General features: G+C 74.9%; 94 protein-coding genes, 3 pseudogenes and 1 riboswitch. Of the genes and pseudogenes, 71 read left to right on the top strand and 26 right to left on the bottom strand.

Annotated elements, in window-relative coordinates; genetic code table 11:
* Positions 1–43 precede the first annotated feature (43 nt).
* The 8 genes from aroC (at position 44) to nusB (ending at position 6,649) form a co-directional block, all read left to right on the top strand.
* Positions 44–1,228, top strand: a complete 1,185-nt coding sequence (gene aroC / locus NPS70_RS25465) for a chorismate synthase (protein WP_256526752.1) — start codon at positions 44–46, stop codon at positions 1,226–1,228.
* Positions 1,225–1,782, top strand: coding sequence for a shikimate kinase (locus NPS70_RS25460; RefSeq protein ID WP_308315046.1), 558 nt, complete (start codon positions 1,225–1,227; stop codon positions 1,780–1,782). Before aroC ends, NPS70_RS25460 begins: the two co-directional genes overlap by 4 nt.
* Positions 1,779–2,873, top strand: a complete 1,095-nt coding sequence (aroB, locus tag NPS70_RS25455; protein ID WP_256526751.1) for a 3-dehydroquinate synthase — start codon at positions 1,779–1,781, stop codon at positions 2,871–2,873. Before NPS70_RS25460 ends, aroB begins: the two co-directional genes overlap by 4 nt.
* Positions 2,870–3,310, top strand: a complete 441-nt coding sequence (aroQ, locus tag NPS70_RS25450) for a type II 3-dehydroquinate dehydratase (protein WP_256526750.1) — start codon at positions 2,870–2,872, stop codon at positions 3,308–3,310. The genes aroB and aroQ overlap by 4 nt, the downstream gene beginning before the upstream one ends.
* A 148-nt stretch (positions 3,311–3,458) precedes the next feature.
* Positions 3,459–4,361 (top strand): Pro-rich N-terminal domain-containing protein, encoded by a 903-nt coding sequence (locus tag NPS70_RS25445; RefSeq protein ID WP_256526749.1) that lies wholly within the window; start codon positions 3,459–3,461, stop codon positions 4,359–4,361.
* A gap of 134 nt (positions 4,362–4,495) precedes the next feature.
* On the top strand, positions 4,496–5,602 hold the full coding sequence (locus tag NPS70_RS25440) for an aminopeptidase P family protein (protein WP_256526748.1): 1,107 nt from the start codon (positions 4,496–4,498) through the stop codon (positions 5,600–5,602).
* A 49-nt stretch (positions 5,603–5,651) separates the two neighbouring features.
* A complete protein-coding gene (gene efp, locus NPS70_RS25435; RefSeq protein ID WP_256526747.1) occupies positions 5,652–6,218 on the top strand; it encodes an elongation factor P in 567 nt (188 codons plus the stop codon).
* Positions 6,219–6,220: 2 nt separating this feature from the next.
* Positions 6,221–6,649: a transcription antitermination factor NusB gene (gene nusB, locus NPS70_RS25430; protein ID WP_256526746.1), complete on the top strand. Its 429-nt coding sequence runs from the start codon at positions 6,221–6,223 to the stop codon at positions 6,647–6,649.
* Between the two features lie 154 nt (positions 6,650–6,803).
* Here nusB and bldD read toward each other — a convergent pair whose 3' ends face one another.
* Positions 6,804–7,304, bottom strand: a complete 501-nt coding sequence (bldD, locus tag NPS70_RS25425; protein WP_181657181.1) for a transcriptional regulator BldD — start codon at positions 7,302–7,304, stop codon at positions 6,804–6,806.
* Positions 7,305–7,534: 230 nt separating this feature from the next.
* Here bldD and pyrR point away from each other — a divergent pair, with 230 nt between their 5' ends.
* The 14 genes from pyrR to NPS70_RS25355 all read left to right on the top strand — a co-directional run bounded on the left by pyrR (position 7,535) and on the right by NPS70_RS25355 (position 24,362).
* Complete coding sequence (pyrR, locus tag NPS70_RS25420) at positions 7,535–8,113, top strand: bifunctional pyr operon transcriptional regulator/uracil phosphoribosyltransferase PyrR (RefSeq protein ID WP_256526745.1); 579 nt, start codon at positions 7,535–7,537, stop codon at positions 8,111–8,113.
* A gap of 94 nt (positions 8,114–8,207) precedes the next feature.
* Positions 8,208–9,185: an aspartate carbamoyltransferase catalytic subunit gene (locus NPS70_RS25415; protein WP_256526744.1), complete on the top strand. Its 978-nt coding sequence runs from the start codon at positions 8,208–8,210 to the stop codon at positions 9,183–9,185.
* Positions 9,186–9,190: 5 nt separating this feature from the next.
* A complete protein-coding gene (locus NPS70_RS25410) occupies positions 9,191–10,477 on the top strand; it encodes a dihydroorotase (RefSeq protein WP_256526743.1) in 1,287 nt (428 codons plus the stop codon).
* The gene (locus tag NPS70_RS25405; RefSeq protein ID WP_256526742.1) at positions 10,474–11,082 is read left to right on the top strand and encodes a hypothetical protein; all 609 of its coding nucleotides are present in this window, start codon (positions 10,474–10,476) and stop codon (positions 11,080–11,082) included. The genes NPS70_RS25410 and NPS70_RS25405 overlap by 4 nt, the downstream gene beginning before the upstream one ends.
* A complete protein-coding gene (gene carA, locus NPS70_RS25400) occupies positions 11,079–12,254 on the top strand; it encodes a glutamine-hydrolyzing carbamoyl-phosphate synthase small subunit (RefSeq protein ID WP_256526741.1) in 1,176 nt (391 codons plus the stop codon). Before NPS70_RS25405 ends, carA begins: the two co-directional genes overlap by 4 nt.
* Complete coding sequence (gene carB / locus NPS70_RS25395; protein ID WP_256526740.1) at positions 12,247–15,555, top strand: carbamoyl-phosphate synthase large subunit; 3,309 nt, start codon at positions 12,247–12,249, stop codon at positions 15,553–15,555. The genes carA and carB overlap by 8 nt, the downstream gene beginning before the upstream one ends.
* A gap of 166 nt (positions 15,556–15,721) precedes the next feature.
* Positions 15,722–16,834, top strand: coding sequence for a quinone-dependent dihydroorotate dehydrogenase (locus NPS70_RS25390; protein ID WP_256526739.1), 1,113 nt, complete (start codon positions 15,722–15,724; stop codon positions 16,832–16,834).
* Entirely contained in the window at positions 16,831–17,667 is an 837-nt protein-coding gene (gene pyrF / locus NPS70_RS25385) for an orotidine-5'-phosphate decarboxylase (RefSeq protein ID WP_256526738.1), read from the top strand. The genes NPS70_RS25390 and pyrF overlap by 4 nt, the downstream gene beginning before the upstream one ends.
* 289 nt (positions 17,668–17,956) lie before the next feature.
* Complete coding sequence (locus NPS70_RS25380; protein WP_005319887.1) at positions 17,957–18,280, top strand: integration host factor; 324 nt, start codon at positions 17,957–17,959, stop codon at positions 18,278–18,280.
* Positions 18,281–18,318: 38 nt separating this feature from the next.
* Positions 18,319–18,882: a guanylate kinase gene (gene gmk, locus NPS70_RS25375; protein ID WP_256526737.1), complete on the top strand. Its 564-nt coding sequence runs from the start codon at positions 18,319–18,321 to the stop codon at positions 18,880–18,882.
* A 43-nt stretch (positions 18,883–18,925) separates the two neighbouring features.
* On the top strand, positions 18,926–19,198 hold the full coding sequence (gene rpoZ, locus NPS70_RS25370; RefSeq protein WP_005319902.1) for a DNA-directed RNA polymerase subunit omega: 273 nt from the start codon (positions 18,926–18,928) through the stop codon (positions 19,196–19,198).
* 135 nt (positions 19,199–19,333) lie between these two features.
* Entirely contained in the window at positions 19,334–20,539 is a 1,206-nt protein-coding gene (coaBC, locus tag NPS70_RS25365) for a bifunctional phosphopantothenoylcysteine decarboxylase/phosphopantothenate--cysteine ligase CoaBC (protein WP_256526735.1), read from the top strand.
* Positions 20,540–20,857: 318 nt separating this feature from the next.
* Complete coding sequence (gene metK, locus NPS70_RS25360) at positions 20,858–22,069, top strand: methionine adenosyltransferase (protein WP_256526734.1); 1,212 nt, start codon at positions 20,858–20,860, stop codon at positions 22,067–22,069.
* 130 nt (positions 22,070–22,199) lie between these two features.
* Positions 22,200–24,362 (top strand): primosomal protein N', encoded by a 2,163-nt coding sequence (locus NPS70_RS25355; RefSeq protein WP_256526733.1) that lies wholly within the window; start codon positions 22,200–22,202, stop codon positions 24,360–24,362.
* A gap of 51 nt (positions 24,363–24,413) precedes the next feature.
* On the opposite strand, the gene NPS70_RS25350 is transcribed toward NPS70_RS25355, so the two are convergent.
* Complete coding sequence (locus NPS70_RS25350) at positions 24,414–24,917, bottom strand: hypothetical protein (protein ID WP_256526732.1); 504 nt, start codon at positions 24,915–24,917, stop codon at positions 24,414–24,416.
* 235 nt (positions 24,918–25,152) lie between these two features.
* Here NPS70_RS25350 and fmt point away from each other — a divergent pair, with 235 nt between their 5' ends.
* From fmt to NPS70_RS25335, 3 genes are all read left to right on the top strand, one after another.
* Entirely contained in the window at positions 25,153–26,085 is a 933-nt protein-coding gene (gene fmt, locus NPS70_RS25345) for a methionyl-tRNA formyltransferase (protein ID WP_256526731.1), read from the top strand.
* A gap of 78 nt (positions 26,086–26,163) precedes the next feature.
* The gene (locus NPS70_RS25340; protein WP_256526730.1) at positions 26,164–27,597 is read left to right on the top strand and encodes a transcription antitermination factor NusB; all 1,434 of its coding nucleotides are present in this window, start codon (positions 26,164–26,166) and stop codon (positions 27,595–27,597) included.
* A 70-nt stretch (positions 27,598–27,667) separates the two neighbouring features.
* Positions 27,668–28,012, top strand: a complete 345-nt coding sequence (locus tag NPS70_RS25335) for a hypothetical protein (RefSeq protein WP_256526729.1) — start codon at positions 27,668–27,670, stop codon at positions 28,010–28,012.
* A gap of 28 nt (positions 28,013–28,040) precedes the next feature.
* Here NPS70_RS25335 and NPS70_RS25330 read toward each other — a convergent pair whose 3' ends face one another.
* Positions 28,041–30,260, bottom strand: coding sequence for an MMPL family transporter (locus tag NPS70_RS25330; protein ID WP_256526728.1), 2,220 nt, complete (start codon positions 30,258–30,260; stop codon positions 28,041–28,043).
* Positions 30,261–30,450: 190 nt separating this feature from the next.
* Between NPS70_RS25330 and rpe the strand changes: the two genes are divergently transcribed.
* The 4 genes from rpe (at position 30,451) to NPS70_RS25310 (ending at position 34,960) form a co-directional block, all read left to right on the top strand.
* Positions 30,451–31,137, top strand: coding sequence for a ribulose-phosphate 3-epimerase (gene rpe, locus NPS70_RS25325; protein ID WP_256526727.1), 687 nt, complete (start codon positions 30,451–30,453; stop codon positions 31,135–31,137).
* A 105-nt stretch (positions 31,138–31,242) separates the two neighbouring features.
* Positions 31,243–32,283, top strand: a complete 1,041-nt coding sequence (locus NPS70_RS25320) for a sugar-binding domain-containing protein (protein WP_256526726.1) — start codon at positions 31,243–31,245, stop codon at positions 32,281–32,283.
* A gap of 188 nt (positions 32,284–32,471) precedes the next feature.
* On the top strand, positions 32,472–33,920 hold the full coding sequence (locus tag NPS70_RS25315; RefSeq protein ID WP_305886348.1) for a GuaB1 family IMP dehydrogenase-related protein: 1,449 nt from the start codon (positions 32,472–32,474) through the stop codon (positions 33,918–33,920).
* Between the two features lie 161 nt (positions 33,921–34,081).
* Positions 34,082–34,960, top strand: coding sequence for an RNA polymerase sigma factor SigF (locus NPS70_RS25310; RefSeq protein WP_256526725.1), 879 nt, complete (start codon positions 34,082–34,084; stop codon positions 34,958–34,960).
* 147 nt (positions 34,961–35,107) lie between these two features.
* On the opposite strand, the gene NPS70_RS25305 is transcribed toward NPS70_RS25310, so the two are convergent.
* Positions 35,108–35,524 (bottom strand): ATP-binding protein, encoded by a 417-nt coding sequence (locus tag NPS70_RS25305; RefSeq protein WP_308315044.1) that lies wholly within the window; start codon positions 35,522–35,524, stop codon positions 35,108–35,110.
* 291 nt (positions 35,525–35,815) lie between these two features.
* On the opposite strand from NPS70_RS25305, the gene NPS70_RS25300 reads away from it, so the two are divergent.
* The 4 genes from NPS70_RS25300 (at position 35,816) to NPS70_RS25280 (ending at position 40,635) form a co-directional block, all read left to right on the top strand.
* Complete coding sequence (locus NPS70_RS25300) at positions 35,816–37,282, top strand: amino acid permease (protein ID WP_256526724.1); 1,467 nt, start codon at positions 35,816–35,818, stop codon at positions 37,280–37,282.
* A gap of 10 nt (positions 37,283–37,292) precedes the next feature.
* A complete protein-coding gene (locus NPS70_RS25295) occupies positions 37,293–37,748 on the top strand; it encodes an Lrp/AsnC family transcriptional regulator (RefSeq protein ID WP_256526723.1) in 456 nt (151 codons plus the stop codon).
* A 276-nt stretch (positions 37,749–38,024) separates the two neighbouring features.
* A complete protein-coding gene (locus NPS70_RS25290; RefSeq protein WP_256526722.1) occupies positions 38,025–38,822 on the top strand; it encodes a carbon-nitrogen hydrolase family protein in 798 nt (265 codons plus the stop codon).
* A gap of 88 nt (positions 38,823–38,910) precedes the next feature.
* A complete protein-coding gene (locus NPS70_RS25280) occupies positions 38,911–40,635 on the top strand; it encodes an NAD(P)/FAD-dependent oxidoreductase (RefSeq protein ID WP_305886335.1) in 1,725 nt (574 codons plus the stop codon).
* Between the two features lie 96 nt (positions 40,636–40,731).
* On the opposite strand, the gene NPS70_RS25275 is transcribed toward NPS70_RS25280, so the two are convergent.
* A complete protein-coding gene (locus NPS70_RS25275) occupies positions 40,732–41,457 on the bottom strand; it encodes a DUF5995 family protein (protein WP_305886334.1) in 726 nt (241 codons plus the stop codon).
* Positions 41,458–41,730: 273 nt separating this feature from the next.
* On the opposite strand from NPS70_RS25275, the gene NPS70_RS25270 reads away from it, so the two are divergent.
* Together NPS70_RS25270 and NPS70_RS25265 are read left to right on the top strand one after the other, a co-directional pair.
* Positions 41,731–44,082: a collagenase gene (locus NPS70_RS25270; protein WP_256526720.1), complete on the top strand. Its 2,352-nt coding sequence runs from the start codon at positions 41,731–41,733 to the stop codon at positions 44,080–44,082.
* A gap of 41 nt (positions 44,083–44,123) precedes the next feature.
* Positions 44,124–44,480: a DUF952 domain-containing protein gene (locus NPS70_RS25265; protein WP_256526719.1), complete on the top strand. Its 357-nt coding sequence runs from the start codon at positions 44,124–44,126 to the stop codon at positions 44,478–44,480.
* A 98-nt stretch (positions 44,481–44,578) separates the two neighbouring features.
* Here the strand turns inward: NPS70_RS25265 and NPS70_RS25260 are convergent, their stop codons facing one another.
* On the bottom strand, positions 44,579–45,808 hold the full coding sequence (locus NPS70_RS25260; protein WP_256526718.1) for an MFS transporter: 1,230 nt from the start codon (positions 45,806–45,808) through the stop codon (positions 44,579–44,581).
* 113 nt (positions 45,809–45,921) lie between these two features.
* Here NPS70_RS25260 and NPS70_RS25255 point away from each other — a divergent pair, with 113 nt between their 5' ends.
* The gene (locus NPS70_RS25255) at positions 45,922–47,091 is read left to right on the top strand and encodes an ROK family transcriptional regulator (protein WP_256526717.1); all 1,170 of its coding nucleotides are present in this window, start codon (positions 45,922–45,924) and stop codon (positions 47,089–47,091) included.
* 151 nt (positions 47,092–47,242) lie between these two features.
* On the opposite strand, the gene NPS70_RS25250 is transcribed toward NPS70_RS25255, so the two are convergent.
* Positions 47,243–49,543, bottom strand: coding sequence for a chitinase C-terminal domain-containing protein (locus NPS70_RS25250; protein ID WP_256526764.1), 2,301 nt, complete (start codon positions 49,541–49,543; stop codon positions 47,243–47,245).
* 534 nt (positions 49,544–50,077) lie between these two features.
* Positions 50,078–50,208: riboswitch (FMN riboswitch) on the top strand.
* A gap of 150 nt (positions 50,209–50,358) precedes the next feature.
* Here NPS70_RS25250 and ribD point away from each other — a divergent pair.
* From ribD to NPS70_RS25200, 10 genes are all read left to right on the top strand, one after another.
* Positions 50,359–51,441 carry a bifunctional diaminohydroxyphosphoribosylaminopyrimidine deaminase/5-amino-6-(5-phosphoribosylamino)uracil reductase RibD gene (gene ribD / locus NPS70_RS25245; protein WP_256526716.1) on the top strand — a complete coding sequence of 361 codons (1,083 nt, stop codon included), beginning with the start codon at positions 50,359–50,361 and terminating at the stop codon, positions 51,439–51,441.
* A 1-nt stretch (position 51,442) separates the two neighbouring features.
* Positions 51,443–52,051: a riboflavin synthase gene (locus tag NPS70_RS25240; protein WP_256526715.1), complete on the top strand. Its 609-nt coding sequence runs from the start codon at positions 51,443–51,445 to the stop codon at positions 52,049–52,051.
* The gene (locus NPS70_RS25235) at positions 52,048–52,704 is read left to right on the top strand and encodes a nicotinamide mononucleotide transporter family protein (protein ID WP_256526714.1); all 657 of its coding nucleotides are present in this window, start codon (positions 52,048–52,050) and stop codon (positions 52,702–52,704) included. The genes NPS70_RS25240 and NPS70_RS25235 overlap by 4 nt, the downstream gene beginning before the upstream one ends.
* Entirely contained in the window at positions 52,701–53,981 is a 1,281-nt protein-coding gene (locus tag NPS70_RS25230; RefSeq protein ID WP_256526713.1) for a bifunctional 3,4-dihydroxy-2-butanone-4-phosphate synthase/GTP cyclohydrolase II, read from the top strand. The genes NPS70_RS25235 and NPS70_RS25230 overlap by 4 nt, the downstream gene beginning before the upstream one ends.
* Before the next feature lie 137 nt (positions 53,982–54,118).
* A complete protein-coding gene (gene ribH / locus NPS70_RS25225; protein ID WP_256526712.1) occupies positions 54,119–54,604 on the top strand; it encodes a 6,7-dimethyl-8-ribityllumazine synthase in 486 nt (161 codons plus the stop codon).
* Positions 54,605–54,637: 33 nt separating this feature from the next.
* Positions 54,638–54,910, top strand: a complete 273-nt coding sequence (locus NPS70_RS25220) for a phosphoribosyl-ATP diphosphatase (protein ID WP_256526711.1) — start codon at positions 54,638–54,640, stop codon at positions 54,908–54,910.
* Positions 54,911–54,966: 56 nt separating this feature from the next.
* Positions 54,967–55,815, top strand: coding sequence for an ATP phosphoribosyltransferase (gene hisG / locus NPS70_RS25215; protein WP_256526710.1), 849 nt, complete (start codon positions 54,967–54,969; stop codon positions 55,813–55,815).
* 17 nt (positions 55,816–55,832) lie between these two features.
* Positions 55,833–56,291: a PH domain-containing protein gene (locus NPS70_RS25210; RefSeq protein ID WP_256526709.1), complete on the top strand. Its 459-nt coding sequence runs from the start codon at positions 55,833–55,835 to the stop codon at positions 56,289–56,291.
* A 250-nt stretch (positions 56,292–56,541) separates the two neighbouring features.
* Entirely contained in the window at positions 56,542–57,891 is a 1,350-nt protein-coding gene (locus NPS70_RS25205) for a hemolysin family protein (RefSeq protein WP_256526708.1), read from the top strand.
* A complete protein-coding gene (locus tag NPS70_RS25200; RefSeq protein ID WP_256526707.1) occupies positions 57,888–58,988 on the top strand; it encodes a hemolysin family protein in 1,101 nt (366 codons plus the stop codon). Before NPS70_RS25205 ends, NPS70_RS25200 begins: the two co-directional genes overlap by 4 nt.
* Before the next feature lie 58 nt (positions 58,989–59,046).
* On the opposite strand, the gene NPS70_RS25195 is transcribed toward NPS70_RS25200, so the two are convergent.
* Positions 59,047–60,948: an AAA family ATPase gene (locus NPS70_RS25195; protein WP_374212054.1), complete on the bottom strand. Its 1,902-nt coding sequence runs from the start codon at positions 60,946–60,948 to the stop codon at positions 59,047–59,049.
* Between the two features lie 373 nt (positions 60,949–61,321).
* Positions 61,322–61,933, bottom strand: coding sequence for a uridine kinase (locus NPS70_RS25190; RefSeq protein WP_256526706.1), 612 nt, complete (start codon positions 61,931–61,933; stop codon positions 61,322–61,324).
* Between the two features lie 207 nt (positions 61,934–62,140).
* On the opposite strand from NPS70_RS25190, the gene NPS70_RS25185 reads away from it, so the two are divergent.
* The 3 genes from NPS70_RS25185 (at position 62,141) to NPS70_RS25175 (ending at position 65,162) form a co-directional block, all read left to right on the top strand.
* Positions 62,141–63,487, top strand: a complete 1,347-nt coding sequence (locus NPS70_RS25185; protein ID WP_256526705.1) for a C39 family peptidase — start codon at positions 62,141–62,143, stop codon at positions 63,485–63,487.
* Positions 63,488–63,608: 121 nt separating this feature from the next.
* A complete protein-coding gene (locus NPS70_RS25180) occupies positions 63,609–63,758 on the top strand; it encodes an SCO1431 family membrane protein (RefSeq protein WP_256526704.1) in 150 nt (49 codons plus the stop codon).
* A 231-nt stretch (positions 63,759–63,989) separates the two neighbouring features.
* Complete coding sequence (locus tag NPS70_RS25175) at positions 63,990–65,162, top strand: acyl-CoA dehydrogenase family protein (RefSeq protein ID WP_256526703.1); 1,173 nt, start codon at positions 63,990–63,992, stop codon at positions 65,160–65,162.
* 181 nt (positions 65,163–65,343) lie between these two features.
* Here NPS70_RS25175 and NPS70_RS25170 read toward each other — a convergent pair whose 3' ends face one another.
* The gene (locus NPS70_RS25170) at positions 65,344–65,748 is read right to left on the bottom strand and encodes a hypothetical protein (RefSeq protein ID WP_256526702.1); all 405 of its coding nucleotides are present in this window, start codon (positions 65,746–65,748) and stop codon (positions 65,344–65,346) included.
* 204 nt (positions 65,749–65,952) lie between these two features.
* Between NPS70_RS25170 and NPS70_RS25165 the strand changes: the two genes are divergently transcribed.
* The 4 genes from NPS70_RS25165 to fxsA all read left to right on the top strand — a co-directional run bounded on the left by NPS70_RS25165 (position 65,953) and on the right by fxsA (position 70,056).
* On the top strand, positions 65,953–66,393 hold the full coding sequence (locus NPS70_RS25165; RefSeq protein WP_256526701.1) for an Lrp/AsnC family transcriptional regulator: 441 nt from the start codon (positions 65,953–65,955) through the stop codon (positions 66,391–66,393).
* Between the two features lie 97 nt (positions 66,394–66,490).
* Positions 66,491–68,116 (top strand): amidohydrolase, encoded by a 1,626-nt coding sequence (locus NPS70_RS25160; protein WP_256526700.1) that lies wholly within the window; start codon positions 66,491–66,493, stop codon positions 68,114–68,116.
* A gap of 525 nt (positions 68,117–68,641) precedes the next feature.
* Positions 68,642–69,439 carry a polyprenol monophosphomannose synthase gene (locus NPS70_RS25155; RefSeq protein WP_256526699.1) on the top strand — a complete coding sequence of 266 codons (798 nt, stop codon included), beginning with the start codon at positions 68,642–68,644 and terminating at the stop codon, positions 69,437–69,439.
* A gap of 47 nt (positions 69,440–69,486) precedes the next feature.
* Complete coding sequence (gene fxsA, locus NPS70_RS25150) at positions 69,487–70,056, top strand: FxsA family membrane protein (RefSeq protein ID WP_256526698.1); 570 nt, start codon at positions 69,487–69,489, stop codon at positions 70,054–70,056.
* A 174-nt stretch (positions 70,057–70,230) separates the two neighbouring features.
* On the opposite strand, the gene NPS70_RS25145 is transcribed toward fxsA, so the two are convergent.
* The 4 genes from NPS70_RS25145 to NPS70_RS25130 all read right to left on the bottom strand — a co-directional run bounded on the left by NPS70_RS25145 (position 70,231) and on the right by NPS70_RS25130 (position 73,664).
* Positions 70,231–70,605, bottom strand: coding sequence for an RNA polymerase-binding protein RbpA (locus NPS70_RS25145; protein ID WP_026278069.1), 375 nt, complete (start codon positions 70,603–70,605; stop codon positions 70,231–70,233).
* Positions 70,606–70,859: 254 nt separating this feature from the next.
* Positions 70,860–72,212, bottom strand: coding sequence for an MFS transporter (locus NPS70_RS25140; protein WP_256526695.1), 1,353 nt, complete (start codon positions 72,210–72,212; stop codon positions 70,860–70,862).
* A 43-nt stretch (positions 72,213–72,255) separates the two neighbouring features.
* Positions 72,256–73,020 carry a glycerophosphodiester phosphodiesterase family protein gene (locus NPS70_RS25135; RefSeq protein WP_256526694.1) on the bottom strand — a complete coding sequence of 255 codons (765 nt, stop codon included), beginning with the start codon at positions 73,018–73,020 and terminating at the stop codon, positions 72,256–72,258.
* The gene (locus NPS70_RS25130; RefSeq protein WP_256526693.1) at positions 73,017–73,664 is read right to left on the bottom strand and encodes a YitT family protein; all 648 of its coding nucleotides are present in this window, start codon (positions 73,662–73,664) and stop codon (positions 73,017–73,019) included. The genes NPS70_RS25135 and NPS70_RS25130 overlap by 4 nt, the downstream gene beginning before the upstream one ends.
* Positions 73,665–73,763: 99 nt before the next feature.
* Here NPS70_RS25130 and NPS70_RS25125 point away from each other — a divergent pair, with 99 nt between their 5' ends.
* Positions 73,764–75,263 carry a PLP-dependent aminotransferase family protein gene (locus tag NPS70_RS25125; RefSeq protein WP_256526692.1) on the top strand — a complete coding sequence of 500 codons (1,500 nt, stop codon included), beginning with the start codon at positions 73,764–73,766 and terminating at the stop codon, positions 75,261–75,263.
* A gap of 99 nt (positions 75,264–75,362) precedes the next feature.
* On the opposite strand, the gene NPS70_RS25120 is transcribed toward NPS70_RS25125, so the two are convergent.
* Positions 75,363–76,988, bottom strand: coding sequence for an ATP-binding protein (locus NPS70_RS25120; RefSeq protein ID WP_256526691.1), 1,626 nt, complete (start codon positions 76,986–76,988; stop codon positions 75,363–75,365).
* A gap of 34 nt (positions 76,989–77,022) precedes the next feature.
* Positions 77,023–77,217, bottom strand: a complete 195-nt coding sequence (locus NPS70_RS25115) for a hypothetical protein (protein ID WP_256526690.1) — start codon at positions 77,215–77,217, stop codon at positions 77,023–77,025.
* Between the two features lie 344 nt (positions 77,218–77,561).
* Here NPS70_RS25115 and NPS70_RS25110 point away from each other — a divergent pair, with 344 nt between their 5' ends.
* From NPS70_RS25110 to NPS70_RS25080, 6 genes and pseudogenes are all read left to right on the top strand, one after another.
* Entirely contained in the window at positions 77,562–77,954 is a 393-nt protein-coding gene (locus NPS70_RS25110) for an ankyrin repeat domain-containing protein (protein ID WP_256526689.1), read from the top strand.
* Between the two features lie 320 nt (positions 77,955–78,274).
* On the top strand, positions 78,275–79,690 hold the full coding sequence (locus tag NPS70_RS25105) for a HEAT repeat domain-containing protein (RefSeq protein WP_256526688.1): 1,416 nt from the start codon (positions 78,275–78,277) through the stop codon (positions 79,688–79,690).
* 155 nt (positions 79,691–79,845) lie between these two features.
* Positions 79,846–80,976: a glycosyltransferase family 1 protein gene (locus tag NPS70_RS25100; RefSeq protein WP_256526687.1), complete on the top strand. Its 1,131-nt coding sequence runs from the start codon at positions 79,846–79,848 to the stop codon at positions 80,974–80,976.
* Positions 80,973–82,142: pseudogene (locus NPS70_RS25095) on the top strand (glycosyltransferase); the annotation flags it as partial. The gene NPS70_RS25100 and the pseudogene NPS70_RS25095, both read left to right, overlap by 4 nt.
* A gap of 228 nt (positions 82,143–82,370) precedes the next feature.
* Positions 82,371–83,348 carry an SGNH/GDSL hydrolase family protein gene (locus tag NPS70_RS25085; protein WP_374212055.1) on the top strand — a complete coding sequence of 326 codons (978 nt, stop codon included), beginning with the start codon at positions 82,371–82,373 and terminating at the stop codon, positions 83,346–83,348.
* Positions 83,345–87,118 carry a hydantoinase B/oxoprolinase family protein gene (locus NPS70_RS25080; RefSeq protein ID WP_374212053.1) on the top strand — a complete coding sequence of 1,258 codons (3,774 nt, stop codon included), beginning with the start codon at positions 83,345–83,347 and terminating at the stop codon, positions 87,116–87,118. Before NPS70_RS25085 ends, NPS70_RS25080 begins: the two co-directional genes overlap by 4 nt.
* On the opposite strand, the pseudogene NPS70_RS25075 reads toward NPS70_RS25080, so the two are convergent.
* From NPS70_RS25075 to NPS70_RS25060, 4 genes and pseudogenes are all read right to left on the bottom strand, one after another.
* Positions 87,025–87,918: pseudogene (locus NPS70_RS25075) on the bottom strand (biotin-dependent carboxyltransferase family protein); the annotation flags it as partial. The gene NPS70_RS25080 and the pseudogene NPS70_RS25075 overlap by 94 nt on opposite strands.
* A complete protein-coding gene (locus NPS70_RS25070) occupies positions 87,915–88,526 on the bottom strand; it encodes an allophanate hydrolase subunit 1 (RefSeq protein ID WP_256526761.1) in 612 nt (203 codons plus the stop codon). The gene NPS70_RS25070 and the pseudogene NPS70_RS25075, both read right to left, overlap by 4 nt.
* Before the next feature lie 257 nt (positions 88,527–88,783).
* Positions 88,784–89,548 (bottom strand): 5-oxoprolinase subunit PxpA, encoded by a 765-nt coding sequence (locus NPS70_RS25065; protein ID WP_256526685.1) that lies wholly within the window; start codon positions 89,546–89,548, stop codon positions 88,784–88,786.
* A gap of 187 nt (positions 89,549–89,735) precedes the next feature.
* Positions 89,736–91,013, bottom strand: coding sequence for an MFS transporter (locus NPS70_RS25060; protein ID WP_256526684.1), 1,278 nt, complete (start codon positions 91,011–91,013; stop codon positions 89,736–89,738).
* Between the two features lie 267 nt (positions 91,014–91,280).
* On the opposite strand from NPS70_RS25060, the gene NPS70_RS25055 reads away from it, so the two are divergent.
* From NPS70_RS25055 to NPS70_RS25040, 4 genes are all read left to right on the top strand, one after another.
* Positions 91,281–92,012 carry a GntR family transcriptional regulator gene (locus tag NPS70_RS25055; RefSeq protein WP_256526683.1) on the top strand — a complete coding sequence of 244 codons (732 nt, stop codon included), beginning with the start codon at positions 91,281–91,283 and terminating at the stop codon, positions 92,010–92,012.
* 220 nt (positions 92,013–92,232) lie between these two features.
* Positions 92,233–93,777: a hypothetical protein gene (locus NPS70_RS25050; protein WP_256526682.1), complete on the top strand. Its 1,545-nt coding sequence runs from the start codon at positions 92,233–92,235 to the stop codon at positions 93,775–93,777.
* Between the two features lie 211 nt (positions 93,778–93,988).
* Positions 93,989–94,906 carry a hypothetical protein gene (locus NPS70_RS25045; RefSeq protein WP_256526681.1) on the top strand — a complete coding sequence of 306 codons (918 nt, stop codon included), beginning with the start codon at positions 93,989–93,991 and terminating at the stop codon, positions 94,904–94,906.
* A gap of 121 nt (positions 94,907–95,027) precedes the next feature.
* Positions 95,028–99,818: a hypothetical protein gene (locus NPS70_RS25040; RefSeq protein WP_256526680.1), complete on the top strand. Its 4,791-nt coding sequence runs from the start codon at positions 95,028–95,030 to the stop codon at positions 99,816–99,818.
* 55 nt (positions 99,819–99,873) lie between these two features.
* Here the strand turns inward: NPS70_RS25040 and NPS70_RS25035 are convergent, their stop codons facing one another.
* The gene (locus NPS70_RS25035) at positions 99,874–100,461 is read right to left on the bottom strand and encodes a hypothetical protein (protein ID WP_256526679.1); all 588 of its coding nucleotides are present in this window, start codon (positions 100,459–100,461) and stop codon (positions 99,874–99,876) included.
* A gap of 473 nt (positions 100,462–100,934) precedes the next feature.
* Between NPS70_RS25035 and NPS70_RS25030 the strand changes: the two genes are divergently transcribed.
* From NPS70_RS25030 to NPS70_RS25015, 4 genes are read left to right on the top strand one after another with little or no spacing between them, the layout of a single operon-like run.
* A complete protein-coding gene (locus tag NPS70_RS25030) occupies positions 100,935–103,784 on the top strand; it encodes a nitrate- and nitrite sensing domain-containing protein (RefSeq protein ID WP_256526678.1) in 2,850 nt (949 codons plus the stop codon).
* Positions 103,781–104,227, top strand: coding sequence for a roadblock/LC7 domain-containing protein (locus NPS70_RS25025; RefSeq protein WP_256526677.1), 447 nt, complete (start codon positions 103,781–103,783; stop codon positions 104,225–104,227). The genes NPS70_RS25030 and NPS70_RS25025 overlap by 4 nt, the downstream gene beginning before the upstream one ends.
* 10 nt (positions 104,228–104,237) lie before the next feature.
* On the top strand, positions 104,238–104,642 hold the full coding sequence (locus tag NPS70_RS25020; protein WP_256526676.1) for a DUF742 domain-containing protein: 405 nt from the start codon (positions 104,238–104,240) through the stop codon (positions 104,640–104,642).
* Entirely contained in the window at positions 104,623–105,228 is a 606-nt protein-coding gene (locus tag NPS70_RS25015; RefSeq protein ID WP_256526675.1) for an ATP/GTP-binding protein, read from the top strand. Before NPS70_RS25020 ends, NPS70_RS25015 begins: the two co-directional genes overlap by 20 nt.
* 112 nt (positions 105,229–105,340) lie before the next feature.
* Here the strand turns inward: NPS70_RS25015 and NPS70_RS25010 are convergent.
* Positions 105,341–105,688 (bottom strand): annotated as a pseudogene (locus NPS70_RS25010) (Mpo1-like protein); the annotation flags it as partial.
* 31 nt (positions 105,689–105,719) lie between these two features.
* Positions 105,720–106,586, bottom strand: coding sequence for a M15 family metallopeptidase (locus NPS70_RS25005; RefSeq protein WP_256526674.1), 867 nt, complete (start codon positions 106,584–106,586; stop codon positions 105,720–105,722).
* Positions 106,587–106,676: 90 nt separating this feature from the next.
* Between NPS70_RS25005 and NPS70_RS25000 the strand changes: the two genes are divergently transcribed.
* Complete coding sequence (locus tag NPS70_RS25000) at positions 106,677–107,204, top strand: NUDIX domain-containing protein (protein ID WP_256526673.1); 528 nt, start codon at positions 106,677–106,679, stop codon at positions 107,202–107,204.
* Positions 107,205–107,291: 87 nt separating this feature from the next.
* Here the strand turns inward: NPS70_RS25000 and NPS70_RS24995 are convergent, their stop codons facing one another.
* The gene (locus NPS70_RS24995) at positions 107,292–109,475 is read right to left on the bottom strand and encodes a TIM-barrel domain-containing protein (RefSeq protein ID WP_256526672.1); all 2,184 of its coding nucleotides are present in this window, start codon (positions 109,473–109,475) and stop codon (positions 107,292–107,294) included.
* A 228-nt stretch (positions 109,476–109,703) separates the two neighbouring features.
* Between NPS70_RS24995 and NPS70_RS24990 the strand changes: the two genes are divergently transcribed.
* Entirely contained in the window at positions 109,704–111,698 is a 1,995-nt protein-coding gene (locus tag NPS70_RS24990; RefSeq protein WP_256526671.1) for an acetoacetate--CoA ligase, read from the top strand.
* 108 nt (positions 111,699–111,806) lie between these two features.
* A complete protein-coding gene (locus NPS70_RS24985) occupies positions 111,807–112,712 on the top strand; it encodes a hypothetical protein (RefSeq protein WP_256526670.1) in 906 nt (301 codons plus the stop codon).
* 124 nt (positions 112,713–112,836) lie between these two features.
* Here NPS70_RS24985 and ptsP read toward each other — a convergent pair whose 3' ends face one another.
* Positions 112,837–114,507 (bottom strand): phosphoenolpyruvate--protein phosphotransferase, encoded by a 1,671-nt coding sequence (ptsP, locus tag NPS70_RS24980; protein WP_256526669.1) that lies wholly within the window; start codon positions 114,505–114,507, stop codon positions 112,837–112,839.
* Positions 114,508–114,582: 75 nt separating this feature from the next.
* On the bottom strand, positions 114,583–115,032 hold the full coding sequence (locus tag NPS70_RS24975; protein ID WP_256526668.1) for a PTS glucose transporter subunit IIA: 450 nt from the start codon (positions 115,030–115,032) through the stop codon (positions 114,583–114,585).
* Between the last annotated feature and the right edge of the window lie 311 nt (positions 115,033–115,343).

The following is a 115,343-nucleotide window of genomic DNA, read 5'->3' as shown; positions in this document are numbered from 1 at the left end:
GCCGCCCCGTCGCAAATCGTGAGCGCGAGCAGGAGGAACACCGTTGAGCAGGTTGCGTTGGCTGACCGCGGGCGAGTCCCATGGACCGGCACTGGTGGCGACCCTGGAGGGGCTTCCCGCCGGTGTGCCGGTGACCACGGAGCTGGTGGCGGACCATCTGGCGAGGCGGCGGCTCGGCTACGGGCGCGGGGCGCGGATGAAGTTCGAGCGCGACGAGGTGACCTTCCTCGGCGGAGTGCGCCACGGGCTGACGATGGGTTCGCCGGTCGCCGTCATGGTCGGCAACACCGAGTGGCCCAAGTGGGAGCAGGTCATGGCGGCCGACCCGGTGGACCCGGAGGTGCTGGCCCAGTCGGCGCGGAACGCGCCGCTCACCCGCCCGCGGCCCGGCCACGCGGACCTGGCGGGCATGCAGAAGTACGCGCTGGACGAGGCCCGTCCCGTCCTGGAGCGCGCCAGCGCCCGTGAGACCGCTGCCCGGGTCGCGCTCGGCGCCGTCGCCCGCTCCTACCTCAAGGAGACCGTGGGCATCGAGATCGTCTCCCACGTCGTCGAGCTGGCCTCGGCGAAGGCCCCCTACGGCCTGGTCCCCGAGCCCGCCGACGAGGCCCGCCTGGACGCCGACCCCGTGCGCTGCCTGGACCCGGCGGCGAGCGAGGCGATGGTGGCCGAGATCGACCAGGCCCACAAGGACGGCGACACCCTCGGCGGCGTCGTCGAGGTGCTCGCCTACGGCGTACCGGTCGGGCTGGGGTCGCACGTCCACTGGGACCGGCGGCTGGACGCGCGGCTCGCGGGCGCGCTCATGGGGATCCAGGCCATCAAGGGCGTGGAGGTGGGCGACGGCTTCGAGCTGGCCCGCGTCCCCGGCTCCCGGGCGCACGACGAGATCGTGCCCTCCGAGGACGGCATCCGCCGCTCCTCGGGCCGCGCGGGCGGCACCGAGGGCGGGATGTCGACGGGCGAGCCGCTGCGCGTGCGCGCCGCGATGAAGCCGATCGCCACGGTGCCGCGCGCCCTGAGGACGGTGGACGTGGTCACCGGCGAGCCCGCCGCCGCCCACCACCAGCGCTCGGACGTCTGCGCCGTCCCGGCCGCCGGGATCGTGGCCGAGGCCATGGTGGCCCTGGTCCTGGCGGACGCGGTCGCGGAGAAGTTCGGCGGCGACAGCGTCGGCGAGACCCGCCGCAACGCCCGCGCCTACCTCGACAACCTCCACATCCGGTGACGGCCCCGCTGATCGTCCTCGTCGGGCCCATGGGCTCGGGCAAGTCCACGGTCGGCGCGCTGCTGGCCGAACGCCTCGGCGTCCCCTACCGGGACACCGACGCCGACATCGTCGCCGCCGAGGGCCGCGAGATCGCCGACATCTTCGTCGAGGACGGCGAGGAGCACTTCCGGGCCCTGGAGCGCGCCGCGGTCCGCGCCGCCGTCGCCGAGCACGCCGGTGTGCTGGCGCTCGGCGGCGGGGCCGTCCTCGACGAGGGCACCCGCGCGCTGCTCACCGGGCTTCCGGTCGCCTACCTGTCCATGGACGTCGAGGAGGCCGTGCGCAGGGTCGGGCTGAACACCGCCCGGCCGCTCCTCGCCGTCAACCCGCGCCGCCAGTGGCGCGAGCTGATGGAGGCCCGCCGCCACCTCTACACCGAGGTGGCCCGCGCGGTCGTCGCCACCGACGAGCGCACCCCCGAGGAGGTCGCCCAGGCCGTCCTCGACGCACTGGAGCCGAAGAAGACCGCCCCGGGGGAGCCCTCCCCCGAGCCCCCGCAGGAGAAGCAGTGACCGACCAGGCAGTGACGCGAATCCAGGTCGGCGGCACGGCCGGCACCGATCCCTACGAGGTCCTGGTGGGCCGGCGGCTCCTCGGCGAACTGCCCTCCCTCGTGGGGGACCAGGCCCGCCGCGTGGCCGTCATCCACCCCGAGGCCCTCGCCGAGACGGGCGAGGCCCTGCGCGCCGACCTCGCCGAGACGGGCTACGAGGCGGTCGCCATCCAGGTGCCCAACGCCGAGGAGGCCAAGACCGCCGAGGTCGCCGCCTACTGCTGGAAGGCGCTCGGGCAGACCGGCTTCACCCGCTCCGACGTCGTGGTCGGCGTCGGCGGCGGCGCCACCACCGACCTGGCCGGCTTCGTCGCCGCCACCTGGCTGCGCGGGGTGCGCTGGATCGCCGTCCCCACCACGGTGCTGGCCATGGTCGACGCCGCGGTCGGCGGCAAGACCGGCATCAACACCGCCGAGGGCAAGAACCTCGTGGGCGCCTTCCACCCGCCCGCGGGAGTGCTGTGCGACCTCGCCGCCCTGGACTCGCTGCCCGTCAACGACTACGTCAGCGGCCTGGCCGAGATCATCAAGGCGGGCTTCATCTCCGACCCCGCCATCCTCGACCTCGTCGAGTCCGACCCCGAGGGCGCGCGGTCGCCCGCCGGGCCCCACACCGCCGAGCTGATCGAGCGCTCGATCCGGGTCAAGGCGGAGGTCGTCTCCAGCGACCTCAAGGAGTCCGGTCTGCGGGAGATCCTCAACTACGGCCACACGCTGGCCCATGCCATCGAGAAGAACGAGCGCTACAAGTGGCGTCACGGGGCGGCCGTCTCCGTGGGCATGGTCTTCGCCGCCGAACTCGGGCGCCTGGCCGGCCGGCTGGACGACGCGACGGCCGACCGGCACCGGGCGGTGCTGAGGTCGGTGGGGCTCCCGCTCACCTACCGCGGCGACCAGTGGCCCAGGCTCCTGGAGACGATGAAGGTGGACAAGAAGTCCCGCGGCAACCTGCTCCGCTTCATCGTCCTCGACGGCCTGGGCCGCCCCACCGTGCTGGAGGGTCCGGACCCGGCGGTGCTGCTCGCCGCGTACGGCGAGGTGTCGGCATGACGCGGCGCGCCCTGGTCCTCAACGGCCCCAACCTCGGCCGCCTGGGATCCCGGGAGCCCGACGTGTACGGGGCGACCTCCTACGCGGGCCTGGTGGAGACCTGCCGCACGGTCGGCAGGGAACTCGGCCTCGACGTCGAGGTCCGGGAGACCAACGACGAGGGGGAGATGATCCGCTGGCTCCACGAGGCCGCGGACGCGTCGGTCCCGGTCGTCGTCAACCCCGGGGCCTTCACGCACTACTCCTACGCCCTGCGGGACGCGGCGGCCCAGCGCACGGCCCCGCTGATCGAGGTGCACATCTCCAACCCCTACGCCCGCGAGGAGTTCCGCCACACCTCCGTGGTGGCCGCGGTGGCCAGCGGCACCGTCGCCGGCTTCGGCATCGGCTCCTACCGGCTGGCCCTGCGGGCGCTCGCCGAGGAACTGGACGCCTGACGGGCACTCGGCACCGCCCTCGACCGTTCCCACCACGGCGGCCGAGGGCGGTCGCACATCCGAGCGGTCCCGGGACGGTACCGTTCGGTGCCGGGGGGCCGACGGCCGCCCCGAAGAGGCCGACGCGCAACGGACGGAGTGGCACCGGATGCAGCACGCAGGGGGGGCTCCGCCGCCACCACCCCACGAACCGGGGCGGCAGCCCGCCGGATGGGGACCCGCAGCCCACCACCCGGGAGCGGTCCCCGGCCCTCCTCCGCCGCCTCCCGCGCCCCCGCACCAGCCCCCGCCCGGCCACCACCGGGCGCCCGAGCCCCCCGCACGCCCCGCGCCGGGCGGACCGGGTCCCGGGCAGCCGCCGCCCGGCTGGAGCGGCGCCCCGCCGCGTCACCCCTCGGGCCCGCCGCCCCGGGAGGCGACCGGCCACGTCAGGCTCCCCTCGGGCGAGCCCGTCCCGCTGCCGAGCCCGCCGCCCGCCTCCGCCGGCACGGGCGCGGCCATGCTGGCCGTCCTGCTGATCGGCCCGGCCGGGGCGGGCAAGACCACCGTGGCGCGCCACTGGGCCCTCCGCCGCCGGGTGCCCACCGCCCACATCAGCCTCGACGACGTACGCGAATGGGTCTGCTCGGGCTTCGCCGACCCCCAGGACGGCTGGAACGAGCACTCCGAGACCCAGTACCGCCTCGCCCGCCGCACCTGCGGCTTCGCGGCGCGTAACTTCCTGGCCAACGGCGTCTCCTGCATCCTCGACGACGCGGTCTTCCCCGACCGTCCCGTGGTCGGCCTCGGCGGCTGGAAGCGCCATGTCGGCCCCGGTCTGCTGCCGGTGGTGCTGCTGCCCGGACTGGAGGTCGTCCTGGAGCGGAACGCGGAGCGCACCGGGAACCGCCGCCTCTCCGACGAGGAGGTCGCGGGCATCCACGGCCGCATGGCCGGCTGGTACGGCTCCGGCCTGCCGATCATCGACAACTCCTCTTACGACGTGGAGACGACCGCACGGGTGCTCGACGAGGTGCTCGCCCGGGCGATCGCCAGCCCGCCCAGCTGGTAGCGGCCGGAGCCGGGACCCGCCCGGGGCCGGTCCGCCGTGCGCCGTCCGGGCGACCCGCCCCGGCCCCGGCGCCCCCGGGGCCCGGTCGGCCGCGCCACCGGGCCGACCGCGCGCGGGGCTCGTACGCTCGGAGAATGTCCGAGGTCTATGGCAACCGACGCCGCCGTCTGCGCGATCGCTGCGCCGCGGCGGGAAGCACGGCGGTGCTGGTCTCCCGCCCGGCCAACGTCCGCTACCTCGCCGGGGTGGCCCCGCAGGCGGCCGTCCTGCTGCTGGGCCCCCGGGAGGACACCCTGCTGTGCCCCCGCACGCCCACCGGGGACCCGGCCGACGGGCATCTCGACGAGGAGCTGCGGCTGACCGTGCTCCCGGCCGGGGGAGGCGATCCCGCGGTGGCCGCGGCGGGGTCGGCCCTGGCCGCGGGCGCCGAGTCGCTGGCCGTCGAGGAGCACCACCTGACCGTGGCGCGCCACCGCGCGCTCGGCGCCGCCGCCCCGGCTCTGGCCGTCACCGACCTCGGCCCGGCCGTGGAGCAGCAGCGGGTGGTGAAGGACGAGGAGGAGATCGCCTGCCTGCGGATCGCCGCGGAGATCACCGACCAGGCGCTGGGGGAGCTGCTGGAGTCGATCCTGGTGGGCCGCACGGAACGGCACCTGGCCCTGGAACTGGAGCGCCGCCTGGTCGACCACGGCGCCGACGGCCCGGCGTTCCCCACCTCGGTGGCGACCGGCCCCCACGCCGGCCTCGCCGCCCACCGGCCCTCGGACCGCCGGGTGGAGGAGGGGGACTTCCTCTCCGTCTCGCTCGGTGCGGCCTACCGCGGCTACCGCTGCGAGATCGGGCGGACCTTCGTGATCGGCACCTCCCCGGCGGACTGGCAGATCGAGCTGTACGAGCTGGTCTTCGCGGCCCAGCGGGCGGGGCGGGAGGCGCTGCTGCCGGGGACGGCCTGCCGCGACGTGGACCGCGCGGCCCGGCAGATCCTGGACGCGGCCGGCCACGGGGAGGAGCTCTCGCCCCGCACGGGGCACGGTGTGGGGCTCGAAATCGGCGAGGACCCGCAGTTGGCCCCTGCGGCCATGGGTAAACTGGACGCTTGTGTGCCGGTCACCGTCGAACCGGGGGTCCACCTCCCGGGCCGGGGCGGTGTCCGGATCGATGACACGCTCGTCGTGCGCCAGGAGGCGGACGGCGGACCCGAGCTACTCACCATCACGACCAAGGAGCTGCTCGCGCTGTAGGCGCGTGCCTCGGTCGTCCACCAGCGTCAGTCCAGGAGATTCCGCAACCGTGGCTTCCACGAACGACCTCAAGAACGGCATGGTGCTCAAGCTCGACGGAGGCCAGCTCTGGTCCGTCGTCGAGTTCCAGCACGTCAAGCCCGGCAAGGGCCCGGCCTTCGTGCGCACCAAGCTCAAGAACGTGCTCTCCGGCAAGGTCGTCGACAAGACCTTCAACGCAGGCGTGAAGGTCGAGACGGCCACCGTCGACCGCCGCGACATGCAGTTCTCGTACATGGACGGCGAGTACTTCGTCTTCATGGACATGCAGACGTACGACCAGCTGATGATCGACCGCAAGACGGTCGGCGACGCCGCGAACTTCCTGATCGAGGGCTTCGAGGCCAGCGTCGCCCAGCACGAGGGAGAGGTGCTCTACGTCGAGCTCCCGGCCGCCGTCGAGCTGACCATCAAGCACACCGAGCCCGGCGTCCAGGGCGACCGCTCCACCGGCGGCTCCAAGCCGGCCGAGCTGGAGACCGGCTACGAGATCCAGGTGCCGCTCTTCATCACCACCGGCGAGAAGATCAAGGTCGACACCCGCTCGGGCGACTACCTCGGCCGGGTGAACAGCTAACCGTGGCTGCCCGCAACAAGGCCCGCAAGCGCGCCTTCCAGATCCTCTTCGAGGCCGACCAGCGCGGTGCCTCCGTGCAGAGCGTCCTCGCGGACTGGGTGCGGCACGCGCGGTCCGACGACCGCCAGCCGCCGGTCGCCGAGTACACCATGGACCTGGTCGAGGGGTACTCCCGGCACGCCGACCGGATCGACGAGCTGATCGCCACCTACTCCGTCGGCTGGACGCTGGACCGCATGCCGGTCGTGGACCGCAACATCCTCCGGCTCGGCGCCTACGAGCTGGTGTGGGTCGACGAGACGCCCGACGCCGTCGTGATCGACGAGGCCGTGCAGCTCGCCAAGGAGTTCTCGACCGACGAGTCGCCGTCGTTCGTGAACGGCCTGCTGGGCCGCCTCAAGGACCTCAAGGCGAGCCTGCGCCGCGACTGACGGCGCGGTGGCCGGACCCTTCGCCGGGCCCGGACCGGAGGGACCCCTCCGGTCCGGGCCCGCGGTCGTCCCGCGGCCGCTCCGCCCACGCCCGGGGGGCGGGCACCCGATGAGGTGCCCGCCCCCGGGGCGTGACGTTTTTTCTACCCGAGAGTCAGCTGTCCTCGTGCGCCACCGCACGCCGCGCGTCGGCGTCCAGCACACCCCAGCTGATCAGCTGCTCGGTCAGCACCGAGGGGGACTGGTCGTAGATGACCGCGAGGGTGCGCAGGTCGTCCTGCCGGATCGACAGCACCTTGCCGTTGTAGTCCCCGCGCTGCGACTGGATCGTGGCGGCGTAGCGCTGCAGCGGACCCGCCTTCTCGGCCGGCACGTGGGCCAGCCGCTCCAGGTCGAGGACCAGCTTCGGCGGCGGCTCGGCGGCCCCGCCCGGCGTGGTGCCCGGCAGCAGCTCCTGCACCGGCACACCGTAGAAGTCGGCCAGTTCGGCAAGGCGCTGCACGGTGACGGCGCGGTCGCCGCGCTCGTACGAACCGACCACGACGGCCTTCCAGCGCCCCTGGGACTTCTCCTCCACCCCGTGGAGCGAGAGCCCCTGCTGGGTGCGGATGGCCCGGAGCTTGGCCCCGAGCTGCTTTGCGTATTCGCTGGACATATAGCTCCCCGGACGCTGTGACAACGTGCGGCTCCGCCGCGCGACTGGTAACTCACTGTGAGGTTACGCAGCGTGACTTGGCTGAGTCAAGCCGAGCGGTCCGGACCGGTTTCGGCCATGGACCGGCGTACCCGGATCAGTACACCCATCAAGCACTGGTAACGTGGTCGGCGCAATTCCGACGTCCTTTAAGAGCCGTCCCGTGAGGCGGAGAAGGAGGTCCGTTTCGTATGGACGCGCACACCCACACCGGTGAGCCCAGGGCCGTTCTGGAGGCCCCGGACATCGCCAGGATGCTCACCCGTATCGCCCACGAGATCGTCGAACGCGCCAAGGGCGCGGACGACGTGGTGCTCCTCGGCATCCCGACCCGCGGCGTGTACCTCGCCCGCCGGCTGGCCGACAAGCTGGAGGGCATCACCGGGCGGAAGATCCCGGTGGGCTCCCTCGACATCACCATGTACCGCGACGACCTGCGGCTCAAGCCCGCACGGACGCTCGCCCGCACCGAGATCCCCGGCGACGGGATCGACGGCCGCCTGGTCGTCCTCGTCGACGACGTGCTCTTCTCCGGGCGCACCATCCGCGCCGCCCTCGACGCCCTCGGCGACATCGGCCGCCCGCGCGCCGTGCAGCTCGCCGTGCTCGTCGACCGCGGCCACCGCGAGCTCCCCATCCGCGCGGACTACGTGGGCAAGAACCTGCCCACCTCGCAGCGCGAACTGGTCAGGGTCCAGCTCTCCGAGGAGGACGGCCGCGACACCGTCCTGCTCGGCCTGGGCGCCACCGCGCCGACCCGCGGGCAGTAGCACCCGCACACCTGCCCCGCTCGCGCGCCACGGCGAGTGCCGCCGTGCGCCCGCACGTCGTACGAACCTCCACAGACCTGGAGAAAGCACCCAGATGATGCGCCATCTGATCTCGGCCGCCGACCTCACCCGCGACGAAGCCATCCGCATCCTCGACACCGCCGAGGAGATGGCCCGGGTCGCCGACCGGCCGATCAAGAAGCTGCCCGCCCTGCGCGGGCGGACGATCTGCAACCTCTTCTTCGAGGACTCCACCCGCACCCGGATCTCCTTCGAGGCGGCCGAGAAGCGCCTGTCCGCCGACGTCATCAACTTCGCCGCCAAGGGCTCCAGCGTCTCCAAGGGCGAGTCGCTCAAGGACACCGCGCAGACCCTGGAGGCCATGGGCGTCGACGCCGTGGTCATCCGGCACGGTGCCTCCGGCGCCCCCTACCGGCTGGCCACGTCGGGCTGGATCGACGCCCCCGTCGTCAACGCGGGCGACGGCACCCACCAGCACCCCACCCAGGCCCTGCTGGACGCCTTCACCATGCGCCGCCGCCTGGTCGGTCCCGACGCCGGGATCGGCCGGGACCTCGCCGGGCGCCGGATCACGGTCGTCGGCGACATCCTGCACAGCCGGGTCGCCCGCTCCAACGTCGACCTGCTCCACACCCTGGGCGCGGAGGTCACCCTGGTGGCGCCGCCCACCCTGGTGCCGGTCGGCGTGGGCGCCTGGCCCTGCGAGGTCGCCTACGACCTGGACGCCGTGCTGCCCAAGTCCGACGCCGTGATGATGCTGCGCGTCCAGCGCGAGCGCATGAACGCCGCCTTCTTCCCCACCGAGCGCGAGTACTCCCGCCGCTACGGCCTCGACGCCGACCGCATGGCGCGGATGCCCGACCACGCGATCGTGATGCACCCCGGCCCCATGGTCCGCGGCATGGAGATCACCGCCGAGGTCGCCGACTCCGACCGCTGCACGGTCGTCGAGCAGGTCGCGGCCGGCGTGTCCGTCCGGATGGCCGTCCTCTACCTGCTGCTCGGCGGCAACGAGTCCGACACCGCCCACCCCCGTACCGAGGAGAAGTGACACCGATGAGCAAGACCCTGATCCGCGGTGCGAGGCTGCTGGGCGGAGACGTCCGGGACGTCCTGGTCGACGGCGCGCAGATCGCCGCCGTCGGCACCGGGCTGCCCGCGGAGGGAGCCGAGGTCGTCGAGGCTGAAGGAAGGATCCTGCTGCCCGGCCTGGTCGACCTCCACACCCATCTGCGCGAGCCCGGGCGCGAGGATTCCGAGACCGTCCTCACCGGCACCCGCGCCGCCGCCTCCGGCGGCTACACCGCCGTGTTCGCCATGGCCAACACCTTCCCCGTCGCCGACACCGCCGGGGTGGTCGAGCAGGTGTACCGGCTCGGCAAGGAGTCCGGCTACTGCGACGTCCAGCCCATCGGCGCCGTCACCGTCGGCCTCGAAGGCCGCCAGCTGGCCGAGCTCGGCGCCATGCACGACTCCGCGGCGGGCGTGACCGTCTTCTCCGACGACGGCAAGTGCGTCGACGACGCCGTGATCATGCGCCGCGCCCTGGAGTACGTGAAGGCCTTCGGCGGGGTGATCGCCCAGCACGCCCAGGAACCGCGCCTCACCGAGGGCGCGCAGATGAACGAGGGCGTCGTCTCGGCCGAACTCGGACTCGGCGGCTGGCCCGCCGTCGCCGAGGAGTCGATCATCGCCCGCGACGTCCTGCTCGCCGAGCACGTCGGCTCCCGCGTCCACATCTGCCACCTCTCCACCGCCGGCTCCGTGGAGATCGTCCGCTGGGCCAAGTCCCGGGGCATCGACGTCACGGCCGAGGTCACCCCGCACCACCTGCTGCTCACCGACGAACTGGTCCGCAGCTACAACCCGGTCTACAAGGTCAACCCGCCGCTGCGCACCGAGCGCGACGTCAGGGCCCTGCGCGAGGCCCTCGCGGACGGCACCATCGACATCGTCGCCACCGACCACGCCCCCCACCCGCACGAGGACAAGGACTGCGAGTGGGCGGCTGCGGCCATGGGCATGGTCGGCCTGGAGACCGCGCTCTCCGTCGTCCAGCAGACCATGGTCGACACCGGGCTCCTGGACTGGGCGGGCGTCGCCGACCGGATGTCCTTCGCCCCCGCGCGGATCGGCGGTGCCCGGGGCCACGGACGCCCCGTCTCGGCCGGTGAGCCCGCCAACCTCACCCTGGTCGATCCGGCATACCGTGGAGCCGTGGACCCCGCGGGCTTCGCCTCCCGCAGCCGCAACACCCCCTACGAGGGGCGCGAGCTGCCCGGGCGCGTGACGCACACCTTCCTGCGGGGCCGCGCGACGCTCATGGACGGGAAGCTGGCGTGACACCTCTACTCGCGACACCTGCACTACTGACCCTCGCCGACGAGCGGAAGTCCGCCGAGGTGACCGACTGGGCCGCCCGCATCGGATGGGTCGTGGGCCTGCTCGTCCTCGTCGGCCTCGTCTACTGGCTGATGCGCCAGGGCTGGAAGTGGCGCGGCAGCCTCCAGTCCGACCTCCCCGAGCTGCCCGCCCGACCGGCGGGGGCCGAGCCCGGCACCGCCGCTGAGCAGCCGGGCGAGGCCGTCCTCGCGGCCGCCGGCCGCTACCACGGCTCCACCACCGCCGGGCAGTGGCTCGACCGCATCGTCGCCCACGGCCTGGGCGTGCGCAGCCGCGCGGAGCTCACCCTCACCCCCGAGGGCCTGGACGTCGTCCGCCCCGGCGCGCCGGACTTCTTCGTCCCCGCCGCCGCGCTGCGCGGCGCCCGGCTCGACAAGGGCATCGCGGGCAAGGTCCTCGCCGAGGGCGGCCTGCTGATCGTGACCTGGGAGCACGGCGGACGCCTGCTCGACTCCGGCTTCCGGCTGGACCGGGCCGCCGAGCAGAGCACCTGGGCCGACACCCTCACCACCATGACCAAGACGACGGAAGGCACCGCACGATGACGACCTCCACGCCGGGGACGGCCTCGAAGAGGAACGAGGCGTCTCCCGCCGTCCTCGTACTGGAGGACGGACGCACCTTCCGGGGCCGCGCCTACGGAGCCCTGGGCGAGACCTTCGGCGAGGCGGTGTTCAACACCGGCATGACCGGCTACCAGGAGACCCTCACCGACCCCTCCTACCACCGGCAGGTCGTCGTGATGACCGCCCCCCACATCGGCAACACCGGCGTCAACGACGAGGACGACGAGTCCCGCAGGATCTGGGTCTCCGGCTACGTGGTGCGCGACCCCGCCCGCATCCCCTCCAACTGGCGCTCCCGCCGCTCCCTCGACGAGGAGCTCGCCGCCCAGGACGTGGTCGGGATCTCCGGTGTCGACACCCGCGCGCTCACCCGCCACCTGCGCGAGCGCGGCGCGATGCGCGTCGGCATCTTCTCCGGTCCGGCCCTGAAGGACGCCCCCGACGAGTCGGCCCTGCTGGAGAGGGTCCTGCGCGCCCCCGAGATGAAGGGCGCCGACCTGTCCGCGGAGGTGGCCACCACCGAGGCGTACGTGGTGCCTGCCATCGGGGAGAAGAAGTTCACCGTGGCCGCCCTCGACCTGGGCATCAAGGGCATGACCCCGCACCGGATGGCCGAGCGCGGCATCGAGGTCCACGTCCTGCCCGCCACCGCCACCGTCGAGGAGGTCTACGCGGTCGCCCCGGACGGCGTCTTCCTCTCCAACGGCCCCGGCGACCCCGCCACCGCCGACCTCACCGTCGTCAAGGCCGTGCTGGAGCGCCGCACCCCGCTGTTCGGCATCTGCTTCGGCAACCAGCTCCTCGGCCGGGCCCTCGGCTTCGGCACCTACAAGCTGAAGTACGGCCACCGCGGGATCAACCAGCCCGTGCAGGACCGCACCACCGGCAAGGTCGAGGTCACCGCCCACAACCACGGGTTCGCCGTGGAGGCCCCCCTCGACCGGGTGTCCGACACCCCCTACGGGCGCGTCGAGGTCTCCCACGTCTGCCTGAACGACGACGTGGTGGAGGGTCTGCGCCTGCTCGACCAGCCGGCCTTCAGCGTCCAGTACCACCCGGAGGCGGCCGCCGGCCCGCACGACGCCGCGTACCTGTTCGACCGCTTCACGTCCCTGATGAGCACCGCCCCGATGGAGGCCGAGCGTGCCTAAGCGCACCGATATCCAGTCCGTCCTGGTCATCGGCTCCGGCCCGATCGTCATCGGCCAGGCCGCCGAGTTCGACTACTCCGGCACCCAGGCGTGCCGCGTCCTCAAGGCCGAGGGCCTGCGGGTGATCCTGGTCAACTCCAACCCGGCCACGATCATGACCGACCCGGAGATCGCCGACGCCACCTACGTCGAGCCGATCACCCCCGAGTTCGTCGAGAAGATCATCGCCAAGGAGCGCCCCGACGCGCTGCTGCCCACCCTCGGCGGCCAGACCGCCCTCAACACCGCCATCTCCATGCACGAGCAGGGCGTGCTGGAGAAGTACGGCGTCGAGCTGATCGGCGCCAACGTCGAGGCGATCCACAAGGGCGAGGACCGCGACCTGTTCAAGGAGGTCGTGGAGGCGGTCCGCGGCAAGATCGGCCACGGCGAGTCCGCCCGCTCGGTCATCTGCCACTCCATGGACGACGTCCTCGCGGGTGTGGACACCCTCGGCGGCTACCCCGTCGTCGTCCGCCCCTCCTTCACCATGGGCGGCGCCGGCTCCGGCTTCGCCCACGACGAGGAGGAGCTGCGCCGCATCGCCGGCCAGGGCCTCACGCTCTCCCCGACCACCGAGGTGCTCCTGGAGGAGTCCATCCTCGGCTGGAAGGAGTACGAGCTGGAGCTGATGCGCGACAAGAACGACAACGTCGTGGTCGTCTGCTCCATCGAGAACTTCGACCCGATGGGCGTCCACACCGGGGACTCCATCACCGTCGCCCCCGCGATGACCCTCACCGACCGCGAGTACCAGCGGCTGCGCGACATCGGCATCGCCATCATCCGCGAGGTCGGCGTCGACACCGGCGGCTGCAACATCCAGTTCGCGGTCGACCCGGCCGACGGGCGGATCATCGTCATCGAGATGAACCCGCGCGTCTCCCGCTCCTCCGCGCTGGCCTCCAAGGCTACCGGTTTCCCGATCGCCAAGATCGCGGCCAAGCTCGCCGTCGGCTACACCCTCGACGAGATCCCCAACGACATCACCGAGCAGACCCCGGCCTCCTTCGAGCCGACGCTCGACTACGTCGTGGTCAAGGCCCCGCGCTTCGCCTTCGAGAAGTTCCCGCAGGCCGACGCGACGCTCACCACCACCATGAAGTCCGTCGGCGAGGCCATGGCCATCGGCCGCAACTTCACCGAGGCGCTCCAGAAGGCCCTGCGGTCCCTGGAGAAGAAGGGCAGCCAGTTCGCCTTCACCGGTCCCGCCGGCGACAAGGACGAGCTGCTGCGCGAGGCGGTGCGGCCCACCGACGGCCGGATCAACACCGTCATGCAGGCCATCCGCGCCGGGGCCACCCCGGACGAGGTCTTCGACGCCACCCGGATCGACCCCTGGTTCGTCGACCAGCTCTTCCTGATCAAGGAGATCGCCGACGAGCTGGGCGCCGCCGAGAAGCTCGGCCCGGAGCTGCTCGCCGAGGCCAAGCGCCACGGCTTCTCCGACGCCCAGATCGCCGACATCCGCGGGCTGCGCGAGGACGTCGTCCGCGAGGTGCGCCACGCGCTGGGCGTCCGCCCCGTCTACAAGACCGTGGACACCTGCGCCGCCGAGTTCGCGGCCCGGACGCCGTACTTCTACTCCTCCTACGACGAGGAGTCCGAGGTCGCACCGCGCACCCGGCCCGCCGTGATCATCCTCGGCTCCGGGCCCAACCGCATCGGGCAGGGCATCGAGTTCGACTACTCCTGCGTCCACGCCTCCTTCGCGCTGCACGACGCCGGGTACGAGACCGTCATGGTCAACTGCAACCCCGAGACCGTCTCCACGGACTACGACACCTCCGACCGGCTCTACTTCGAGCCGCTCACCCTGGAGGACGTCCTGGAGATCGTCCACGCCGAGTCGCTGGCCGGCCCGGTCGCCGGAGTGGTCGTGCAGCTCGGCGGCCAGACCCCGCTGGGCCTGGCCCAGGCACTCAAGGACAACGGCGTGCCCGTCGTCGGCACGCCCCCGGAGGCCATCCACGCCGCGGAGGACCGCGGCGCCTTCGGACGGGTGCTCGCCGAGGCCGGGCTGCCCGCCCCCAAGCATGGCACCGCCACCACCTTCGCCGGTGCCAAGGCCATCGCCGACGAGATCGGCTACCCCGTCCTGGTCCGCCCGTCCTACGTGCTCGGCGGCCGCGGCATGGAGATCGTCTACGACGAGGCGCGCCTGGAGGCGTACATCGCCGAGTCCACCGAGATCTCCCCCTCCCGGCCCGTGCTGGTCGACCGCTTCCTCGACGACGCCATCGAGATCGACGTCGACGCGCTCTACGACGGCCGGGAGCTCTACCTCGGCGGCGTCATGGAGCACATCGAGGAGGCCGGCATCCACTCCGGCGACTCCGCCTGCGCGCTGCCTCCCATCACCCTCGGCGGCCACGACGTCAAGCGGCTGCGGGTCTCCACCGAGGCCATCGCCGAGGGCGTCGGCGTGCGCGGACTGATCAACATCCAGTTCGCCATGGCCGGGGACATCCTCTACGTGCTGGAGGCCAACCCCCGCGCCTCGCGCACCGTGCCCTTCACCTCGAAGGCCACCGCGGTGCCGCTGGCCAAGGCGGCCGCCCGGATCTCCCTCGGCGCCACCATCGCCGAACTGCGCGAGGAGGGGCTGCTTCCCCGGTCCGGCGACGGCGGCACCCTGCCGCTGGACGCGCCGATCTCCGTCAAGGAGGCCGTGATGCCGTGGTCGCGCTTCCGCGACGTCCACGGCCGCGGGGTGGACACCGTCCTCGGCCCCGAGATGCGCTCCACCGGCGAGGTCATGGGCATCGACTCGGTCTTCGGCTCCGCGTACGCCAAGTCGCAGGCCGGCGCCTACGGCCCGCTGCCCACCAAGGGCCGCGCCTTCGTCTCGGTCGCCAACCGCGACAAGCGCTCGATGATCTTCCCCGCCCGGGAGCTCGTCGCCCACGGCTTCGAACTGCTCGCCACCTCCGGCACCGCCGAGGTCCTCCGGCGCAACGGGATCAGCGCCACCGTGGTCCGCAAGCAGTCCGAGGGCGAGGGGCCCGGCGGGGAGCGGACCATCGTCCAGCTCATCCACGACGGCGAGGTCGACCTCATCGTCAACACCCCGTACGGCACCGGCGGCCGGCTCGACGGCTACGACATCCGCACCGCGGCCGTGGCCCGCTCCGTGCCGTGCCTGACCACCGTCCAGGCGCTCGCCGCCGCCGTGCAGGGCATCGAGGCGCTCGGCCGCGGGGACGTGGGGGTGCGCTCGCTCCAGGAGCACGCGGAGCACCTGACCGCCGCCCGGGACTAGGACCCGCCCCCGGGCGGCTCCCCGGAGTGCCGCCCCGCCCCGCCCGGCGGGGCGGCACGCCCGAACACGCCCGCACCCCTTCCCGGCAAGCAGCCCCGCCGGCAACGGTCCGGCACACCCGAGGGGGCACCGGAGACGGTGTCCCCCTCCTCACGAGGACACCGCTGTGTACAAGCTCTTCTTCCACCTGTTCTTCAAGCGGATGGACCCCGAGGCGGCCCACCATCTCGCCTTCGCCTGGATCCGCCTCGCGGCCCGCGTCCCCGTGCTGCGCACCTTCGCGGCCGCCGTGCTCGCCCCCCGCTTCCGCGAGCTGCGCACGGAGGCCCTCGGCCTGCGGATGCACGGGCCCTTCGGCCTCGCCGCGGGCTTCGACAAGAACGCGGTCGGCATCGACGGCATGGCCATGCTCGGTTTCGACCACGTGGAGATCGGCACCGTCACCGCCCGCCCCCAGCCCGGCAACCCCAGGAAGCGCCTCTTCCGCCTGGTGGCCGACCGGGCGCTGATCAACCGCATGGGCTTCAACAACGAGGGGTCCGCGGCCGTCGCCGCCCGCCTCGCCGCCCGCCGCGAGGTCTTCCGCACCACCGTCGGCGTGAACATCGGCAAGACGAAGGTCGTCCCGGAGGCCGAGGCGGTGGCCGACTACGTCACCTCCACTGAGCGCCTCGCCGCGCACGCCGACTACCTGGTGGTCAACGTCTCCTCGCCGAACACGCCCGGCCTGCGCAACCTCCAGGCCACCGAGTCGCTGCGCCCGCTGCTGACGGCCGTGCGCGAGGCCGCGGACCGCACCGTCCCCGACCGCCGGGTCCCGCTGCTGGTCAAGATCGCCCCCGACCTCGCCGACGAGGACATCGACGCGGTCGCCGACCTCGCCGTGGAACTCGGCCTGGACGGCATCATCGCCACCAACACCACCATCGCCCGCGAGGGCCTGGCCTCGCCCGCCGGCCTGGCCTCCGAGACGGGCGGCCTGTCCGGCGCCCCGGTCCGGGACCGCGCCCTGGAGGTGCTGCGCCGCCTGTACGCCCGCGTCGGCGACCGGATCACCCTGGTCGGCGTCGGGGGCATCGAGACGGCCGAGGACGCCTGGCAGCGGATCCTCGCCGGGGCCACCCTGGTACAGGGCTACAGCGCCCTGGTCTACGAGGGCCCGTTCTACGCCCGCGCCATCCACAAGGGCCTCGCCGCCCGGCTCGCGGCCAGCCCCTACGCCAGCCTCGCCGAGGCCGTCGGAGCCGGCCACCGCAACCGGAAGGACACCCCCGCATGAGCCCTCTGGAACCCTTCGGCGCCCGGCTCCGCCAGGCCATGGACACCCGAGGCCCGCTGTGCGTCGGCATCGACCCGCATGCCTCGCTGCTCACCGACTGGGGGCTGAACGACGACGTCGCCGGGCTGGAGCGGTTCACCCGCGCGGTCGTCGACGCCCTCGCCGACCGCGTCGCCGTCCTCAAGCCGCAGTCCGCGTTCTTCGAGCGCTTCGGCTCCCGGGGCGTCGCGGTGCTGGAGAAGGCCGTCGAGGAGGCCCGCGCCGCCGGCGCCCTGGTCCTGATGGACGCCAAGCGCGGCGACATCGGCTCCACGATGGGCGCCTACGCGGAGGCGTTCCTGCGCAAGGACTCGCCGCTCTTCTCGGACGCCGTCACCCTCTCGCCCTACCTCGGGTTCGGGTCCCTCCGCCCGGCGCTGGACCAGGCGCTGCTGAGCGGGAGCGGCGTGTTCGTGCTGGCGCTGACCTCCAACCCGGAGGGCGCCGAGGTGCAGCGCGCCACGGGCGCCGGCGGCGCGCCCCTGGCGCAGGTGATGCTCGACCACATGGCGGCCGAGAACGAGGGCGCCCGGCCCCTCGGCTCGGTGGGCGCCGTGGTGGGCGCGACCCTCGGCGACGCGGGTGTCGACCTGGACATCAACGGGCCGCTGCTCGCGCCCGGCATCGGCGCACAGGGCGCGACCCCGGCCGACCTGCCGGGCGTCTTCGGCCCGGCCGTGCGCAACGTCCTGCCGAGCGTCAGCCGGGGGGTGCTCCGCCACGGACCGGACGTTGCGGGGCTGCGCTCGGCGGCCCTGCGGCTGGCCGACGAGGTGCGCGAGGCGGTGGCCTGAGGCCCGCGGGGGAGCGGCCCCCGGCGCGTCGTCCCAGGCAGTCGGGCCGGCTTTGACATTTTCTTCACAGGAAAGCCGGTCCATTTGTCCGAAAAGTCCTGGTCAGTCGATGCTGACCAGGACTTTTCGTCTGTTCTCGCTGACTGGAGCGGTGATGGCCGCTAGTCTCCGTCGAAGAGCGAACGAGCAGGGCAGACGCACTGCACTGTTCGACCGCTCACCTGGTGCGGGGCCGTACGGCCCCGGGCCGGTCCGTATCCGACAGTTCGACATCCGAGGTGACGTAGGCGTGGCTCTTCCGCCCCTTACCCCTGAACAGCGCGCAGCCGCGCTCGAAAAGGCCGCCGCGGCTCGCCGGGAGCGGGCCGAGGTGAAGAATCGACTCAAGCACTCCGGCGCCTCCCTCCACGAGGTCATCAAGCAGGGCCAGGAGAACGACGTCATCGGCAAGATGAAGGTCTCCGCCCTCCTCGAATCCCTGCCGGGCGTGGGCAAGGTCCGCGCCAAGCAGATCATGGAGAGGCTCGGCATCTCCGAGAGCCGCCGCGTCCGCGGTCTCGGCTCCAACCAGATCGCCTCCCTGGAGCGCGAGTTCGGCGGTGGCGCCGCCTGACGTTCCCCGGCACTCCCGGGAACCTGGATAATCGGTCCATGGCAGCAGAGGTACGTCCGCGGCTGACCGTGCTCTCCGGCCCCTCCGGGGTCGGCAAGAGCACGGTCGTCGCGCATATGCGCAAGGTCCACCCCGACGTGTGGCTCTCGGTGTCGGCCACGACACGCAGGCCCCGTCCCGGCGAGAAGCACGGTGTCCAGTACTTCTTCGTCACCGACGAGGAGTTCGACAAGCTCGTCGCCAACGGCGAGCTGCTGGAGTGGGCCGAGTTCGCGGGCAACCGCTACGGCACCCCCCGCCGGGCGGTCCTCGACCGCCTGGAGGCCGGGGAGCCGGTCCTGCTGGAGATCGACCTCCAGGGCGCGCGCCAGGTGAAGGAGTCGATGCCGGACTCGCAGCTCGTCTTCCTCGCCCCGCCGAGCTGGGAGGAGCTGGTCCGCCGGCTCACGGGCCGGGGCACCGAGTCCGCCGAGGTCGTCGAGCGCCGCCTCGACGCCGCCAAGGTCGAGCTCGCCGCGGAGGCGGAGTTCGACACCACCCTGGTCAACACCTCCGTCGAAGGAGTGGCGCGCGAGCTGCTAGCCTTGATGGAAGTTGTTTGATCTTTTGTCCGATCTTTCTGCAAGTTCTTCGGAAGGCTAGAGCGTGTCCTCTTCCATCACCGCGCCCGAGGGCATCATCAACCCGCCGATCGACGAGCTGCTCGAGGCTACCGACTCGAAGTACAGCCTCGTGATCTACGCCGCCAAGCGCGCGCGCCAGATCAACGCGTACTACTCGCAGCTCGGTGAGGGTCTGCTCGAGTACGTCGGTCCCCTGGTGGACACCCACGTCCACGAGAAGCCGCTCTCGATCGCGCTGCGCGAGATCAACGCGGGTCTGCTGACCTCCGAGGCCATCGAGGGCCCGGCCCAGTAGGCGCACGGCGCATCCCACCACGGGCCCGGCGGAGCACCCGCCGGGCCCGTGGTGCGTCCGGGGCCGGGCCCCGGCGCGCACCGCGCGGTCCGTGAGGCAGCATGGGGTTCGACAATCCGAGCGCGGGGAGGCGCAGTGGGCAAGCCGAAGGTGGTCCTGGGAGTGGGCGGCGGCATCGCCGCCTACAAGGCGTGCGAACTGCTGCGGCGGCTCACCGAGTCCGGGCACGACGTGCGCGCCGTCCCCACGGCCTCCGCCCTGCACTTCGTCGGCGCGGCCACCTGGTCCGCCCTCTCCGGCCACCCGGTCTCCACCGAGGTCTGGGACGACGTCCACGAGGTGCCCCACGTGCGCATCGGCCAGCAGGCCGACCTGGTGGTCGTCGCGCCCGCCACCGCCGACCTGCTCGCCAAGGCGGCCCACGGACTCGCCGACGACCTCCTCACCAACACCCTGCTGACCGCCCGCTGCCCGGTGGTCTTCGCCCCGGCCATGCACACCGAGATGTGGGAGCACCCCGCCACCCGGGAGAACGTGGCGACGCTGCGCCGCCGGGGCGCGATCGTGGTCGAGCCCGCCGTGGGCCGCCTCACCGGCGTGGACACCGGCAAGGGCAGGCTGCCCGAGGCCGCCGAGATCTTCGAGGTCTGCCGCAGGGCGCTCGCACGCGGTGCCGCGGCCCCGGACCTGGCCGGCCGCCGTGTCGTGATCAGCGCGGGCGGCACCCGCGAGCCCCTGGACCCCGTCCGCTACCTCGGCAACCGCTCCTCCGGGAAGCAGGGCTACGCCCTGGCCCGCACCGCGGCGGCCCGCGGGGCCCGCGTCACCCTGGTCGAGGCCAACACCGGCATCCCCGACCCGGCCGGGGTCGACGTGGTGCACGTGGGGACCGCCGTGCAGCTGCGCGAGGCGGTGCTGAAGGCCGCGGCCGACGCCGACGCCGTCGTCATGGCCGCCGCGGTCGCCGACTTCCGCCCCGCCGCCTACGCGCCCGGGAAGATCAAGAAGCGGGACGGCGTCGAGGCGCCCGAGATCACGCTGGTACGCAATCCGGACATCCTCGCGGAGATCTCCGCCGAGCGCGCGCGCCCGGGGCAGGTCGTGGTCGGGTTCGCAGCCGAGACCGACGAGGTTCTGGCCAACGGCCGCGACAAGCTCCGGCGCAAGGGCTGCGACCTGCTCGTGGTCAACGAGGTGGGGGAGCGGCGCACCTTCGGGGCCGAGGAGAACGAAGCGGTGGTGCTCTCCTCGGACGGTACCGAGACGCCCGTGCCGCACGGGCCGAAGGAGGCCCTCGCCGACACGGTCTGGGACCTCGTGGCGGCCCGGCTGCCCGCCTGAGGGCGGTGCGCGCGGCACCGCCGCGGGCCGGGCGTGCCGCCGGAGCGCGCCCCGGTGGCACGCCCGCCTCCGCCGCGGGCGCTGCCCGGAAGCCGACCCGGTCGGGGCACGTCGCCAAATGTGGCGAATCCCTCGCCTGCGGGCGCTATCGTCGTACCGTCTCGGCCATGGCCACAGGTCAGCGGGCTCCCAAGCAGCGAGACGGGTGTCCGGCGGCATGGGGCGACCGATAAACTGGTCTGCGGAACGTCGCGGGGCGCAGCCCCCTGCCGGTCCGCCAATGATCAGCCAGCAGCCGCTGCAACCCCAGGGAGCGATGTGTCCCGCCGTCTCTTCACCTCGGAGTCCGTCACCGAGGGCCACCCCGACAAGATCGCCGACCAGATCAGCGACACCATCCTCGACGCCCTGCTGCGGGAGGACCCGACCTCCCGCGTCGCCGTCGAGACCCTGATCACCACCGGCCTGGTGCACGTCGCCGGCGAGGTGACCACCAAGGCGTGGGCGGACATCCCCACCCTGGTGCGCAGCAAGATCCTCGACATCGGCTACGACTCCTCCAAGAAGGGCTTCGACGGCGCCTCCTGCGGTGTGTCGGTCTCCATCGGCTCCCAGTCGCCCGACATCGCCCAGGGTGTCGACACCGCCTACGAGAAGCGCGTCGAGGGCGACGAGGACGAGCTGGACAAGCAGGGCGCGGGCGACCAGGGCCTGATGTTCGGCTACGCCTCCAACGAGACGCCCGAGCTGATGCCGCTGCCGATCCACGTCGCGCACCGGCTCTCCCGCCGCCTGACCGAGGTCCGCAAGAACGGCACCATCCCCTACCTGCGCCCGGACGGGAAGACCCAGGTCACCATCGAGTACGACGGCGACAAGGCCGTCCGCCTCGACACCGTGGTGGTCTCCTCGCAGCACGCCTCCGACATCGACCTCGACTCCCTCCTCGCTCCGGACATCCGGGAGTTCGTCGTCGAGCACGTCCTCAAGCAGCTGCTGGAGGACGGCATCAAGCTGGACACCGAGGGCTACCGCCTCCTGGTCAACCCCACCGGCCGGTTCGAGATCGGCGGCCCCATGGGCGACGCCGGACTCACCGGACGCAAGATCATCATCGACACCTACGGCGGCATGGCCCGCCACGGTGGCGGTGCCTTCTCCGGCAAGGACCCCTCCAAGGTCGACCGCTCCGCCGCGTACGCCATGCGCTGGGTCGCCAAGAACGTCGTCGCCGCCGGGCTCGCCGCGCGCTGCGAGGTCCAGGTCGCCTACGCCATCGGCAAGGCCGAGCCCGTCGGCCTGTTCGTCGAGACCTTCGGCACCGCGACGACGGACGTGGAGAGGATCGAGCAGGCCATCACCGAGGTGTTCGACCTCCGCCCGGCCGCCATCATCCGCGACCTCGACCTGCTGCGGCCGATCTACGCCCAGACCGCCGCCTACGGCCACTTCGGCCGGGAGCTGCCGGACTTCACCTGGGAGCGCACCGACCGCGTCGACGCCCTGAAGGCGGCGGCGGGCACCCTCTAGCCCGCCCGGCCCGACCGGGATCCGCTCCGGGGCCCGCGGCGCACACACCGTGCACCGCGGGCCCCGCGGCATCCGGCCGGCCCGGCCCGAAGCCCCGGCGCTGTCGGCGGCCTCTGGTAGGAATGGGGCTGTGAGCAGCGACGACAAGCAGCCCGGAGGCCCCGGCGACGGCCCGGAGCAGCTCGCGCTCATCCGGGAGACGGTGCGCAAGGCCAAGGTGCCCCGGGCGAAGCCCCGCACCTGGCGCGGAGCGGCCCTGGCCAAGGAGCTGCCTGTCGCCCGCGTCATGGTCGACAAGGGCGTGCTCCACCTCGACCGCCTGTGGGACTACGCCGTGCCCGAGGAGCTCGACGCCGCCGCCCAGCCCGGTGTACGGGTCCGGGTGCGCTTCGGCGCCGGCTCCCACCAGGTGCGAGACGGCCGGCGGGAGGGCGGCGGCCTGGTCGACGGGTACCTCGTCGAGCGCCGGGCGGTGTCCGACTACACCGGGCCGCTCGCCGCCCTGGCCCATGTCGTCTCGCCCGAGCCCGTCCTCGGCCCCGAACTGCTCGCCCTGGCCCGGGCCGTCGCCGACCGCTACGCCGGGAGCCTCGCGGACGTCCTCCAGCTGGCCATCCCCCCGCGCAACGGCCAGGCCGAGGCCGTCGCCTCCCCGGAGCCCCTCCCCGCACCCGCCGCCCCCGAGCCCGGCACCTGGTCCCGCTACGGCCGGGGCCCCGCCTTCCTGGACGCGCTGGCGCGCGGCGCCGCGCCCCGGGCGGTGTGGACGGCCCTGCCCGGTCCCCACTGGCCCGAGGAGCTCGCACGGGCCGTCGCCGCGGCCCTGGCCTCCGGTCGCGGGGCCCTGGTCGTGGTGCCCGACGGCCGCCGCGCCGCCCGGGTCGACGAGGCGCTCACCGCCCTGCTCGGCCCGGGGCGGCACGCACTGCTCACCGCCGAGTCCGGCCCCCGCCGGCGCTACGAGCAGTGGCTGGCCGTCCGGCGCGGGTCGGTCCGGGCCGTCGTGGGCACCCGCGCCGCGATGTTCGCGCCCGTCCGGGACGTGGGGCTCGTCGCCCTCTGGGACGACGGGGACGGCAGCCACGGCGACGACAACGCCCCCTTCCCGCACGTCCGCGAGGTGCTGGAGCTCCGGGCGGCCCACGAGGGGTGCGCCTTCCTGCTCGGCGCCACCGGCTGCACCGTCGAGGCGGCCCAGCTGGTGGAGAGCGGCTGGGCGGAGCCGATCGTCGCCGACCGCGCCCGGGTGCGCGCCGCCGCCCCGCTGGTGCGCACCGTCGGCGACCACGACCTCGCCCGTGACGAGGCCGCCCGGGCGGCCCGGCTGCCGAGCGTGGCCTGGGAGGTCGCCCGCGAGGGGCTGCGCTCCGGCCCGGTGCTGGTACAGGTGCCGCGGCGGGGCTATGTGCCGCGGCTGGCCTGCGACCGCTGCCGCACGCCCGCCCGCTGCCGGCGCTGCGCGGGCCCGCTGGAGGCCCGGGAGGCCCAGGAGCTGTGCTGCGCCTGGTGCGGCGAGGCGGAGCGGGAGTGGCACTGCGCCGAGTGCGGGGCCTTCAGGCTGCGGGCCACCGTCGTGGGCGCCCGGCGCACGGCCGAGGAACTGGGCCGGGCCTTCCCCGAGGTCCCGGTGCGGACCTCCGGCCGCGACCAGGTGCTCGACGCGGTACCCGGTCGGCCCGCCCTCGTGGTGGCCACGCCCGGCGCGGAGCCCGTCGCGGAGGGCGGCTACGCGGCCGGCCTGCTGCTCGACGGATGGGCCATGCTCGGCCGCCCGGACCTCAGGGCGGGGGAGGAGGCCCTGCGGCGCTGGCTGGCCGCGGCAGCGCTGGTGCGCGGCCAGGACGAGGGGGGAAGGGTCGTCGTGGTCGCCGAGTCCACGCTCCGGCCCGTCCAGGCCCTGGTGCGCTGGGACCCGGTCGGCCACGCCCTCGCGGAGCTCGCCGAGCGCGCGGAGCTGGGTTTCCCCCCGGTCTCCCGGATGGCGGAGGCGGTCGGCACGCCGCAGGCGGTCGCGTCCTTCCTGGAGTCCGTGCGCCTGCCGCCCGAGGCCGAGGTGCTGGGCCCCGTGCCCGTGCCGCCGCCGGGCCGCCCCCGCGGCCGGGCGGAGGGAGCACCGGCCGCGGGCGCCGGGCGGGAGCCGGCGGAGGAGCGGTGGGACCGCGTACTGCTGCGGGTGCCCCCCGGCAGCGGGGCCGCCCTGGCCGCTGCGCTGAAGGCGGCGCAGGCGGCCCGCATGGCGCGGGGAGCGACGGACCCGGTCCGGGTGCGGGTGGACCCGCCGTCCATCGGCTGACGCCCGGATCCCGCGCCACCTGCGGCCGACGGTCGCGCCCCGCGGCCGCCGTCAGCCGTTGCGGGGGCCGGGGAAGGCACCCGGCCGGGACTCCGCGGGCATGGAGCGCGCCGCGGGCACCGTGGGCACCGGGCCCTGGATCGTCCGGGCGCCCTGCCCCTCCGCCGCCCGCTCGGCGGCCTCGGCCGGGGCCGGTTGGGGCGGTGCGGCCCGACGGGAGCCGTATCGGCGGTGCACCGCCTGCTTGGTGACGCCGAGTGCGGAGCCGACGGCGTCCCAGGAGAAGCCGAGCGAGCGGTCGAAGTCCACGGCCGCGGTCACCAGGGTCTCGACGCTGTCGCGCAGCTCCTGGGCGAGGCGGACGGTGGGCGCCGGGGCCCGGCCGTAGACGACGAAGCCCGTGGACGGGCCGGAGCGGCGCGGGCGGTAGACGTTTCCCAGCTGGGCGGTGAGGGTGCGCAGCGCGTCCACCTGCCGGCGGACCCGCTCGATGTCCCGCACCAACAGGTGCAGACTTGCCCGGGCTTGGGCGTCGTGGGTTGCGTGGTCGGCCATCGACAAGCCTCTCGAACCGGCGTTGAAAGGGGCCGGGCCGCATCCGGGCGGCCCGCTTGGGTCAATCTCTCTTGACCAACGCGCCAGCCTCCGGTCTGGTCACGCTCCGGGGCGTATGCGCATATGCGCGGGGCGCGCGGGCTCGCGTACGCCCCTGCGGGGTCCGGCCCATAGACTGGTGAGCTGCTCAGCACCCATGCGCCACAGCCCCGGACCGAGAGGCAGTCAGCCACCGATGAAGCTCGTCTTCGCAGGTACCCCCGAGGTCGCCGTCCCCGCCCTGGACGCCCTGATCGCCTCCGAGCGCCACGAGGTGGCCGCCGTCGTCACCCGGCCCGACGCCCCCGCCGGGCGCGGCCGGCACCTGGTGGCGAGCCCGGTCGCGCAGCGCGCGCAGGAGGCCGGCATCGAGGTGCTCAAGCCCGCGCGCCCGCGTGACGAGGACTTCCTGGCGCGGCTGCGCGAGATCGCGCCGGACTGCTGCCCGGTCGTCGCCTACGGGGCCCTGCTGCCCAAGGCCGCTCTGGAGGTGCCGGCCCGCGGGTGGGTGAACCTCCACTTCTCGCTGCTGCCCGCCTGGCGCGGGGCCGCTCCCGTCCAGCACGCGATCATGTCCGGCGACGAGATGACCGGCGCGGCCACCTTCCTCATCGAGGAGGGGCTCGACTCCGGTCCGGTCTACGGGGTGCTGACCGAGCCGGTGCGGCCCACCGACACCTCCGGCGACCTCCTCACCCGGCTCGCCTTCGCCGGTGCCGGCCTGCTCCTCGCCACCATGGACGGCATCGAGGACGGCACCCTGCACGCCGTGCCGCAGCCCGCCGAGGGGGTCTCCCACGCTCCGAAGGTGACGGTCGAGGACGCCCATGTCGACTTCTCCGCCCCCGCGCTGCGCGTCGACCGCATGGTGCGCGGCTGCACCCCCGCCCCCGGAGCCTGGACCGCCTTCCGCGGCGAGCGGCTGAAGCTGGTGCAGGTCACCCCGGCACCCGGGCGGACCGACCTCGCCCCCGGCGAACTGGACGCGGGCAAGCACAGCGTGCACGCGGGCACCGGGTCGCACGCCGTGGAACTGGTCTGGGTGCAGCCCCAGGGCAAGAAGCCGATGCGGGCGGCGGACTGGGCCCGCGGGGTGCGTATCGGCCCGGGGGAGACCCTCGGGGCCTGAGACCCTCCGGGCGGGGCGGGGCGGCCGCCGGCGGACGTAGGCTGGGAGCGATCAGCCCCACCTAACGCGGAGCACCTTGTGAGCGAGCAGGCCCGTCGCCGTCCCCCCAGGCCCCACCGGCGCCCCAAGAAGGACCCGGTCCGGATCCTGGCCTTCGAGGCCCTGCGGGCGGTGGACGAGCGGGGCGCGTACGCCAACCTCGTCCTGCCGCCGCTGCTGAGGAAGGCCCGCGCCGAGGGCGGTTTCGACGGACGCGACGCCGCCCTCGCCACCGAGCTGGTCTACGGGACGCTGCGGCGCCAGGGCACCTACGACGCGGTCGTCGCCGCCTGCATCGACCGGCCGCTGCGCGAGGTCGACCCCCCGGTGCTGGACGTCCTGGCACTCGGCACCCACCAGCTGCTGGGTACCCGGATCCCCACCCACGCGGCGGTCTCCTCCAGCGTCGAGCTGGCCCGCGTCGTACTCGGCGACGGCCGGGCCAAGTTCGTCAACGCGGTGCTGCGCAAGGTCTCCCGGGACGACCTGGACACCTGGGTGGAGCGGGTGGCGCCGCCCTACGACGAGGACCCCGAGGACCACCTGGCCGTGGTCCACTCCCACCCGCGCTGGGTGGTCTCCGCGCTGTGGGACGCCCTGGGCGGCGGCCGGGCCGGTATCGAGGACCTGCTGGAGGCGGACAACGAACGGCCCGAGGTGACCCTGGTGGCCCGCCCGGGCCGCAGCACGGTCGGCGAACTGCTCGACGCCCTGGGCGAGGACGCGGCCCTGCCGGGGCGCTGGTCCCGCCACGCCGTGCGGCTGGCCGAGGGCGGCGAGCCGGGAGCCCTGGCCGCGGTGCGCGAGGGGCGCGCCGGCGTGCAGGACGAGGGCAGCCAGCTGGTGGCGATGGCGCTGGCCGCGGCGCCGGTGGAGGGACCGGACCTGCGCTGGCTCGACGGCTGCGCCGGCCCCGGCGGCAAGGCGGCGCTCCTGGCGGCGCTCGCGGCGGAGCGGGGCGCGGCCCTGCTCGCCTCCGAGAAGCAGCCGCACCGCGCCCGGCTGGTCGCACGGGCGCTGGACGGCAACCCCGGCCCCTGCACGGTGATCGCCGCGGACGGCACCCGCCCGCCGTGGCGGGAGGGCTCCTTCGACCGGGTGCTGGTCGACGTCCCGTGCTCCGGCCTGGGCGCGCTGCGCCGCCGCCCCGAGGCCCGCTGGCGCCGCAGGCCCGAGGACCTGGAGGGCTTCGCCCCGCTCCAGAGGTCGCTGCTGCGCGAGGCGCTCCGGGCGGTGCGGGTCGGCGGCGTGGTCGGATACGCGACCTGCTCGCCGCACCTGGCCGAGACCCGGGTGGTGGTCGAGGACGTGCTGCGCGGGCGCGGCGGCCCGGCGGCGCAGGCCGAGTGGATCGACGCCCGGCCGCTGATGGAGGGCGTCCCGGCGCTCGGCGACGGCCCCGACGTGCAGCTCTGGCCGCATCTGCACGGCACCGACGCCATGTACCTGGCCCTGCTGCGCCGCACCGCCTGAGGGCCCTGCGCGGGGCCCGGGGACACGGACGCCGCCGCCTCGCCGTCGGTGGCGTCGGCCACCATGGAGCATGAGCAACCCTCACCTGGCCCGCGGCGCCGTCTGGCGCCTGCACCACCTCGACCGGGAGATCGCCCGGCTGACCGTGACCGGCTCCGACATGCCCTGGACCCACGCCGAGGTCGAGGCACGTGCGGGCTTCGAGCGGTTCGGCCCCCTCTTCGCCGAGCAGGAGCGGGCCGTCGAGGAGGAGGACTGGGAGCGGGCGGACGCCTGCCACACCCGGATCCGTACGGCGTTGACCCTGACTTTCCCCGACGGCACCCCGGTAGCCGAGTTCATGCTGCACGTCCACGGTGACGGCACGGCCGGCTGGCGCTGGCACGCCGAGCCCTTCGGCGCACCGGACCCGTGACCAGGTCCCGTCGCCCGGCCCGATCCCGTCAGGAGCCGCCCCGCTCCGCACCCGGGCCGTCCGGCGCGGGTGCGGGCGGCCCGCCGTCCCCGCCGTCCCCGCCGTCCCCGCCGTCCCCGCCGTCCCCGCGGGAGAGCGGGTGCGGCCACCACACCCGGCCGCCGATGTCCAGGAAGAGCGAGGTCACCAGGACCGAGCGGACGACGAAGGTGTCCAGCAGCACCCCCAGGGCGACGGCGAACCCGATCTCGGCGAACCCCACCAGCGGCAGGGTGCCCAGCACGGCGAAGGTGCCCGCCAGGACCAGCCCGGCCGAGGTGATCACCGCACCGGTCGCGGCGAGCCCGGTGACCACGCCCCGCCGGGTGCCCGACTCGCGGGCCTCCTCGCGGATCCGCGTGGTCAGGAAGATGTTGTAGTCGATGCCCAGGGCCACCAGGAACACGAACACGAACAGCGGGAAGTCGGTCGACTCCCCCGCGTAGTCGAAGACGTACCGGAAGGCGAGCGCGCTCAGCCCGAGCGCCGCGGTGAACGACAGCACCACCGTGCCGATCAGCAGCAGCGGTGCGATCAGCGCCCGCAGCAGGGCGATCAGCACGAGGAAGACCACCAGCAGCACCAGCGGGATGATCACCCGGTTGTCGTGCGTGGTCGCCGCGTCCATGTCCACGAGCGCCGCGGTTCCGCCGCCGACCAGGGCGTCCGCGCCGGGTACCTCGTGCACCGCGTCCCGCACCCGCTCCACCGTCGCCTTGGCCGCCTCGCTGTCCGCCGGGTCGGTCAGCGTGGCCTCGAACAGCACCCGCCCCTCGTGCACCGGCCTCGATCCCGGGGGCACCCCCAGCGAGTCGGGCGCCACACCCTCGGTGGCGGCGACCGCCGCGCCCACCGCACGGGCCTGCGGGAGGTTCGCGACCACCACCAGCGGATCGCCGCTGCCCGCGGGGAAGTACTCCTCCAGGACCGCCTGGCCGGTGATCGAGTCCGGTGTGCCGGTGAAGGCGTCCGCATTGCTCAGCCCCTCCGCCCTCAGCTGCGTCAGCCCGAGCGAGAAGACGGCGAGCACCACCGCGGTGACACCCCACACGGCGCGCGGGCGGCGGGCGATGCGCCGCCCGGTCCTGGCCCACACCCCGTTCTCGGTCGGCTCGGGCGTGCCCGCGTGGGGGACGACGGGCCAGAAGACCCACCGGCCGAGGACCACCAGCAGCGCGGGGAACAGCGTCAGCATGGCCGCGAGGGCGATGGCGACGCCGATCGCCGCCACCGGTCCGAGGCCGCGGGTGGAGTTCATCTCGGCGGCCAGCAGCACGAGCATCCCGAGCACCACCGTCGCGCCGCTGGCCAGCACCGCGGGTCCCGCCCGGTGCAGCGCCAGCGCCATGGCCTCGTGCCGGTCCTCGTGGCGGCGCAGCTCCTCGCGGTAGCGGGCGACGAGCAGCAGGGCGTAGTCGGTGCCCGCGCCGAAGACCAGGACCAGCAGGATGCCGGCGCTCTGCCCGTTGACGGTGAGGCCCGCGTGGGCGGCCAGCAGGTAGATCACGGCCTGGGCCGCGGTGAGCGCGGTGATCACCGAGACCACGGGCACCAGCAGCAGGGTGGGGCTGCGGTAGGTGAGGAGCAGCATCACCACGACCACCGAGAGCGCGGCCAGCAGCAGGGTGGAGTCGATGCCCTCGAAGGCCTCGCTGAAGTCCGCCGAGATCCCGCCCGGTCCGGTGACGTGCACGGCGAGTCCGTCGGCGGTGGTGCCCGTGCCGGTGACGGCGCGGATCGAGTCCACCGCGGGGCCGATGCGCTCCCAGCCCGACTCGTCCATGGTGATCGGGACGAACACCTCGGCCGCGCGCGGGTCGGTGGCGCGGTCGAAGACCGGACCGCGGGTCTCCGCACCGCGGATGCCGTGCTCGTCGAGACGGCGGATCTCGGCGGTGTCCTCCGCGATCCGGACGCGGTCCGCCGCCGTGAGGCCGTCGGCGCGGGCGTAGACCACGACGGCCGGGATGATCTCGGGGCGGAAGCCCTCGGCCTCCTGGAGGACCTGGGTGGACTCCGCGCTGCCCGGCAGCCAGGACGCCGCGTCGTTGTCCTGCGCGCCGGTCAGCTTCTGTGCGAGGGGGAAGGCCACCAGCAGGACCAGGGCCCACAGGCCGAGGACGACCCACTTGCTGCGCCGGCCGCAGACGAGGCGGGCCGCGCCCTGCGAGGGCGCCGCCCGCGGGGTGCGGAGGGGTGGGTCCGCCATGTCGCTCCCGGGGATCGGTGGTTCGCCCCGCGCGCCCACGGGCCGGGGGCCGGTGGGCGCGGCCGGTGGCCTGAGACCGCCGCCGAAATGGCCGTTTTGCGGGGTTGTGCCGGAATTTTCGAGGGCCTTGGTCCGTACCGAGTGCCGTCCCGGGGAGGGGAACTGGCCCGGAACATGGCAGGCTTGGCACATGGCCGTTCAGATCAATCCCAGTATCCTCTCCGCCGACTTCTCGCGCCTGGCGGAGGAGGCGAAGGCGGTCGACGGGGCCGACTGGCTGCACGTCGATGTGATGGACAACCACTTCGTGCCCAACCTGACGCTGGGCGTGCCGGTCGTCGAGTCGCTCGCCCGCGCGACGGACACGCCGCTGGACTGCCATCTGATGATCGAGGATCCCGACCGCTGGGCGCCCCAGTACGTCGAGGCGGGCGCCGGGTCGGTCACCTTCCACGCCGAGGCGGCCGCCGCCCCCGTGCGACTCGCCCGCGAGATCCGCGCCAAGGGCGCCCGCGCCTCCATGGCCCTGAAGCCCGCCACACCGATCGAGCCCTACGAGGACCTGCTCCCCGAACTCGACATGCTGCTGGTCATGACGGTTGAACCCGGCTTCGGCGGGCAGGCGTTCCTCGACATCATGCTGCCCAAGATCCGCCGCACCCGCGAGCTGATCTCCAAGCACGGCCTGAAGCTGTGGCTCCAGGTGGACGGCGGGGTGTCGGCCTCCACCATCGAGCAGTGCGCCGAGGCGGGCGCCGACGTCTTCGTCGCGGGCTCCGCGGTCTACGACACCGACGACCCGGCCGCCGCCGTGAGCATGCTGCGCCGGCAGGCCGCCGAGGTGACCGCGAGCGCCCCCTGGGCGTGCGCCCACTGAGCGGTACGGCAGACGGGCGGCGGGTGTTCAGCGGATGTTGGCCCGGCAGGACCGATCAAGGACCGGCGGATCTGACAGGATGGCGGATCCGGGGAGAGTGTACGTGTGTACGGCAGTGAGGAGATCGCGGTGACTTCTAGGCCGGCGGGACGGTCCGCCCTGCGGATGGGGCCCGCTGAGCTCGTGCAGGCGGCGGCGATGGCCCGCCGCTTCTACCTGGAGGGCAAGTCCAAGATCCAGATCGCGGAGGAGTTCGGGGTCAGCCGCTTCAAGGTCGCCAGGGTCCTGGAGACGGCGCTCGAACGCGACCTGGTGCGGATCGAGATCAGGGTCCCCGCCGAGCTCGACGCCGACCGCTCCGACGCACTGCGCGCCCGCTTCGGGCTGCGCCACGCGGTCGTCGTCGAGTCGCCAGCCGAGGTGGACGAGTCCCCCGATCCCGAGAACCTCGGCGAGGTGGCCGCCGACCTCCTCGGCGAGCTGGTCAGTGAGGGGGACGTGCTGGGCCTGGCCTGGGGCCGGTCGACCATCCACATGGCCGCCGCGCTGGACCGGCTCCCCCCGTGCACCGTCGTGCAGCTCACCGGCGTCTACGACGCGGGCACCGCGGAGCGCGGCTCGGTCGAGGCCGTCCGCCGTGCCGCCCAGGTCTCCGGCGGCGAGGCGCACCCGATCTACGCGCCGATGCTGCTGCCGGATCCGGCCACGGCCGCCGCGCTGCGCCACCAGACGGGCATCGCGCGGGCCTTCGAGTACTTCGACAAGGTGACCGTCGCCTGCGTGTCCATCGGCTCCTGGGAGCCGGGCATCTCGACGGTGCACGACATGCTCTCCGAGGAGGAGCGGGCGCACTACGCCTCGCTGGGGGTGGCCGCGGAGATGTCCGCCCACCTCTTCGACTCCGAGGGGCGGCGCGTCGGGCGGGACCTGGGCGAGCGGTGCATCACCGTCGAGGCGGACCGCCTGCGGCGCATCCCGGAGGTGGTGGCCATCGCCGGGGGGCAGCGCAAGGCCGAGGCCATCGGGGCGGTGCTCCGCTCCGGCCTGGTCACCAGCCTGGTCACGGACACGGCCGCGGCCGACCTGCTGCTGTCCGCCGAGCCCGGGCCGCGGCCGGCCCTGGAGCGCGCCGACCCCGACGGCTGAGGGCGCCGGGCGGCCCGGTCCGCGCCGGGCACCGGGCCGCCCGCCCCTGTGCGATCGTCCGAGGGCACCCCCCGCGACCTGGAGGATTGGTCCGGATCGCCGGGGGGTAGGGCCATGGGAGACTGAAGTACGTGCGTTTTCCTCCGGCTGCGCCGGTCGGGGGACCAACACCGATCGACTGGGATGTTCTGCACGTGCGTTTCCTCAATGACCAGAAGCCGCCGTACGACCTGACGTACGACGATGTGTTCATGGTGCCGAGCCGTTCGGCCGTGGGTTCCCGGCAGGGCGTGGACCTCGCCTCCCCCGACGGCACCGGTACGACCGTCCCCCTGGTCGTGGCCAACATGACGGCCATCGCCGGCCGGCGCATGGCCGAGACCGTCGCCCGGCGCGGCGGCCTCGTCGTCATCCCCCAGGACATCCCGATCGAGGTCGTCACCGACGTCGTCTCCTGGGTCAAGACGCGCCACCTCGTCCTCGACACCCCGATCGAACTCGCCCCGCACCAGACCGTCGCCGACGCGCTCTCGCTGCTGCCCAAGCGGGCCCACGGCGCCGGTGTGGTCGTGGACGACGGACGCCGGCCGGTCGGCATCGTCACCGACCACGACCTGGCCGGGGTGGACCGCTTCACCCAGCTCTCCGAGGTCATGTCCAAGGACCTCCTGCTGCTCCAGGCGGACATCGACCCCCGCGAGGCCTTCAACAGGCTCGACTCCGCGAACCGGCGCTACGCCCCCGCCGTGGACGGCGAGGGCCGGCTCGCGGGTGTGCTCACCCGCAAGGGCGCGCTGCGCGCGACGCTCTACACCCCGGCCGTCGACGCCCGGGGCCGCCTGCGGGTCGCGGCCGCCGTCGGCATCAACGGCGACGTGGCGGGCAAGGCCAAGCAGCTGCTCGACGCGGGCGTGGACACCCTTGTCGTGGACACCGCCCACGGGCACCAGGAGTCGATGATCGGCGCGATCCGCGCCGTCCGGGCGCTGGACCCGCAGGTGCCGATCGCCGCCGGGAACATCGTGGCCGCCGAGGGCGTGCGCGACCTGATCGAGGCGGGCGCGGACATCGTCAAGGTCGGCGTCGGGCCCGGTGCGATGTGCACCACCCGCATGATGACCGGCGTGGGCCGCCCCCAGTTCTCCGCGGTGCTGGAGTGTGCCGCGGAGGCGAGGAAGTACGGCAAGCACGTGTGGGCGGACGGCGGTGTGCGCCACCCCCGGGACGTCGCCATGGCCCTGGCCGCCGGCGCCTCCAACGTGATGGTCGGCTCCTGGTTCGCCGGGACCCACGAGTCCCCGGGCGACCTCCAGCAGGCCGCCGACGGGCGTCTGTACAAGGAGTCCTTCGGCATGGCCTCGGCGCGGGCGGTGCGCAACCGCACCAGCGAGGAGTCCGCCTACGACCGCGCCCGCAAGGCCCTGTTCGAGGAGGGCATCTCGCACTCGCGCATGTTCCTCGACCCCGCCCGGCCGGGCGTGGAGGACCTGATCGACTCGATCATCGCCGGCGTGCGCTCCTCCTGCACCTACGCCGGTGCGGGCTCCCTGGAGGAGTTCGCCGAGCGGGCCGTGGTGGGCGTCCAGAGCGCCGCGGGCTACGCCGAGGGCAAGGCCCTGCACGCCAGCTGGAGCTGATCCGGAGACCGCCGCGCGGGCCCCGCTCCGACCCCGTCCCGGGCCGGAGCGGGGCCCGTTCGCGCGGTGCCGTCCGGCCGTCGGCGGAGATTGCCAGGCATGGGAGCCGGGGACCGGGGTAGGCGCGCTTTCGCACCGACATCGGACCAGGGGAGGATGAAGTGTCCACGGCGAGCACGGTCCCGACCGCAGGTACGTCGACGCAGACGCAGCGCCCGCACACCGCCGAGCGCCTCGATCTGCCGTACGTGGCCGACCCGGGGGAGGTTGCACCGCAGGACGCCCGTGAGATCTCCAGGGTCTTCTTCGAGCGGCTCACCTCTCTGGAGGAGGGCACGCACGAGTACCAGTACGTGCGCAACACGCTGATCGAACTGAACCTCGCCCTCGTCAAGTACGCGGCCGGCCGCTTCCGCAACCGGTCCGAGCAGATGGAGGACATCGTCCAGGTCGGCACGATCGGCCTGATCAAGGCGATCGACCGGTTCGAGCTCAGCCGCGAGGTGGAGTTCGCGACCTTCGCCGTCCCGTACATCGTGGGCGAGATCAAGCGCTTCTTCCGGGACACCAGCTGGGCGGTCCACGTGCCCCGGCGGCTCCAGGAGCTGCGGATCGACCTGGCCAAGGCGGTGGACGAGCTCTCGCAGAAGCTGGACCACACCCCGACCACGTCGGAACTCGCCGCGCACCTCGGGCTCGACGAGGAGGAGGTGATCGAGGGCATCGTCGCGAGCAACGGCTACACCGCCGGCTCCATCGACATGCCCGTGGATGACGCCTCCGACCACGCGGCCGTGCCGCTCTCCGACCGGCTGGGCGCTCCCGACGCCGACCTGGAGATCGCGGAGAACGTCCAGGCGCTCAAGCCGCTCCTGCGGGAGCTCGACGAACGGGACCGGCGCATCCTGCGGATGCGCTTCGGCGAGGAGCTGACGCAGTCCGAGATCGGCGCTGCCCTCGGTGTGTCCCAGATGCACGTGTCCCGTCTGCTGGCCCGCATCACCCGCAGGCTGCGCGAGGGCCTGCTGGCGGTGGAGTGAGGCAGGCGCGGGGCCGTCGGCCGGCTCCCGTCACCACGCCCCCCACGGCAGGAACGGCGTCCCGGCTCCCGGGACGCCGTTCCTGCTGTGCGGGCGCGCGGGAAGGGCCGCGGGCGGTGGCGCGGGGGAGGGGCCGGCGAGCGGTCGTCAGCAGGCCCCGGAGGCGGGCCGCGCCCAGGAGGCCAGCACACGCTTGCCGCAGGGCCCCGGCCGCACCTCGACGGCGTGGGCCAGGCTGCGCACCATGTGCCAGCCGAAGCCGCCCCCGCCGCTCAGGTCGGGTTCCCGGGCGACCGGGGGCAGCGGAGAGCAGTCGTCCACGGACACGACCAGCGCCTCCGGCCCGGCCGTCAGCCCCAGCCGCCACCAGCCCGCGGCGGTGTGGCGGACGGCGTTGGCGACCAGCTCCGAGACGACCAGCAGCACGGCGTCCGCGTCCGCCCACGGGCAGCTGCGGGCGAGGAACTCGGCGGCCACCATGCGGGCGTCGCCACCGCAGGCGGTGGCCTCCCCCGGGGTGAGGCGTGGCGATTCCTCGATCACCACGTGCTGCTGTGCATTCATCGTCCCGTCGCCTACCCCGCCGCCGCCGGTTCATCCCCGTCGGTGCGCCGCATTGTGCGGCGCAACGCATACCCGCATCCGGCGGAAGCGCGCAATGATCGTCCGCGGATGAGCAATAATGGTGCATTCCGGCCGTGACCTGCGTACTCGTAGGCTCAGGCCTCGTACCAGGCGTGGCGGTGACCGTCAGCTCGGCGGTCCTGTCCCCCTTCGCGGGGCGTGTTCACCACGCCCTCGCGCCGGCCGCCGTGGGTCCCCCTCGCCGACCCGCAGCGATCAAGGAGCCCCCGCGTGCTGGACCACGGCGCAGCGCCGACCGCCACGAAGACCCCGCCCCGCCCGCCCGGCGGACTCGGCACCCGGCTGATGCGGCGCAAGCCCGTGGAGGAGCTGGTGGCCGAGGGCGGGCAGGGCGAGGGCGGCAGCCTTCGCCGATCGCTCTCCATGTGGCAGCTGACCATGATCAGCATCGGGGCCACCCTGGGCACCGGCATCTTCGTGGTGCTCGGCGAGGCCACCCCGCTGGCCGGCCCGGCCGTCGCGGTCTCCTTCGTCCTCGCCGGGCTGACCGCGCTCTTCTCGGCCCTGTCGTACGCCGAACTCGCCGGCTCCATCCCCGTGTCCGGCTCCTCCTACTCGTACTCCTACGCGACCATGGGCGAGCTCGTCGCCTGGATCTGCGGCTGGTGCCTGATCCTGGAGTACGGCGTGTCCGTCGCCGCCGTGGCCGTCGGCTGGGGCGAGTACCTCGACGAACTCCTGCACGGCACCCTCGGCGTCACCATCCCGGACGCGGTCGCCGCTCCGCTCGGGGAGGGCGGCGTCGTCAACCTCCCCGCGCTGGTCGTGGTGCTCCTGGCGATGGTCTTCCTGATGGGCGGAGCCAAGGAGAGCGCCCGCGTCAACGCGGCCATGGTCGTGGTGAAGATCGTCACCCTGCTGCTCTTCTGCGGCATCGGCTTCCTCGGCATCAAGGCGGGCAACTACACCCCCCTGGCCCCGCTCGGCATCACGGGGATCAGCGCCGCGGCGGCCACCCTGTTCTTCTCCTACATCGGCTTCGACGCCGCCTCCACCGCCGGCGAGGAGGCCGCCAACCCCAAGCGCGACCTGCCCCGGGCCATCATGCTCTCGCTGCTGATCGTCACGGTGCTCTACTGCCTGGTCGCGCTCGTCGCCGTGGGTGCCATGCCCTGGCAGGACTTCGAGGGCTCCGAGGCCGCCCTGGCGCGGATCATGGAGGACGTCACCGGGCACAGCGTGTGGAGCACCGTCCTGGCGGCCGGTGCGGTGGTCGCCATCGCCAGCGTGGTCTTCGCCGTGCTCTTCGGCCAGACCCGCATCCTGTTCGCGATGTCCCGCGACGGCCTGGTGCCCAAGGTCTTCGCCCGGGTCAACCCCCGTACCGGTGCCCCGCGCGCCAACACGGTGATCGTCTCGCTCTTCTGCGGCGTGCTCGCCGCCACCGTCCCGCTCGGCGAACTGGCCAACGCCACCAGCATCGGCACCCTCTTCGCCTTCGCGCTCGTCAACGTCGCGGTCGTCATCCTGCGCTACACCCGCCCGGACATGCCCCGCACCTTCCGGGTGATGCTCTTCCCGCTCACCCCGGTGCTCGGCTTCGGCTTCTGCGCCTGGATGATGCTGAGCCTCCCGGGCGCCACCTGGGCGGTGTTCGCGCTCTGGATGATCGCCGGGCTCGTGTTCTACTTCCTGTACGGCCTCCGCCGCTCCCGACTCGCCTCCGCAGAGAAGTGACCCACCCGCAGTGCGACTGAACGATCTCGACGAACGCATCGTCCACGCCCTCGCCGAGGACGCCCGCCGCAGCTACGCCGACATCGGGCAGGCGGTCGGACTCTCGGCCCCCGCCGTCAAGCGGAGGGTGGACCGGCTGAGGGCGGAGGGCGCCATCACCGGGTTCACGGTGCGCGTCGACCCCGCCGCGCTCGGCTGGGAGACCGAGGGCTTCGTCGAGATCTTCTGCCGCCACAACACCTCCCCGGACGACATCAGGCGGGGCCTGGAGCGGTACCCGGAGGTGGTGTCCGCGTCCACCGTGACCGGTGACGCGGACGCCGTGGTGCAGGTCTTCTCCTCCGACATGCGCCACTTCGAGCGCGTGCTGGAGCGGATCGCCGGCGAACCCTTCGTGGAGCGCACCAAGTCCGTCCTGGTCCTCTCGCCGCTGCTGCGCCGCTTCTCCTCCGGGTCTCCCGCCTAGGCCGCGTCCGGCACGTCCCGCTTGGCGCGCGCCGCCCGGCGGCCGCCGGCCGGGCCGGTCCCGCCCGGTCGGCGGCCGCGGAGGGCGCCCGGAGGCGCCGGGGGAGCGGCGGGAGCCGCGGAGGCGGGCGGGGGCGCAACGAATCGCCGCCGCAGCCCGAAAGCGCGCAACGGATCGCCCGGAAGCGCGCAACGCTGGCGCCTTGTCCGCGCAGAACCCCGGACCGTACCGTCGTAGACGTCTCCCGTACACCTCCCGCCCCGTCCGAGGTCACCCATGCCGCCGTTGCGCACCGCCCTGCTCCAGAGTTCCGGTAGGCCCGGTGACGTCGCCGCGAACCTGAAGGTGCTGGACGAGGCCGCCGCGCGTGCCGCCGAGGCCGGCGCCGGGCTGCTGGTCTGCCCCGAGCTGTTCCTCACCGGATACGCGATCGGGGACGCGGTCCCCCGGCTGGCGGAACCGGCCGACGGGCCCGGCGCGGCCGCCGTCGCGGAGATCGCGGTGCGCCACGGCCTCGCCGTCCACTACGGGTACCCCGAGCGCTCGGGCGAGCTGGTCCACAACTCCGCCCAGCTGATCGGCCCCGACGGCACCCGCCTGGCCAACTACCGCAAGACCCACCTCTTCGGCTGCTTCGAGCAGGAGCACTTCACCCCCGGCGACCGGCCGGTCGTCCAGGCCGAGCTGGACGGCGTCCGCGTCGGGCTGCTCATCTGCTACGACGTGGAGTTCCCCGAGAACGTGCGGGCCCACGCGCTGGCCGGCACGGACCTCCTGCTGGTGCCCACCGCGCAGATGCACCCCTTCCAGTTCGTCGCCGAGTCCGTGATCCCGGTGCGGGCCTTCGAGAACCAGATGTACCTCGCCTACGTCAACCGCACCGGTCCGGAGGGCGAGTTCGAGTTCGTCGGCCTCAGCTCGCTGGCCGGCCCCGACGGCACCGTGCGCGCCCGCGCCGGGCGGGGCGAGGAACTCGTCGTCGGCGAGGTGGACCCCGAGTTCCTCGCCGCCTCCCGCCGCACCAATCCCTACCTCCTCGACCGCAGGCCCGGCCTGTACGGCTCGCTCACCTGACCCGACCCGGACCCGCCCGCACCCGGTCCGCCCCGGCCGGACGCCCACCGCCCCACCGCTTCACCCCCGCGCAAGGAGCCCGTACCCCATGACGTCCACGGTGCCCACCACCGCCGTCCCGCACACCGACGCCTCCCCGGCCGCCGGCCAGGGGCGGCCCCTGCCGCCGATCACCATGTTCGGTCCGGACTTCCCCTACGCCTACGACGACTTCCTCGCCCACCCGGCCGGTCTCGGGCAGATCCCCGCCACCGAGCACGGCAGCGAGGTCGCGGTCATCGGCGGCGGCCTCTCCGGCATCGTCACCGCCTACGAGCTGATGAAGATGGGCCTGCGGCCGGTCGTCTACGAGGCCGACCGCATCGGCGGCCGCCTGCGGACCGTCGGCTTCGAGGGGACCGGCGCCGAGGGACTCACCGCCGAGATGGGCGCCATGCGCTTCCCGCCGTCCTCCACCGCGCTGCAGCACTACATCGACCTGGTGGGCCTGACGACCCGCCCCTTCCCCAACCCTCTCGCCCCGGACACCCCCTCCACCGTGGTGGACCTCAAGGGCGAGTCCCACTACGCGGAGACCATCGACGACCTCCCCCAGGTGTACCGCGACGTGATGGACGCGTGGAACGCCTGCCTGGAGGAGGGCGCGGACTTCTCCGACATGAACCGGGCCATGCGCGAGCGCGACGTGCCGCGCATCCGCGAGATCTGGGCCCGCCTCGTGGAGAAGCTGGACAACCAGACCTTCTACGGCTTCCTGTGCGAGGCGGAGTCCTTCAAGTCCTTCCGGCACCGCGAGATCTTCGGCCAGGTCGGCTTCGGCACCGGCGGCTGGGACACCGACTTCCCCAACTCCATCCTGGAGATCCTGCGCGTCGTCTACACCGAGGCGGACGACCACCACCGCGGCATCGTCGAGGGCAGCCAGCAGCTCCCGCTGCGCCTGTGGGAGCGCGAGCCGGGGAAGATCGTGCACTGGCCCGAAGGCACCTCGCTCTCCTCGCTGCACGGCGGCGACCCCCGTCCGGCCGTCACCCGGCTCGACCGCACGGCCGGCAACCGGATCACCGTCACGGACGCCTCCGGCGACATCCGCACCTACCGCGCCGCCGTGTTCACGGCGCAGTCCTGGATGCTGCTCTCCAAGATCGCGTGCGACGACTCGCTCTTCCCCATCGACCACTGGACGGCGATGGAGCGCACCCACTACATGGAGTCCTCCAAGCTGTTCGTGCCGGTCGACCGGCCCTTCTGGCTCGACAAGGACCCGGCCACCGGGCGCGACACCATGTCGATGACGCTGACCGACCGGATGACCCGCGGCACCTACCTGCTCGACGACGGGCCGGACCGGCCCGCCGTGATCTGCCTCTCGTACACCTGGTGCGACGACAGCCTCAAGTGGCTGCCGCTGTCCGCCGGGGAGCGGATGGAGGTCATGCTGAAGTCGCTCGGCGAGATCTACCCGGACGTCGACATCCGCAGCCATGTGATCGGCAACCCGGTCACCGTCTCCTGGGAGAACGAGCCCTACTTCATGGGCGCGTTCAAGGCGAACCTGCCGGGCCACTACCGCTACCAGCGGCGGCTGTTCACCCACTTCATGCAGGACCGGCTCCCGGAGGACAAGCGCGGCATCTTCCTCGCCGGGGACGACATCTCCTGGACGGCGGGCTGGGCCGAGGGCGCCGTGCAGACCGCGCTGAACGCCGTCTGGGGCGTGATGCGCCAGTTCGGCGGTGCCACCGACCCCACCAACCCCGGTCCGGGCGACCTGTACGACGAGATCGCTCCGGTGGAACTGCCGGAGGACTGACCACCCGCCTTCCCCCGCGGCGGCGGACCCCCTGTGCGGGCGGTCCGCCGCCGCGGTCCGCTACCGGGCCCGCGGGCACCGGGCCCGGCGCGCGCCTCAGCGCCAGGGGGTCAGCAGGCAGCGGCCGACCAGGCCCACCCCCGAGTCCAGCCGGTCGGTGAACTCGTCGGCCAGCTCCGGCAGTTCCCGCAGCTCCCAGAGCAGCCGCGCCGCGGACCAGGCCGCCTGGCGCGCCCGCTCCAGCGACCAGGTGCCCACGAGGTGGGTGAGCGGGTCGGCGATCTGGAGCAGGTCGGGGCCGGGCATCAGCTCCTCGCGGACCCGCTCCTCCAGCAGCACCAGCACCTCGCCCACCCGCTCGAACTCGTCCTCCAGCTCGGCCGGACGGCAACCGAGCAACCGGCAGGTCTCCACCACCGCCAGCGGCAGGTCGTGCCCGATGTGCGCGTTGATGCCCGCGAGCGCGAACTGCACCGGGCGTACGCCGGGGTGGCGCCGGAACTGGAACAGCGGCCGCCAGCACGCGGGGGGCCGCAGGCCCTCGGAGGCGGCCTCCACCACGTCGAGGTAGTGCTCGGCGAAGACCACCCCCAGGGCGCCGGCCGCCCGCCGGTCGGCGAACCAGCCGCCGGCCACCCGGCGCGCCAGTTCCTCCGTGACCGTCAGATAGACGCCGTTGAACACCGCCAGGCCGTCCGGCGCAGGCCACCGGGCGTGCAGCGCCCGCATCCGCCGTGCCACCGTGTCCACCTGCGGGCCGGTACCGGAGGGTCCCGGGCCCTCCTGCGCGGTCCTCCGTGGGAGCTGCTCCGTCTGCGCCATGCAAGGCAGGGTTCCAGGCCCGGGGGCCTTCCCGCGGTGCCGGGCCGCGGCTTCCCCGGAACGGGGGACCTCCGCTCGGACGCGTACGCGCGGAGCGGGCGGGGGCCCGGACCGCCCGGCGGCGCGGAGGACCGTTCCCCGCCGGCCTGCCGTACCGCGGACCACCCGGCGGGTAGGCTCACGGGGCGTCAGCCACCGCGTGCCGCGCCGCGGTTCCGCTCCCGCGGTGCGGGCGCGCCCGCACCCCCGCCCCCTGACGCGCAGGAGCCGCTGGTGTTCCCGAGCCGAGCAGTGCGCAGCTCCGTCGCGGCCGCGGCGGCCTGGGCGGCCCTCCTGGGACCCGCCGCCCAGGCGGCCGCGCCGCCGGCCCGGACGGCCCCACCTGCCGCCGCCCTCCCCGCCCCCCGGGAGGCGGCGGCCTCCCCGGCGGACGGCCATGCGCACCACGGGGGCGGCACCGGACGGGACGGGGCCGAGCACCGCGCCGCGGCACCCCGGGTGCGCTCCCTGCCCGCCCCCGAAGGAGCCGGGAACGGCCGGGTCCCGGGCCCCGTGGGGCAGGGCAGCGCTCCCACGACCGCCCCCCGGCCCACCGCCGCGGGCGTGCCCTGCACCCTCGACGCGGTCTCGGCTCTCGGCCCCGAGCCGTGGGCGGACTTCCTCACCGACCCCGCCGTGCTCGCCGGAGGCTGCCTGCGCGGCCTGCTGTGGACCTGGGACGACCGCCTCGCCCCGCTGACGGGCGCCGCCCACGTGCAGGCCGCCTCCCGCCGCGCCGAGGCCCTGTCACCGGGGCACGACGGCCACGGGGACTCGCACCTGGAGGAACTCTTCACCTACCTCCACGCCGTCGCCCACCACGCCTCCTCGCGGCCCGAGGCGGACTTCGGCGCCCCGCCCACCCTGGAGGCCGTGCGGCGCGCCGTGGCCGCCTTCGCCGCCGCTCCCCGCAGCTTCGACGCCACCGGGTCCAACGCCCGCATCCTGCGCGAGGTCCTCTACACCGCCGGTGCCCCGGGGCTGCGCCACCATCAGCTCCCGCTGGTCCGACGGGTGCTGGAGGCGGCGGGTCCGGACCGGTCCGGCACCCGCCACGGCCCCGCCTGGGCCGGGGCCGTGCGCGCCGGGCTCACCGTCAACCACCTCGGCCTGTCACCGGGCGACGGCGACGGCGCCTTCCGCGCGGCCGCGGGCTCGGACCCCGGATACCGCGCCGCCTTCAGGGAGTTCGCCGGACACACCCACCTCAAGGGCACGGACGGGGAGGGGCTGGTGCGCGAGGCCCTGGCCGAGTACGGGCGCTTCAGCGAGCTCGGGGCGCTGAGGGAGTCCGTCGCCGCCGACCTCGGCGCCCTGCTGGAGCCCGTGCGCGCCGACTGGGGCGAGGGCAGCGGGCCCTGGGCCTCGCTCGCGGCCTGGCTCATCCACCTCGACGCCTGCCGTCCCCACGGAGTGTGCCGGGAGGACATCGAGCGGCGGCTGTTCCCCCGCACCGACCGCTACGACAACGGCGCCGTGGTGGTCCGCACCGCGCTGCCGCGGAAGCAGGTCGACCGGCTCTACTACGCGGCCAAGCAGGTCTCCGCGCAGTTCCACCGGGTGCTCGGGACGAGCGAACCGCTCGCGGACGACCCGGGCGGGGTGCTGACGGTGGTGCTGTACGCCTCCCGCTCCGAGTACGAGGTCCACCACCCGCTGCTCACCGGGCTGGGCAGCGCCAACGGCGGCATCTACATCGAGCGCGGTGCCACCCTCTACACCTACCAGCGGCGCGTGCCGCAGGACTCCTCGCTCACCCTGGAGGAGCTGTTCCGCCACGAGTACACCCACTACCTGAACGGGCGCTACGCGATCCCGGGCCTCTTCGGCGAAGGCCCCTGGTACCGCGCCGACCGGACCACGGCCGTCGACGAGGGCACCGCCGAGTTCTTCGCGGGCTCCACCCGCGACGACGGCGTCGCCGTGCGCCGTTCCCTGGTGCGCGACATCGCCGCCGACACCGCGAGCCGCCCCCGGATGACCGTCGCGCAGATCCTCGGCGCCACCTACGCGGGGGACGGGTTCCGCTTCTACGGCTACGCAGGCACCCTCTTCTCCTACCTGTGGAGCGCCCGGCCCGCCCTGCTGGGCGAGATGTACGCGCACCTGAGGGCGGGCGACGTGGCGGCCTTCGACGCCTGGCGGCGGCGGGCGGGCGCGGACGCGGCCCTCCAGCGCGGCTACGACCGCTTCCTGGACGAGCAGATCGCCGCGGTGGAGGGGCTGTTCGTCCCGGACACCTCCCATGCGCCCGTGGACCGGCTGCGGTACGGGTCCGCGGCGGAGGTGCGCGCGGCCTTCACCGAGGCCACCGGCAGCGCCGCCGACTGCGCTTCCAACGGGGACCCCGGCCGTCCGCGCTTCGTCTGCACCGGACGGATCAGCGCCGGCCTCTCGGAGCCCCGCAGCGCCGACCGGGTCCTCACGGACATGGCGGAGGCGGTGGACGCCTCCCTCCTCGACCGGGCGCGCCCCGCGGCGGACAACCTGGCCGACATGAACTGCTCCTTCGGTCCGGTGGGAGTCCGGGCCGGCCGCGCGGCGGGGACCTCCGCGTTCCGCTGCGAGGGCCCGCTGCGCGGCTGAGCCGGGCCGAGGCCCGGTGCGGGCCGCGGTATAACCGCGGCATGATCTGGCATCTGGTACCCCGGGCCGTGTGGGAAGCAGACCCCGGCCGCCCGTACGCGCCCGCCTCCCTCGCCGAGGAGGGCTTCGTCCACTGCTCCCCGGACGAGGCCACCACCCTCGCCGTCGCCGACGCCTTCTACCGGGAGGCTCCCCGCCCCCTGGTGGCGCTGCTCCTGGACGAGGAGCGGCTCACCGGCCGGGTGGAGTGGGAGGAGGCGGCGCCCGCGCCGCCGCCCGGTGTACCGGCCGGCACCGCCTTCCCCCACCTCTTCGGTCCCGTCGACCGCCAGGCCGTGGTGCGGGTGCGTGAGGTGCGCTGGGGCGACGACGGGCGGGCGGCGGGCCTGGCGCCCTGAGGCGGGGCCGCGAAGGGGCCCCGGGCGCGTCCGCCCGCGAGCTCGCGGGGCGCCCCGTTCGGCCGGGCGCGGCGACCCCGCCCGGCGGAGCGGGCGCTTCAGGAGCGGGCGGCGGACGGTGCCCGGTCGTCCCGCGCCCCGCCCCTGCCCGGGGCGCGCAGCACCCCCGCGGCCGCCACCAGCCCCAGGGTCAGCAGCGCCACCAGGCCGAAGGAGACCGCCAGGCTGGTCGCGTCGGCGATGGCGCCGATCGCCGAGGGGGCGAGCAGGCTCGACGTGTAGGTGAGGGTGGCGACACCCGCGATGGACCGGCTGGGGTCGCCGCCGCCGCGCCCCGCCGCGGCGAAGGCCAGCGGGACGACCACGGCGATCCCGAGGCCGATGAGCCCGAAGCCGCACAGGACCGGGACCGGGTGGGTGCCGAGGACCACGAGCAGGGCGCCCGCGGTCGCGAGCGAGCCGCCCGCGCGGACGGTGCGCACCGGCCCGAAGCGGTCCACCACCCGGTCCCCGGCGAACCGCGCCACGGCCATGGTCAGGGCGAAGACCGTGGTGGACGCGGCCGCGAGCGCGGCGGAGGTGCCCAGCACCTCGCGGAGGTAGACGGCGGACCAGTCGAGACCGGCGCCCTCGGCGAAGACCGCGCAGAAGCCGACCGCCCCGACGGCCAGGGCCGACCGCGGAGGCAGGGCGAAGCGCGGCGGCGGCTCCCCGCCGGGCGCGGGTGCGGCGTCCGGTACGCCCCGGCAGGCGACGAGCCCGGCCGCCGTCAGCACCAGGGCGGCCGCGGCGTGGTGCACCCGGGCGTCGGTGCCGAGGTGGGCGGCGACCGTGCCGGCGGCCGAGCCGATCAGCGCGCCGGTGCTCCACATGCCGTGCAGCCCGGACATGATCGAGCGGCCGAGCCGGTTCTCGGTCTCCACGCCCAGGGCGTTCATCGCCACGTCGCTCATGCCGGACGTGGCGCCGTAGAGGAGGAGCGCCGCGCACAGGCCGGGCAGGTTCGGCGCGAGCGAGGGCAGCGCCAGGCTGAGGGTCCACAGGGCCAGCAGGGTGCGCAGCCCGGTGCGCGCGCCCAGCCGGTGCCGTACCGCCCCGGCGAGCGGCATCGCCACGGCGGCGCCGAGCGCGGGGAAGGCGAGCGCGAGCCCCAGCTGGCCGGCGCCGAGCCCGGCGTGGTCCTGGATCCAGGGGATGCGGGTCGCCAGGCTCCCGGCCACCGCCCCGTGCACGCAGAAGACGGCGGCGATGGCGATACGGGCCCGGCGGAGCTCCGACCGGGGTGCCTCGGCCCGCCGCGGTGCGGCGGCGAGCGGTTCGCTGGACATGCGTGGTTCCCTCCCGTGCGCGTGGGCGTAAACTATCAGGAACCCTGCCTGATAAATAGAGCCCGGGGCTGACCCAGCGGAGTGCCACCGGGAGCGTCTGGAAGGATTCCGGCATGGCCGCATCCCCGAGCACCGCACGGGCCGCCAACGACCGGCTCGCGCTGGACCTCCTCCAGCAGGAGGGCGCGTTGACGGCCGGGCAGCTGAAGAACCTGACCGGGCTCTCCCGGCCCACGGTGGCCGACCTCGTCGAGCGGCTCGGGGCGGCGGGGCTGGTCCACGTGGTCGGGGAGGCGGGCACGGAGCGCAGGGGCCCCAACGCCCGCCTGTACGGGATCGTCGCCGACCGGGCCCATCTCGCCGCCCTCGACGTCCGGACCGGAGGCGTCGCCGTCGTCGTCACCGACCTGGTCGGCACCACGCTCCGCGAGGACTCCCTGCCCATCGGAGGCGACGCCGGCACCGGGCCCGCCGTCGAGCAGGCGGTGGCCTTCCTGGAGGGCGCCGTGGCCGCGGCGGGCGCCACCCGGCTGCACGGCATCGGGGTCGGTGCGCCCGGCCTCGTCGACCCGGCCACCGGGGAACTGCGGGACACCTCCGGCCTCCCCGCCTGGCACCGCCGGCTCCTCACCGCGCTCCGGGACCGCCTCGGCGCCCGCGTCCTCGTGGAGAACGAGACCAACCTCGCGGCCCTCGCCGAGCAGCGCACGGGTGCCGCCAGGGACCGGGACTCCTTCGCCTTCCTGTGGCTGGGCCACGGGGTCGGGGCGGCCCTCTTCCTCGACGGGCGGCTGCGCCGGGGGGCCTCCGGGGGTGCGGGCGAGATCGGCTTCCTGCCGGTCCCGGGCACCGGCGGCCTGCCGTCGGCCGCCGGCTGCGAGGGCGGCTTCCACTCGCTCGCCGGGGCCGAGGCCGTCTGCGCGCTGGGCACGCGGTACGGCGTCGGGGCCGAGGGTGCCGATCCCGCGCTGCGGGCGGCCGGCACCGTGGCCCGGGCCGTGGAGACGGGCCGGGAGGACTTCCTGGAGGACCTGGCCGGGCGCCTCGCCGTCGGCGCGGCCGCCGTCGCCTCCGTGCTGGACCCGGGCTGCGTGGTGCTGGGCGGTGAGGTGGGCCTGGCGGGCGGCGGGGCGCTGGCCGCCCGGGTGCAGCGGCACACCGCGGCCCTGTCGCCGCTGGCCACGGAGGTGCGTGCCGGGGTCCTCGGCGGAGGGGCGGTCCTGGACGGGGCGCTGCGGATGGCCCAGGACGCGGCGCGGGACGAGCTGTTCGCCGGGGCGTAGCGCAGCCGTCGGCGCCCTCCCGCGGGAGGGCGCCGACGGCTGCGCGCCGTACCGCGGCGGGATGCCGCGGTACGGCGCGCGGGGGCCGGGTGACCCGGCGGCGTCAAGGGCCGTGATCCGCCGCCGGGCCGTCTTGGCCGGTGGTGTCCGGTCAGCAGGCGCCCAGGTCCTGCCACACCCCCCACTCGCCGGTGGTGCCGGGCTCCTCGCCCTTCGTCCACCACTTGGACTTCCAGTCGTGGCCCCCGTGCGAGACGGTGGTGCCGCCGCCGTAGGCCTCGCCCGCGGACCAGGCCGGCGCCGAGCAGGTGCCCGGGGTGCCGGTCCCGGTGGGGGAGGGGGTGGGCGAGGGCGAGCCGCCGCCGCCCGGTTCCACCACGGTCGTGCCGCGCGCCAGGTCGCCCTTGAGCGCGTACGTGGTCCCGCCGATGTTCACGGTCCAGTTGGACGGCGTGGAGACCGGCAGGTAGTAGTTGAAGGCCAGGTCGACCGTGGCGCCCGGGGCCAGCGACTGCCAGGCCGGCAGCTTCAGCGAGACCCGGTGGAAGTCGCCCTTCAGGCCGCCGATGTTGTCCCCGGTGTGGTCGCTCCGGATGACCTTGGTGCCGAAGCCGGACTGGTCGGAGGCGTTGGGCGGGGCCGCCGTGGCGTAGTCGAACTGGAACTCCGTGCCGCCGGGGAGGGCCGCCGAGGTGTTGTTCGTGATCTTCAGCTTGGGCGTGATCGGGTAGTTGGAGTCGCCGAGCTTGAACTCGGTGAAGTCCACGGCGATGTCGACCGCCTCGGCCGGCAGGGCCGTGCCGGACTTCTTCGCGCCGTACGGAGCCGCCGCCTTGAACGCGTCGTACATCAGCGAGGTGAGCGTGTCGCCCATCTCGTACTGGCCCTTGGCCGCGTTCCAGCCGTAGTCGCCGGCCAGCTCCCAGACCATGGTGCCGCCGATGCCGCGGTCGACCACGTAGTCGGCCTTGGCCGCCACCGACTGCTCGTCCTCGGTGGACAGGAACACCTTCTTCTCGGCGTTCCACAGCCACGGAGCGACCAGCGCGGAGCTGTACTTGCGGGCGTAGGTGCCGGTCAGACGGGTGTCGGCAGGGAAGCCGTACTGCGTGACGTAGTCGCCGACGACCCCCTTCTCCAGGTTCTTGGCGTGCCACATCGGGTTGGAGCCCGCCGGGGACTCCTTGCCGTTGTCGTCCAGGTCGTGCCAGAGGTTGTCGATGCCGACGGCGCCGTCACCGCACTTGGTCAGGCCGGAGCCGGCCGGGCAGGAGCTCGCGGCAGCCTTGCCCCACAGGCCGTCGGTGCCGCCCTGGACGTTCTTGTGGCCGCGCGTGTAGTACGGCAGGCCGATGTTGATGCGGCCCGAGGGCATGGACCCGCGGAAGTAGTGGTAGGCCCAGTCGGTGTTGAGGTAGCCGATGCCGCCGTACTGCGCGCTGCCGTAGACGTTGGCGGCCGCGAGCTCGGCGTCCTTGCCGTCGTCGAAGAGCGAGGCGTTCGGGCCGACGTACTCGTTCCAGGCGCCGTGCAGGTCGTACGACATGATGTTGACGTAGTCCAGGTACTTCTGGACCTGGAAGGTCTCCATGCCGCGCAGCAGGTAGCCGGAGGACGGCGCGGCCACGGTCAGCATGTAGTGCCTGCCGTCCGCTGCGCCGGCCCGGTCGAGCTTCTCGCGCAGGGTCTTCATCAGGGCCGCGTAGCCCTTGTTGAGGCCCCCGCGGCGCGCGTTGGAGATCGGGAAGTCGGCCGGGTGGCCGGCGTCCTTCATCGAGGTCGGGTACTCGTAGTCGATGTCGACGCCGTTGAAGCCGTACTTCTTGACGAAGGCGACGGCGGAGTCGGCGAAGGTGTCGATGCCCGCCTGGTTCACCGAGCCGTCGGCGTTGGTGGCCATCGTGTAGAAGCCGCCGGAGTCGACCCGGTCGCCGTTCTCGTCGAAGTAGCCGCCGGTCTCCGCCCAGCCGCCGACCGAGATCAGCGTCTTCACGTCCGGGTGCTGCTTCTTGAACTTGCTGAGCAGGTTGAAGTGGCCCTTGTACGGCAGGGACGGGTCCATCTCGGCGCCCGCGACGCCGGGCCAGGTCATCCCGGTGGCCGCGTTGTTCGCTCCGTCGGCGCCCACGGACAGCCTGTTGCCGGAGTCGACGTGGGCGAAGGCGTAGTTGATGTGGGTGATCTTGTCCCACGGGATGTCGTCGGCCAGGTAGGCGGGCTGCCCGTTCTTGCCCGTGCGCCAGCCGGTGAAGTAGCCGATGACGCGCCGCTGGTGGTCCGCGCCCATCTTCTCGCGGCCGTCCGCGTCGTAGACGGAGCAGTAGGGGACGTCGACGCCCGGGGTGGTGTAGAGGCCGTCGGGGCGGCAGCTCTCGTTGTCCGCGGCGTGCGAGACGCCGGTCGAGAGCGTGCCCGCAAGCAGCGCGACGGCGGCTGCGCCGGCTGCGAGCATGCCCGCTCTGAAGGGGGTGGGGGACTGCACGGTCGTTCCTCCTGGTGGGGGATCCCCCCGTTTCGTCCGCCGGAGCGTCGACGGGGGTGTTCGGCCTTGCACAACTGGCTTGGGGACTACGCGAGTCGGCCCGCCGGAGTGCGCCTTCCGGCGGGCCGGGTCCGCGGAGGTGTCGCAGACATTAAAAGGACTAGACCACACCGTCAATAGGTCTGGACCAGTCCTCCGGTGGGAATGCGTGCGCCGGATCGCCGCGTACCGCCCGCCCCTTGGGGCTCCCCGGGCGTCGACGGGGCGCCCGCGGGCGGTGGTTGCGGGCCGCGGGCCGCGGGTCGCGCGGTGCGCCGCGGCCGGGGGTGCCGCGGGCGCCCGGGTCACGTCCGGCCCGCGGTGCCGGTGTCGCGGCGGGGGGTGGGGTCACGCGGGCGCCCTGCCGGGTTCCGCGGGCTCCGCCCCACCCCTCTGTGATCCACCCCACATCGATCACCCGCATGGCCGACCGCCCGGCGTGGCACACTGGCCGTGTATCAGCAGCAGCGCACTCCGGGGTCGGTGAAATTCCGAACCGGCGGTTACAGTCCGCGACCCGTCCGCAGCCAGCGGCCGGTTGACCAGGTGAAACTCCTGGACCGACGGTTAAAGTCCGGATGGGAGGCAGTGCGCGGCGGGTGGCCCCTCGGGCCGTCGGCCGTCCCTGCGGGTCGCCGTATCCCGGCGCCCCGCATCCGGCCTCGGCGGTGCCCGTGTGAGTTCGCCCGCTGTCCGTCGTCATCGACGTCCCCGGAGTCCGTGCCCGAAGAGGCAGGAGGACACCGGTGGCCACCGCAGCCGACATCGACGCCATGCGCCGAGCCGTAGCGCTCGCCGCCCGCGGACTCGGCTCCACCAGCCCCAACCCCGTGGTCGGGTGCGTCGTCACGGACGCCTCCGGCCATGTCGTCGGCGAGGGCCACCACGAGCGCGCCGGAGGCCCGCACGCCGAGGTCCACGCCCTGCGCCAGGCCGGTGTCCTCGCCCGGGGAGGCACCGCCTACGTCACCCTCGAACCCTGCGACCACACCGGCCGCACCGGGCCCTGCGCCCGGGCGCTGACCGAGGCCGGCATCGCCCGCGTCGTCTACGCCGTAGCCGACCCCGACCCGCGGGCGGCAGGCGGCGCCGGCACGCTGCGCGCGGCGGGTGTCCAGGTCGAGGCCGGTGTGCTGGAGGACGAGGCGGAGGCCGGCAACACCGCCTGGCTGACCTCCGTCCGCCGCGGCCGCCCCCACGTCACCTGGAAGTACGCGGCCACCCTGGACGGCCGGACCGCCGCCGCCGACGGCACCAGCCGCTGGATCAGCTCCCCGGCCTCGCGCGCCGACGTCCACCGGCTGCGGGCCGAGGCCGACGCCGTCGTGGTCGGCTCCGGCACCCTGCGCGCCGACGACCCCCACCTCGCCGTGCGCGGCGTCGACGGCGCCACCCAGCCGCTGCGGGTCGTCGTCGACACCCGCGCCTCCATCGCCCCCGGCGCCCGGGTCCTCGACGACGCGGCCCCCACCCTGATCGCCGTCGCCGAGGACGCCGACACCGCCCACCTCCCCGGCGTCGACACCGTGCGCCTCCCCGCCGGCGAACGGGGACTCGACCCCCGCGCCCTGCTCGCCGAGCTCCACGCCCGCGGCGTGCGCTCCGTCCTGCTCGAGGGCGGCCCCGCGCTCGCGGGCTCCTTCGTCGCGGCCGGCGCCGTCGACCGGGTCGTCGGCTACATCGCCCCCGTCCTCCTCGGTGCCGGGCCGGCGGCCCTGGCCGGCGGCGGCATCACCACCATCACCGAAGCGCTGCGCCTCGACGTCGTGGCCACCGACCGCTTCGGCCCCGACCTGCGCATCACCGCGACCGTCCCCGAGGGAGCCTGAGTTGTTCACCGGAATCGTCGAAGAACTGGGTGAGGTCACCGCCGTGGAGGACCTCGGCGACGCCTCCCGCTTCCGCCTGCGCGGCCCGCTCGTCACCGAGGGCGCCAAGCACGGCGACTCGATCGCCGTCAACGGCGTCTGCCTCACCGTGGTGGACACCGCCGACGGCCAGTTCACCGCCGACGTCATGGCCGAGACCCTGCGGCGCTCCAGCCTCGGCGCGCTGACGACCGGCTCCCGGGTCAACCTGGAGCGCCCGATGACCGCCGACGGGCGCTTCGGCGGCCACATCGTCCAGGGCCACGTCGACGGCACCGGCACGATCGCCGGGCGCACCCGCTCCGAGCACTGGGAACTCGTGCGCGTCTCGCTCCCCGGCGAGCTGGCGCGCTACGTCGTGGAGAAGGGCTCGATCACCGTCGACGGCGTCAGCCTCACCGTCGTCGAGGCCGGAGCCGGCCACTTCACCGTGAGCCTCATCCCGACCACGCTCGCCCTGACCACCCTCGGCCACAAGCAGCCCGGGGACCCGGTCAACCTGGAGGTCGACGTGATCGCCAAGTACGTCGAGCGGCTGCTCGGCACCGGCTCGGCGGGGGGCGCCCGGTGAGCGGCCTCGGCTGGCTCAACGGAGAGGCCTTCACCGCCTTCGGCCAGCACATCCTCTGGTCCGACATGCTCGGCAACATCCTGGGCCTGACCGCGCTCGCGCTCGGCTGGCGCCGCTCGGTGCTCACCTGGCCCGCGCAGCTGCTCTCCGGGGTGATCCTGGTCGGCGCCTACGCCTCGGCCCAGCTCGGCGGCGGCGTCGGCAAGCAGCTGCTGGTCATCGCCGTCGCCGCCTGGGGCTGGCGCCAGTGGACCCGGGGCCGCCGCCGCGCACAGGACGGCAGCATCGCCGTCCGGTTCGCCGACGCCCGCGAGCGGGCCTGGCTCCTCGCCGGGGCCGTGCTCGGCACCGCCGCCGTCGGCGGCCTGTTCACCGCCTTCCCCTCGCTCTCCTGGAGCCCCTGGGCCGACGCCTACATCTTCGTCGGCACGCTGGTCGCGATGGTGGCCCAGGCCCGCGGACTGGTGGAGTTCTGGTTCGCCTGGCTGCTGGTGGACCTGGTCGGCGTCCCCCTCGCGTTCAGCAGCGGCCTGGCCTTCTCCGGCCTGGTCTACGTGATCTACTTCGCCCTCGTGGTCTGGGGCGCCTACGACTGGTGGCAGCGCTCGCGCACGGGCGCCGCCGCCCCCGCAGCGGAAGGAGCGGCCGCATGACGGCACTGCCCGAGTGGTACACGGACGGCGACCTGGCCCTCGACCCGGTGGAGCAGGCCGTCCGCGACATCGCGGCCGGACGCCCCGTGGTCGTCGTGGACGACGAGGACCGCGAGAACGAGGGCGACCTCGTGATCGCGGCCGAGATGGCCACACCCGAGATCGTGGCCTTCATGATGAGCGAGTGCCGCGGCCTGATCTGCGCCCCCATGGAGGGCGCCGAGCTGGACCGGCTGGAACTGCCCCAGATGGTCGCCGACAACACCGAGTCGATGCAGACCGCCTTCACCGTCTCCGTCGACGCCGGCCCGGCCCACGGGGTCACCACCGGCATCTCCGCCGCGGACCGCTCCGCCACCCTGCGGCTGCTGGCCGACGGCGGCGCCGGACCGGCCGACTTCGTCCGCCCCGGGCACGTCTTCCCGCTGCGCTCCAAGCCCGGCGGCGTGCTCACCCGGCCCGGGCACACCGAGGCCGCGGTCGACCTCGCCCGTCTCGCGGGGCTGCGCCCCGCCGGGGCCATCGTGGAGATCGCGGGCGAGGACGGCGTGATGCTGCGGCTGCCCGAGCTGGTGCCGTTCGCACGCAAGCACGGTCTGACCATCGTCTCGATCGAGGACCTGATCGCCTACCGGCGCAGCGCCGAACCCACCGTCCGGCGCGAGGCGGAGGCGGACCTGCCCACCCGGCACGGCCGCTTCACCGCCTACGGCTACCGCTCCACCGTCGACGGCGTCGAGCACGTGGCCCTGGTCCACGGCGACCTCGGAGACGGGGAGGACCTGCTGGTGCGCGTCCACTCCGAGTGCCTGACCGGCGACATCTTCCACTCGCTGCGCTGCGACTGCGGCCCCCAGCTGGAGGAGTCCATGCGGCGGGTCACCGAGACGGGCCGCGGCGTCGTCGTCTACCTGCGGGGCCACGAGGGCCGCGGTATCGGGCTGATGTCCAAGCTGCGGGCCTACGAGCTGCAGGAGCGGGGCCGCGACACGCTGGACGCCAACCTGGAGCTTGGCCTGCCCGCCGACGCCCGGGACTACGCCGCCGCCGCCCGGATCCTCGCCGACCTCGGTGCCCGCAGCGTCCGGCTGATGACCAACAACCCCGAGAAGGTGACCGCCCTCACCCGCCACGGCATCCGCGTCCTGCGGCGCGAGGCGGTCCCCGTGACCGCGGGCGAGCACAACCTCCGCTACCTGCGCACCAAGCGCGACCGGATGGGCCACGACCTGCCGTGGCTGGACGCCCCCGGGGCGTCCGCCTGCGGCAACCAGTAGCGGGGAACCGGCCCGCCCGCCCCGCGACAGGCGGGCGGCCCGGCGCAGTACCGAACGTGCAGTACCGAACGGAACCGATCCCGACACCAGCCGACACCGGAACGGACCACCGGACCGGATGCGGCCGAGGAGAGAACATGAGCGGCAAGGGCGCACCCGTGCTGAGTGTGAAGAACTGCCAGGACCTGCGGGTGGCCGTCATCGCGGCGCAGTGGCACGAGAAGATCATGGACGGCCTGGTGGACGGCGCGCTGCGCGCGCTGCACGAGCTCGGCATCGACGAGCCGACCCTGCTCAGGGTCCCCGGCAGCTTCGAGCTGCCCGTCGTCGCCAAGGTCCTGGCGGGCCGGGGCTACGACGCGATCGTCGCCCTCGGCGTCGTCGTCCGCGGCGGAACCCCCCACTTCGAGTACGTGTGCCAGGGCGTCACCCAGGGGCTGACCCAGGTCTCCGTGGACACCGGTGTGCCGATCGGCTTCGGGGTGCTCACCTGCGACACGGAGGAGCAGGCACTGGACCGCGCGGGTCTGGAGGGCTCGAACGAGGACAAGGGGCACGAAGCGGTCACCGCCGCCGTGGCCACCGCGACCGTCCTGCGTTCAGTATCCGAACCCTGGCGCTGAGCGGACCCCGATTCCGCGTAGGGTGGGACCACCATGTCCAAGAAGACGTTCGAGGAGCTCTTCACCGAGCTCCAGCAGAAGGCCGCCCACGGCGATCCCGCCACCTCCCGCACCGCCGAACTGGTGGACAAGGGGGTGCACGCCATCGGCAAGAAGGTCGTCGAAGAGGCCGCCGAGGTGTGGATGGCCGCCGAGTACGAGGGCAAGGACGCCGCCGCCGAGGAGATCTCCCAGCTGCTGTACCACGTCCAGGTGATGATGGTGGCCCGCGGCATCTCCCTGGACGACGTCTACGCCCACCTCTGAGCCGCCCGCCCCCGCACGCACCACCGCCCCACACGAGAACGAAGGAAGCCCGCCTCATGCTGCGCATCGCCGTACCCAACAAGGGTTCACTGTCCGGACCTGCGTCGGCGATGCTCCATGAGGCCGGCTACCAGCAGCGCAAGGAGTCCAAGGAGCTCGTCCTCGTCGACCCCGAGAACGAGGTCGAGTTCTTCTACCTGCGCCCCCGGGACATCGCGATCTACGTGAGCTCCGGGCGCCTCGACATCGGCATCACCGGCCGCGACCTGCTGCTCGACTCCGGGGCGGACGCCGAGGAGATCCTCCAGCTCGGCTTCGCCCGCTCCACCTTCCGCTACGCCACCAAGCCCGGCACCGCGAAGGGCGTGGAGGACTTCGGCGGGATGACCGTGGCCACCTCCTACGAGGGCATCGTCGCCAAGCACCTGGCCGACAACGGAATCGGCGCCTCCGTCGTCCACCTCGACGGCGCCGTGGAGACCGCGATCGAGCTGGGCGTGGCGCAGGTCATCGCCGACGTCGTGGAGACCGGGACCAGCCTGCGCAACGCCGGGCTGGAGGTCATCGGCGAGCCCATCATGACCTCCGAGGCGGTCGTCATCCGGCGTACCGGGGCCGACCCCGAGCACGCCCGCGTCCAGCAGTTCCTCCGCCGCCTGCAGGGCGTCCTGGTGGCCCGCAGCTACGTGATGATGGACTACGACTGCCGGGTGGAGAACCTGGAGCAGGCCGTCGCCCTCACCCCCGGCCTGGAGTCGCCGACCATCTCCCCCCTGCACCACGAGGGTTGGGTGGCCGTCCGCTCCATGGTCGCCGCCAAGGAGGCGCAGCGGATCATGGACGACCTCTACGCCCTGGGCGCCCGCGCCATCCTGACCACGGCGATCCACGCCTGCCGCCTCTGAGGCCGAGGGACCGCCCCGTGAACCACTCCGCACCGCCGCCCGCGCTCCCCGTCACCTTCCGGCCCACCCGGACCAGGATCGTGCTGCTGACCGTGGGCGCGGCGATGTCCGCCGTGATCATCGCCGTCACGCTCCTGCTCGACCGGCTCAGCGCCGCCGAGCGGACCAGCTTCGTCTTCGTCGCCCTGCTGTTCTTCGGCGTCCTGGCCCTGCTCAGCCGCCCCAAGGTGGTGGCCGACGAGACCGGTGTGACGGTCGTCAACCTCACCCGTACGCGCCGGCTCGCCTGGGCCGAGATCCTGAGGGTGAACCTGCGCCCCGGCGACCCCTGGGTGTTCCTCGACCTCAGCGACGGCACCAGCCTGCCCGCGCTGGGCATCCAGCCCGGCATCGCCAAGGCGCAGGCCATCGCCGACGCCCGCGCGCTGCGCGCTCTCGCCGAGAGCAGGGGAACGGGCGCCGAGCAGGGCGGCTGACGGGAGGCGGCGGTCCGCCGCGGACCGCCGCCCGCCCCCGGACGGCGGCCACCCGGGCGCGCACGATCCGGCGCCTTCGCGGCCGCCCCCCGTTAGTCTGGTGCGCGGCGGCGCCCGGTGCGCCCCGCCCCGCACCCCACGCCGCCCCGGCGCCGGCGGGGTCCCCCCTGCTACCCGAGGAGTGACTCCCTCCGGCAATGGACGGATCGTCCGGTAGTACCTGCGCCGCCCCCTCCCACGAGGCGGCGGCATGATCATCGCCCTCTCGCTGCTCGCCGCAGCCTTCGTCCTCGTCCTCGCCAACGGCTTCTTCGTGGCCGCGGAGTTCGGCCTGGTCACCGTCCAGCGCCCGGACGCCGAACGCGCCGCCGACGCGGGTGACCCGCGTGCCGCCCGCGTCGTCGACGCACTGCGCGAACTCTCCTTCCAGCTGTCCGGCACCCAGCTCGGCATCACCCTGACCTCCCTGGTGGTCGGCATGCTCGCCGAGCCGGCGCTCGCCCGGCTGCTGGGCGCCCCGCTCGCCGCGACCGGTCTTCCCCCGGGAGCCGTGTCCACCGCGGCCGTGGTCGTCGGCATGCTGCTGGCCTCCGCCGTCCAGATGGTGGTCGGCGAGCTGGTGCCGAAGAACTGGGCGGTCTCCCGCCCCCTGGAGGTGGCCCGCTTCGTCGCCGGTCCGCAGACCCGCTTCTCCGCGCTGTTCCGCCCGGTCATCGCGCTGCTCAACGCGACCGCCAACCGCGCCCTGCGGCTGATGGGCGTGGAGCCCGCGGCGGAGCTGGCCTCCGCCCGCACCCCGGCGGAGCTCAGGTCGCTGGCCTTCCACTCGGCCCGGGCGGGAGCCCTGGAACAGGACACCGCGGAGCTGTTCGTCCGGACCCTGTCCCTCGGGCACCTCACCGCCCAGCACCTGATGACCCCCCGGGTGCGCGTCAACGCCCTCCACGAGGACGCCACCGCCGCCGACGTGCTCAACCTGACGCGCGCCACCGGCTGTTCGCGCTTCCCCGTGTACCGGGCCGGCATCGACGAGGTGGTGGGCGCGGTCCACCTCAAGGACGCCCTCGCCGTGCGTGCCGACGAACGGCCGCGGGTGAGCGTCGCCCGGATCGCCGCGCCCGCGCTGCGCGTCCCGGGGACCCTGCCCGTGCAGCTGCTGCTGGAGCGGCTGCGCAAGGAGCAGCCGATGGCGGTCGTCGTCGACGAGTACGGCGGCACCGCGGGCGTGGTCACCCTGGAGGACATCGTCGAGGAGCTGGTGGGCGAGGTCCGCGACGAGCACGACGCCGAGGACCGGGGCCGGCCCGAGCTGGCCCCCGCCCCGCCCGAGGACGGCAGCCCCGCCTGGCACGCCGCCGGAAGCTGCCGTGTCGCCGCCCTGCGCGCCGCCGGGATCGAGGTCCCCGAAGGCCCCTACGAGACCGTCGCCGGGCTCGCCGCCGACCTGCTGGGCCGCATCCCCGCGGTCGGCGACAGCGCCGAGCTGCCCGGCTGGCACCTCACGGTGCGCCGCGTCGACCGCCACCGCGCGGAGCGGGTGCACCTGGTGCGCACCCGGCCCGCCGCCGTCGGCCCCGCACTGGTGGAGGCCGTCCGATGAGCGCTCTGCACCTGGTGCTCGCGCTGCTGCTGGTCGTCGCCAACGGCTTCTTCGTGGGTGCCGAGTTCGCCCTGGTCTCGGTACGGCGCAGCCAGATCGAACCACTCGCCGCGCAGGGGTCCGCCCGGGCACGGCGCGTCGTGCACGGGCTGGAGAACCTGCCGCAGATGATGGCGGCCGCCCAGTTCGGCATCACGGTCTGCTCCCTGACCCTCGGCGCGGTCGCCGAACCCACCGTGGCCCGCCTGCTGGAGCCGGTGTTCCACTGGGCCCGGGTCCCGGAAGGGCTGGTCCACCCCCTGGGCTACGCCATCGCCCTGGCGGCGGTGGTCTTCCTCCACCTGGTGGTCGGGGAGATGCTGCCCAAGAACCTGGCGATGTCCGCGCCCGAGCGCACGGCGCTCTGGCTGGCCCCCGCCCTGGTCGGCTTCGCCCGCCTGTGCCGACCCGTCACGGCGGCCCTCGGGGCGGTGGCCGCGCTCGTGCTGCGGGCCTTCCGCGTCGAGCCCAAGGACGAACTCGACGCGGTCTTCACCAGCGACCAGCTGGGGCGCCTGGTCCGGGACGCCGGCCGGGCCGGTCTGCTGGACCCCGCGGAGCAGGAGCGCCTGGGGGACGCGCTGGTGCTCGGCAGCCGCCCGGTGAGCGAGGTGCTCGTCCCGCGCGGCGCGCTGGTGACCGTTCCTCCGTCGGTCACCCCCCGGCAGGTGGAGGAGCTGACCGTCCGCACCGGCTACTCCCGCTTCCCGGTCTGCTCCGGCGGCACCGGGCCCTTTCTGGGGTTCCTCCACGTCAAGGACGTGCTGGACCTGGAGGAGGACGAGCGGGCCGTTCCCGCGCGGACCTGGCGGCCGATGGCGACGCTGCACGCCGAACTGCCCCTGGACGACGCCCTCACCGCGATGCGCCGGGCCGCCACGCACCTGGCGCAGGTCGCCGACGCCTCCGGCCGGGTGCTCGGTGTCGTCGCTCTGGAGGACGTGCTGGAGACGCTCGTCGGGGAGGTGCGCGACCCGGCCCACCGGATCGCCGTGCCGCGCACGGCACAGGGCGGCCCGGCCTCCCCGGCGGAGCCCTCCTCGGCCCTGGTGGCCTGAGCCCCCGCCCGGCCGCCCGGGGCACCGGTGCGGCCGGGCCCGGTGCGGTCCCGGCCGGTCAGCCCTGCGGGTCCGGGCCGGGCCCCGCCGGCCCCCGGCCGGAGAGCACCTCGCCGTACGCCTGCATCAGGTCCGGCAGCCGCAGGGTCGACAGGTCCTCGCGCCCCGGGGTGCCCGGGTACTGGGACAGGCGCAGGTCCCGGTAGGCGCAGCTCTTCTCGTACAGGGTGCGCAGGAAGCGCCCGTTGCCCAGCTCGTCGATCCAGCCCTGCCCCACGACATGGCCGCTGATGGAGAGCAGTTCCTCGCGGGCCTCCTCGTCCCAGACGTCGTCGTTCTCGGCCGCCAGCACGGAGCCGATCGCGGTGAGCTCCAGGGGCCGGTAGGAGGGGAAGTCCACCCGGGTGGTGAAGCGGGAGGACAGCCCCGGGTTGGCGCCCAGCAGCCGGTCCATGCCCTCCGGGTATCCGGCCAGGATGACCACCAGGTGGTCGCGGTTGTCCTCGGCCCGCTTGAGCAGCACCTGCAGCGCCTCGTCCCCGTAGGCGTCGCCCTTGCTGTAGCCCGAGTTCGACAGGCTGTACGCCTCGTCGACGAAGAGCACCCCGCCGAGCGCCGAGTCGATCAGCTCGTTGGCCTTGACCGCCGTCTGCCCGAGGAACTCCCCGACCAGGTCGGAGCGCTGGGCCTCCACGAGGTGGTCGCCGCCGAGCAGCCCCAGGGCGTAGAAGACCCGGCCGAGGATGCGGGCGACGGTCGTCTTGCCCGTCCCCGAGGGGCCCGAGAAGACGAAGTGGCGCTTGGGCGGTTGGACGGGCAGCCCCTGCCCCGCCCGAAGGCGGGCCATCTCCAGCTGGGCGGACAGGGCCTTCACCTGCCGCTTGACGGGCTCCATCCCGACCATGCGCTCCAGTTCGCCGAGTGCCCGCGCCAGCAGGGCGGAGTCCGTCGGCCCCGAGGGGAACCGGGGTGCCGCCGCCCGTGCCGTGGCCGACCGGCGCCGTAACGGGTCGCCCGCCGCGGCCGGGGGTGCCGGGACCTGGCCGGGCGGCTCCGCCCCGAGCCGGTCCGCGGGCGCGGGTGCCTCGCTCCCGGGCCGCCGGTCGGCGTCCGCCTCGTACCCGGCCAGCGAGACGGCGGCGAGGTCCGTGGCCTCGTCGTAGGCGTCGATCCCGTCGAAGCCGTCGTACGCGGCGATGGCCGCGAGCCTCGCCGAGGTGTCCATGAAGGACGGGTCGACCCGGTGCACGGCCCGGTACAGGGGGAGGGCCGCGGCGCTGCGCCCCGTGCCCTCCCGGGCACGTGCGAGCCAGTAGCGCAGCTCCTTGCGCTGGGGCTGCTCGCTGCGGCAGCGCATCAGGGCGGAGGCCAGGATGGGCTCCGCCTGGCCGTACATCTCCAGCCGCACCCGCGCCATGCCGCCGAAGAGTCCCGCCTCGATCCCCAGCAGCGGATCGTCGACCAGGGGCTCGGTGTGGCGGACCAGCTGCTCCCAGTCCTTGACCAGGTACGACCGGCAGGCGTGCAGGAAGCGGACGTGGGGGTCCGCGTCGACCGGCGGGAGCCCGGCGAGTGCCCGGTCCAGCTCGGCGATGTGGCGGCCGTCGAGCCAGTGGGAGGCGTGCGCGAGCAGCAGGTCGCGCGGGCTCTCCAGCACGGGTTGGACCCACCAGCCGAGCCAGTACCAGGAGTTGAGGGTGCGGTGGTGGCGGGTGCGCTGCTCGCCGAAGCGCTCGCGGTGGCGGTGCATGTGGAGCAGGGCCGTCGCGGTGTCGACGCGGAGGGCGTGCAGTCCCAGCCAGGCGTCCGCCATGCCGGGGTCGAGCCGGACCGCGGCCCGGAACTCCTCCTCGGCCTGCGGGTAGGCGCCCATGGTGCAGGCGTCCACGCCCCGCAGCCAGGCCAGTTCGGCAGGAGTGCGTGCGCTCCGCGCGCCCTCGTCCATAGGGTTCTCCACCATCCCCCCGCACACCGTGCACCCGTCTCCCGCGCCGGGGCGCCCACCGGCGGGGCGGCCAACAGGCACGGCACGGACGGGAATTGAGCCCACCGGGGTGCATCGTACCCGCGCTGAGGGAGGGGAATAAGACCGCGTCGGCGGCCCGTATGCGACTACCCAGGGTCATGGAGGCGCCCGGATCGCGTATCCGCGGAGGGCGGCAGGGCAGAACGAAGCCCCCGATCACGGGGGAACAACCGGGGGCTTCGCGTCTGCGGCGACTTCGAGAAGCCGCACATTGAGAACGTAAGACCTCCGCGCCCCGTCGGTCAAGCAGAGTTCGGGCCTCGGTGCGACCGGAATCCCGACCGACCGGTATGCGGCATCCATGCGGTCACTCGCGGTGACATTCCGGGCCCTGGGATGGCGCACCCCCGGGCGGTTTCCGCCACAGGTAGCCCTCCGGGCACTCCCGTACCAGCAGGTCCGCGAAGGGACGCGAGGGGTCCGCCGCGAAGTGCGCCGACTCCGCCCGCGTCCAGCCGTCCCAGAACGCGGCCAGTTCCGGCCCGTCGCGCCCGCGGCCACGGGCCCACGACCGCTGGGCCGGGCGGTCCATCCACAGCAGTGCCGCCAGGTGCGGCCGCAGCGCGCGGCGCCCCGCGCCGACCCCCTCCACCAGCACCAGCGGCGCGGCCGGGAGCACCCGGGGCGCGAGGAAGCGGCGCAGATTCCAGTCGTACGGGTGAAAGCAGGCCGCCCTGCCCTGCGCCAGCGGCTCGACGACCTCCTCCAGCATCCGCCCGGTCCAGTCGAACAGCTCCTCGTGCGTCGCCAGATCGTCCAGGTGCAGCACCTGCACCGGCCCCTCGGCCGCGGCGGCGAGGCGCGCCGCGAAGGTGCTCTTGCCCGAGCCCGCGTGTCCGTCCACGGCGACCAGGCGCGAGCGGCCGCAGGACGGGGCGAGCGCGTGGAGCTGCTCGGCGAGCGGTCGGAGGAGGTCCATGGCGCGCCACTGTAGTGCCGCGCCCGGAACGGACGACCGCGGCGGCCGCCCCGCCGCGACGCACCCCGCGGTGCTTTGCCCCGCCCGCCCCGGAGGCGATAGTGGCCCCGGGGCGTGCCGGGGGACCGGCCCCGACCGCCCGCACGGCGGGTCGGGCGCGGCCCCCCGGCACGCCCCGGCACCGCGCACCCGACCTGGGGGTCCTTCATGGCCAGAGCCGCCTCGCGCAGAACCGTCCTCGGCGCCGCCCTCGCGGCCGCCACCGCCGCCGCGGTACCACGCGCCTCGGCCGCCGGCCCCGGCCGGGCCCCGGCCGGGGAGCCCCCCGCCGTCGGCAACCGCTTCTGGTCCACCTACACCGACTGGCGCGGCGGCAGGACGGAGGGCACCCGCGTGCTGCCCTCGCTGCGCCCCGGCCTGGTCATCGGCGCCCCCCTGGGCACCGCGGTGCGCACCGACCCGCACACCGGGCGGAGCGAGCCCTGGGAGTACGCGGTGTGGACCTCCCCCTGGCACCGTCCGGCCGTCCCGGCCACCGAGGCCGTGGCCTCGTGGAACGCCCGCACCCCGCCCGGGACCTGGCTTCGCGCCGAACTCTCCGCGCGCTACGGGGACGGCACCCGGACGCCCTGGTTCACCATGGGCTGCTGGGCCTCGGGCGACGAGGACGTCCGCCGCACGTCCGTCGGCGGCCAGGGCGACGGCCGGGCCTCGGTGCACACCGACACCCTGGCCGTGGACGACCCCGCCGCCGGGACGCGCTTCGCCGCCCTCCGGCTGCGCCTGACCCTCCACCGCCGGCCGGGCACCGGAGCGACTCCGCTGGTGTGGCGGGCCGGGGCCATGGCCTCCTGCGTCCCGGACCGCTTCGGCGTGCCCGCCGAGGAGCCCCGCGTCGCCGGGGAGCTGGTGCTGCCCGCCTACTCGCAGAACGTCCACACCGGGCGGTACCCCGAGTACGACGGCGGCGGCGAGGCGTGGTGCAGCCCCGCGTGCTCGCAGATGGTCGTGGAGTACTGGGGCCGCCGCCCGGACGCCGGCGACCTCGCCTGGGTGGACCCCGCCTACGGCGACCCGCAGGTCTGCCACGCGGCCCGCGCCACCTACGACCACGGGTACCAGGGCTGCGGCAACTGGGCGTTCAACACGGCGTACGCGGCCTCCTACCCGGGCCTCTCCGCCGTCGTCACCCGGCTCGGCTCGATGGCGGACCTGGAGCGGCTGATCGCGGCGGGCATCCCCGTGATCGCCTCCCTCTCCTTCACGCAGGATGAGCTGACCGGGGCGGGCTACGGGACGGCGGGCCACCTGATGACGGTGGTCGGCTTCTCCGCCGCGGGCGACGTCGTCGTCCACGATCCCGCGGCTCCGAACGGCGCGGGTGTCCGGCGCGTCTACCGCCGCTCCGAGTGGGCGTCCCTGTGGCTGCGCACCCGGCGGCGCGGCCCCGGGGGACGGACGCTGTCCGGACCGGGCGGCGTCTGCTACCTGGTCTGGCCCGCCCGGGCCACCCACGCCCAGCGCGCGGCGCTCGCGGCCGCGGGGGTGCGCTGAGGCCCGCGGCACGTGAGGAATGTCTCGGCACCGCGGCCCCGTCTGCCTCCGGGCCCGGGGGGCTGGCACTGTGGGCGGGTGCCGGGGGGACGTCCCGCTCCGCCGACCGAGGAGAACCGCCATGACCGCGACCGCCGCCACCGCCGCTCCCCCCGCGACGCGCACCCGCACCGGGGGCCCCGGCGAGGGCCCGGACCTCCTGGAGCACGCGCTCGGCTGGGTCCTCGTCGTCGTGCTGGCCATGCTGGTCAGCGGGCTGGGTCTGGTCTGACGCTCCTCCCGCGGGCTTCGCAGGCCCCCGGGCCCCCGCTGTGATCACGGCTTCGCCGTCCACCCGTGACGGGAGCCCGCCGATCGGGCATACTCGACGCGCCACAGCCGCCAACCAGCCTTTTCCGTGATCCGGAAGGGCAGCATCGGCCTTGGCAGGACAATCGGCGGCGCGCTCCGACACCCCGTGCGCGCGACCGCCGCAGCGCCCGACAGGGAGGAGTGCGCCGCAATGCCCGACCGCGCCCAGCAGCCGGTGGACCGTCAACTGCCCACCGAGGAGGCCAGGGACCTGATCGCCCTGGTCCGCGACATCGCCCAGCGGGAGATCGCCCCCGGCGCGGCCGAGCAGGAGGAGGCGGGCGTCTTCCCGCGCGAGGTCTTCTCGCTCCTCTCCGAGTCCGGCCTGCTCGGGCTGCCCTACGCATCCGAGCACGGCGGCGGCGACCAGCCGTACGAGGTGTACCTCCAGGTTCTGGAGGAGCTGGCCTCCGCACGCCTCACCGTGGGCCTGGGTGTGAGCGTCCACTCCCTCGCCTGCCACGCGCTGGCCGGGTTCGGCACCAAGGAGCAGCAGGCCGAGCACCTGCCCGCCATGCTCGGCGGCGGGCTCCTGGGCGCCTACTGCCTCTCCGAGCCGGCCGCCGGCTCGGATGCCGCGTCGCTGCGGACCAAGGCCGTGCGCGACGGCGACGACTGGGTGGTGCACGGCACCAAGGCGTGGATCACCCACGGAGGCGTGGCCGACTTCTACACGCTGCTCGCCCGCACCGGCGGCGAGGGCGCCCGGGGGATCACCGCGTTCCTGGTGCCGGGCGACGCTCCCGGGCTGAGTGCCGCGGCGCCCGAGAAGAAGATGGGCATGAAGGGCTCGCCCACCGCCCAGGTCCACTTCGACGGGGTGCGCGTCCCGGTCGCCCGCCGCGTCGGCGAGGAGGGGCAGGGCTTCTCGATCGCGCTGGCGGCCCTCGACTCCGGACGCCTGGGGATCGCGGCCTGCGCCGTCGGTGTCGCACAGGCCGCGCTGGACGCCGCGGTGGAGTACGCCACCGACCGCCGGCAGTTCGGGCGGCCGATCGCCGACTTCCAGGGACTGCGCTTCATGATCGCGGACATGGCGACGCGGATCGAGGCGGGCCGGTCCCTCTACCTGTCCGCGGCCCGTCTGCGGGACCAGGGCCGTCCGTTCTCCCGGCAGGCGGCGATGGCCAAGCTGTTCTGCACCGACGCGGCCATGAGCGTCACCACCGACGCGGTGCAGATCCTCGGAGGCTACGGCTACACCCAGGACTTCCCGGCCGAGCGCTACATGCGCGAGGCCAAGGTGCTGCAGATCGTCGAGGGCACCAACCAGATCCAGCGGATGGTGATCGCCCGCCATCTGGCGGGGCCCGAGACCCGCTGACCGGCCCCCGGCCCGTTCGCCGGGTGCGGTCCGCCGCGCCCGGCGGGTCGCCTCCGGCGCGGGGCGACCGGGCCCTGCGCGTCACGCGTGCCGTGCCCGGACGGGCGCTGAGGGCCCCGGGCCCGCACGCGGCGGTGCCGCGGACCACCCCCGCGGTCCGCGGCCGGCGTGCCGTGGGCCGTCAGGCGGCCCGGCGCAGCCCCGGCAGTCTCATCGGACGCGACCCGGGGCCCCCGACGTGGGAGAAGGGCTGCGTCCGCCAGTCGAGCCCCTGCGGCAGTGCCAGCACCACGGCGGTGTCCTGGTCCAGGAGGTCCGCGGAGCCGTCCGCGGGACGGGTGTCGCCCACGGGCCGGCCGGTGCCGTGGCACACGGTGAGGCCGAAGGGGTTCCACGGGGTGGCGCAGCGTGCGTGCTCGGGGAGCACGTCCTCGTCCTCCAGCAGGGCGATGGGCTGGGCGCAGTCCGGGCAGACGACCCGGTAGGTGCCGAAGGTGTCGTACGGATCGAAGGTGTCGGAGTCGGCCGGCTGCGCCGGATCGACAGGCTCCGGTTCGGAACGGCCGCGGTTCTTGGTGCTCTGCATGGAGAATCTCCCCCTCGGATGGGCCGATCAGGCGCTTGTGGCCTCGACCACACGAAGCAATGCCCATCGGGCGGGCCGTATAACCATGAGGTCACGGTCGACGGCGAGGCAAACCTGTGGCGTTGGTCACACCGGAGCCCGCTGTCGGCCCCCGAACGCCACCGGGCTGTGCCGGAGGCCGCCCGGGGCAATAGGTTGATCCGCATGGAGGAGCTGGATCGTCAGATCGTGGAACTGCTCGTCAGGGACGGGCGGATGAGCTACACCGACCTGGGCAAGGCCACCGGCCTGTCCACCTCGGCGGTGCACCAGCGCGTGCGGCGCCTGGAGCAGCGCGGCGTCATCCGCGGCTACGCCGCGGTCGTCGACCCCGAGGCGGTGGGCCTGCCGCTGACCGCCTTCATCTCGGTCAAGCCCTTCGACCCCAGCGCCCCGGACGACATCGCCGACCGGCTCGCCGACGTCCCCGAGATCGAGGCGTGCCACAGCGTCGCCGGCGACGAGAACTACATCCTCAAGGTCCGCGTCGCCACCCCGCTGGAGCTGGAGCACCTGCTCACCCGGATCCGCTCCCTGGCCGGCGTCTCCAGCCGCACCACCGTGGTCCTGTCCACCCCGTACGAGGCCCGCCCGCCGCGCATCTGAGGGCGGTCCCGGCCTCCCCGGCGGATCGGGCGCGCGGCGCGGGGTGCGGCGCCCCCGCGCCGCCCGGGCCCGTCCTGCGCGGGACTAGGCTTCCCCCATGACCACGAGCACCGCCTCCCCGGGCGACGACCGCACCGTGCTGCTGCGCGGGGGAGAAGTCCACAGCCCCGCCGACCCCTTCGCCACCGCCATGGTCGTCGAGCGGGGGCACGTCGCCTGGGTCGGCGCCGAAGGGGCGGCCGACGCGTTCGCCGCCGGTGCCGACGAGATCGTCGACCTCGACGGCGCCCTGGTCACCCCCGCGTTCACCGACTCCCATGTGCACACCACCGCGACCGGTCTGGCCCTGACCGGACTGGACCTCGGCGGTGCCGCCTCCCTCGCCGAGGCGGGCGCCATGGTGCGCCGGTACGCCGAGGAGCACCCCGGCGACCGCGTGCTGCTCGGTCACGGCTGGGACGCCTCCCGGTGGCCCGAGGGCCGCGCCCCCGGCCGGGAGGAGCTCGACGCCCTCACGGGCGGACGGCCCCTCTACCTCACCCGTGTCGACGTCCACTCGGCCGCCGTCACCACGGCGATGCTGGACCTCGTCCCGGGCGTCCGCTCCCTGGACGGCTACCGCGACGGCGAGCCGCTCACCGCCGACGCCCACCACGCGGTCCGCGAGGCGGCCCACGCCGCCGTCTCCCCGCGCCAGCGCACCGAGGCGCAGCGCGCCGCCCTGCGCCACGCCGCCTCCCGGGGCATCGGGACCGTGCACGAGTGCGGAGGCCCGCACATCTCCGGCGAGGACGACTTCACCGGCCTGCTGCGGCTGGCCGGCGAGGAGCCCGGCCCGCGCGTCGTGGGCTACTGGGCCGACCTCGACGTGGACCGGGCCCGTCGGCTCGGCGCCGTCGGCGCGGCCGGCGACCTGTTCGCCGACGGGTCGCTCGGCTCGCACACGGCCTGCCTCCACGAGCCCTACGCCGACGCCCCCCACACCGGCCGCGCCATGCTGGCGCCCGCCGAGATCACCGCCCACGTCGTCGCCTGCACGGAGGCCGGGCTCCAGGCGGGATTCCACGCGATCGGCGACGCCGCCCTGAGCGCCGTGACCGAAGGCTTCCGCGAGGCGGCGGAGAAGCTCGGGCTCGCCCGCGTCCGCGCCGCGCGCCACCGGGTCGAGCACGCCGAGCTGCTCGCCCCCGAGGCCGTCGCCGCCTTTGCCGAGTTCGGGCTGACCGCCTCGGTCCAGCCCGCCTTCGACGCGGCCTGGGGCGGCGAGGACGGGATGTACGCGGCGCGGCTCGGCGCGGAGCGGGCCAGGAGCCTCAACCCCTACGCCGCGCTGCTGCGCGCCGGAGTGCCGCTCGCCTTCGGTTCCGACAGCCCGGTCACCCCTCTCGACCCGTGGGGGACCGTGCGGGCCGCCGCCTTCCACCGCACCCCGGAGCACCGCATCTCCGTGCGCGCCGCGTTCACCGCGCACACCCGGGGCGGATGGCGGGCCGTGGGCCGCGACGACGCCGGGGTCCTGGTCCCCGGCGCCCCCGCCGACTACGCCGTCTGGGAGACCGGGGCGCTGGTGGTGCAGGCCCCCGACGACCGGGTCGCCCGCTGGTCGACCGACCCCCGTTCCGGGACCCCGGGCCTGCCCGACCTCACGCCGGGCGCCGACCTGCCGGTCTGCCTGCGGACCGTCGTCGCGGGTCGCACGGTCTTCCCGGGACCGAACGGGTGACGTCCACCCCTCCCGCACCGTCCGCCGCGGGTCGCGGCCTTCCGCCGCGACCTGCGGATCTTCACCGCTGACCTGGCCGTTCGACGGACGACCGCCGGTGCCAGGGCTGTTGACAGCGTGCGCCCACCGGCCGGTAGGTTCGGCCGGGTCCACCACTCACGGTCCGACCGGCACCGTCCACGCAGTCGTCGAACGCCGCTGGGTCATGGGGTGGCGTGCCGCACCGGCGCACCACCACCAAGAGCCAGGTTCAGCGCCCGCGCCTCGGGGGCAGAGGGAAGGTTTCGGCCGGAAGGCGGTGCGACCCGGGTGGGGCCCGGCGTTCAGTAGACAACGGCTCTCGGTCGACCCGCAGCCAGCGGGCCCCAGGTCGGCCCGAAGGACGCCGGGCCCGGTCCGCGGAACCCCGGCTGCGGCGCCCCGCGCCGTGCGCGGGCCCCGCCGCCGGTGATCGGCCACCGCGCGCCGAGCCGTCCGCAGCCCTCGCTAAGGTGGGGCTCTGCGTACGGACTTTAAGGGGCAGCAGTGAACGACGGTGGTGCGGTTCCCCGAGGTGGATCCCAGGGGAGGCAGTACGGCCCGCTCGGCAGGACCTTGGTGATCATCCCGACCTACAACGAGGCCGAGAACATCGGGTCGGTCGTGGCGCGGGTCCGCGAGGCCGTCCCCCTGGCGGACGTCCTCGTCGCCGACGACAACAGCCCCGACGGCACCGGGAAGCTCGCCGACGAGCTGGCCGCCGGCGACGAACGGGTGCACGTGCTGCACCGCAAGGGCAAGGAGGGCCTGGGCGCCGCCTACCTCGCCGGGTTCCGCTGGGGCATCGAGCGCGGCTACGGCGTCCTGGTGGAGATGGACGCCGACGGCTCGCACCAGCCCGAGGAACTGCCCAGGCTGCTCACCGCCCTCAAGGGCGCGGACCTGGTCCTGGGCTCCCGCTGGGTCCCGGGCGGCCGCGTCGTCAACTGGCCGCGCCACCGGGAACTCCTCTCCCGGGGCGGCAGCACCTACTCCCGGATGCTGCTCGGCGTCCCGATCCGCGACCTGACCGGCGGCTTCCGCGCCTTCCGGGCCGAGACGCTCCAGGGGCTCGGCCTCGACGACGTCGCCTCGCAGGGCTACTGCTTCCAGGTCGACCTCGCCCGCAGGGCCGTGGAAGCGGGCTTCCACGTGGTCGAGGTCCCGATCACCTTCGTGGAGCGGGAGCTCGGCGACTCCAAGATGAACCGCGACATCGTGGTCGAGGCCCTGTGGCGGGTGACCGCCTGGGGTGTCGGCGGCCGCGCGGGCAGGCTGCTGGGGCGGGGCCCCGCGGGGCACTGACCCCCTCCTTACGCCACGCGCGCGGCGGCCCAGGCACACTGGGTGCCATGACGACCGGTTCACGCACCCCGACCGCCCCCGGGCGCTCCCGCCTGCGCACCCTCCTGCCGCTGGGCGTCGCCGCCTGGCTGGTCCTGGAGATCTGGCTGCTGACCGTGGTGGCCGACGCGGCCGGCGGGCTCACCGTGCTCGCCCTCCTCGTGGGCGGTGCGGTACTGGGGGCCTTCGTGATCAAGAGGGCGGGGCGCCGCGCCTTCGCCCGGCTCTCCGAAGCGCTCCAGCGGCCGCAGGAGGCCGCCGGGCGCCGGGGCGAGGGTGACGGGCTGATGATGCTGGGCGGCCTGCTGCTCATGCTCCCGGGCCTGATCTCCGACGTCCTGGGCCTGGTTCTGCTGCTGCCGCCGGTGCGGGGGCTGCTGGGCCGCGCCACCGAGCGCTCCCTGGAGCGCCGGATGAACCGGGCCGTGCCCGGGGGCATCGGTGAGGCCTTCCAGCAGGCCCGGATGCACCGGCCGGACGGCAAGGTGGTCCAGGGCGAGGTGATCCGCGAGGACGGTCCCGCCCACCGCGGCGAGGGGGAGGACGGCTCCGGCCCGCGCCCGCCGCTGGCGTCCTGACCGACCGTCCGGCGCAGGCACGGCCGCAGGGGCTCCGCCCGGTGGGCGGCCACCGCGGTCGGGCCGCCAGGGGCGGGGAGGCGGAACACGGCAAGGCCGCGGGCCGGACCACATCATCGTGTGGTCCGGCCCGCGGCCTTGCCGTGCTGTGCCGGTTGCGCGCGGGCGCCGCCGCTACGCGGACTTGCGGCTGTCGCGCGGGTGCACCGCGATGTTCATCGCGCCGGATCGCAGGACGGCCAGCCTCTCGGCCAGCACCTCCTCCAGCTCCTCACGGGTGCGCCGCTCCATGAGCATGTCCCAGTGCGTGCGCGCCGGCTTGCCCTTCTTCTCCTCGGGGCCGTCCCCGTCGACGAGGAGCGCCTGGCTTCCGCAGACCTTGCACTCCCACTCCGGCGGGATCTCCGCCTCGACCGAGAACGGCATCTCGAAACGATGCCCCTTCTCGCATGCGTACTCCACCGCCTGGCGCGGGGCCAGATCGATGCCGCGGTCGGTCTCGTAGCTGGTCACCACGAGGCGCGTGCCGCGAAGAGCTCGCTCACTCATGAATCGTGCCTCCCGGGCTTGTCGCCCACAGGACAGGTGTCGCTGTCGTCGTCATCCGGTCAACGTCCGGTCGGCGGTGAAGATTCCCGTTGCGGGTCATGCGTCGCCCGTCGTGCCGCCCTTGTTCTACCCACCAGCGCCCGGTTTGTCACATCTGAGGCCAGATGTCACCCAGCGTCTTTCACTCTTGGGCGCGCAGTAACGGTCCGCCTGGCAGGCCAAAGGCGTACACTACCGCCCTTTACCGTCCGCGTCTAAACGCGGTCCGGGACCGGGTTGCCCGCGGCGGCGATCGCCGCCCGCACCGGGATGCGGGCCAGCAGCACGAAGCCCAGGGCGAAGAAGATCACCAGGGAGATGATGGCATCCCGGTAGCTCCCCGTCACCTGGAACGCGAGCCCGAACACCAGAGGCCCCAGCCAGCTCAGTCCCCGGTCGCTCATCTCGTACGCCGAGAAGTACTCCGCCTCCTTGCCCCGCGGCACCAGATGGGAGAACAGGGAGCGCGACAGCGCCTGGCTCCCCCCGAGGACCAGGCCGATGCCGGCCGCCAGGCAGAAGAACCACACCGGCGCGCCCGCGGGCAGGAAGTAGCCGCAGACCAGGATCAGCGTCCACACCGCGAGCGACGCCAGGATCGTCCGCTTCGCGCCGTAGACGTGCGCCAGGCGGCCCATGCCGAGCGCCCCCGCGACCGCCAGCACCTGCACCAGCAGCACCGCCGTGATCAGGGTGGTCTGGTCCAGGCCCAGCTCCTCGGACCCGTACACGGATGCCTGGGAGATGACCGTCTGCACGCCGTCGTTGTAGAGCAGGTACGCCAGCAGGAACGCCAGCGTCAGCGGGTGCCGCCGCATGTCGCGGAGGGTGGCCAGCAGCTGGCGCCAGCCCGAGGTCACGGCGCCGTCCCCGGCGGGGGAGACCTTCCGGTCGCGCAGGCGGCGCAGGGGGACCAGGGTCCACGCGCCCCACCACAGGCCGGCCGAGGCGAGGCAGATCCGGACCGCCTCGCCCTCCGTGAGCCCGAAGGACTCGTGCCCCGAGTACACGACCAGGTTGACCACGAGGACCAGCGCCCCCGAGGTGTACCCGAAGGCCCAGCCCCGCGAGGAGACCGCGTCGCGTTCCGCCGGCTCCGCGATCTGCGGAAGGTAGGCGTTGTAGAGCACCATCGACACCGCCAGCGAGGCGTTCGCCACGATCAGCAGCAGCGCGCCCAGCAGATAGCGGTGCCCGTCCAGGAAGAACATGCCCGTGGTCGCCGCCGAGCCCACGTACGCGGCGGCCGCCAGCAGGGGCTTCTTGCGGCCCGTCCGGTCCGCGAGCGCTCCGGCGAACGGCATCACCAGGATGGCCACCACCACCGACACGGAGACCGCGTAGGGGAAGACCGAGCCTGCCCTGACCGGGATGCCCAGCGGATGGACGAAGCCCTCCGTGTCGGCCGCGGCCTTGGCGATCGAGGTCAGGTACGGGCCGAGGAAGACGGTGACCACGCTCGTCGAGTAGACCGAGCAGGCGAAGTCGTAGAAGTACCAGCCGCGCTGCTCGCGCCGGCGCTCCGTCGCCCCGTCGTCCGTCGTGCGGTCGGTGGTGCCCGCCGTCATCCGCGCCCCCTCGTTCGTGCCGGGCGCGGCAGCGCCCGGATGGTCAGACCCACAGTCCGCGGTCCGTGAGCACGGCGCGCAGCGTCTGAAGATGATCGGTCATGATGCCGTCCACGCCAAGGTCCAGGAGCCGTTCCATCGAGGCCGCGTCGTTCACCGTCCACACGTGCACCTGGAGACCGCGGGCGTGCGCGGCCCGGACGAACCGCCGGTCCACCACCCGCACGCCGCCCTGCCGCTCCGGGACCTGGGCGCACACCGCCCCCTCGCGCACGGGCACCGGCAGGCCGAGCGAGGCCAGCCGCAGCGCGAGGACGCCCCGGACCCCGAGGGAGGTGGCCAGGCGGGGCCCCGCAGCCCGGGCGGCCCTGGCCACCCGGCCCTCGTCGAAGGAGCCGACGCACACCCGGTCCCAGGCCCCGGTCCGTGCGATCAGGCCGACCAGCGGCTCCAGCGCGGACTCGGTCTTGAGGTCGACGTTCCACCGGGCCTCGGGGAACTCCTCCAGCAGTTCCTCGAAGAGCGGCAGCGGCTCCCGGCCGGCGACCCGCGCCCGGCTCACCTCGCTCCAGCTCAGCTGGGCGATCCGGCCCCGGACGTCCGTCACCCGGTCGAGCGTGCTGTCGTGGAAGGCCACCAGCCGCCCGTCGCGCGTGGTGTGCACATCGGTCTCGAAGTAGCGGTAGCCGGCCTCCGCGGCGCGGCGGAAGGCCGCGGCGGTGTTCTCCAGCCCGTCCGCCGTGCCGCCGCGGTGGGCGAACGCCAGGGTGGAGGGGTGGTCGAGATAGGGGTGGGGTATGCGGGTCACCGCCGCAGTATGGCCTGCCCGGGTGACGAGTCGGCGGCCACTGTGCTGCGCGTCACGGGCTCGGGGACGGCGAAGACGCGCAGGAAGGCCTGGGTCAGCGGGCCGATGGTCAGCGCGTACAGCGCCGTCCCCACCCCCACCGAGCCGCCCAGCAGGAAGCCGGTGGTCACCACCGCGACCTCCAGGGCGGTGCGCACCAGCCGGATCGAGCGGCCGGTCAACCGGTGCAGCCCCGTCATCAGCCCGTCGCGCGGACCGGTGCCGAAGCGGGCCGCGATGTAGAGGCCGGTGGCCATCCCGTTGAGCACGACCCCGCCCACCAGGAGGGCGACCCGCACGGGCAGCGCGCGGACGTCCGGGAGGACGGCGAGAAAGGCGTCCATCGCGATCCCGATGACCAGCAGGTTGGACACCGTGCCCAGCCCCGGCCGCTGGCGGATGGGGATCCACAGCAGCATCGCCACGGCGCCCACCAGGATGGAGACCGTGCCGATGGACAGGCCGGTGAGGCCGGACAGCCCCTGGTGGAGCACACCCCAGGGCTCCAGGCCCAGTCCGGCGCGGACCAGCAGGGCGCAGCTCGCGCCGTAGAGCACGAGCCCGACGTACAACTGGACCAGCCGGCGCAGCATCAGCGCGGACATGAGGGACCCCCCGTGGTGGTAGTGGACCGATGCGTGTCACTCTGTGGCTATGGAACATGCGCCAACCATGGCCAATTCGAGGAAGGTGGACTGACTTCCATGTCCCAGTGGACTTCAGCGGTCGGTGCGGCGCAGCTCGCCCGCCAGCTCTCCTCCCAGCAGCCCCGCCCCGCCGGTCCCGGCACCCGCCGTCCCCCGGCCTACCGTGCGCTCGCCGACGGCATCCGGCTGCTCGTGCTGGAGGGCAGGGTGCCCGTCGCGGCCCGGCTCCCCGCCGAGCGGGAACTGGCGCTCGCCCTGTCGGTCAGCCGCACCACCGTGGCCGCCGCCTACGAGGCCCTGCGCACCGAGGGCTTCCTCGAGTCGCGCCGCGGGGCCGGCAGCTGGACCTCCGTCCCCGCGGGCAACCCGCTGCCCGCCCGCGGACTGGAGCCCCTGCCGCCCGAATCGCTCGGCTCCATGATCGACCTTGGCTGCGCGGCCCTGCCCGCCCCCGAGCCCTGGCTGACCCAGGGCTTCCAGGGAGCCCTGGAGGAGCTGCCGCCGTACGCCCACACCCACGGCGACTACCCCGCGGGCCTGCCCTCGCTGCGGCAGATGCTCGCCGACCGGTACACGGCGCGCGGCATCCCCACCATGCCGGAGCAGATCATGGTGACCACCGGCGCCATGGGAGCCATCGACGCCATCTGCCACCTCTTCGCCGGCCGCGGCGAGCGCATCGCCGTGGAGTCCCCCTCCTACGCCAACATCCTCCAGCTCATGCGCGAGGCGGGCGCGCGCCTGGTCCCGGTCGCGATGGCCGACGGTCTGGGCGGATGGGACCTCTCGCGCTGGCGCCAGGTGCTGCGGGAGGCGGCACCGCGGCTGGCCTACGTGGTGGCCGACTTCCACAACCCCACCGGCGCGCTCGCCGACGAGGAGCAGCGGCGCGCGCTCGTGGAGGCGGCCCGCAGCGCGGGCACGGTCCTGGTGGTCGACGAGACGATGTCCGAGCTCTGCCTGGACCCCGGGGTCGCGCTGCCGCGGCCGGTGTGCGGCTTCGATCCGGCCGGGTCGACCGTGCTGACCGTCGGCTCGGCGAGCAAGGCGTTCTGGGCCGGGATGCGCATCGGCTGGGTCCGCGCGGCGCCGGACGTGATCCGCTCGCTGGTGGCCGCCCGGGCCTACGCCGACCTCGGCACGCCCGTGCTGGAGCAGCTGGGGGTGAACTGGCTGATGCGCACCGGCGGCTGGGACGAGGCGGTGGCGGCCCGCCGGGACCATGCCCGGGAGAACCGGGACGCGCTCGTCGCGGCCGTGCGCCGGGAGCTGCCCGACTGGGAGTTCGAGGTCCCGCACGGCGGGCTGACGCTGTGGGTGCGCACCGGCGGCCTCTCCGGCTCGCGCCTCGCCGAGGTGGGGGAGCGGGTCGGGGTGCGGGTGCCCTCCGGCCCGCGCTTCGGTGTGGACGGTGCGTTCGAGGGCTATGTGCGGTTGCCGTTCACGGTCGGCGGGCCCGTGGCCGACGAGGCCGCGGTGCGCCTGGCGGCCGCCGCGCGACTGGTCCGCACGGGCGCTTCCACCGGGGCCGAGTCCCCCCGGACCTTCGTGGCCTGACGCACCGCGGCCGGGTCCCGCGGGGAGCGGGACCCGGCCGGGGGTCTGCGCGGGGCGGCCGCCGGGAGCCCGGCGGCGGCCTCCAGCGGTGGTGCGGCCTCAGCTGTCGGCGGGCACGGCGGAGACCTGCCGGCCGGGCGCCGCGGGTGCCGTCGCCGGGGTGGCGGTGTCCGCGGCGCTCCCGGTGTCCCGGGTGTCCGCGGGGAGCGCCTCGACCGCGTCGGGGCGGGGCGGCAGGAGGTCGAGCACGGCCCGCCGCTGCTCCTCGGGCGCCGTCTCGTCGGAGGGGTCGGGCGTGGCGGGGACCTGGACGCGCAGCACGGGCCCGGTGCCGAGGCGGGCGTAGCCGCGGCCCGGGGGGACGTCCGCGGGCGGGGTGGTGGGCGGGACGTCGCCCAGCACCGCCGCGACCTGTTCGCCGGTGGCCGGGCCCAGCAGGACCCGCGCCCGGGTGTGGGTGTGCACCGCCTCGCCCAGTGCCGCGGCGGCGTCCGGCTGCTCGGCCACCACCACGGTGACCTGCGCGGCGCGCCCGTGCCGCAGCGGGACGCGCAGGTGCTCCCGCGGGTCGGTGCGCCCGTCCGCCGCGGCCGTGTCGCCGAGCGCGCCGGGACGGTCGACCAGGATCCACAGCGGGCGCCGGACGTCCTCCGGCAGCGGGGCCCCCGCCTGGCGGGCCCGGTTGGTCTCGATCAGGCGCCGCTCGGTCTCCCGCGCCGCCCAGTCGAGGCTCGCCAGTGCACCGTCCAGGCCGCGCTCGACCGCCACCACGCCGGGTCGGCCGGAGAAGCACGCGTAGGCGTCGGTGTCGCCTCCCTCGACGATCAGTACGTCGCCGTGGCGCAGGGCCTGCAGGGCGAGGGAGCGCAGCAGGGTGGTCGTGCCGCTGCCCGGTCCCCCCAGCACCAGCAGATGGGGTTCGGTCGACCGCGGCCCGGTGCGCCACAGGACGGGGGGAGCCTGGGCGGTCCCGCCGCCCGCGGTCACGGGCATGGTCCGCGGCACCGCGTCGGCGTCGGTGAAGCCGAGGACGGTCTCGCCGGGGGAGGTCACGAAGGTCTGGGCGCCGATCTCGGTGGGCAGCGGCGGGAGCACGCCGACGTCGAGCCGGTTGGCCTCCTCGTCCCATCGGAAGCGGTACTCGCGGCCCCGGCCGGACTTGGCGTGGAGCAGCCGCTCGATCCGCTCGCGTGCGGCGGGTTCCGAGTCGGTGAAGTACGGCGGATAGGACAGGCGCAGCGAGGCGATGCGCCCCTCGGCGTCGAAGGAGCAGTGGGTGAGGGCCCGGCTCCAGTCGCCGCCGTGGGAGTAGAGCGGGGCGGGGTCGCCGTCGGCGCGGAAGTACGGCACCAGCGCCTCGTACAGCGCGCTCAGCCGTGCGGTCTCGGCCTCGTCGGGGCCGGTGCGCACCGGCTCCCTGACGCGGCCCGCCCAGGCGGCCGCGGCCATCACCGTGATCAGGGCGATCAGCGGCCCGTACGGGATGACCGCGACCCCCAGGACGCCGGCCGCCACGAAGAACAGGGTGGGACCACGCCGTTCCTTCGGGGTGGCGGCCCACCTGCCGCGGGCCGTGGCGGCCAGCTTCCGCAGACCACGGCTGATCGTGATCAGCGGATGGAGGACGTCGGTGGCACTGTCGGCGGCCGTGCGCGCCAGTTCGCGGCTGCGGGCGATCTGTGCGCTACCGCTGGTCAGGATGCGGGGAAGTGGTCGCCGGGCCACAGCTGTCTCCTGGAGTCTCGTCGGTCGTCGGGTGTCAGAACTGGATCCCGCCCAGCAGCCCGGCGAGGCTCGTGGTGCCCGCCGTGATGCTCGGCGCGATCGCGGTGCCCGCGAGGAAGAAGCCGAAGAGCGCGGAGACGAAGGCGTGCGAGGCCTTGAGTCCGTCCTTGCGGAAGAAGAGGAAGACGATGATGCCGAGCAGGACGACGCCCGAGATGGACAGGATCATGAGTTTCTCCTGGGTGAGGGGACAATCACCATGAGTTGTTCCATCCTTACGGCCGGTATCTATACGACAAAAGGTGCATAAGAGTGAAATATTATTTATTTCATCCCCTTGGGTCAGAGCTGCGGGCGCGCCCCGTCGCCGCGCGGCGGGAACCGGGCCCCCGCCGGATTCCGCTTCCGGCCCGCGTCCCCTGCAGCGTCGCGGGCGCCGGGCCGGGTCGCCCGCCGGGCGAGCTCCGCGACCGGCTCCGGATCGCCCTGCGCGACGGGCAGTACCCTGTCGGTTCACTCGCACGGCCGCAGGCGCCGTGCGCCCCCTCCTCCACGAAGAAAGGCGGCCGTCCGATGAGCGAAGTCCCGGACTCCGAAGTGATCGAACTGGCGACCAAGGTCTTCGACCTGGCTCGACGCGGAGAGACCGAGACCCTCGCCGCCTACCTGGACGCCGGCGTCCCCGCGGACCTGACCAACGACAGGGGCGACACCCTCGTGATGCTCGCCGCCTACCACGGCCACGCGGCCACCGTCGACGCGCTGCTCGCCCGCGGCGCGGCCCCGGACCGCCCCAACGACCGCGGGCAGACCCCCCTGGCCGGAGCCGTGTTCAAGGGGGAGGGCGCCGTGATCCGCTCGCTGCTGGCCGGCGGGGCCGACCCGGGGGCCGGAACCCCCTCCGCCGTGGATACGGCCCGCATGTTCGGGAAGACGGACCTCCTGGAGTTGTTCGACGCCCGCTGAGCGCGGGCATGCTCCGAGCCGCCGCACCGTGTCCGCCGGCCTCCGGCCGACGGGCCGCGGCACGCCCGGCCACCGGCCCGGAAGGCGTCGTAAATGTGGTCGCGGTGGCGAAATGCGTGGGTCATCATGACGTCAGCCCTGTCCCGGACCCCCGTCCGGGAACTCCCCTGGGGCGCCGAAGAGAGGCAGAGGAACATGGTTTACACCAGGCAGAAGGCGGACGGGACGACCAACGGCCCGACAGGCTGCCGCGTGGCCCGGTGACGTACCAGGAATCCCGGCACCCGGTCGCGTCGACAGCTTGATGTGAGGCTCTCACCATGTTCGATCCCGTCATAGCGCCGAGCGGCACACTGCTCGGCCTGTTGCAGAGGGGCCGCGGCGACGGCACGCTGCACGCCCTCGCCGCCCCGCGCGCCGAGGCGCTCGCCGCCCTCAACCACTGCGTCGTGAGCGACCCCCGCCACGACTGGCAGGTCGAGAACCGCTCCCTCTACTACGCCCGCCTGTTCCTCGACCTCCACGGCTCGCTGGAGGAGATCGAGCGGCACCTGGGCGACGCCGACGACCACCTGGACACCGGCGAGACCCGCACCGGCCTCGCCCTCGCGGTCCTCGGCCACCTCGCCTCCTACGGGCGCGGCGACGCGCTCGCCCTGCTGCGGCGCTACGCCGCCACCGGCGCCAACTGGGCATGGGCCCTGGACGAGCTCGCCGTCCGCGACGACGACGCCGGGCTGCGCGCCCTGGCCGGACCGGTGCTGGCCCGCTTCCCCGCCACCCCGGAGGGCGAGGCGGAACTCGCCGCGGCCGTCCGCGACGCCTTCGAGCCGCGCCCCTGGCGCCTGTGGGCCGAGGACCCCCGGCCGTTCGTCGGCGAGCGGGTGCGCACCGCCCGGGAGGCCGGCTCCTTCGACCGCTGGCAGCGTCAGATGCGCCCCAGCGGCCCCCGCCCCGGCTGGAGCGTGCAGGCCGTCCTGGACTGGGCCGACGAGGGCCAGGAGCTGGGCACCCCGCGGCACGTCCCCGCGGCCCGGTGCCTCGCCGCCGTGGCCGGCCCCGAGGACCTGCCCGCCATCGTCCGCGCCGCCCGCCTCGGCAGCGACGGGGGGCGCGCCGCGTCCCTCCACTACCTGGCCGACGCCCGGCACGCGATCGTCCTCGACCTCGTGCAGGAGGCCGTGAACGGCGGCCCGGGCACCGTCGCGGACGCCGCGATCGCCGCCTTCGAGCGGATGTGCGATGCCGCTGCGGTGCAGCGTGCCCGCGGCTGGGTGCACCGCCCCGACGCGCTGGGCGCCGCCGCCGCCGGGGTGCTGGCCTGCCGCGGCACCGCCGATGACGCCCCCCTTGTCCTCGCCGCCCTGCGGGAGACCGTGCGCGCCGACGGCCCCGACGCCCCCCTGCTGTGGACCCTCGTCGACGGAGCCGGGCGGCTCGGCATCGACTGCGCCGCGCCCGTGCTGCGGCACGTCTACCGCGAGACGACCTCCTCCCGTCTCCGCGGTCGCGCCGCCCGGGCCCTCGCGGCCACCGACCCCTCCTTCGCCACCGGCTTCGCCGTCGAGTGCCTGTGGGACTGCGAGGAGACCACCCGCGAGGTGGCCGCCCTCCACGCCGAGACCGGGGACGTGCGCGTCGCCGACCGCTTGCGCCGCCTGGCGTCCGACCCGGCCGAGGAGGCCGAGGTGCAGACCGCGGTACGCAGCAGGATCGGGACCGACCCCGTCGGCTGACCCCGCGCCCGGAGCACCGTGCGCCCGTGGTCCCGCTCCGGCGTACGCCCGGCAGGACCAGGGGCGCGCCCCCGGCACGCAACGCTCACGGGACGTTCCCCGGGCGGACAGATCCACGTTGGCGACGCCACTCCGGGCCCGACGACAACACGGGTATGCGTGTCGTCATCGTCACCGAATCCTTCCCCCCGGACGTCAACGGTGTGGCGCACTGCGCCCTCCAGACCGCCCGGCACCTCGCCGCGCGCGGTCACGAACCCCTCGTCGTCGCCCCGGCCGCCCCCGGGGCGTCGGCCTGCGACGAACCCGCCGACCCCTGCCCCGTCGTCCGTGTGCCCTCCCTCCCCCTGCCCGGGTACCCGCAGGTCCGCGTCGCCCTGCCCAGCCGCCGGGTGGCCGCGGCCATCGCCGCGCACCGCGCCGACCTGGTCCACCTGGCCGGCCCCTTCGTCCTCGGGGTGCGCGGCATGGCCGCCGCGGCCCGCCGGGGACTGCCGGCCGTCGCCGTCTACCAGACCGACCTGGCCGGATACGCCCGCACCTACGTCGGAGCGGGGGAAGCCGCCGCCTGGCGGCGCATCAAGGCCGTCCACCAGGCCGCCGACCGCACCCTCGCCCCCTCCACCGCCGCCCTGAGGGACCTCCGGGAGCACGGCGTCGAACGCGTCCGCCTGTGGCCCCGGGGCGTCGACACCGCCCGCTTCCGCCCCGCGCTGCGCGACGAGCGGCTGCGGCGCACCCTCGCTCCGAACGGGGAACTCCTCGTCGGCTACGTCGGGCGCCTGGCCCCGGAGAAGCAGGTCGAACTCCTGGCCGGGACGTGCGCCCTGCCCGGCGTCCGCGTGGTCGTGGTCGGCGACGGGCCCAGCGGGAGCGCGCTGCGCGGCGCCCTGCCCGGCGCCGCCTTCCTCGGCCGCCGCACCGGTGACGAGCTCGCCCGCCTCTTCGCCTCCCTCGACGTCTTCGCCCACACCGGCCCCTACGAGACCTTCTGCCAGACGGTGCAGGAGGCCATGGCCTCCGGCGTCCCCGTGGTCGCACCCGCGGCGGGCGGCCCGCTCGACCTCGTGGACCACGGCCGCACCGGGCTCCTCGTCCCCCCGGGCGACCCCGCCGCCGTCCGGGACGCGGTGGCCGCACTCGCCGCCGACCCCGCGCTCCGCCGCGCCTACGGCACCGCCGGCCGCTCCGCCGTGGAGGGCCGCACCTGGGCCGCGGTCGGCGACCTCCTGCTCGACCACTACGCCGAGGTCCTCGGCGAGCGGGCCGCGGCGGTGGCGGCATGAGCGCGGCCGGCGGCAGACCGGCCGCGGCCGACGGACGCCCGCTGCGCATCGTGCGGATGGCCAACTTCGTCACCCCCTCCTCCGGGGGCCTGCGCACCGCGCTCGACCGGCTCGGCCGCGGCTACCGCGCCGCCGGGCACGAGGCCGTGCTGATCGTCCCCGGGGCCGAGCCCGGGGACGAGCGGACGCCGCAGGGGCGGGTGATCACCCTGCCCGGACCGGAGATCGCCGGGACCGGCGGCTACCGGGTGCTCACCGCGCGGCGCAGGTTGCGCGCGCTGCTGGAGGAGCTGGCGCCCGACCGGATCGAGGTCTCCGATCGCACCACCCTGCGCTGGACCGGGGAGTGGGCACGACGGCAGCGGGTGCCCTCGGTGATGGTCTCCCACGAGACCGCCGACGGCGTACTGCGCACCTGGGGCGTGCCCGGTGCCGCGGCCGCCCACGCCGCGGACCGCCTCAACCGGCGCAGCGCCTGGGCCTATTCCCGCATCGTGTGCACCACGGAGTGGGCCGAGCGCGAGTTCGTCCGGATCGGGGCCCGCAACCTCGTCCGCGCCCCGCTCGGCGTCGACCTCGACCACTGCCGCCCGGACCGCAGACGGCCCGCCCTGCGGGCCGAACTCGCCGCGGGCGCGGACGTGCTGCTGCTGCTCTGCTCCCGCCTCTCCGTGGAGAAGCGCCCCGGCACCGCACTGGACGCCCTGGCCGCGCTGCGGGCCGGCGGGACGGCCGCGGCGCTGGTCGTCGCGGGCGACGGCCCCCTGCGCCCCGCCCTGGAGCGCCGCGCCGCCGAGGAACGCCTCCCCGTGTCCTTCCTCGGGCACCTCACCGACCGCGGGGCCGTGGCCGACCTCCAGGCCGCCGCGGACCTCTGCCTCGCACCCGGGCCCGCCGAGACCTTCGGTCTCGCCGCGCTGGAGGCCCTCGCCTGCGGAACCCCGGTCGTCTGCGCGCCCACCTCGGCACTGCCGGAGGTGCTCGGCGACGCGGGGGCCGCCGCCGCGGGGAGCAGCGGCCCGGACCACGCCGCCGCCGCGCTGCGCCTCCTCGCCGTCCCCGAGCAGGAGCGGCGGCGCGCGGCCCGCGCCCGCGCCGAACTCTTCGACTGGCCCACCGCGGTCCGGGCCTTCCTCGCCGCCCACGAGGCCCCGCACCTCCCGGACGGCGGGGCGGCACGGGGCGGCCGCGGTGCGCCCGCCCCGGCGGCCCCGGAGGACGGCCCACGCCCCCACGCAGGTCCGGACCGTCCGCCGCCGGGCGCCCCCGGCCGCCAGGCCCCGGCGGGAACCGGCGCCCCCGTCCCCGCGCCCCGGCCTCGCCCCGGCCCGCCGGCCCCGTCACCGGGGAGCCGGACCCGCGGGGCGGGCGACCCCGAACGGCCCTCCGCCCCCGTGCCCCCCTCGGCTGCGCGTCCGGACCGGGGCACCCCGTCCGCCGCGCACGGCGACGGTGCGCGGGGCCCCTCGGACGCCCCGCGCCCCCTGCGGTTCGCCGCCCTCGGGGACTCGCTCACCGAGGGCGTCGGCGACCCCGTCGGCGACGCCTGGCGCGGCTGGGCCGCCCTGCTGGCCGACGGGCTCGGGCACCGCGAACGCCCCGCCGTGTTCCGCAACCTCGCCGTCGGCGGGGCCCTCAGCAGCGACGTCGCCGACACCCAGCTGCCCCGGGCACTCGCCTTCCGCCCGGACCTGGCCTCCGTCGTGGTCGGCGTGAACGACACCCTGCGCCGCACCTTCGACACGACCGCACTCGCCCGCCGCCTCGACGAGGTGCTCGCCGCGCTCGACGCCGGGGGAACCGTCCTGCTCACGGCCTGCCTGCCCGACCCGGGGTCGATGCTCGCCCTGCCCTCGCCGCTCGCCCGCCCGCTGGCGCGGCGCCAGCGGGCCGTCAACGCCGTGGTCCACTCGCTGTCCGAACGCTACGGCGCGGTGCATCTCCACGCCGCCGAAGCCTCCTGGGTCGCCGACCGCGCGCTGTGGAGCGCCGACCGCCTGCACCCGGGCGAGCGCGGCCACCGGATGCTCGCCCGCTCGTTCCACCGGCAGCTCGCCGCCCGCGGCCTCGCCCTCGGGCCCGAGCCCTCCACCGCGCCCGACGGCCCCGGACCCACCCGGGCCCAGGCGGCGGCCTGGCTCGCGACGGCCGGAACCGGGTGGATCGCACGCCGCTGCACCGACCTCGTGCCGCAACTGCTGCGCCTGGCGGCCGAGGAAGTGCTGCACCGGGCGGGCGGCACCGCGGAGCGGCTCGACCACGCCGCCCGTGCCGAGACGTCCGCCGCCCTCGCCGCCCTGCCCCCGCCGCCGCGCCGGACCGGATCCGCCACCGGGGCCGAAGCGCCGGCGGGCGCGAGAATGGGGGGATGAGCGGGCTCTGGGAGTTCTGGATCGACCGCGGCGGGACGTTCACCGACGTCGTCGGGCGACGCCCCGACGGCCGCCTGGTGACCCGCAAGCTCCTCTCACACGACCCCGGGCGCAGGAGGGACGCGGCGGTCGCGGGCATCCGCGCCCTGCTGGGCACCCCCGAGGGCGCCCCGGTGCCCGCGGACCGCGTCGCCTCGGTCCGGATGGGTACCACCGTCGCCACCAACGCCCTGCTGGAGCGGCGGGGGGAGCCGACCGTGCTGGTGACGACCCGGGGTTTCCGGGACGCCCTGAGGATCGCCTACCAGAACCGGCCCGGCATCTTCGACCGGCGCATCCTGCTGCCCGAGGCCGTGTACGGGCGTGTGGTCGAAGTACCCGAACGCCTCGGCGCCGACGGCAGCACCGTGCTGCCCCTGGACCTCGCTGCCGCCGCCGAGCGGCTGGCCGCGGCACGCGCCGAGGGCTTCACCGCGGCCGCGGTCGTCCTCGTGCACGGATACCGCCACCCCGAGCACGAGCGCCTCGTCGCCCGGGCCGCCGCCGAGGCCGGATTCCGTCAGATCAGCTGCTCGCACGAGGTCAGCCCCCTCATCAAGCTCGTGCCCCGCGGCGACACCACGGTCGTCGACGCCTACCTCTCCCCGGTGCTGCGGCGGTACGTGGAGGAGGTCGCCGCCGAACTCCCCGGGATCCGGCTGCTGTTCATGCAGTCCAACGGCGGACTGCGCCGGGCCGCCCACTTCCGGGGCAAGGACGCCGTGCTCTCCGGTCCGGCGGGCGGGGTGGTCGGCATGGCCCGCACCTCCGCCGAGATCGGCCACCACCGCGTCATCGGCTTCGACATGGGCGGGACCTCCACCGACGTCTCGCACTACGCCGGCGAGTTCGAGCGCGAACTCGGCACACAGGTCGCCGGGGTGCGGATGCGCGCGCCCATGATGAGCATCCACACCGTCGCCGCGGGCGGGGGGTCGATCCTGCACTTCGACGGGCGGCGCTACCGGGTCGGTCCCGACTCGGCCGGAGCGGTGCCCGGACCCGCCTGCTACCGCCGGGGCGGGCCGCTCACCGTCACCGACGCCAACGTGATGCTGGGGCGCATCCAGCCCGGCCACTTCCCCGCGGTCTTCGGCCCGCGGGGGGACCAGACCCTGGACGACGCCGTGGTACGGGAGCGCTTCACCGCCCTGGCCGAGGAGGTCGCCCGGGAGACGGGCACCCCCCGGACCGCCGAGGAGGTGGCGGCGGGCTTCCTGGAGATCGCCGTCGCGAACATGGCCAACGCCGTCAAGAAGATCTCCGTACAGCGCGGTCGGGACGTCACCCGGTACGCGCTGACCTCCTTCGGCGGGGCGGGCGGCCAGCACGCCTGCGCCGTGGCCGACGCGCTCGGCATCGACACCGTGATCGTGCCACCGCTCGCCGGGGTCCTGTCGGCCTACGGGATCGGGCTCGCCGACGCCACGGCGATGCGCGAGCAGTCCGTCGAGGCCGTGCTCGACGAGCGGAGCGCCGAACGGGTCCGGGAGGTGTGCGACACGCTCGCCGGGCACGCCCGGGGCGAACTGCACGCCGACGGCGTGCCCGACGAGGCCGTCCGCGTCACCGGGCGGGTGCTGCTGCGGTACGCGGGCACGGACTCCCCGCTGCCCGTCCCGCTCGGCGGGGCCGAGGAGATTCGTGCCGCGTTCGCCGCGCGGCACCGGGAGCGCTACGGCTTCACGATGGACAAGCCGGTGGTGGCCGAGGCCGTCACGGTGGAGGCGGCGGGCGCGGCGGGCGGTCGCGCAGGGGCCTCCCGCGGGGTGCCGTCCGGCGGCGCCGCGGGGGCCGGGACCGCGGAGCCGGCCGGGGAACAGCGGGTCGCGATGGTCGTGGAGGGAGCCCGGCGCGGCGTGCCGCTCCTCCGGCGCGCCGACCTGGTTCCGGGCCGGGGGGTCAGGGGCCCCGCGATCGTGGCGGAGCCTGATGCCACCACCGTGGTGGACCCCGGCTGGCGGGCCACCGCCGCGGAGGGCGGCCACCTGCTCCTGGACCGGGTCACCCCCCGCCCCGGCCGCAGGGCGGCCGGAACGGCGGTCGACCCCGTCCTGCTGGAGGTGTTCAACAACCTCTTCATGGCCATCGCCGAGCAGATGGGCGTGCGGCTGGAGAACACCGCCCACTCCGTGAACATCAAGGAGAGGCTCGACTTCTCCTGCGCGCTCTTCGACCCGCAGGGGCGCCTGATCGCCAACGCGCCGCACATTCCCGTCCACCTCGGCTCCATGGGCGAATCGATCAGGGAAGTGCTGCGGCGCAACGAGGGGCGGATGCGGCCGGGGGACGTCTACGCGGTCAACGACCCCTACCACGGCGGCACGCACCTGCCCGACGTGACGGTCGTCACGCCGGTCCACGACGGGGAGGACCTGCTCTTCCTCGTCGCCTCGCGGGGCCACCACGCCGAGATCGGCGGCATCACCCCGGGCTCGATGCCGGCCTTCAGCCGGACGGTCGACGAGGAGGGCGTGCTCTTCGACAACTGGCTCCTCGTGCGCGGCGGGCGCCTGCGCGAGCAGGAGACCCGGGACCTGCTGACCCGGGCGCGGTACCCGTCCCGGGCTCCGGAGGCGAACCTCGCCGACCTGCGCGCACAGATCGCCGCCAACGAGAAGGGCATCGCCGAACTCCGGAAGATGGTGGCGGAGTTCGGGCTCGACGTGGTCCACGCCTACATGGGGCATGTCCGGGCCCATGCGGAGGAGTCCGTGCGCCGCATCGTCGCCGGGCTGCGCGACGGCTCCTGCCGCTACGAGACGGACTCCGGGGCGGTCATCCGGGTGGCCGTGCACGTGGACCGGGCGCGCCGGTCCGCCGTCGTCGACTTCGCCGGGACCAGCCCCCAGGTGCCGGGCAACGCCAACGCCCCGTCGTCCGTGGTCATGGCGGCCGTGCTGTACGTCTTCCGGACCCTGGTGGGGGAGGACATCCCGCTCAACAGCGGCTGTCTGGAGCCCCTGGACGTCCGCATCCCCGCCGGCTCGATGCTCTCGCCCGTCCACCCGGCGGCCACGGTGGCCGGGAACGTGGAGACCTCCCAGGCCGTCACGGGGGCCCTGTACGCCGCACTCGGGGTGCAGGCGGAGGGGTCGGGGACCATGAACAACGTGACCTTCGGCAACGACCGCCTCCAGTACTACGAGACCGTTGCCTCGGGGTCGGGAGCGGGCGAGGGCTTCAGCGGCGCCGACGCCGTGCAGACCCATATGACCAACTCCCGCCTCACCGACCCCGAGGTGCTGGAGTGGCGCTTCCCCGTGCGGGTGGAGTCCTTCGCGGTCCGGGAGGGCAGCGGCGGACGGGGCCGGTGGCGCGGAGGGGAGGGTGTCGTGCGCGAACTCCGGTTCCTGGAGCCGATGACCGTGGCCCTGCTGACCGGGCACCGCCGGGTCCCCCCGTACGGCATGGCGGGGGGCGGGCCCGGTGCCCTCGGTGAGAACCGGGTGGTCAGGGCGGACGGACGCGAGGAGACCCTCGACGGCGTGGACACGGTCGCCATGCACGCCGGGGACCTGCTCGTCGTCCGCACCCCCGGCGGGGGAGGGTACGGCCCTCCTCAGGAGCCCCCCGGAACGGGGGAGCCGGGGGAGCCGCGGCCGGGGGAAGCGCGGGAGGCAGAGGGGGCGAGGGCCCGGGAGACCGGGACGAACCGGACCGGTGTTCCGGGCGGGGCCTGGGCCGCTCCCGCCAGGTCCCCCTCCTCCACCACACCCACCACGGGGTAGCCGCCGGTGGTCGGATGGTCCGCGAGGAAGACCACCGGGCGTCCGTCCGGCGGCACCTGCACCGCCCCCAGGACCATCCCCTCGCTGGGCAGTTCCCCTCCCACGGCACGCTCCAGCCCAGGGCCCTCCACCCGCAGCCCGATGCGGTTGCTGGCCGCCGACACCCGGTACCGGGAGGCGTACAGCCGCCGTAGGGTGCCCGGTGCGAACCAGTCGTGACGCGGCCCCGGCCGCAGCCGCAGCACCAGTTCCCCGGGCGGTGCCGCCCAGGGCACCCCGGCGCCGACCGGTCCGGGCCGTCCCGGCCCCGGCCCCAGAGGCAGCACGGCGCCCTCCGCCAGCGGCTGCGGCCCCAGGCCCGACAAGAGGTCCGTGGCACGGCTGCCCAGTACGGGCGCCACGTCCACGCCGCCCGCGAAGGCCAGGTAGCTGCGCACACCCCGCAGCGCAGGTCCCGCATCCAGCACGGCCCCGGCGCCCACCCGGAACGGAACGCCCCAGGGCGCGGGGCGGCCGTCGAGGGTGACCGCGCAGGGCGCCCCTCCGACGACGGCCACCACCCCGGTCAGCGGGCGCACGGCGCACCCGCCCAGGGTCGTCTCCAGCACCGCGGCGTCCGGGGCGTTGCCGACGAGGCGGTTGGCGAGCCGGGCGGCGGGACCGTCGAGCGCCCCCGACCGCGGCACCCCGAGATGCGCGTACCCGGGGCGGCCCGCGTCCTGGACCGTGGTCAGCCCCCCGGGGCGGACCACCAGCAGGGCCCGCACCGGCGGCGGCCCTCCGGAGCCGCGGGCCGTCACGGCTCCTCCGGGACGAAGCGCACCCGGGTGCCGGGGGAGAGCAGGGCGGCGGGTTGCCGCGACGGGTCCCAGAGCGGCGCGCCGGTCGTCCCGATGAGCTGCCAGCCCCCGGGGGACGGCCGCGGGTAGATGCCCGTGTAGCCGCCCGCGAGGGCCACCGCGCCGGCCGGGACCGCGGTCCTGGGCGTGGCCCGGCGGGGCACGGCGCAGGCGTCGGGCAGCCCCGTGAGATACCCGAAGCCCGGTGCGAAGCCGCAGAACGCGACCCGGTACGCGGCCGATGCGTGGATCCGGGCGGCCTCCTGCACCGACACGCCCCAGAGGTCCGCCACCTCCGGAAGGTCGGGGCCGTCGTAGCGCACCGGGACCACCACCTCCCCGGCCGCCGTGTCGTCGGGGTGCGCGTACTCCCACCGGGGGATCTCCTGGGCGAGGGCGGACGGGTCGGCCACCCCGTCCAGCAGCACGGTCCGTGCGGCGGGGACCACCTCGCCCACCCCGGGGAGCAGCCCCGCCGCCCTCCGCCGCTGGACCTCCGCGTGGAAGGCGGCCGTCTCCTCCCCGCCCCCCAGCTCCACCAGGAGTGCGCGGCTGCCGACCGGAAGCACCCGTACCGCCCCGGCCTCGTGTGCGCCGGGAGTCGTGCCGGGCGTACCCGCGTCCGCGCCCCGGGTCCCGAGGGGGCGCGGGGACGGCACGGAGAGCCCGGAGGCGTCGCGGGAGGCCGAGCGGGCGGGAGGCGGAGGCACGGCCGGCGCGGAGGCAGGAGAACCGGAGAGGTCGGAGCCGGCGGAGCGTGCCCGAGCGGCCTCCCGCCGGGCAGCGGGAGAGGGCCGCGGGCCGACGGGGCTGTGCCCCGTGCCCGTCATGCGAAGGCCTCCACTCTGACACCCGACTCCTCCAGCCGTGCCCGGACACTGCGGGCCAGCAGGACCGCTCCGGGCGTGTCCCCGTGCAGGCACAGGGACCGCGCCGGAATGCTGACCGGGTGACCGCACACCGAGGTGACGGCCCCGGACAGCGCCATGCCGAGCGACCGCTCGACCACCGCGCCGGGATCGCTGACCAGTGCCCCCGGGCCGCCTCGCGGGACGAGGGTGCCCTGCGCGGTGTAGCCCCGGTCGGCGAAGGCCTCCGGTACGACCGGCAGGCTCTCCCTGCGCGCCGCGTCATGCAGCACCGAGCCCGGCAGCCCGAGTACGGGGAGCCGCTCTCCGGCCAGGAGGACCCCCTCGACGACCGCTGCCGCCTGCTCCGGGTCGTGCACGACCCGGTTGTAGAGGGCGCCGTGGGGTTTGACGTAGGAGACGCGCGATCCGGCCGCCCGGGCGAAGACCTCCAGTGCGCCTATCTGGTAGGCCACTTCGGCGGCGAGTTCGCCGGGGGGCACCTCCATCGCCCTGCGGCCGAATCCCGCCAGATCCCGGTAGGAGACCTGGGCGCCGATCCGCACACCGCGTGCGGCGGCCAGGTCGCAGACGCGGCGCATGGTCGCCGCGTCCCCCGCGTGGAACCCGCAGGCGACGTTGGCACTGGTGACGACGGAGAGGAGCTCCTCGTCGTCGGTCAGCTGCCAGCGGCCGAAGCCCTCGCCGAGGTCGGCGTTGAGGTCGATGGACACTTCGGTCACGGTGATCTCCTGTGGGGTCGGACCGCGACACGTGCGGCGGCGGGGGGCAGCATGATGCCCGGCGGGACCGCGGGCCCCCGGGCCTGGGGGCCCGGCGCGGCGGCGCGCGGACCTCGGCACGGGCCGGGCGCCCGTACGGCGATCGCCCGGGACGCCCCGGAGCAGCCGCCGTGGGACCGGTGGGCCTTCATGCGAGCTCAAGTCCGCGCGTCTCGGGCAGGCCCGCCAAGGCCAGCACCGCCAGCCCGTACCCTGCCGCGCCGAGGGCCAGCGCCCCTCCGACGCCCCAGCTGCCGGAGAGGAACCCGACGAGCGTGGGGAGGAAGGCCCCGACGGCTCGGCCGCTGTTGTACGTGAAGCCCTGGCCCGTACCCCGGACCGCGGCCGGGTAGAGCTCGCTCAGATAGGAGCCGAAGCCGCTGAAGATCGCCGACATGCAGAAGCCCAGGGGGAATCCGAGCAGGAGCAGGAGGCCGTCGGCCCCCTCGGGGATAGAGGTGTAGGCGAGGATGGCGGCTGCGGACAGGGCCGCGAACAGGACGATGTTGTTCTTGCGGCCGATGTGGTCCGTGAGGTACCCACCGGTCAGGTAGCCCGCGAAGGCGCCTGATATGAGCAGGGCCAGGTATCCGCCGGTTCCGACGACGGTGAGCCCCCGCTCCGAGGCGAGGTAGGTCGGCACCCAGGTCGCCAGGGTGTAGTAGCCGCCCTGCACCCCCGTCGAGAGCAGCGTGGCGCACAGGGTGACGCGGCGCAGGTCCCCTCGGAAGAGGGCGGCGAGCGAACCCCGCTCGCCACTGGCACGCCGCCGTTCCGCGGCCTCGGGGGCGTCGCTGACGTTGCGGCGGACGTAGACCACCAGCAGGGCCGGCAGCGCTCCCGTCCAGAACAGCACGCGCCAGGCGGTGTCCGCGTCCAGGAACCCGAAGACCAGGGTGTAGACGGCGACGGCCAGAGCCCAGCCCACCGCCCAGGCGCTCTGCACCGCCCCGAGCGTGCGCCCCCGGTGGGCGGACCGCGCGTACTCGGCGACGAGGATGGCTCCGACGGCCCACTCCCCGCCGAAGCCCAGCCCCTGCAGGGCCCGGAAGACGAGCAGCATCTCGTAGCTCGTGGCGAAGCCGCACAGGACGGTGAAGACCGCATAGGTGGCGACGGTGGCGATCAGGGCCCTGACTCGGCCGATCCGGTCGGCGAGCATCCCCGCGAGCGCGCCTCCGAGCGCGGAGACGACCAGGGTGACCGTGGTCAGCAGCCCCGTCTGCCCGTTGTCCAGGCCGAAGGAGGCCGCGATGGCGACCATGCCCAGCGGCAGCGCGAAGTAGTCGTACGAGTCCAGCGCGTATCCGCCGAAGGCTCCGCCGAACGCGCGGCGCCCGCCGGGGCCGAGGGAGCGAAACCACGCGAAGGCGCCGGTGTCCTGCGCGGCGCCGCCGGGGACGGGCCGAGTCCTGGCCGTGCTCATCTGCACCTCGCTCCGTGAAGGGGTGTGGGGCGTGCCGGGTGGAGGGGCGGGGCGCCGTCGGCCGGTGCCGACGGTGCCGTGAGGGGCCCCGGTGCCTGCGGGATCCCCGTCCGTGACCGGCCCGACGCGGCCGGTCACCACAACGTAGAGGATTGTTCAACGATCCGACAAGGGGCGCAGTGGCGCGTTCCGGCTCCTACGATGTACTCCCGTGCGCCGGGTTGGGCGCCGTCCGGCGCGGGCAGAGCGCGGTGAGAAAGGGGTGTCGTGGAGACGACCGGGCCCAAGGGCGGCGGACTTGCGGACGACCGCCACCTGCTGGGGCGCACCAGCACGGCGGAGCGCGTCGCCGACATCCTGCGCACCCGCATCGCCGAGGGGTACTTCCCGCCCGGGGAGCGCCTCTCCGAGGAGGCCATCGGCAGGGCGCTCGGGGTCTCGCGCAACACACTGCGCGAGGCGTTCCGGCTGCTCACCCACGAGCGGCTGCTCGTCCACGAACTCAACCGGGGCGTCTTCGTGCGGGTGCTCGCCGTGCAGGACGTCGACGACATCTACCGCACGCGGCACCTGGTCGAACGCGCCGTCGTCCAGGGTCTCGGCGAGCCCCCGTACCCCCTGGAGCGCCTGGCGGCCGCCGTCGAGGTCGGCGAGCACTCGGCCGGCGACCGGGACTGGCGCGGCGTCTCCACCGCCAACATCCACTTCCACCGCGAGCTGGTGGCCCTCGCGGGCAGCCCGCGCACCGACGAGCTGATGCGCGGCGTGCTCGCCGAACTGAGGCTGGCCTTCCACGTCGTCGACGACCTCCGCGCCCTCCACCAGCCCTACCTGGTGCGCAACCGGGAGATCCTCGACGCGCTCCGCCGCGGGGAGCCCACCGAGGCGGAACGGCTCCTCGCCGACTACCTCGACGACTCGCGCGCCCGGCTCGTCGAGGCCTACGCCCACGCCGTCCCCGGCGGCGCCCGTGACGGGACCGTGGGCCCCGGCGCCTGAGCGCCCCGACCGGAAGTAGGTGCCCCCGGGCCCTCCGCGCCCCCGCGGCCCGCGGAGCGCCCGCCCCCGCCTGCCGTGCGCGACCGGCCGGACGGCGGCCCGGCGGTGGCGCCCGCCCTGCGGCGCCCGCGATCCGCCGCGCCGCCGTGACACGGCGCACCCGCCCGGTCGCCCTGCGTCGTTTCGACCGTTGTCCGTGCGAGGACCTAATCTGTGCAGCGTGACTTCGCCTGCCCCGACGGACCCCGCTCCGCCCCAGCTCAGCGCGGGGCCGCGGCCCGCGCCGGGCCCGGCCGCCGACGAAGGGCTGGCGCGGCGGCTGCGCGCCCTCGCCTGCACCGCGCCCCTGCACGACCTGGACGCGCGCAAGGCCAACCTGGCCGGCGAGTACTCGGTCTACACGATGGCGGAGGTCGCCCTCGCCGCCATCGACCTCGTCACCCTGCACATGGACTTCGACACGGGAGCCGACCACGAGCAGATAGTGGCCAGGCTGCTCCCGCGGGTCGCCGCCCAGGCGCCGCAGCGCCCCCAGGAGGAGCACGAACGGGTCGCCCGCTGGGTCCTGGAGAACCTGATCAACGTCGGCAGCGTGGACCGCGGCTTCCGCGCCGTCTACGGCACCTTCGGTCCGGACGGCGCCTACACCCGCCGCGACTACGACTTCAAGCTGATCGAGGAGGTCCCCGGCCACGGGGGCGGCGTCTACCTGCGCACCACCGACGAGGCGGTCAACGTCCTCGTCGGCGCCCTCGACACGGATGTCACCAGCGCGCAGATCGCCGCCGAGGTCAAGCTGGAGATCCTGATCAGCCGCGGTCGCCTCGCCGACGCCCAGCTCGCCGCCGAGCAGGCCCGCTACCGGACCGTCCAGTACTCCGAGACCCTGCGCCGCACGCTGGAGGCCACCCGCCGCAACGTGCGGGCGGTGGACTGGCTCAACACCGTGCCCGACATGATCGCCGAGGCCCTGGAGCACGTGGCCGACCGCTACCGCCACGAGAACGCCATCCTCACCAACATCCGCAGGGCGCGCGACGAGGCCGAGGCGGGCGACGACCCGAGGCTCGCCGACCACAAGCGCCGCGCCGCCGAACTCGTCGACATAGTCAAGGACTGCATCCGGCGGCACACCCAGCTGCAGTCCCGGCTGCTGGAGGCCGGTCCGCTGTTCCGCGCCGAACAGGACCGCCAGGCCTTCGCGCGTCCCACCGGGCGTACCGGCCTCGACCTGTACGGGCAGCTGATGGCCCCCGTCCTGCCGCTGCCGCTGGAGTCGGCGACCCGCGTCACCGACGCCTACTTCGCCCGCGGCACCGGCCTGCGCACCCCGGCCAGCGTCCGGATGGCCGACCTGGTGGACGTCCTGCTGACCCCGCCGGCCGAACGCGAGCACCTCGGCGCCGAGATGCCGGAGCCCGACCTCATCGCCACCCCGGACGACAGCCGGTTCAGCGAGGAGCAGCTCGCCCGCGCCACCGAGCTGCTCGACCTGGAGCACGAGGCACCCCGCAGGCTGTCCGGCCTCCTCGCCGAGGCCCGCCGCACCGACCCGGACCTGCCGTACCTCGTGGCGCTGCTGGCCGTCCACGCGGCGAGCCCCCCGGTGGGCACCGCCTACCGCCAGGGCGAGAAGCGGCTGCTGTTCGCCGTGGACGACGGCACCGAGCTGGACGACCCCGAGTTCGGCGGTGCCGACCTGATCGTCGGCACCGCGCTGCTGGACGCCGAGGGCATGGCGGCCGACCGGTCGGAGGGGGCATGACCGCCCCCGGCGCACGGCCCGGCACGGCGCCGCACCGGCCGCCCGCCCCCGCATCCGGGAGCCGGGCCCCCGCCCGCCCCTCGCCCGCCCGCGGCGTCCGGTGGGACGGGCCCGAGGACGCCCGCCCCGCCGCCCCCACCCGCCCTGGAGCGGCACCGCCCCACCGACCGGCCCCAGCGGCCGCCCCGCGCATCCCCGAGGAGCCCCACCCGTGAGCGACCACCCCGCCGAGCACTCCGCAGCGTGGAGCGAGCCGGGCGCGCCCTCGGGGCCCCCGGCCGGACCGGTCTCCGCCCCGGGGGCCGGGAGCCTCACCCCCGCCGACGCGGCCGACGCAGCCCGCCTCGTCTCCTTCGGGCTCCAGCCGAGACTCCTCCCCGCCCGCGACGCCGAGTACGGCGAACTGCTGCGCCGCTACCGGGAGGACACCGCCTTCGCCCGCCTCGCCGACGCCGTCGCCACCGGGCTCGGCCTCGTGGTCCTGGAGGTCTCGCCCCGCGCCGGCATGGCCGTCACCGCGGGCGAGGACTCCGTCTTCGCCGTCCGCATGGGCGACTACGCGCGCCGGGCCTCGTCGGACGCGGCCGACCGCTTCCTCCACGGCCTGGCCCATCTCGCCGTCGCCGCCATGGCCTTCCCCCGCCCGGAGGACCTCGCCGACGACGGCTACATCGGCCGCATCACCGTCAACGGCGTGGACGGCTTCGTCCGCCAGGCCTGCCGCCGGCTCGAGGAGCGGGCGGAGGAGGAGGGCCGCAACAGCGACCCCGCCAGCGGCTCCTCGCACCTGGAGGAGGCATGGCGGGTCTACGCCCGGCGCAGCGCCACCGGGGCCACCAAGGACGCCCGGCGCCTCGCCGGCTCGACCACCGGCATCATCGGCAAGGCCGTCGGCTTCCTCACCGAGTCCGGCTTCCTCCAGCGCACCGGCGACGAGGCGGGCGGCACGTACCGGACCACCGCCCGCTTCCAGCTCCAGGTGCGCGACATGGCCGGTACGGCGGCCATGTCCGAACTGCTCGACCTGGGCGTGGTCCCGGTGAGCGACGGCAGCGCCACGCTGGTGCCGGCCCCCGAGGGCGACGACCTCGAACTGGCCGCCGACGCGGGCCTGCCCTTCCACACCTGACCGCACGCGCCCCGCCCGCCCCGGGCACCGCCGAACCGCCCGACCCCCGAACGGTCACCCGCCGCCCGCCCGGCGGCCCCACCGCTCGGAGCAGCCAGACGAAGACTGAGAGTCCGCCGCCATGTACGAGTTGTCCCGGGTCCGCCTCTACTCCATCGGCCCCGCCGGTGCCCGCTACGCCGACACCGTGCTGGACCTGCGGGGAGTCGGCGCAGTGGTGCCCCACCCCGCCCCCGCACAGGCGGAGTTCTTCGAGGAGGAGCCCGTCGGCCCGCCGCGCCGGCCCGCCCCCGCGGGCGTGCTGTTCCTGGAGAACGGCGGCGGGAAGTCGGTGCTGCTGAAGCTGATCTTCTCGGTGATGCTGCCCGGCCACCGCAACACCCTCGGCGGCGCCAGTTCCGGAGTGCTGCGCAAGTTCCTGCTCGCCGACGACTGCGGGCACGTCGCGCTGGAGTGGCAGCACACCCAGACCGGAGAGCTGGTCGTCGTCGGCAAGGTCAGCGAATGGCGCGGCCGCCAGGTCTCCAACGACCCGCGCAAGTTCGCCGAGGCGTGGTACTCCTTCCGCCCCGGGCCGGGGCTGAGCCTGGACAACCTGCCCGTCGCCGAGTCGACGGCGATGCGCCCCGTCGCCGAGGGCGCGTCCGGCGCACAGGGGCGCCGCCGGACCATGAAGGGCTTCCGCGACGCGCTGACCGAGGCCGGCAAGGCCTACCCCCACCTGGAGATCTGCTGGGAGGAGATCCACGACCGCTGGAACGAGCACCTCGGCGAGCTCGGCCTCGACCCGGAGCTCTTCCGCTACCAGCGCGAGATGAACGCCGACGAGGGCGAGGCCGCAGGCCTCTTCGCCGTCAAGAAGGACTCCGACTTCACCGACCTGCTGCTGCGCGCGGTCACCGACACCCGGGACACCGACGGCCTCGCCGACCTCGTCAGCGGCTTCGGCAACAAGCTGGGCCGCCGGGCGGAACTCACCGCCGAGCGCGACTTCACCGCGGGCTCCGTCGACCTCCTCGGCCGCATCGTCGAGGCAGCCGACGCGCGGGCCCGGGCCCGCGACATCCACGCCGGCGCCGAGCGCCGCACCCGCACCCTCGCCCGCCGCCTCTCCGCCCGGGGCGCGCAGGAGCGGGGGCTCGCCGCCGAACTCGCCCGGCAGGTCGCCGACGCCGCCCACGCCGTGACCGACGCCGAGCAGGCGCGCGGCCGCAGCGCCCTCGTGGCGGCCGAGCTGGCCTTCCGCCACGCCTCCTTGGCGCTCACCGTGGCGGAGAAGGGAGCGGCCTCCCAGCGCCGCGAACTGAACGACGCCCGCACCCTGCACGCCGCCTGGCAGGCCGCGGAGGCCGTGCTGCGCCACCGTGCCGCGGGGGACCGCTCCGCCAGGGTCGCCGCGGCGATCCGCGAGGCGGAGCGCGACGCGGCTCCGGCCCTCGCCGCCCGGGAGAAGGCGGCCGGAGACCTGGTCCTGGCACTGCACGCCGCGGCCGAGGACGCCGAGCGCGTCGCCAACGAGGAGGAGGAGCGCTCCCGAAGCCTCCAGGAGTCCTCCGAGGCCGCCCACCGCGACGCCACGGCTGCCGCGACGGAGGCCCAGCGGGCCCGCAGCGAGACCGGCCACCTCCGCCAGCGGCTCCAGGAGGTCGAGCAGGAGACGGCCGAGGCGGTCCGGGCCGGCTGGCTCGACGACAGCCGGCCCGACGCCGACCCCGCCCGCGCCGCGCTCGCCGCCAGCGACGCCGAGAAGAACGCCGTCGAGGCATGGGACGCAGCCCGCGCCACCGCGCTCGCGACGGCGCAGCGCGCGAAGGACGCGGCGGCCGCCGAGTCCCGTGCCGAACTGGCCGCCGCCCGGGCCGAGGACGCCGCCGTCGCGGCCGAGCACGCCTACCAGGCCGAGCGCCGGGCCGCGGAGTCCCTCGCCGCCGACGACCGGCTCGCGGACCTCCTCGGCCTCGCGCCCGGCGCCGGGAGCACGGCGGCGGGCACGGCCCGGGGCCCGGTGCCCGCTCCCCGGACCCCCGAGGCCGCACCGCTGCACGGCGGCGCCCCCGCGGACGCGGCAGGCGCTCCGCCGGCGGCGGGCTCCGCGCCCCTGACCGCCGCCCGGCTCGACGGGTTCGCCGACGAGCTCAGGGAACTGCTGGACACCTCCGTGGCATCCGCGGAACGCCAGCTGTTCGACCTGCGCACGGCCGCCGCGGACGACTCCCGCATCCTCGGCGCCCTCGGCGACGGAGGGCTCCTGCCGCCCGCGCCCGACGTCCTGGCCACCGTCGAGTACCTCGGTGAGCACGGCATCCCGGCGCTCCCCGGCTGGCGCTACCTCGCGCAGGCCGTCGACCCCGCCGACCACGCGGCGGTGCTCGCCGCCCGGCCCGAACTCGTCGACGGCGTGGTGGTCACCGACCCCGCATCCCACGCCAGGGCCCGCGAGGTACTCGCCGGGGCGGCCCTGCTGCCCCGCTCCGCCGTGGCCGTCGGCACCGCCGCCGCGCTGCTGGCCCCCGTGCCCTCCGGCGGCGACGGCACCGGCGACGTCTTCCTCGTCCCGCCGAACCCGGCCATGCACGACGAGCACGCCGCCGACCAGGAGCGCCACAGCCTGCGGCAGCGGGCCGCCGAGCGGGACGAGGAGATCCGCGCCCTCGCCGCCCGGCTGACCCGGGACCGGTCGCTGGCCGCCCGGCTCGCCGCGTGGCGCGAGGACTGCCCGCCGGGCATGCTGGCCGAACTCGCCGCCGCCGAGGCCGCCGCCGCCGAGGCCGCCGCCGAGGCCCGGGAGCGGCTCGCCGAGGCCCGGGCCGAACGCGCCGAGGCCGATGAGGCCGCCGCCGACGCCGCACGGATCCGCGACGAGCGCCAGGAGACCGCCCAGCGGGCCCGCCGCGCCGCGGACGCGCTCGCCGGGCTGGCCTTCCGCCTCAGGGAGCGCGCCGGATGGGGCACGAGGCTGCGCGAACTGGCGGAGGAGGCCGCCGAGTCCGAGGCCCGCGCCACCTCCCTGCTGGAGCGGGCCAAGGCCGCCGACGAGGACCGCCGTGCCGCCCAGCGGGCCGGCGACGACGCCCGTCGCACGGCCCGCGCGCTGCGCTCCGAGCGGGCCGAGATCGCCGGTGCCCCGGAGAAGCCCGCGGCGGATCCCGACACCCCCCGCGCACCGCTGCCCGCCCTGCGGGAGGCGTACCGGGCCGCGTCGAGGCTGTACGAGAAGGTCGGTGTGGGAGCCGACCTCCGCGCCGAGCAGGCACGCGCGGAGAGCGACGAGAGCGCCGCCCTGGCCGAACTCGACCGGCTCACCAACAAGGTGCGCACCCGGGCCGCGCAGCTTCTGGAGAGCACCGACGGCGCCGACGGGCCCTCGCGCCAGGCCGCCGCCGCGCGCGCCGAGGCCCTGGTGCAGATGCTGGAGTCCCGTGCCTCGGAGGCCAGCGAGAAGCTCGGCCGCCTCCGCGGCGAGGCGGAGCGTCTGGCCCCCGCCGAGGGCGAGGCGCACACCGAACTCCCCGAGGACATGGTGCCCTCGGACGTCGAGCACGCCCAGGCGCTGCTGCGCACCGCGAGCGGCGCGCTCGCCGCGCGCACGGAGGAGCTGGAGACGGCACGGGCGACCCACTCCGCCCTCCTGCGGGCGCACCGGACCGCCGAGGACGCCGCCGGGGGATTCGACGAGACCGCCGCCCTGCTGCGCGACCTGCTCCGCGACCACCAGCAGGACGAGGAGGCCCACACCGAGCCCGAGTCCTACCCGGGGACCCTGGAGGAGGCGCGTACCTCGGCGACCGAGGCCCGCCGCTCGCTGCGCGGCTGCGCCGCGGACCTCTCCGCCGCGGAGGCCGCCGTGCGCGAGGCGAGCGACGTCCTGGTGCGGCACGCCAACTCCACGCGCTTCGAGCAGGTCCGTACACCCGCCCGGCAGCAGATCCGCGAACTGCCCGCCGCCGCGCTGCCCGAGCACGCGGCCACCTGGGCGGAGGCCTTCGCACCGCGCCTGCGGGTGCTGACCGACGAGCTGACGCAGCTGGAGCGCAACCGCGAGACGATCGTCGACCGGCTCCGCGGACTCGTCGAGTCGGCACTGGCGACGCTGCGCTCGGCGCAGCGCCTGTCCCGGTTGCCCGAGGGGCTGGGCGAGTGGTCGGGGCAGGAGTTCCTGCGCATCCGCTTCGAGGAACCCGACCACGCCCTGCTCGCCGAGCGACTGGGCGAGGTCGTCGACGAGGCCACCCGGGCCGCCGTCCGCAAGAACTCCTCCGCCGCCTACGGGGAGGGCCGCCGGGACGGCATGTCCCTGCTGCTGCGGGGGGTGCAGGCCGCACTGCAGCCCAAGGGCGTCGCCGTGGAGATCCTCAAGCCCGACGCCGTGCTGCGCGCGGAGCGGGTGCCCGTCGGCCAGATGGGCGACGTGTTCTCCGGGGGCCAGCTCCTGACGGCCGCCATCGCGCTCTACTGCACCATGGCCGCCCTGCGCAGCAACGACCGCGGCCGGGACCGGCACCGCCATGCGGGGACGCTCTTCCTGGACAACCCCATCGGCCGTGCCAACGCGACCTACCTGCTGGAACTGCAGCGGGCCGTGTCGGACGCCCTCGGCGTCCAGCTCCTGTACACCACGGGGCTGTTCGACACCACGGCGCTCGCCGAGTTCCCCCTGGTGATCAGGCTGCGCAACGACGCGGACCTGCGGGCGGGACTGAAGTACATCAGCGTCGAGGAGCATCTGCGTCCCGGGCTGCCGCAATCCGACCCGGCGGGCGGGACGGTCCACGGGGAGATCACCTCCACCCGCATGTTCCGCAGGGCGGCCACCGTCCCGGCGCAGCCCGACCCCCCGTCGGCGCCCGCGGCGCCCGTCCCGGGGGCCGGCCTTCCCGCCGATCCGGGTGCCGGAGGTGCCGAGGTCCGCTGAGCGGTCCCGCACCGCGCGGCACCCGGATCGGGGCGCCCGCCGGGCCGGACGGGGTTCACGCCCGGGACAGCCGCCCCGCGCCGCCGTCCCGGACCCGACCGCCGGCCTCCGGCGGCGCCACCGGCCCGCCGCGGGCTATCCGGCCCCCGCGCCGGGCGGCCCGCTCGGCGCGGCGCCGCTCCCGGCGCATGCGGCGCGCCGTGCTGCTCGGCACCGAGACGACCCCGTGGCGCTGCTTCCACACCTGGCGGGTCACCCACACGTCGAGTACCGCCCAGGTCGCCACCACCGTGCCCGCGACACTGGTGAGCACCGTGGGGAAGGCGAGCCAGGAGTCGGTGAGGCTGAACAGGAAGGCCATCATCGCCTGGATCAGCGTCAGCGAGACGATGATCACCGCCCGCACCGCCGCGGTGCGCACCGGGTCGGCCATGCGGCGCCTCCCCTCGGGCTCCTCCACCCACAGCGGCCGCTGCTCCGGCGCGGAGGGCACGCCGGGCCCGGACCGGCCGGGCGCGCGCGCCCCCGGCACCACGGGCCCCGCGGTGCTCCGCCCGCCCCTCCCGGAGGCCACCGCGCCCTGCGGCCCCGCACCGTGCTCCTCGCGCCGGGGCGCCCCCGTCCGGCGCTCGTCCGTGTCCATACCTGCCGTCACTCCCCACCTGTGTCCGCCTCAGGGGTGCCTGCCCGGAACCATTCGTTCCATTCCGTTGCCGCCGACGGCCGCCGACGGTGTGCCCCGGAGTCGTGGCAGGACCGGCCCGTGCGCCGCACCGCCGCCGCACGCACGCACGGCAGCGGTGAACGCCGGGGGTTCCCCTGACGTAAGGACGAGCGAGAGCCCCGGAAGGATGCCCCGAGCCCGCTCCATGCCGTCCACATCGCCTATATCCAGCCATCTGCCATGCTCCGGAACATGAGGACGCGGCCGCTGTCCTCGCGCGCTCCGACGGAGGCCAGCCCCCGGAAGAGTGTCGATGCGCCGATTCACGGGCATATCACCGGCCGAAAATCGTCCCGGACGAGTCTTCGAGTTGTTCCTGTGTCAGTAGTACGCTCTCGCCGTTTGCTGACGGAACACCCGCCTGGCCGGGCCGGGTCGAGCAGGGGGAGGCCATGCGCTTTCGCGGGAAGTCGATCCGCCGGAAGATCGTGGCGCTGCTGCTCGTCCCCCTGCTCTCGCTCGGCGCCCTGTGGGCGTTCGCCACCGTCCTCACCGGTCGTGAGGCCGCCCGGCTGCTCGACGCCACCACCGTCTCGCGCAAGGTCGGAACCCCGGTCGAGGAGGCCGTCGACCTCCTGCAGCGCGAGCGGCGCGACACCCTGGTCTACCTCGCCGACCGGCGGTCCGCCGACGCCCAACCCGCCATGCGGGCCCGCCGCGAGGCGAGTGACACCGCGATCGCCGCGGTGCGCGCCGGCGCCGCGGACCCCTCCGTGCGCGACGCCATGACCCGCTCCACGGGGCGCCGGCTCGGCGCCTTCCTCGACGCCCTCGACGGCATCGCGGCGCTGCGCCGCTCGGTCGACTCCAACGCCCTCTCCCGCATGCAGGCCCTGGGCTACTACAACCGGCTCATCGACCCCGCCCACACCTTCCTGGTGACCGTGCACGTCCTGGACGACGCGGAACTGGAGCGCCAGGGCCGTGCCCTGGTGGGGCTGCTCCGCGGGCGCGAGATGCTCTCCCGCGAGGACGCACTGATCGCCTCGACGCTCGCCACGGGCAAGGTCACCGCCCCCGAACTCCGCGCTCTCACCGACCTGATGGCCCAGCGCGCGCTGCACTACCGGATCAGTCTGGAGAGCCTGTCCCGCCGGGAGAGCCGGATCGTCGAGGAGTACTGGAGCAGCCCCCGCAGCGCACCGCTGCGGGACGCCGAGGACCGCCTCGTCGCCCGGGGACCCGCGAAGGACCTCACCGCGGGCGAGGCCGAGCGGTGGGAGCAGGCCGCCGTCCCCGTCCTGGACGACCTCGCGGCCGAGGCCCGCGAGGCCGGGCAGCGCCACCACGACCGTGTCGAACCCGCGGCCTACCGGGTCCTCGCGCGAGCCGGCGCGGCGGGCGTGCTGGGCTTCCTCGCGCTGCTCGCCTCCGTGGTCGTCTCCGTCCGCATCGGGCGCGAACTGGTACGCGCCCTGTCCCGGCTGCGCAAGGACGCGCACGAGGTCGCCGCGGTCCGGCTGCCGAGCGTGATGCGCCGGCTCGCCGCGGGCGAGCAGATCGACGTGGAGACCGAGGCGCCCCGACTGGAGTACGGCAAGGACGAGATCGGGCAGGTCGGGCAGGCGCTCAACACGCTCCAGCGCGCGGCGGTCGAGGCGGCCGTGCGCCAGGCGGACATGCGCCGGGGGGTCTCCGAGGTCTTCGTCAACCTCGCCCGCCGCAACCAGGTCCTCCTGCACCGCCAGCTCACCCTGCTGGACGCCATGGAGCGCCGCACCGAGGACACGGAGGAGCTCGCGGACCTCTTCCGCCTGGACCATCTGACCACCCGGATGCGCCGTCACGCCGAGGGGCTGGTCATCCTCTCCGGAGCGGCACCCTCCCGCCAGTGGCGCAAGCCGATCCAGCTGATGGACGTCGTCCGCGCGGCCGTCGCCGAGGTCGAGGACTACGAGCGCATCGAGGTCCGCAGACTGCCCCGCATCGGCGTGGGCGGCCCGGCCGTCGCCGACCTCACCCACCTGGTCGCCGAACTGCTGGAGAACGCGACGGTGTTCTCCCCGCCCCACACCGGGGTGCAGGTGCTCGGCGAGCGGGTCGCGAACGGCTTCACCCTGGAGATCCACGACCGCGGCCTCGGGATGACGCCCGAAGCCCTGCTCGACGCCAACCTCCGCCTCGCGGAGACCCCGGAGTTCGAGCTCTCCGACACCGACCGCCTCGGCCTGTTCGTCGTCAGCCGTCTCGCCCGGCGCCAGAACGTCCGCGTGTGCCTGCAGCGCTCGCCCTACGGCGGGACGACGGCGGTGGTCTTCATCCCGGCGGCGCTGCTCACCGACGCCCCCGAGACCCAGGGCACCGGATTCCGGCTGGACCGCAAGACCGACAGCGCCGCCGGACGCCGTGAGCAGCGCAGGCGCGCCCTCGCCGACGTCCCCCCGGAGGGCGGTCCGTCCGCGCTCCTCGACGGCCCCGTCGAACTGGAGGCCCCGGTAGGCGCCCTGGGCCCGGACGACCGCCGCACCCGGCGCGCCCAGGCGGCGGACGGCCCCGGGGGCAGCGGCTTCGACGCGGCCGCCCTCGCCGGGATCGAGGACACCGACAGCGAAGGCGGCGGCATCTTCCGGGCCCGCTCCCCGCGCCGGGCAGAGGAGCCCGGCCGCCGCCGCCGGCCCCCCGTCCCCGACACCCCGCTCCTCGGAGCCGTCCCCCTGCCCCGGCGCCGCCCCCCGACGCTGGTGGCGGACCACGGGCGCCGGGTGGACGACCGCGGAACCGCGGGCCTGCACCACCCCGTCGACGCCGACGGCCCGGGCGACGGCCGGGACGCGGGCGCGGACCCGATCCCCCTCCTGCCGCAGCGCCGCGAGCGGGCACGGGGCGCGGACGCCTCCGCCCGCTCCTCCGGCGAGGCGCCCCGCGGGGGTCCGGCCGGCCCCCGCCCGTTGCCCGCCGCGCAGGCGGCCGGGCCCGGCGGACTGCCCAGGCGGGTCCGGCAGGCGAGTCTCGTCCCCCAGCTCCGCCGTGCGGCGGACACCGAGCGGCCCGAGCCGTCCGCGCCGCCGGAGCCGCTCCAGGAGCGCGACGCCGAGGCCGTGCGCGCCCGGATGGCCTCGATCCAGCGCGGATGGCGGCGCGGCCGCCGGGAGAACGCCGCGGGGACCGGCGGCCCGGACGCTCCCCGCGACGGCCGCGGAACCGCCGCCACCGACGCCGCCGGCCGGACTGCCGGCACCCAGAGCGGATCCGGGGCTTCCCCGGCCGCACCAGGACCGACGACTGAGGGGGACGGCCCATGACCGCACCGCACACCGCACCGAGGGACCCCGCCGGCCGCGCCGGGGAATCCCGCGAACTCGACTGGCTCCTCGACGAACTCGTCGAGCGGGTCGCCAGCATCCGCCAGGCCCTGGTCCTCTCCGGGGACGGGCTGGCCACCGGCGCGTCCCGGGACCTCGGACGCGAGGACGGCGAGCACCTCGCGGCGGTCGCCTCCGGCTTCCACAGCCTCGCCAAGGGGGTCGGCCGCCACTTCGACGCGGGCCGGGTGCGCCAGACCGTGGTCGAACTGGACGAGGCCTTCCTCTTCGTGACGGCAGCCGGGGACGGCAGCTGCCTCGCCGTGCTGGCGGACGCCGAAGCCGACGTCGGCCAGATCGCCTACGAGATGACCCTCATGGTCAAGCGGGTCGGCGTACACCTGGCCATGGCCCCACGGACCGGTCCGCACACCGGGCGGTGAGGCGTCAGCCATGAGTGACTCCGTCCGGAACAGACGCCGGCCGCAGCACTGGATCGACGCGGACGCCGGTCCCGTGGTCCGCCCCTACGCCATGACCCGCGGCCGCACCGCCCACGACAGCAGCCACCGCCTCGACCTGATCGCCCTGGTCGTCCCCGAACCCGCCGCCCACGACCCGGGCCGGGACCAGTCCCTGTCCCCCGAGCACGTGGAGATCGTCGAGCGCTGCGAGGACGCCCCCCTGAGCATCGCCGAACTCGCCGCCGGCCTGGACCTGCCCGTCGGCGTGGTCCGGGTCCTGGTCGGCGACCTCGTGGACGACGCGCTCGTCCACGTGACCCGTCCCGTACCTCCGGCCGAGCTGCCGGACGTGAGTATCCTGCGCGAGGTGATCAATGGCCTTCGGGCGCTCTAGCCGCCGGACGGCGCCGATCGAGCCGGTGACGTTGAAGATCCTGGTGGCGGGCGGCTTCGGCGTCGGCAAGACCACCCTGGTCGGAGCCGTCAGCGAGATCCGCCCGCTGCGCACCGAGGAGTCGCTGACCGAGGCGGGCGCCGTGGTCGACGACCTCTCGGGCGTGGAGTCCAAGACGACCACCACGGTCGCCATGGACTTCGGCCGGATCACGCTCCGGGAGGACCTGGTCCTCTACCTGTTCGGCACGCCCGGGCAGGACCGCTTCTGGTTCCTGTGGGACGAGTTGGCCCAGGGGGCCCTCGGCGCGGTGGTGCTCGCCGACACCCGCAGGCTCTCGGACTGCTTCGCCGCCGTCGACTACTTCGAACGCCGCGGCATCCCCTTCGCCGTCGCGGTGAACCGCTTCGAGGGCGCCGAGCCCTTCCCGCCCGAGACGGTGCGCGCGGCGCTCGACCTCGACCCCGAGGTCCCCCTGCTCACGGGGGACGCGCGTGACCGGGAGTCCGTCAAGCGGATCCTGGTCTCCGTCGTGGAGCACGCCCTCGCCCGCGTCGACCGGGACCGTGAGCCCGCCGCCCCCTGACGCACCCGCACGCCGGTACGGCAGGACGCCCCCCCCGCCCGCTCCCGCGCCACGGTGCGGCCGGTGCACCGGCCTGCCGTCCTGCGCCCGGCCCCGCGGGCCGGTGCTCCTCCCGGGCCCTTTCGGCCAGCCATGTCCGCGCGATCCCGGACAGCTCGCGGTCCCGTCCCGCCAGCATCATCCCGATCATCCGCGCATCGCCCCGCAGCGACCAGACGGGATGCCCGAAGGTGGCCGGGTTGTTCCCCTCGATCAGGACATGGGCCGGCCAGGCCGTTCCGTAGCCGATCAGCGGCAGCGCCGCCAGGTGTCGCGGACGCCCGCGGGCCAGCCCGTAGACGCCCACGGCCAGTCCGGTGAGGGTGCCGGCGAGGTGCGCCCAGCGCGTCGCCGCCCTGGAGTGCATCGCCACGTAGTACGGCCAGAACTCCTCGTACGAGGTAAAGGTCCGCTCGCTCATGCCCGCACGCTAGTCCCGGGCACCACCCGCGTCAGCCCGTCCGGCGCACCCGCAGTGCCTCGGGGGAGACCGGCACGTCGAAGTAGGTGTCCGGATAGGGCTCCTCCCGGTACGTGAAGTGCCACCACTCCTGGGGGAGGTTGGCGAACCCCACGCCCTCCAGCGCACCCCTGAGCCGCTGCCGCTCGGTGCGCTGCCGGGCCGTGACACCGGGGGAGTCGGTGGCGGAGAGCGGGTCGAAGCAGTCGTACGCGGTCCCCATGTCCACCGACCCGTCCGCAGCGGTCCCGTCCCGCCGTGCATGGCACGCCTCCGGTGCCCCGTCCCCGCCCGGGCCCCCCGCGGCGAGCCGCACCAGGGTCGCGTCGACGGTGCTCCCGCGGCTGTGGCCCGACCGCTCGGCGAGGTAGCCCAGCCCGAACAGGGACGACTTGTCGACACGCGGGTAGTACACGGCCTTGGTCCGCTGGTCCCCGAGGTCCGCCGCCCAGCGGACGAAGTGGTCGACCGCCCGCTGCGGGCGGTAGCAGTCGTACACCTTCAGCGTGTACCCCTGCCGCAGCAGGGAGCGCTGCGCCCGGGCGAGCGCCCGGGCCGCGGGAGCGGTGAGCAGGCACAGCGGCGCCCGGTAGCCGTCGACCGGCCCGCCGACGAAGTTCTCGCGTGAGGCGTACCGGATCTCCCGGACGACGGACGGCGCCACCGCCCGCAGCGCCACCAACTCCGGCGCCGCGCCCGCCGGCCCGGCGGCACCGGCGGGCCCGCCGGTGCCCGCCGCCAGAGCGGCCGTGCACAGCAGCGCGACCGCGGCGCGGCGCAGCGCCCGGCGGGACGCCCCGCCCGCACCCGCCCGCCGTCCCGTGCACCCCGGCCCGCCCGCACCCTGATGATCGGTCATCTCCACGGTCTACCACCGGCGTCGCCGCCCCGGCGGCCGGGCGCGCCGACCGGGGCCCGGGCTGCGCCCCCGCCCGGGCCCGAGCGCACGATGGACTACAGTCCGCCCGTGCCCACGGACTCCTACTGCTCCTCCTGCGGAACCCGCTACGACGACGCCGCCGGCTGGCCGCGCACCTGCCGGGCCTGCGGCGCCACCGCCTACCGCAACCCGCTGCCCGTAGCCGTCGCCCTGCTGCCCGTCGAGGACGCCGAGGGCACCGGCCTCGTCGTCGTCACCCGCGCCATCGAGCCCCAGCGCGGCGGGATCGCGCTGCCCGGCGGCTTCATCGACCACGGGGAGGACTGGCGGCACGCCGTCGTCCGCGAACTGGCCGAGGAGACGGGCATCGAGGCACCGGAGCGCGAGGTGCGCCTCGCGGACACGCTGAGCTCCCCGGCCGGGCACCTGCTGGTGTTCGGACTGCTGCCGCCGCGCCCTGCCGCCGCCCTGCCGCCCGTGCGGCCCACCCGGGAGACGGAGGGCTGGCACCTCCTGCGGGCGCCCGGGACGCTCGCGTTCCCCCTCCACACGGTCGCGGCGGCCCACTGGTTCGCCGGGGACTACGCCCGGGGCTGACACCGACCCCCGCCTCCGGACGGCACCGCCGCCTGCGCTCCCCGCCTCCCCGCCGCCTCGCCTCCTGCTCCCTGCTCCCGCGGAGCCTCAGCCGTCCCCGCGCACCCGCAGGGGTCCGGTGACGGGCTCCCGCTCGTCACCCACCCGCCACTCCGCGACGACCCGGTCCCCGTCCCACCGCGTGGCATAGCGCCCGATACCCGGATCGGCCGGACCCCCGTCCGCGGCCCGCGCCACCAGACCGCCTCCCGTACGCCCCCGCACGGGAGCCCACACCTCCCACTCGGTCCCGCCCCCCGGCCCGCGGACCGGAAGCACCGAGCCGGCCCGGGCGAACACCGGCACGTGCCCCGGAGGAGCCTCCACCACCACCTCGCCCGGCCCCTCCGACGGGCATGCCGTGGCCGTGGAGTACCAGCGGCCTCGCGGCAGCCGCACCACACGCCTCGTCGCACCCGGCTCCAGCACGGGGGCCACCAGCAGGGCGTCCCCCAGCAGGAAGGCGTCCTCGCACGCGCGCAGCCGCCGGTCACCGGGGTGCTCCCACCACAGCGGCCGCACCATCGGCGCTCCCGTCCACCGGGCCAGCCGCGCCGAGGACAGCAGATAGGGCACCAGACGCTCCCGCTCCCTGAGAACCGCCTCCCCGCCCGGACCCGGCACCGCCCGCGGCCCCGACGTCCGCAGCATCGGCAGGAAGGCCGCCAGCCCGAGCCGCCGCAGAGCCAGCTCCGGCGAGGCCCCCGGCGCTGCGCGGCGCCACCGCCCCGGCGGACTCCCCGCGGGCTCTGCCGCCCCGGACACGTCCAGCCCCGTGAACGGCACCCCGCACAGCCCGAGCCCCAGCACCGCGGACAGCGCGGCGCGCAGCCCCGCCCACCCGTTCAGCGCCGGGTCCTCCACCACCCAGGCCGCCGCGGCCCGCTGGATCCCGGCCCAGCCCTCCACCTCCGCCAGGAACGGCGGTTCCTCCGGGCACGCGGCCTGCAACTCCTCGCGCACGGCGCGCGCTTCCGCCACCGCCCCGGCACCTGCCACCGCGGCGTCGCCCGAGCCGTCCCGGCGGGCCGGCCCCCGGACCACGCCCGCGAACCCCCGCGCCGGCAGCTCCCCGTACGGCACCCCGGCCTCCTGCCCGCGTGCGGCCGGCTCCGGCCCCCCGCCAGGCGCCCCCGCCCACACCAGCCGCACCCCCACGCCGTCCAGGTCCTTGCCGAGCCGGGCCGCGTCGGGGACCGCCCCCGCGTCCCGCGCAAAGCCCCCCGGCACCTCGGGCGCCGGCGGCAGGCGCGCGGCGGAACCCCCGAGGTGCACCGCCGACAGCGGCACCCCCCGCGCACGGCAGTCGGCGACCGCCTCGCACACCCGCTCCTCGGACACCGGCCCCTCGAACCGGAACCGGTGGTGCCGCCCGAACGCCCACGCGGGAGGCAGCACCGGCGCGCCCGTCAGCCGCACGAACCCGCCCAGCACCCGGGCCGGTCCGCCGACCAGCAGCCAACTGCGCAGCGGACCCCCGTCCATCCGCAGCTCCACCGTCCCGGAGCGGTCGTGCCCCGAACCCGCGCCCTCCTCGCCCTCCCGCACCACGACGCGCCCCGTCCGCGCGGTGTCGTGGAACACCAGATGCGTGCCGGCGTCCGCGACCACCAGCTCCACGGGCATGCCGAAGAGCGGGGACGGCCCTCCCGCCGCGCCGTCCGACCGCCCGAGCCGCGCCTCCCGCAGCCGGACCCCCTCCGCCCGCCCACCCCAGCCGAACACCCGGGCGTCCGCGGCCACCTCGCTGCGCAGCAGCCAGCGCCCCGGACCCCCGTCCACCGGCTCCCACCAGCGCGGCGGCAGCTCCCGGCGCAGCACCACGCCCCCCGGGGTGCGGAACTCCACCGCGCCGAGCCGCGACACCGCCACCGTCACCCGCTCGGACACCACCCGCCAGCCGCCGTCCATGTCCGGCTCCAGCACGGCCCTCGGATCCCTCTCCGGAGGGCTGCCGGCCAGACCGTGGGACGGCAGGGGCTCCGCCCCGTCCCATCCGGAGAAGACCGCACCGCCCGCCGTCACGACGATCCGCAGCGAGGAACGCGCGAAGCGGACCACACCGCCCCCGTCCGACGGCTCCGCCCCCACCGCCGCGCCCGGGGTCCTGGCCCGCTCACCACGCGAGGCCCCCGCGGCCGCTCCCGCACCGCCCCGGGCCGACAGCTCCCCCCGCCGACCCCGCCATGAACCGAACCACTGCACCGGGCGCACCAGACCACGATCGTCCATGCGCCTCACCCTGCCACCCGCCGAGGGGGCCAGAGCCCCTGTTCAACTGCCGTTCACCCATGGTGAGAGCACATATTCGCCTGCCCGCCCATGGGGGGCGAGCCCTGGTGCGAAGGACGATCACATGGCATCGTCCCTGTCAGCCCGCGTCCGCGCACACCCCGCCCGCGCGCGGGCCGCGCAGACACCGCGCACCACCGCGTAGAGAGACAGCCCGGGAGCCGACCCATGACCTCAGCAGCGAACTCCGCCCCGCTCTGGCAGCCCGATGCCGACCGCGTCGCCGACGCCCGCGTCACCCGCTTCCAGGCATGGGCGGCCGAGCGCCACGGGGCGCCCGCCGAGGGCGGCTACCCCGCGCTGCACCGCTGGTCCGTCGACGAGCTGGAGACCTTCTGGCAGGCCGTCGCCGAATGGTTCGACATCCGCTTCACCACCCCCTACGAGCGCGTCCTCGCCGACCGCTCCATGCCCGGCGCCCGCTGGTTCCCCGGCGCCACCCTCAACTACGCCGAACACGCCCTGCGCACGGCCGAGGACCCCGCCCGGGCCGCGGAGCCGGCCCTCCTCCGCGTGGACGAGACCCAGGAGCCCGCCCCCGTCAGCTGGGCGGAGCTCCGGCGCCAGGTGGGCGCTCTCGCGGCCCGGCTGCGCGACCTCGGGGTCCGCCCCGGCGACCGCGTCAGCGGCTACCTGCCCAACATCCCCGAGGCCGTCACCGCCCTGCTCGCCACCGCCGCGGTCGGCGCCGTCTGGACCTCGTGCGCCCCCGACTTCGGGGCCCGCAGCGTCCTCGACAGGTTCCAGCAGGTCGAACCCGTCGTCCTGTTCACGGTCGACGGCTACCGGTACGGCGGCAAGGAGCACGACCGCACCGCCACCGTGGCGGAGCTCCGCGGCGAGCTCCCGAGCCTCCGCGCCGTCGTGCACATCCCGCTCCTCGGAACCGAAGCCCCCGAGGGGGCCCTCGACTGGGCCGCGGTCACCGCGGGCGAGACCGAGCCGGTCTTCGAGCAGGTCCCCTTCGACCACCCCCTGTGGGTCCTCTACTCCTCCGGCACCACCGGGCTGCCCAAGGCGATCGTCCAGTCCCAGGGCGGCATCCTGCTGGAGCACTTCAAGCAGCTCGGCCTCCACTGCGACCTCGGCCCCGGCGACCGCTTCTTCTGGTACACCTCCACCGGCTGGATGATGTGGAACTTCCTCGTCTCCGGGCTGCTCACCGGCACCACCGTGGTCCTGTACGACGGAAGCCCCGGCCACCCCACCACCGGCGCCCAGTGGGCTGTGGCCGAACGGACGGGCGCCACGCTCTTCGGCACCTCCGCCGCCTACGTCATGGCCTGCGCCAAGGCCGGGGTCCACCCGTCCCGCGACCACGACCTCTCCCGCGTCGGCTGCGTCGCCACCACCGGCTCACCGCTGCCCCCGGACGGCTTCCGGTGGCTGCACGACGAGGTGCGCGCCGACCTGTGGATCGCCTCCGTGAGCGGCGGCACCGACGTCTGCAGCTGCTTCGCCGGGGCCGTGCCCACCCTCCCCGTGCGCATCGGCGAACTCCAGGCCGCCTGCCTCGGAACGGACCTCCGGTCCTTCGACCCCCAGGGCGAGCCGCTCGTCGGCGAGGTCGGCGAACTCGTCGTCACCAACCCGATGCCCTCGATGCCCGTCCGCTTCTGGAACGACCCGGACGGGAGCCGCTACCGCGAGTCCTACTTCGACACCTACCCCGGGGTCTGGCGCCACGGCGACTGGATCACCCTCACCGAGAGCGGCTCCGTGATCATCCACGGCCGCTCCGACTCCACCCTCAACCGCCAGGGCGTCCGGATGGGGTCCGCCGACATCTACGAGGCCGTGGAACGCCTCCCGGAGATCCGCGAATCCCTGGTCATCGGCCTGGAGGAGCCGGACGGGGGCTACTGGATGCCCCTGTTCGTCCACCTGGCGCCGGGGGCGGTGCTCGACGACGCCCTCCGCGACCGGGTCAAGCGCACCATCCGCGAGCAGCTCTCGCCGCGCCACGTCCCCGACGAGATCATCGAGGTGCCCGGGGTGCCGCACACCCTCACCGGCAAGCGGATCGAGGTCCCCGTCAAGCGCCTGCTCCAGGGGACGGACCTGGCCAAGGCGGTCAACCCCGGTTCGGTGGACAACCTGGACCTGCTCCGCTTCTACGAGGAACTGGCGCGCACCCGGCGCGCGGCGCGCAGCACCGGCTGACCCGCCCGCCCCCGTGGGGCGGTCCCCGGGACCGGTCCGCCCCGACTGTCAGTGGCGGCACCTAGCGTGGTGGACAAGTCACCCACAGCGATCCCGGGGGAGATCCTCATGACCCGCCACCGCCCCACGTCCCGCGCCGCCGCCCGATCCGAGCGGCGGCGCGGCCTGCACCGGGAGGTCCCCGCCACACTCGGCGTCCTGGCCGATCCGCGGGACTTCACCGCCATGCGCCGCTACCGCACCTTCGCCTTCGAGGACCACGACGCGTACCTGCGCGAGGTCCAGCAGGTGATGGACACCCTCGCGGCCCGGCACCTGCACACCACGCTCGCCCTCTTCGACCCCGAGGAGTACGCGCAGTACTGCGCCCGCGAGGGCACGGACCCCGACGACCCCGCCTCCCGCAGCCGCTTCACCGCACGGGCGGCCCGCAGCGGCGCGACCGTCGCCTGCGACGGCACGCCGCTGACCGCACTCCTGCCCCGGCTGATCGACCGGTCCGTGCGCCACGCCACCCGGAACTACGCCACCCTGCTCCTCGCCGACGCAGGCCCCTGCGAGGACTGCGGGGAGGATCTCGGAAGGTCCGCCTTCGACCGGGCCTCCGCCGCACTGATGGCACTCCTGGAGACCGCGGGCGAGGGCAGCCACCACCTGGTGTGCAGCGTCCCGGCCCCCGACGAGCAGCTCCTGGCCGTAGTCCACGCGGAAGCCGCCGCCACCGGCACCGCCGTGGTGGACGCCGACGCGGCCGCCGAGTTCGCCACCGTCCTCGCCGTCGGCCTCGCGCTCCGGGGCCCCGGGGGCGTCGTGCTGCGCACCTCCCGGCCCGGCGCCCCCGACCGCCTCCACGGGTGGCGTCTGGACCGGGGCCGGCTCACCCCGCTCACGGCGGCGGAGGTGTTCGACGCCTACTGCACCGACGCCGCCACCGGGGAACCCGTCCCACCCGAGCCGGGTGTCGAGTACTGCGCGGGCAGGCCGCTGCCCGACCCGGGCCCGGGCCACCACTGACGGGCCGGGCCGGGCTCGCGGGCCCGGCCGGGCGAGCACGAAGGGGCTCCCCGCAGTCCCGGACGCCGGCGTCCACTTCCGCGGGGAGCCCCTTCGCGAAGCCCCGTTGACCGTCGGCCGCGGGCTACTCGCCCGACAGCACCGCCTGCGCGGCCTGCCGCGCGTCCTCCGCGGTGTCGGCGGCACGCGCGGCGGCGGCCGCCCGCTCGCACTGCGCCAGGGTGTACTTCGCGAGCGTCGCCCGCACATAGGGGATCGACGCCGCACCCATCGAGAGGGAGGTGACACCGAGACCCGTCAGCACACAGGCCAGCAGCGGATCGGCTGCCGCCTCGCCGCAGACGCCGCAGCTCTTGCCCTCCGCCTTGGCGGCCTCCGCCGACAGCGCCACCAGGTCGAGCAGCGCCGGCTGCCACGGATCCTGGAGACGGGAGACGGCCCCCACCTGGCGGTCCGCGGCGAAGGCGTACTGGGCGAGGTCGTTCGTGCCCAGCGACAGGAACTCGACCTCCTGCAGGATGGACCGGGCCCGCAGCGCGGCCGAGGGGATCTCGACCATCGCCCCGAACTTGGCCTCCAGCCCGGCCTCGCGGCAGGCGTCCGCGAAGGCCCTGGCGTCCGTGCGGTCCGCCACCATCGGCGCCATGACCTCCAGGTACACCGGCAGGCCGTGCGCGGCCCTGGCCAGTGCGGTCAGCTGGGTCCGCAGCACCTCGGGGTGGTCGAGCAGGGTCCGCAGCCCGCGCACGCCCAGTGCGGGGTTGGGCTCGTCGCCCGGCGTCAGGAAGTCCAGCGGCTTGTCCGCGCCGGCGTCCAGGACGCGCACCACGACGCGCCCCTCGGGGAAGGCCTCCAGTACCTGGCGGTACGCCTCGACCTGCTTCTCCTCGGAGGGCGCCGTGGTGCTGTCGTCCAGGAAGAGGAACTCGGTGCGGAACAGCCCGACGCCCTCGGCGCCCGCGTCGACGGCCGCCGGGACGTCGGCGGGACCGCCGACGTTGGCGAGCAGGGGCACCTTGTGCCCGTCCGAGGTGGCACCCGGGCCGGTCGAGGCGGCGAGGGCCGCCTTGCGCTCGGCGGCGGCGCGCTCCATCTCGGTGCGCTTCTGCTCGCTCGGCTCCACGAAGATCTCGCCCGAGCTGCCGTCCACGGCCACCAGCGTGCCCTCGGCCAGCTCGCCCGCCCCCGGCAGGGCGACCACCGCGGGCACCCCGAGTGCCCGGGCAAGGATCGCGCTGTGGCTGGTCGGGCCGCCCTCCTCGGTCACGAAACCGAGCACCAGCGCGGGGTCGAGCAGCGCCGTGTCCGCAGGTGCCAGGTCGCGGGCGATGAGGACGTAGGGCTCGTCGCTGTCGGGGACCCCCGGCATGGGGACGCCCAGCAGACGGGCCACGATCCTGTTCCGCACGTCGTCGAGGTCGGCCACCCGGCCGGCCATGTACTCCCCGGCGCCCGCGAGCAGGTCGCGATAGGCCGCGAACGCGTCGTACACCGCGCGCTCCGCGGTGCTGCCGGTGCCGACCCGGCGCTCCACGTCGGACATCAGCTCGGGGTCCTGCGCCATCATGGCCTGGGCCTCGAGCACGGCCTGCGCCTCGCCGCCCGCCAGGTTGCCCCGGGCGATCAGGTCGGCGGCCACGGCTTCCACGGCCTGCCGGGCCCGGCTCCGCTCCCGGTCCGCGTCCTGGTCCGGATTCTGCTTGGCCGGCGGCTCCAGGACCGCCGTGCCCATGTGCCGCACCTCGCCGATCGCCACACCGTGGCTCACGCCGACGCCTCGCAGCGTTGTCTCCATTTCACCGTCTCCGCTAGAGCGACGACCCCTGCCGCCGCGGTGGATGTGCTGGTCGCCGTCACCGGCGTGGGCAGGTCACTGCCAGCCGAAGAGGCTCTCCCCGGCCTTGACCTCCCCGCTCTCACGGACGTCGGAGAGCGAGTCGGGGGTGGCCTCCAGGGCCACGACCGGGCAGATCGGCGACTTGCCGGCGGCCTCGACCGCCGCCGGGTCCCAGCGGATGACCGCCTGGCCGCGCTCGACGGTGTCGCCCTTGCTCACGAGGAGTTCGAAGCCCTCCCCGTTGAGCTGGACCGTGTCGATGCCGAGGTGGGTGAGGACACCGTGGCCTTCGCCGTCGACGACGACGTAGGCGTGCGGGTGAAGGGACACGATGATGCCGTCCACGGGGGAGACGGCCTCGGAAGGCCCGCGGTCGGGGTCGATCGCGGTCCCAGGACCGACCATCGCACCGGAGAACACGGGATCGGGAACGGCGCCGAGCCCGATGGCCTGTCCGGCGAGAGGGGACGTCACTGTGGTCATGGAGCCTCCCAGGGCGGGGGTTTCGTACTGCGCCGTCACGGCCTGTACGCGGACGGCACGCTGTTCAGCAGGGTATGTCACGTGAAGTCCTAGTTCCCCCAGAGCGTTGCGAGTTGGGGGAGCTGGGAACGGCAGGGGTGATTTGCCTCGTCTGTGACCAACCTGTAGTGTCGAGCACCTGCCTGGCCCCAACGCGACACTGAGTCGGGGGTCGGCGGCACTGTCGAGGCGAGATCCTAACTGGTCTAAACCACTGCTGTCTGCAGGGTGGTGGTCAGGAGGGCCCGGAAAGCCTGATAGTGTTTGGACAC

The sequence above is a fragment of the Streptomyces sp. C10-9-1 genome, from assembly GCF_024497955.1.
Classification (GTDB): Bacteria; Actinomycetota; Actinomycetes; order Streptomycetales; family Streptomycetaceae; genus Streptomyces; species Streptomyces sanyensis.
This window is presented reverse-complemented; position numbering and strand designations above follow the sequence as displayed.

Coding starts and splice junctions, on each gene's coding strand:
- aroQ (WP_256526750.1), top strand. CDS start 2,870: ATGACGCGGCGCGCCCTGGTCCTCAACGGCCCCAACCTCGGCCGCCTG.
- NPS70_RS25445 (WP_256526749.1), top strand. CDS start 3,459: ATGCAGCACGCAGGGGGGGCTCCGCCGCCACCACCCCACGAACCGGGG.
- NPS70_RS25440 (WP_256526748.1), top strand. CDS start 4,496: ATGTCCGAGGTCTATGGCAACCGACGCCGCCGTCTGCGCGATCGCTGC.
- bldD (WP_181657181.1), bottom strand. CDS start 7,304: ATGTCCAGCGAATACGCAAAGCAGCTCGGGGCCAAGCTCCGGGCCATC.
- pyrR (WP_256526745.1), top strand. CDS start 7,535: ATGGACGCGCACACCCACACCGGTGAGCCCAGGGCCGTTCTGGAGGCC.
- NPS70_RS25415 (WP_256526744.1), top strand. CDS start 8,208: ATGATGCGCCATCTGATCTCGGCCGCCGACCTCACCCGCGACGAAGCC.
- NPS70_RS25410 (WP_256526743.1), top strand. CDS start 9,191: ATGAGCAAGACCCTGATCCGCGGTGCGAGGCTGCTGGGCGGAGACGTC.
- carA (WP_256526741.1), top strand. CDS start 11,079: ATGACGACCTCCACGCCGGGGACGGCCTCGAAGAGGAACGAGGCGTCT.
- pyrF (WP_256526738.1), top strand. CDS start 16,831: ATGAGCCCTCTGGAACCCTTCGGCGCCCGGCTCCGCCAGGCCATGGAC.
- gmk (WP_256526737.1), top strand. CDS start 18,319: ATGGCAGCAGAGGTACGTCCGCGGCTGACCGTGCTCTCCGGCCCCTCC.
- NPS70_RS25350 (WP_256526732.1), bottom strand. CDS start 24,917: ATGGCCGACCACGCAACCCACGACGCCCAAGCCCGGGCAAGTCTGCAC.
- fmt (WP_256526731.1), top strand. CDS start 25,153: ATGAAGCTCGTCTTCGCAGGTACCCCCGAGGTCGCCGTCCCCGCCCTG.
- NPS70_RS25335 (WP_256526729.1), top strand. CDS start 27,668: ATGAGCAACCCTCACCTGGCCCGCGGCGCCGTCTGGCGCCTGCACCAC.
- NPS70_RS25330 (WP_256526728.1), bottom strand. CDS start 30,260: ATGGCGGACCCACCCCTCCGCACCCCGCGGGCGGCGCCCTCGCAGGGC.
- rpe (WP_256526727.1), top strand. CDS start 30,451: ATGGCCGTTCAGATCAATCCCAGTATCCTCTCCGCCGACTTCTCGCGC.
- NPS70_RS25305 (WP_308315044.1), bottom strand. CDS start 35,524: ATGAATGCACAGCAGCACGTGGTGATCGAGGAATCGCCACGCCTCACC.
- NPS70_RS25290 (WP_256526722.1), top strand. CDS start 38,025: ATGCCGCCGTTGCGCACCGCCCTGCTCCAGAGTTCCGGTAGGCCCGGT.
- NPS70_RS25280 (WP_305886335.1), top strand. CDS start 38,911: ATGACGTCCACGGTGCCCACCACCGCCGTCCCGCACACCGACGCCTCC.
- NPS70_RS25275 (WP_305886334.1), bottom strand. CDS start 41,457: ATGGCGCAGACGGAGCAGCTCCCACGGAGGACCGCGCAGGAGGGCCCG.
- NPS70_RS25265 (WP_256526719.1), top strand. CDS start 44,124: ATGATCTGGCATCTGGTACCCCGGGCCGTGTGGGAAGCAGACCCCGGC.
- NPS70_RS25260 (WP_256526718.1), bottom strand. CDS start 45,808: ATGTCCAGCGAACCGCTCGCCGCCGCACCGCGGCGGGCCGAGGCACCC.
- NPS70_RS25255 (WP_256526717.1), top strand. CDS start 45,922: ATGGCCGCATCCCCGAGCACCGCACGGGCCGCCAACGACCGGCTCGCG.
- NPS70_RS25250 (WP_256526764.1), bottom strand. CDS start 49,543: ATGCTCGCAGCCGGCGCAGCCGCCGTCGCGCTGCTTGCGGGCACGCTC.
- NPS70_RS25230 (WP_256526713.1), top strand. CDS start 52,701: ATGACGGCACTGCCCGAGTGGTACACGGACGGCGACCTGGCCCTCGAC.
- ribH (WP_256526712.1), top strand. CDS start 54,119: ATGAGCGGCAAGGGCGCACCCGTGCTGAGTGTGAAGAACTGCCAGGAC.
- NPS70_RS25220 (WP_256526711.1), top strand. CDS start 54,638: ATGTCCAAGAAGACGTTCGAGGAGCTCTTCACCGAGCTCCAGCAGAAG.
- hisG (WP_256526710.1), top strand. CDS start 54,967: ATGCTGCGCATCGCCGTACCCAACAAGGGTTCACTGTCCGGACCTGCG.
- NPS70_RS25205 (WP_256526708.1), top strand. CDS start 56,542: ATGATCATCGCCCTCTCGCTGCTCGCCGCAGCCTTCGTCCTCGTCCTC.
- NPS70_RS25200 (WP_256526707.1), top strand. CDS start 57,888: ATGAGCGCTCTGCACCTGGTGCTCGCGCTGCTGCTGGTCGTCGCCAAC.
- NPS70_RS25195 (WP_374212054.1), bottom strand. CDS start 60,948: ATGGTGGAGAACCCTATGGACGAGGGCGCGCGGAGCGCACGCACTCCT.
- NPS70_RS25190 (WP_256526706.1), bottom strand. CDS start 61,933: ATGGACCTCCTCCGACCGCTCGCCGAGCAGCTCCACGCGCTCGCCCCG.
- NPS70_RS25185 (WP_256526705.1), top strand. CDS start 62,141: ATGGCCAGAGCCGCCTCGCGCAGAACCGTCCTCGGCGCCGCCCTCGCG.
- NPS70_RS25180 (WP_256526704.1), top strand. CDS start 63,609: ATGACCGCGACCGCCGCCACCGCCGCTCCCCCCGCGACGCGCACCCGC.
- NPS70_RS25175 (WP_256526703.1), top strand. CDS start 63,990: ATGCCCGACCGCGCCCAGCAGCCGGTGGACCGTCAACTGCCCACCGAG.
- NPS70_RS25170 (WP_256526702.1), bottom strand. CDS start 65,748: ATGCAGAGCACCAAGAACCGCGGCCGTTCCGAACCGGAGCCTGTCGAT.
- NPS70_RS25165 (WP_256526701.1), top strand. CDS start 65,953: ATGGAGGAGCTGGATCGTCAGATCGTGGAACTGCTCGTCAGGGACGGG.
- NPS70_RS25160 (WP_256526700.1), top strand. CDS start 66,491: ATGACCACGAGCACCGCCTCCCCGGGCGACGACCGCACCGTGCTGCTG.
- fxsA (WP_256526698.1), top strand. CDS start 69,487: ATGACGACCGGTTCACGCACCCCGACCGCCCCCGGGCGCTCCCGCCTG.
- NPS70_RS25145 (WP_026278069.1), bottom strand. CDS start 70,605: ATGAGTGAGCGAGCTCTTCGCGGCACGCGCCTCGTGGTGACCAGCTAC.
- NPS70_RS25140 (WP_256526695.1), bottom strand. CDS start 72,212: ATGACGGCGGGCACCACCGACCGCACGACGGACGACGGGGCGACGGAG.
- NPS70_RS25130 (WP_256526693.1), bottom strand. CDS start 73,664: ATGTCCGCGCTGATGCTGCGCCGGCTGGTCCAGTTGTACGTCGGGCTC.
- NPS70_RS25125 (WP_256526692.1), top strand. CDS start 73,764: ATGTCCCAGTGGACTTCAGCGGTCGGTGCGGCGCAGCTCGCCCGCCAG.
- NPS70_RS25115 (WP_256526690.1), bottom strand. CDS start 77,217: ATGATCCTGTCCATCTCGGGCGTCGTCCTGCTCGGCATCATCGTCTTC.
- NPS70_RS25110 (WP_256526689.1), top strand. CDS start 77,562: ATGAGCGAAGTCCCGGACTCCGAAGTGATCGAACTGGCGACCAAGGTC.
- NPS70_RS25105 (WP_256526688.1), top strand. CDS start 78,275: ATGTTCGATCCCGTCATAGCGCCGAGCGGCACACTGCTCGGCCTGTTG.
- NPS70_RS25100 (WP_256526687.1), top strand. CDS start 79,846: ATGCGTGTCGTCATCGTCACCGAATCCTTCCCCCCGGACGTCAACGGT.
- NPS70_RS25080 (WP_374212053.1), top strand. CDS start 83,345: ATGAGCGGGCTCTGGGAGTTCTGGATCGACCGCGGCGGGACGTTCACC.
- NPS70_RS25060 (WP_256526684.1), bottom strand. CDS start 91,013: ATGAGCACGGCCAGGACTCGGCCCGTCCCCGGCGGCGCCGCGCAGGAC.
- NPS70_RS25040 (WP_256526680.1), top strand. CDS start 95,028: ATGTACGAGTTGTCCCGGGTCCGCCTCTACTCCATCGGCCCCGCCGGT.
- NPS70_RS25035 (WP_256526679.1), bottom strand. CDS start 100,461: ATGGACACGGACGAGCGCCGGACGGGGGCGCCCCGGCGCGAGGAGCAC.
- NPS70_RS25030 (WP_256526678.1), top strand. CDS start 100,935: ATGCGCTTTCGCGGGAAGTCGATCCGCCGGAAGATCGTGGCGCTGCTG.
- NPS70_RS25025 (WP_256526677.1), top strand. CDS start 103,781: ATGACCGCACCGCACACCGCACCGAGGGACCCCGCCGGCCGCGCCGGG.
- NPS70_RS25020 (WP_256526676.1), top strand. CDS start 104,238: ATGAGTGACTCCGTCCGGAACAGACGCCGGCCGCAGCACTGGATCGAC.
- NPS70_RS25015 (WP_256526675.1), top strand. CDS start 104,623: ATGGCCTTCGGGCGCTCTAGCCGCCGGACGGCGCCGATCGAGCCGGTG.
- NPS70_RS25005 (WP_256526674.1), bottom strand. CDS start 106,586: ATGACCGATCATCAGGGTGCGGGCGGGCCGGGGTGCACGGGACGGCGG.
- NPS70_RS25000 (WP_256526673.1), top strand. CDS start 106,677: ATGGACTACAGTCCGCCCGTGCCCACGGACTCCTACTGCTCCTCCTGC.
- NPS70_RS24995 (WP_256526672.1), bottom strand. CDS start 109,475: ATGGACGATCGTGGTCTGGTGCGCCCGGTGCAGTGGTTCGGTTCATGG.
- NPS70_RS24990 (WP_256526671.1), top strand. CDS start 109,704: ATGACCTCAGCAGCGAACTCCGCCCCGCTCTGGCAGCCCGATGCCGAC.
- NPS70_RS24985 (WP_256526670.1), top strand. CDS start 111,807: ATGACCCGCCACCGCCCCACGTCCCGCGCCGCCGCCCGATCCGAGCGG.
- ptsP (WP_256526669.1), bottom strand. CDS start 114,507: ATGGAGACAACGCTGCGAGGCGTCGGCGTGAGCCACGGTGTGGCGATC.
- NPS70_RS24975 (WP_256526668.1), bottom strand. CDS start 115,032: ATGACCACAGTGACGTCCCCTCTCGCCGGACAGGCCATCGGGCTCGGC.